Source organism: Comamonas sp. DB36 (assembly GCF_057914905.1).
Window position 1 is genome coordinate 3,603,962 of record NZ_CP196631.1, and the last position, 110,610, is coordinate 3,714,571.

At 64.8% G+C, this 110,610-nt stretch carries 109 protein-coding genes, 4 tRNA genes and 2 pseudogenes (2 of these 115 only partly in view); 61 read left to right on the plus strand and 54 right to left on the minus strand.

The window, feature by feature from the left end:
* Positions 1–7: the 3' end of a chemotaxis protein CheW gene (locus tag ACSVDO_RS16850; protein ID WP_332547750.1), read on the plus strand. It extends 500 nt beyond the left edge of the window; the window shows 7 of its 507 coding nt (coding positions 501–507); its start codon lies beyond the left edge, outside the window; the stop codon is at positions 5–7.
* Positions 8–26: 19 nt separating this feature from the next.
* Positions 27–1,787: pseudogene (locus tag ACSVDO_RS16855) on the plus strand (methyl-accepting chemotaxis protein).
* 133 nt (positions 1,788–1,920) lie between these two features.
* Here ACSVDO_RS16855 and hemW read toward each other — a convergent pair.
* From hemW to ACSVDO_RS16875, 4 genes are read right to left on the minus strand one after another with little or no spacing between them, the layout of a single operon-like run.
* Positions 1,921–3,165, minus strand: coding sequence for a radical SAM family heme chaperone HemW (gene hemW / locus ACSVDO_RS16860; protein ID WP_332681223.1), 1,245 nt, complete (start codon positions 3,163–3,165; stop codon positions 1,921–1,923).
* A 2-nt stretch (positions 3,166–3,167) separates the two neighbouring features.
* Complete coding sequence (locus tag ACSVDO_RS16865) at positions 3,168–3,767, minus strand: non-canonical purine NTP pyrophosphatase (RefSeq protein ID WP_332547747.1); 600 nt, start codon at positions 3,765–3,767, stop codon at positions 3,168–3,170.
* Positions 3,768–3,818: 51 nt separating this feature from the next.
* Positions 3,819–4,724: a PP2C family protein-serine/threonine phosphatase gene (locus tag ACSVDO_RS16870; protein WP_332537595.1), complete on the minus strand. Its 906-nt coding sequence runs from the start codon at positions 4,722–4,724 to the stop codon at positions 3,819–3,821.
* Entirely contained in the window at positions 4,721–5,737 is a 1,017-nt protein-coding gene (locus ACSVDO_RS16875) for a serine/threonine protein kinase (protein WP_332537596.1), read from the minus strand. Before ACSVDO_RS16875 ends, ACSVDO_RS16870 begins: the two co-directional genes overlap by 4 nt.
* A gap of 89 nt (positions 5,738–5,826) precedes the next feature.
* On the opposite strand from ACSVDO_RS16875, the gene ACSVDO_RS16880 reads away from it, so the two are divergent.
* The 4 genes from ACSVDO_RS16880 (at position 5,827) to ACSVDO_RS16895 (ending at position 10,075) form a co-directional block, all read left to right on the plus strand.
* On the plus strand, positions 5,827–6,723 hold the full coding sequence (locus tag ACSVDO_RS16880) for a YicC/YloC family endoribonuclease (RefSeq protein ID WP_332537597.1): 897 nt from the start codon (positions 5,827–5,829) through the stop codon (positions 6,721–6,723).
* Between the two features lie 70 nt (positions 6,724–6,793).
* On the plus strand, positions 6,794–7,414 hold the full coding sequence (gmk, locus tag ACSVDO_RS16885; protein WP_332537598.1) for a guanylate kinase: 621 nt from the start codon (positions 6,794–6,796) through the stop codon (positions 7,412–7,414).
* A 20-nt stretch (positions 7,415–7,434) separates the two neighbouring features.
* Positions 7,435–7,638 carry a DNA-directed RNA polymerase subunit omega gene (gene rpoZ, locus ACSVDO_RS16890; RefSeq protein WP_489593552.1) on the plus strand — a complete coding sequence of 68 codons (204 nt, stop codon included), beginning with the start codon at positions 7,435–7,437 and terminating at the stop codon, positions 7,636–7,638.
* 193 nt (positions 7,639–7,831) lie between these two features.
* Positions 7,832–10,075, plus strand: a complete 2,244-nt coding sequence (locus ACSVDO_RS16895) for a RelA/SpoT family protein (RefSeq protein ID WP_489593553.1) — start codon at positions 7,832–7,834, stop codon at positions 10,073–10,075.
* A 147-nt stretch (positions 10,076–10,222) separates the two neighbouring features.
* Here the strand turns inward: ACSVDO_RS16895 and greB are convergent, their stop codons facing one another.
* The gene (gene greB / locus ACSVDO_RS16900) at positions 10,223–10,786 is read right to left on the minus strand and encodes a transcription elongation factor GreB (protein WP_489593554.1); all 564 of its coding nucleotides are present in this window, start codon (positions 10,784–10,786) and stop codon (positions 10,223–10,225) included.
* A 154-nt stretch (positions 10,787–10,940) separates the two neighbouring features.
* On the opposite strand from greB, the gene ACSVDO_RS16905 reads away from it, so the two are divergent.
* Complete coding sequence (locus ACSVDO_RS16905) at positions 10,941–11,585, plus strand: tetratricopeptide repeat protein (RefSeq protein WP_489593556.1); 645 nt, start codon at positions 10,941–10,943, stop codon at positions 11,583–11,585.
* A 114-nt stretch (positions 11,586–11,699) separates the two neighbouring features.
* On the opposite strand, the gene ACSVDO_RS16910 is transcribed toward ACSVDO_RS16905, so the two are convergent.
* Positions 11,700–11,776: transfer RNA gene (locus tag ACSVDO_RS16910), tRNA-Arg, on the minus strand.
* A 189-nt stretch (positions 11,777–11,965) separates the two neighbouring features.
* Here ACSVDO_RS16910 and ACSVDO_RS16915 point away from each other — a divergent pair.
* Positions 11,966–12,160, plus strand: a complete 195-nt coding sequence (locus ACSVDO_RS16915) for a hypothetical protein (protein WP_332547744.1) — start codon at positions 11,966–11,968, stop codon at positions 12,158–12,160.
* Between the two features lie 73 nt (positions 12,161–12,233).
* Here the strand turns inward: ACSVDO_RS16915 and ACSVDO_RS16920 are convergent.
* Positions 12,234–12,310, minus strand: a tRNA-Arg gene (locus tag ACSVDO_RS16920).
* Between the two features lie 236 nt (positions 12,311–12,546).
* Positions 12,547–12,664 (minus strand): annotated as a pseudogene (locus ACSVDO_RS16925) (YkvA family protein); the annotation flags it as partial.
* A 166-nt stretch (positions 12,665–12,830) separates the two neighbouring features.
* Between ACSVDO_RS16925 and ACSVDO_RS16930 the strand changes: the two are divergent.
* Positions 12,831–14,996, plus strand: coding sequence for an autotransporter-associated beta strand repeat-containing protein (locus ACSVDO_RS16930; RefSeq protein ID WP_489593558.1), 2,166 nt, complete (start codon positions 12,831–12,833; stop codon positions 14,994–14,996).
* A gap of 111 nt (positions 14,997–15,107) precedes the next feature.
* Here the strand turns inward: ACSVDO_RS16930 and ACSVDO_RS16935 are convergent.
* Together ACSVDO_RS16935 and serS are read right to left on the minus strand one after the other, a co-directional pair.
* Positions 15,108–15,195, minus strand: a tRNA-Ser gene (locus tag ACSVDO_RS16935).
* Positions 15,196–15,228: 33 nt separating this feature from the next.
* A complete protein-coding gene (gene serS / locus ACSVDO_RS16940; RefSeq protein ID WP_332547742.1) occupies positions 15,229–16,545 on the minus strand; it encodes a serine--tRNA ligase in 1,317 nt (438 codons plus the stop codon).
* Positions 16,546–16,682: 137 nt separating this feature from the next.
* Between serS and ACSVDO_RS16945 the strand changes: the two genes are divergently transcribed.
* Positions 16,683–17,351, plus strand: coding sequence for a CBS domain-containing protein (locus ACSVDO_RS16945; protein WP_332536270.1), 669 nt, complete (start codon positions 16,683–16,685; stop codon positions 17,349–17,351).
* A gap of 28 nt (positions 17,352–17,379) precedes the next feature.
* On the opposite strand, the gene ispH is transcribed toward ACSVDO_RS16945, so the two are convergent.
* On the minus strand, positions 17,380–18,375 hold the full coding sequence (ispH, locus tag ACSVDO_RS16950) for a 4-hydroxy-3-methylbut-2-enyl diphosphate reductase (RefSeq protein WP_332536269.1): 996 nt from the start codon (positions 18,373–18,375) through the stop codon (positions 17,380–17,382).
* A gap of 3 nt (positions 18,376–18,378) precedes the next feature.
* Entirely contained in the window at positions 18,379–18,864 is a 486-nt protein-coding gene (locus tag ACSVDO_RS16955; protein WP_332536267.1) for an FKBP-type peptidyl-prolyl cis-trans isomerase, read from the minus strand.
* A gap of 125 nt (positions 18,865–18,989) precedes the next feature.
* On the opposite strand from ACSVDO_RS16955, the gene radC reads away from it, so the two are divergent.
* Both radC and ACSVDO_RS16965 read left to right on the plus strand, forming a co-directional pair.
* Positions 18,990–19,703 carry a RadC family protein gene (radC, locus tag ACSVDO_RS16960; RefSeq protein WP_489593562.1) on the plus strand — a complete coding sequence of 238 codons (714 nt, stop codon included), beginning with the start codon at positions 18,990–18,992 and terminating at the stop codon, positions 19,701–19,703.
* Between the two features lie 85 nt (positions 19,704–19,788).
* Positions 19,789–20,448, plus strand: a complete 660-nt coding sequence (locus ACSVDO_RS16965; protein ID WP_332536263.1) for a Smr/MutS family protein — start codon at positions 19,789–19,791, stop codon at positions 20,446–20,448.
* A gap of 9 nt (positions 20,449–20,457) precedes the next feature.
* Here ACSVDO_RS16965 and ACSVDO_RS16970 read toward each other — a convergent pair whose 3' ends face one another.
* The 3 genes from ACSVDO_RS16970 to ACSVDO_RS16980 form a co-directional block, all read right to left on the minus strand.
* Positions 20,458–21,456, minus strand: coding sequence for a M48 family metalloprotease (locus ACSVDO_RS16970; protein WP_489593564.1), 999 nt, complete (start codon positions 21,454–21,456; stop codon positions 20,458–20,460).
* Positions 21,457–21,477: 21 nt separating this feature from the next.
* Complete coding sequence (locus ACSVDO_RS16975) at positions 21,478–22,071, minus strand: LemA family protein (protein ID WP_332536261.1); 594 nt, start codon at positions 22,069–22,071, stop codon at positions 21,478–21,480.
* A gap of 86 nt (positions 22,072–22,157) precedes the next feature.
* A complete protein-coding gene (locus ACSVDO_RS16980; RefSeq protein WP_489593566.1) occupies positions 22,158–22,562 on the minus strand; it encodes a group II truncated hemoglobin in 405 nt (134 codons plus the stop codon).
* Between the two features lie 246 nt (positions 22,563–22,808).
* Between ACSVDO_RS16980 and ACSVDO_RS16985 the strand changes: the two genes are divergently transcribed.
* Positions 22,809–24,920 carry an alpha/beta hydrolase domain-containing protein gene (locus ACSVDO_RS16985; protein WP_489593568.1) on the plus strand — a complete coding sequence of 704 codons (2,112 nt, stop codon included), beginning with the start codon at positions 22,809–22,811 and terminating at the stop codon, positions 24,918–24,920.
* 28 nt (positions 24,921–24,948) lie between these two features.
* Here the strand turns inward: ACSVDO_RS16985 and ACSVDO_RS16990 are convergent, their stop codons facing one another.
* Positions 24,949–27,471: an ABC transporter permease gene (locus tag ACSVDO_RS16990; RefSeq protein WP_332536258.1), complete on the minus strand. Its 2,523-nt coding sequence runs from the start codon at positions 27,469–27,471 to the stop codon at positions 24,949–24,951.
* Positions 27,472–27,716: 245 nt separating this feature from the next.
* Positions 27,717–28,808, minus strand: a complete 1,092-nt coding sequence (apbC, locus tag ACSVDO_RS16995; RefSeq protein WP_332536256.1) for an iron-sulfur cluster carrier protein ApbC — start codon at positions 28,806–28,808, stop codon at positions 27,717–27,719.
* A gap of 128 nt (positions 28,809–28,936) precedes the next feature.
* Between apbC and ACSVDO_RS17000 the strand changes: the two genes are divergently transcribed.
* The 4 genes from ACSVDO_RS17000 (at position 28,937) to ACSVDO_RS17015 (ending at position 33,301) form a co-directional block, all read left to right on the plus strand.
* Positions 28,937–29,500, plus strand: a complete 564-nt coding sequence (locus ACSVDO_RS17000) for a restriction endonuclease (protein ID WP_332536254.1) — start codon at positions 28,937–28,939, stop codon at positions 29,498–29,500.
* A 78-nt stretch (positions 29,501–29,578) separates the two neighbouring features.
* Positions 29,579–30,865, plus strand: a complete 1,287-nt coding sequence (locus tag ACSVDO_RS17005; protein ID WP_489593570.1) for a patatin-like phospholipase family protein — start codon at positions 29,579–29,581, stop codon at positions 30,863–30,865.
* 76 nt (positions 30,866–30,941) lie between these two features.
* Positions 30,942–33,011 (plus strand): methionine--tRNA ligase, encoded by a 2,070-nt coding sequence (gene metG, locus ACSVDO_RS17010; RefSeq protein WP_489593572.1) that lies wholly within the window; start codon positions 30,942–30,944, stop codon positions 33,009–33,011.
* 11 nt (positions 33,012–33,022) lie between these two features.
* Positions 33,023–33,301 carry a hypothetical protein gene (locus ACSVDO_RS17015; protein ID WP_489593574.1) on the plus strand — a complete coding sequence of 93 codons (279 nt, stop codon included), beginning with the start codon at positions 33,023–33,025 and terminating at the stop codon, positions 33,299–33,301.
* A gap of 155 nt (positions 33,302–33,456) precedes the next feature.
* On the opposite strand, the gene ACSVDO_RS17020 is transcribed toward ACSVDO_RS17015, so the two are convergent.
* Positions 33,457–33,954, minus strand: a complete 498-nt coding sequence (locus ACSVDO_RS17020) for an outer membrane protein assembly factor BamE (RefSeq protein WP_489593575.1) — start codon at positions 33,952–33,954, stop codon at positions 33,457–33,459.
* A 47-nt stretch (positions 33,955–34,001) separates the two neighbouring features.
* Here ACSVDO_RS17020 and ACSVDO_RS17025 point away from each other — a divergent pair, with 47 nt between their 5' ends.
* From ACSVDO_RS17025 to ACSVDO_RS17055, 7 genes are all read left to right on the plus strand, one after another.
* The gene (locus tag ACSVDO_RS17025) at positions 34,002–34,205 is read left to right on the plus strand and encodes a DUF3460 family protein (protein ID WP_332536245.1); all 204 of its coding nucleotides are present in this window, start codon (positions 34,002–34,004) and stop codon (positions 34,203–34,205) included.
* Positions 34,206–34,239: 34 nt separating this feature from the next.
* Entirely contained in the window at positions 34,240–35,115 is an 876-nt protein-coding gene (locus tag ACSVDO_RS17030; protein ID WP_332536243.1) for a segregation and condensation protein A, read from the plus strand.
* Positions 35,116–35,162: 47 nt separating this feature from the next.
* Positions 35,163–36,755 (plus strand): L-aspartate oxidase, encoded by a 1,593-nt coding sequence (nadB, locus tag ACSVDO_RS17035; RefSeq protein WP_332681211.1) that lies wholly within the window; start codon positions 35,163–35,165, stop codon positions 36,753–36,755.
* Positions 36,756–36,788: 33 nt separating this feature from the next.
* Positions 36,789–37,148 (plus strand): 5-carboxymethyl-2-hydroxymuconate Delta-isomerase, encoded by a 360-nt coding sequence (locus ACSVDO_RS17040; RefSeq protein WP_489593578.1) that lies wholly within the window; start codon positions 36,789–36,791, stop codon positions 37,146–37,148.
* 89 nt (positions 37,149–37,237) lie between these two features.
* On the plus strand, positions 37,238–39,328 hold the full coding sequence (locus ACSVDO_RS17045) for a catalase (protein ID WP_489593579.1): 2,091 nt from the start codon (positions 37,238–37,240) through the stop codon (positions 39,326–39,328).
* Between the two features lie 106 nt (positions 39,329–39,434).
* Positions 39,435–40,634, plus strand: a complete 1,200-nt coding sequence (locus tag ACSVDO_RS17050) for a CynX/NimT family MFS transporter (RefSeq protein WP_489593581.1) — start codon at positions 39,435–39,437, stop codon at positions 40,632–40,634.
* Positions 40,631–41,275 carry a tRNA-uridine aminocarboxypropyltransferase gene (locus ACSVDO_RS17055; protein ID WP_489593583.1) on the plus strand — a complete coding sequence of 215 codons (645 nt, stop codon included), beginning with the start codon at positions 40,631–40,633 and terminating at the stop codon, positions 41,273–41,275. Before ACSVDO_RS17050 ends, ACSVDO_RS17055 begins: the two co-directional genes overlap by 4 nt.
* Here ACSVDO_RS17055 and pabB read toward each other — a convergent pair.
* The 4 genes from pabB to ACSVDO_RS17075 form a co-directional block, all read right to left on the minus strand.
* A complete protein-coding gene (gene pabB, locus ACSVDO_RS17060) occupies positions 41,266–43,050 on the minus strand; it encodes an aminodeoxychorismate synthase component I (RefSeq protein ID WP_489593585.1) in 1,785 nt (594 codons plus the stop codon). The genes ACSVDO_RS17055 and pabB overlap by 10 nt on opposite strands.
* Positions 43,051–43,121: 71 nt before the next feature.
* The gene (gene nadA, locus ACSVDO_RS17065) at positions 43,122–44,246 is read right to left on the minus strand and encodes a quinolinate synthase NadA (RefSeq protein ID WP_489593586.1); all 1,125 of its coding nucleotides are present in this window, start codon (positions 44,244–44,246) and stop codon (positions 43,122–43,124) included.
* Positions 44,243–45,100 (minus strand): carboxylating nicotinate-nucleotide diphosphorylase, encoded by an 858-nt coding sequence (nadC, locus tag ACSVDO_RS17070; RefSeq protein ID WP_489593589.1) that lies wholly within the window; start codon positions 45,098–45,100, stop codon positions 44,243–44,245. Before nadC ends, nadA begins: the two co-directional genes overlap by 4 nt.
* 90 nt (positions 45,101–45,190) lie before the next feature.
* Entirely contained in the window at positions 45,191–46,111 is a 921-nt protein-coding gene (locus ACSVDO_RS17075) for a LysR family transcriptional regulator (protein ID WP_489593591.1), read from the minus strand.
* 138 nt (positions 46,112–46,249) lie between these two features.
* Between ACSVDO_RS17075 and lysA the strand changes: the two genes are divergently transcribed.
* On the plus strand, positions 46,250–47,494 hold the full coding sequence (lysA, locus tag ACSVDO_RS17080) for a diaminopimelate decarboxylase (RefSeq protein WP_489593592.1): 1,245 nt from the start codon (positions 46,250–46,252) through the stop codon (positions 47,492–47,494).
* An 88-nt stretch (positions 47,495–47,582) separates the two neighbouring features.
* On the opposite strand, the gene ACSVDO_RS17085 is transcribed toward lysA, so the two are convergent.
* From ACSVDO_RS17085 to ACSVDO_RS17100, 4 genes are all read right to left on the minus strand, one after another.
* Positions 47,583–48,584: an NAD(P)H-dependent glycerol-3-phosphate dehydrogenase gene (locus ACSVDO_RS17085; protein WP_332536224.1), complete on the minus strand. Its 1,002-nt coding sequence runs from the start codon at positions 48,582–48,584 to the stop codon at positions 47,583–47,585.
* Positions 48,585–48,648: 64 nt separating this feature from the next.
* A complete protein-coding gene (gene secB / locus ACSVDO_RS17090; protein ID WP_332536223.1) occupies positions 48,649–49,113 on the minus strand; it encodes a protein-export chaperone SecB in 465 nt (154 codons plus the stop codon).
* A 130-nt stretch (positions 49,114–49,243) separates the two neighbouring features.
* A complete protein-coding gene (grxC, locus tag ACSVDO_RS17095) occupies positions 49,244–49,501 on the minus strand; it encodes a glutaredoxin 3 (protein WP_332536222.1) in 258 nt (85 codons plus the stop codon).
* A gap of 47 nt (positions 49,502–49,548) precedes the next feature.
* The gene (locus tag ACSVDO_RS17100; RefSeq protein WP_332536220.1) at positions 49,549–49,956 is read right to left on the minus strand and encodes a rhodanese-like domain-containing protein; all 408 of its coding nucleotides are present in this window, start codon (positions 49,954–49,956) and stop codon (positions 49,549–49,551) included.
* 89 nt (positions 49,957–50,045) lie between these two features.
* Here ACSVDO_RS17100 and gpmA point away from each other — a divergent pair, with 89 nt between their 5' ends.
* The 4 genes from gpmA to ACSVDO_RS17120 all read left to right on the plus strand — a co-directional run bounded on the left by gpmA (position 50,046) and on the right by ACSVDO_RS17120 (position 53,745).
* Positions 50,046–50,789, plus strand: coding sequence for a 2,3-diphosphoglycerate-dependent phosphoglycerate mutase (gene gpmA, locus ACSVDO_RS17105; RefSeq protein WP_332536218.1), 744 nt, complete (start codon positions 50,046–50,048; stop codon positions 50,787–50,789).
* 136 nt (positions 50,790–50,925) lie between these two features.
* The gene (locus tag ACSVDO_RS17110; RefSeq protein ID WP_332536216.1) at positions 50,926–52,365 is read left to right on the plus strand and encodes a S41 family peptidase; all 1,440 of its coding nucleotides are present in this window, start codon (positions 50,926–50,928) and stop codon (positions 52,363–52,365) included.
* An 86-nt stretch (positions 52,366–52,451) separates the two neighbouring features.
* Complete coding sequence (locus tag ACSVDO_RS17115; protein ID WP_332536214.1) at positions 52,452–53,204, plus strand: HesA/MoeB/ThiF family protein; 753 nt, start codon at positions 52,452–52,454, stop codon at positions 53,202–53,204.
* A 130-nt stretch (positions 53,205–53,334) separates the two neighbouring features.
* Positions 53,335–53,745: a response regulator gene (locus ACSVDO_RS17120; protein WP_332536274.1), complete on the plus strand. Its 411-nt coding sequence runs from the start codon at positions 53,335–53,337 to the stop codon at positions 53,743–53,745.
* On the opposite strand, the gene ACSVDO_RS17125 is transcribed toward ACSVDO_RS17120, so the two are convergent.
* Positions 53,723–54,355, minus strand: a complete 633-nt coding sequence (locus ACSVDO_RS17125) for a response regulator (protein ID WP_175502977.1) — start codon at positions 54,353–54,355, stop codon at positions 53,723–53,725. The genes ACSVDO_RS17120 and ACSVDO_RS17125 overlap by 23 nt on opposite strands.
* 147 nt (positions 54,356–54,502) lie before the next feature.
* On the opposite strand from ACSVDO_RS17125, the gene ACSVDO_RS17130 reads away from it, so the two are divergent.
* The 5 genes from ACSVDO_RS17130 to ACSVDO_RS17150 all read left to right on the plus strand — a co-directional run bounded on the left by ACSVDO_RS17130 (position 54,503) and on the right by ACSVDO_RS17150 (position 58,257).
* On the plus strand, positions 54,503–55,861 hold the full coding sequence (locus ACSVDO_RS17130) for a sensor histidine kinase (protein ID WP_332536212.1): 1,359 nt from the start codon (positions 54,503–54,505) through the stop codon (positions 55,859–55,861).
* Between the two features lie 203 nt (positions 55,862–56,064).
* Positions 56,065–56,229, plus strand: a complete 165-nt coding sequence (locus ACSVDO_RS17135) for a DUF1328 domain-containing protein (RefSeq protein ID WP_213300659.1) — start codon at positions 56,065–56,067, stop codon at positions 56,227–56,229.
* A gap of 45 nt (positions 56,230–56,274) precedes the next feature.
* Positions 56,275–56,670 (plus strand): hypothetical protein, encoded by a 396-nt coding sequence (locus ACSVDO_RS17140; RefSeq protein WP_489593597.1) that lies wholly within the window; start codon positions 56,275–56,277, stop codon positions 56,668–56,670.
* An 85-nt stretch (positions 56,671–56,755) separates the two neighbouring features.
* The gene (locus tag ACSVDO_RS17145) at positions 56,756–57,073 is read left to right on the plus strand and encodes a BON domain-containing protein (RefSeq protein WP_332536209.1); all 318 of its coding nucleotides are present in this window, start codon (positions 56,756–56,758) and stop codon (positions 57,071–57,073) included.
* Positions 57,074–57,159: 86 nt separating this feature from the next.
* Positions 57,160–58,257 (plus strand): zinc-binding metallopeptidase family protein, encoded by a 1,098-nt coding sequence (locus ACSVDO_RS17150; RefSeq protein WP_489593599.1) that lies wholly within the window; start codon positions 57,160–57,162, stop codon positions 58,255–58,257.
* Positions 58,258–58,264: 7 nt separating this feature from the next.
* On the opposite strand, the gene coaD is transcribed toward ACSVDO_RS17150, so the two are convergent.
* The 4 genes from coaD to ACSVDO_RS17170 form a co-directional block, all read right to left on the minus strand.
* Positions 58,265–58,765: a pantetheine-phosphate adenylyltransferase gene (gene coaD / locus ACSVDO_RS17155; RefSeq protein WP_332536206.1), complete on the minus strand. Its 501-nt coding sequence runs from the start codon at positions 58,763–58,765 to the stop codon at positions 58,265–58,267.
* 98 nt (positions 58,766–58,863) lie between these two features.
* Positions 58,864–59,658: a 16S rRNA (guanine(966)-N(2))-methyltransferase RsmD gene (rsmD, locus tag ACSVDO_RS17160; RefSeq protein WP_489593602.1), complete on the minus strand. Its 795-nt coding sequence runs from the start codon at positions 59,656–59,658 to the stop codon at positions 58,864–58,866.
* Positions 59,655–61,025 (minus strand): M16 family metallopeptidase, encoded by a 1,371-nt coding sequence (locus ACSVDO_RS17165; RefSeq protein WP_489593604.1) that lies wholly within the window; start codon positions 61,023–61,025, stop codon positions 59,655–59,657. Before ACSVDO_RS17165 ends, rsmD begins: the two co-directional genes overlap by 4 nt.
* Positions 61,026–61,045: 20 nt before the next feature.
* Entirely contained in the window at positions 61,046–62,485 is a 1,440-nt protein-coding gene (locus ACSVDO_RS17170) for a M16 family metallopeptidase (RefSeq protein ID WP_489593606.1), read from the minus strand.
* A 28-nt stretch (positions 62,486–62,513) separates the two neighbouring features.
* Here ACSVDO_RS17170 and ftsY point away from each other — a divergent pair, with 28 nt between their 5' ends.
* From ftsY to ACSVDO_RS17215, 9 genes are all read left to right on the plus strand, one after another.
* Positions 62,514–63,770: a signal recognition particle-docking protein FtsY gene (ftsY, locus tag ACSVDO_RS17175; RefSeq protein ID WP_489593608.1), complete on the plus strand. Its 1,257-nt coding sequence runs from the start codon at positions 62,514–62,516 to the stop codon at positions 63,768–63,770.
* A 186-nt stretch (positions 63,771–63,956) separates the two neighbouring features.
* Positions 63,957–64,607: a type IV pilus modification protein PilV gene (gene pilV / locus ACSVDO_RS17180; protein ID WP_332536197.1), complete on the plus strand. Its 651-nt coding sequence runs from the start codon at positions 63,957–63,959 to the stop codon at positions 64,605–64,607.
* A 34-nt stretch (positions 64,608–64,641) separates the two neighbouring features.
* A complete protein-coding gene (locus tag ACSVDO_RS17185) occupies positions 64,642–65,592 on the plus strand; it encodes a PilW family protein (protein ID WP_489593610.1) in 951 nt (316 codons plus the stop codon).
* A complete protein-coding gene (locus tag ACSVDO_RS17190) occupies positions 65,592–66,215 on the plus strand; it encodes a pilus assembly PilX family protein (protein ID WP_332681186.1) in 624 nt (207 codons plus the stop codon). Before ACSVDO_RS17185 ends, ACSVDO_RS17190 begins: the two co-directional genes overlap by 1 nt.
* 13 nt (positions 66,216–66,228) lie before the next feature.
* Positions 66,229–70,557: a pilus assembly protein gene (locus tag ACSVDO_RS17195; RefSeq protein ID WP_489593613.1), complete on the plus strand. Its 4,329-nt coding sequence runs from the start codon at positions 66,229–66,231 to the stop codon at positions 70,555–70,557.
* A 2-nt stretch (positions 70,558–70,559) separates the two neighbouring features.
* Complete coding sequence (locus ACSVDO_RS17200; protein ID WP_489593615.1) at positions 70,560–71,000, plus strand: type IV pilin protein; 441 nt, start codon at positions 70,560–70,562, stop codon at positions 70,998–71,000.
* A complete protein-coding gene (locus ACSVDO_RS17205) occupies positions 70,997–71,593 on the plus strand; it encodes a GspH/FimT family pseudopilin (RefSeq protein WP_489593617.1) in 597 nt (198 codons plus the stop codon). The genes ACSVDO_RS17200 and ACSVDO_RS17205 overlap by 4 nt, the downstream gene beginning before the upstream one ends.
* A gap of 200 nt (positions 71,594–71,793) precedes the next feature.
* Complete coding sequence (gene rpoH / locus ACSVDO_RS17210) at positions 71,794–72,738, plus strand: RNA polymerase sigma factor RpoH (protein WP_159911244.1); 945 nt, start codon at positions 71,794–71,796, stop codon at positions 72,736–72,738.
* A 109-nt stretch (positions 72,739–72,847) separates the two neighbouring features.
* Positions 72,848–73,837, plus strand: coding sequence for a Bug family tripartite tricarboxylate transporter substrate binding protein (locus tag ACSVDO_RS17215; protein ID WP_489593619.1), 990 nt, complete (start codon positions 72,848–72,850; stop codon positions 73,835–73,837).
* 5 nt (positions 73,838–73,842) lie between these two features.
* On the opposite strand, the gene ACSVDO_RS17220 is transcribed toward ACSVDO_RS17215, so the two are convergent.
* Genes ACSVDO_RS17220 through ACSVDO_RS17235 form a run of 4 tightly spaced genes read right to left on the minus strand, consistent with a single transcriptional unit; the run spans position 73,843 to position 76,831 of the window.
* Entirely contained in the window at positions 73,843–74,457 is a 615-nt protein-coding gene (locus ACSVDO_RS17220) for an SCO family protein (RefSeq protein WP_489593621.1), read from the minus strand.
* A 6-nt stretch (positions 74,458–74,463) separates the two neighbouring features.
* Positions 74,464–75,360, minus strand: a complete 897-nt coding sequence (gene cyoE / locus ACSVDO_RS17225; protein WP_489593623.1) for a heme o synthase — start codon at positions 75,358–75,360, stop codon at positions 74,464–74,466.
* A gap of 30 nt (positions 75,361–75,390) precedes the next feature.
* Entirely contained in the window at positions 75,391–76,143 is a 753-nt protein-coding gene (locus ACSVDO_RS17230; RefSeq protein WP_489593624.1) for a hypothetical protein, read from the minus strand.
* The gene (locus ACSVDO_RS17235) at positions 76,085–76,831 is read right to left on the minus strand and encodes an SURF1 family protein (protein ID WP_489593625.1); all 747 of its coding nucleotides are present in this window, start codon (positions 76,829–76,831) and stop codon (positions 76,085–76,087) included. Before ACSVDO_RS17235 ends, ACSVDO_RS17230 begins: the two co-directional genes overlap by 59 nt.
* A gap of 54 nt (positions 76,832–76,885) precedes the next feature.
* Here ACSVDO_RS17235 and ACSVDO_RS17240 point away from each other — a divergent pair, with 54 nt between their 5' ends.
* Positions 76,886–77,119 carry a twin transmembrane helix small protein gene (locus tag ACSVDO_RS17240; RefSeq protein ID WP_332540134.1) on the plus strand — a complete coding sequence of 78 codons (234 nt, stop codon included), beginning with the start codon at positions 76,886–76,888 and terminating at the stop codon, positions 77,117–77,119.
* 63 nt (positions 77,120–77,182) lie between these two features.
* Here ACSVDO_RS17240 and ACSVDO_RS17245 read toward each other — a convergent pair whose 3' ends face one another.
* From ACSVDO_RS17245 to ACSVDO_RS17280, 8 genes are all read right to left on the minus strand, one after another.
* Entirely contained in the window at positions 77,183–78,064 is an 882-nt protein-coding gene (locus tag ACSVDO_RS17245; protein WP_332540132.1) for a cytochrome c oxidase subunit 3, read from the minus strand.
* A 49-nt stretch (positions 78,065–78,113) separates the two neighbouring features.
* Positions 78,114–78,311 (minus strand): DUF2970 domain-containing protein, encoded by a 198-nt coding sequence (locus tag ACSVDO_RS17250; RefSeq protein ID WP_332540130.1) that lies wholly within the window; start codon positions 78,309–78,311, stop codon positions 78,114–78,116.
* On the minus strand, positions 78,308–78,934 hold the full coding sequence (locus tag ACSVDO_RS17255; protein ID WP_332540128.1) for a cytochrome c oxidase assembly protein: 627 nt from the start codon (positions 78,932–78,934) through the stop codon (positions 78,308–78,310). The genes ACSVDO_RS17250 and ACSVDO_RS17255 overlap by 4 nt, the downstream gene beginning before the upstream one ends.
* Before the next feature lie 10 nt (positions 78,935–78,944).
* On the minus strand, positions 78,945–79,058 hold the full coding sequence (locus ACSVDO_RS17260) for a cytochrome oxidase small assembly protein (protein ID WP_332681178.1): 114 nt from the start codon (positions 79,056–79,058) through the stop codon (positions 78,945–78,947).
* A 171-nt stretch (positions 79,059–79,229) separates the two neighbouring features.
* Entirely contained in the window at positions 79,230–80,873 is a 1,644-nt protein-coding gene (gene ctaD, locus ACSVDO_RS17265; protein ID WP_489593628.1) for a cytochrome c oxidase subunit I, read from the minus strand.
* Positions 80,874–80,902: 29 nt separating this feature from the next.
* On the minus strand, positions 80,903–82,072 hold the full coding sequence (gene coxB, locus ACSVDO_RS17270; RefSeq protein ID WP_332683310.1) for a cytochrome c oxidase subunit II: 1,170 nt from the start codon (positions 82,070–82,072) through the stop codon (positions 80,903–80,905).
* A 141-nt stretch (positions 82,073–82,213) separates the two neighbouring features.
* Positions 82,214–82,471, minus strand: a complete 258-nt coding sequence (locus tag ACSVDO_RS17275) for a hypothetical protein (protein WP_489593630.1) — start codon at positions 82,469–82,471, stop codon at positions 82,214–82,216.
* 79 nt (positions 82,472–82,550) lie between these two features.
* A complete protein-coding gene (locus ACSVDO_RS17280) occupies positions 82,551–83,462 on the minus strand; it encodes a class I SAM-dependent methyltransferase (RefSeq protein ID WP_332539403.1) in 912 nt (303 codons plus the stop codon).
* 123 nt (positions 83,463–83,585) lie between these two features.
* Here ACSVDO_RS17280 and ACSVDO_RS17285 point away from each other — a divergent pair, with 123 nt between their 5' ends.
* Positions 83,586–84,326: a phosphoribosyltransferase family protein gene (locus tag ACSVDO_RS17285; RefSeq protein WP_489593633.1), complete on the plus strand. Its 741-nt coding sequence runs from the start codon at positions 83,586–83,588 to the stop codon at positions 84,324–84,326.
* A 4-nt stretch (positions 84,327–84,330) separates the two neighbouring features.
* Positions 84,331–84,807, plus strand: a complete 477-nt coding sequence (locus tag ACSVDO_RS17290) for a tRNA (cytidine(34)-2'-O)-methyltransferase (protein ID WP_332539407.1) — start codon at positions 84,331–84,333, stop codon at positions 84,805–84,807.
* Positions 84,808–84,817: 10 nt separating this feature from the next.
* Here the strand turns inward: ACSVDO_RS17290 and ACSVDO_RS17295 are convergent, their stop codons facing one another.
* Both ACSVDO_RS17295 and ACSVDO_RS17300 read right to left on the minus strand, forming a co-directional pair.
* Positions 84,818–85,282, minus strand: coding sequence for a MaoC family dehydratase (locus ACSVDO_RS17295; protein ID WP_332539408.1), 465 nt, complete (start codon positions 85,280–85,282; stop codon positions 84,818–84,820).
* 58 nt (positions 85,283–85,340) lie between these two features.
* On the minus strand, positions 85,341–85,982 hold the full coding sequence (locus tag ACSVDO_RS17300; RefSeq protein ID WP_332539409.1) for a LysE family transporter: 642 nt from the start codon (positions 85,980–85,982) through the stop codon (positions 85,341–85,343).
* A 98-nt stretch (positions 85,983–86,080) separates the two neighbouring features.
* Here ACSVDO_RS17300 and ACSVDO_RS17305 point away from each other — a divergent pair, with 98 nt between their 5' ends.
* The gene (locus tag ACSVDO_RS17305) at positions 86,081–86,515 is read left to right on the plus strand and encodes a DUF1841 family protein (RefSeq protein WP_332549422.1); all 435 of its coding nucleotides are present in this window, start codon (positions 86,081–86,083) and stop codon (positions 86,513–86,515) included.
* A 77-nt stretch (positions 86,516–86,592) separates the two neighbouring features.
* On the opposite strand, the gene ACSVDO_RS17310 is transcribed toward ACSVDO_RS17305, so the two are convergent.
* Positions 86,593–87,246, minus strand: a complete 654-nt coding sequence (locus tag ACSVDO_RS17310; protein ID WP_489593635.1) for a c-type cytochrome — start codon at positions 87,244–87,246, stop codon at positions 86,593–86,595.
* Between the two features lie 106 nt (positions 87,247–87,352).
* Here ACSVDO_RS17310 and ACSVDO_RS17315 point away from each other — a divergent pair, with 106 nt between their 5' ends.
* The 6 genes from ACSVDO_RS17315 to ACSVDO_RS17340 are packed head-to-tail and all read left to right on the plus strand — an operon-like array spanning position 87,353 to position 96,214.
* Positions 87,353–88,195, plus strand: a complete 843-nt coding sequence (locus ACSVDO_RS17315) for an AAA family ATPase (protein WP_489593637.1) — start codon at positions 87,353–87,355, stop codon at positions 88,193–88,195.
* A 12-nt stretch (positions 88,196–88,207) separates the two neighbouring features.
* Complete coding sequence (locus ACSVDO_RS17320) at positions 88,208–88,438, plus strand: hypothetical protein (RefSeq protein WP_332539416.1); 231 nt, start codon at positions 88,208–88,210, stop codon at positions 88,436–88,438.
* Entirely contained in the window at positions 88,435–89,049 is a 615-nt protein-coding gene (locus ACSVDO_RS17325; protein ID WP_489593639.1) for a GNAT family N-acetyltransferase, read from the plus strand. Before ACSVDO_RS17320 ends, ACSVDO_RS17325 begins: the two co-directional genes overlap by 4 nt.
* A 3-nt stretch (positions 89,050–89,052) precedes the next feature.
* The gene (locus ACSVDO_RS17330; protein WP_332539418.1) at positions 89,053–90,240 is read left to right on the plus strand and encodes a vWA domain-containing protein; all 1,188 of its coding nucleotides are present in this window, start codon (positions 89,053–89,055) and stop codon (positions 90,238–90,240) included.
* A gap of 4 nt (positions 90,241–90,244) precedes the next feature.
* On the plus strand, positions 90,245–92,122 hold the full coding sequence (locus ACSVDO_RS17335; RefSeq protein WP_489593641.1) for an autotransporter assembly complex protein TamA: 1,878 nt from the start codon (positions 90,245–90,247) through the stop codon (positions 92,120–92,122).
* 3 nt (positions 92,123–92,125) lie between these two features.
* Complete coding sequence (locus ACSVDO_RS17340) at positions 92,126–96,214, plus strand: translocation/assembly module TamB domain-containing protein (protein ID WP_489593643.1); 4,089 nt, start codon at positions 92,126–92,128, stop codon at positions 96,212–96,214.
* Positions 96,215–96,512: 298 nt separating this feature from the next.
* On the opposite strand, the gene ACSVDO_RS17345 is transcribed toward ACSVDO_RS17340, so the two are convergent.
* Positions 96,513–96,587, minus strand: a tRNA-Arg gene (locus tag ACSVDO_RS17345).
* Positions 96,588–96,647: 60 nt separating this feature from the next.
* Between ACSVDO_RS17345 and ACSVDO_RS17350 the strand changes: the two genes are divergently transcribed.
* The gene (locus tag ACSVDO_RS17350; protein WP_489593645.1) at positions 96,648–97,109 is read left to right on the plus strand and encodes a hypothetical protein; all 462 of its coding nucleotides are present in this window, start codon (positions 96,648–96,650) and stop codon (positions 97,107–97,109) included.
* An 85-nt stretch (positions 97,110–97,194) separates the two neighbouring features.
* Positions 97,195–97,971 (plus strand): TdeIII family type II restriction endonuclease, encoded by a 777-nt coding sequence (locus tag ACSVDO_RS17355; protein ID WP_489593647.1) that lies wholly within the window; start codon positions 97,195–97,197, stop codon positions 97,969–97,971.
* A 29-nt stretch (positions 97,972–98,000) separates the two neighbouring features.
* On the opposite strand, the gene ACSVDO_RS17360 is transcribed toward ACSVDO_RS17355, so the two are convergent.
* Positions 98,001–99,452: a DNA cytosine methyltransferase gene (locus ACSVDO_RS17360; RefSeq protein ID WP_489593649.1), complete on the minus strand. Its 1,452-nt coding sequence runs from the start codon at positions 99,450–99,452 to the stop codon at positions 98,001–98,003.
* Positions 99,453–100,227: 775 nt separating this feature from the next.
* On the opposite strand from ACSVDO_RS17360, the gene ACSVDO_RS17365 reads away from it, so the two are divergent.
* Both ACSVDO_RS17365 and ACSVDO_RS17370 read left to right on the plus strand, forming a co-directional pair.
* Positions 100,228–101,315 (plus strand): IS3 family transposase gene (locus ACSVDO_RS17365; protein WP_489593651.1). Its coding sequence is split into 2 segments (ribosomal slippage): positions 100,228–100,480 and positions 100,480–101,315, totalling 1,089 coding nucleotides; the frame shifts between segments, so codons are not numbered across the junction.
* A 297-nt stretch (positions 101,316–101,612) separates the two neighbouring features.
* Positions 101,613–101,936 (plus strand): DUF805 domain-containing protein, encoded by a 324-nt coding sequence (locus tag ACSVDO_RS17370; RefSeq protein ID WP_489593653.1) that lies wholly within the window; start codon positions 101,613–101,615, stop codon positions 101,934–101,936.
* An 11-nt stretch (positions 101,937–101,947) separates the two neighbouring features.
* Here the strand turns inward: ACSVDO_RS17370 and ACSVDO_RS17375 are convergent, their stop codons facing one another.
* Positions 101,948–103,504 carry an EAL domain-containing protein gene (locus ACSVDO_RS17375; protein WP_489593655.1) on the minus strand — a complete coding sequence of 519 codons (1,557 nt, stop codon included), beginning with the start codon at positions 103,502–103,504 and terminating at the stop codon, positions 101,948–101,950.
* A gap of 239 nt (positions 103,505–103,743) precedes the next feature.
* On the opposite strand from ACSVDO_RS17375, the gene ACSVDO_RS17380 reads away from it, so the two are divergent.
* Positions 103,744–104,490, plus strand: coding sequence for a helix-turn-helix domain-containing protein (locus ACSVDO_RS17380; RefSeq protein WP_489593657.1), 747 nt, complete (start codon positions 103,744–103,746; stop codon positions 104,488–104,490).
* A 53-nt stretch (positions 104,491–104,543) separates the two neighbouring features.
* Positions 104,544–105,512, plus strand: a complete 969-nt coding sequence (locus tag ACSVDO_RS17385; RefSeq protein ID WP_489593658.1) for a DMT family transporter — start codon at positions 104,544–104,546, stop codon at positions 105,510–105,512.
* Between the two features lie 3 nt (positions 105,513–105,515).
* On the opposite strand, the gene ACSVDO_RS17390 is transcribed toward ACSVDO_RS17385, so the two are convergent.
* From ACSVDO_RS17390 to ACSVDO_RS17405, 4 genes are read right to left on the minus strand one after another with little or no spacing between them, the layout of a single operon-like run.
* Positions 105,516–105,869: a DUF1304 domain-containing protein gene (locus ACSVDO_RS17390; protein WP_489593660.1), complete on the minus strand. Its 354-nt coding sequence runs from the start codon at positions 105,867–105,869 to the stop codon at positions 105,516–105,518.
* Positions 105,870–105,922: 53 nt separating this feature from the next.
* Positions 105,923–106,900, minus strand: a complete 978-nt coding sequence (locus tag ACSVDO_RS17395) for a zinc-binding dehydrogenase (protein ID WP_489593662.1) — start codon at positions 106,898–106,900, stop codon at positions 105,923–105,925.
* Positions 106,901–106,931: 31 nt separating this feature from the next.
* Positions 106,932–107,609, minus strand: coding sequence for a type 1 glutamine amidotransferase domain-containing protein (locus tag ACSVDO_RS17400; RefSeq protein ID WP_489593664.1), 678 nt, complete (start codon positions 107,607–107,609; stop codon positions 106,932–106,934).
* Positions 107,606–108,247 carry a TetR/AcrR family transcriptional regulator gene (locus tag ACSVDO_RS17405; RefSeq protein WP_332534830.1) on the minus strand — a complete coding sequence of 214 codons (642 nt, stop codon included), beginning with the start codon at positions 108,245–108,247 and terminating at the stop codon, positions 107,606–107,608. Before ACSVDO_RS17405 ends, ACSVDO_RS17400 begins: the two co-directional genes overlap by 4 nt.
* Positions 108,248–108,400: 153 nt before the next feature.
* Between ACSVDO_RS17405 and ACSVDO_RS17410 the strand changes: the two genes are divergently transcribed.
* Positions 108,401–108,646, plus strand: coding sequence for a hypothetical protein (locus tag ACSVDO_RS17410; protein WP_332534831.1), 246 nt, complete (start codon positions 108,401–108,403; stop codon positions 108,644–108,646).
* Positions 108,647–108,648: 2 nt separating this feature from the next.
* Here ACSVDO_RS17410 and ACSVDO_RS17415 read toward each other — a convergent pair whose 3' ends face one another.
* The gene (locus ACSVDO_RS17415) at positions 108,649–109,533 is read right to left on the minus strand and encodes a DMT family transporter (protein ID WP_489593667.1); all 885 of its coding nucleotides are present in this window, start codon (positions 109,531–109,533) and stop codon (positions 108,649–108,651) included.
* A gap of 89 nt (positions 109,534–109,622) precedes the next feature.
* Between ACSVDO_RS17415 and ACSVDO_RS17420 the strand changes: the two genes are divergently transcribed.
* On the plus strand, positions 109,623–110,610 hold the 5' portion of the coding sequence (locus ACSVDO_RS17420; RefSeq protein ID WP_489593669.1) for an aminotransferase-like domain-containing protein. Its footprint extends 350 nt past the window's final position; only the first 988 of its 1,338 coding nucleotides appear in the window; it begins with the start codon at positions 109,623–109,625; the stop codon falls past the right edge of the window.

The window sequence follows — 110,610 nt, forward strand, 5'->3', positions numbered from 1 at the left end:
TCCTTAAACGATCGAAGGAAAGCGCCATGAAAGCCAAGACCATGTCCGTCCGGGCCCAACTGATCTGCGCCTTTGGTGCGCTTTCGCTGCTGCTGCTGCTCGTGGCAGGCCTTGCCCTCAAATTCATCAGCGATGCGAACCAGAATTTCGTCAATTACGTTCAGGGCGTCAATGCCCGCGCCACCGTGGCGGACGCGGTACGAACAGCCGTCGATCGCCGTGCCATCGCAGCGCGCAATCTGGTCTTGGTGAGCAAACAGGCAGACCAGGACGTTGAAAAGGCAGAGGTCCTGCAGGCGCACCGTGACGTCACCGAGCGCATGGCCAAGCTGCAGCAAATGGGCACTGCTGATGGCCTGCCGCAGAAGGCGCGCGACTTGATTGCCGACATGGCGCGCATAGAGCAACAATATGCTCCGGTCGCACTGCGCATTGTCGATCTGGCGCTCAAGAAGCAATACGAGCAGGCCACTCTCCAGATGAATGAAGAGTGCCGACCGCTGCTCGCGGCGCTCACCCAGGCTGCAACCACCTATTCCACCTACACCTAGCAACACGCTGCGCAAATGATTCAGGAGACGGCTGCGCAATTTGTGCTGGAGCGAAACTATCTGCTTCTGGTCTGCGCACTCGGATTCATTGCATCTGCAGGCGCAGGTGTCTTTATCATCCGGCGTCTCATGCGCGCTCTTGGCGCAGAGCCTGCCGACCTCAGCGTCGCTGCGCAAAAAGTGGCCGATGGCAATCTGAGTTCGGTCTCAGGCTCGGACCGGGCGCATGCAGGCAGCGTGCTGGCTTCGCTTGGCGCCATGCAATCGAGCCTGGCCGCGATTGTGACCCAGGTGCGGGAAGTCTCCGACTCCATCGCCACGGGCTCTGCCGAAATTGCCACCGGCAATGCCGATCTCAGCCAGCGCACCGAAGAACAAGCCAGCGCGCTGCAACAGACTGCGGCCACGATGGATGAGCTTGGCACCACGGTACGCAACAATGCGAACAACGCCCAGCAGGCCAACGAATTGGCCATGAGCGCGTCCGGGGTGGCAACCAAGGGTGGTGACGTGGTCAATGAAGTCGTCAGCACCATGAAGGGCATCAATGACAGCTCCAAGAAGATCTCGGACATCATCGGCGTCATTGACGGCATCGCATTTCAGACCAATATCTTGGCTCTGAACGCTGCCGTCGAAGCGGCTCGCGCTGGAGAACAAGGACGCGGCTTTGCCGTGGTCGCTGGCGAAGTTCGCAATCTGGCGCAGCGCAGCGCACAAGCCGCCAAGGCGATCAAGACACTTATCTCGAACAGCGTTGGTCAGGTGGAACAAGGCACGGCCTTGGTGGACCGCGCCGGACAGACCATGGAAGAAGTCGTCAATGCCATCCAGCAGGTCAGCGTCATCGTCGGAGAAATCAGTTCGGCAAGCAAGGAACAAAGTGCCGGGGTTGACCAGGTCGGCATGGCTGTCGCGCAGATGGACCAAGTGACGCAACAGAATGCCGCCTTGGTGGAGGAAAGCGCCGCCGCCGCTCAAAGTCTGCGCGTACAGGCGGGACAACTGGTTCAAGCCGTGGCCGTGTTTTCATTGGATGAAAGCGCGCGTTCTGTCGACATCGCCAGCGCTGCATCGAGCCAGCAACAGGAAAGACGCCTTGGCCCTCAGCGTGCAGCCAACATTGTTCGCCCCGCATTTGGCCAGAGGCTGCAAGTGGCAACCAGCGCCGCCCGCAAGCCACAGGCTACGAGCTCCGGCGGCAAGACCGGCACCGATGACTGGAGCAGCTTCTGAAGGGGGCAGGCCGGCAAACGTTCGCCAAGGTCGAAAAACCGCGGCCTTGGCGACCGTGCATGGGGTCACAGACCGAAAACTGACCGCCTGAGTTCGGGCCGCTCAAAGGATTGAAGGGGCGGCACCTGCCCTTTCAATCCGCCAGAAACAGCTCCTGCAGATCGCTGAGGAAATCAAACCCCAGCTCCGTGGGCGTGACGCGGCCGTCGGCCCGCGTGATCAGGCCCTTGCGCTCGGCGGTCTCCAGCCCCTTGGCGATGGAGCTCAGCGGCAGGCCCGTGCGCTCCATGTAGTGCTGCAGCGTGAAGCCTTCGCGCAGGCGCAGCGCGTTGAGCATGTATTCGAACGGCAGCTCCGCGCGCTTGACCTCATTGTCCTGGGCCAGCGCATGGCCGGCCAGCGCCTGGTCCATGTAGCGCGCGGGGTCGCGAAAGCGCACCTGGCGCACCACGCGGTGGGCGAAGCTCAGCTTGCTGTGCGCGCCCGCGCCTATGCCCAGGTAGTCGCCGAACTGCCAGTAGTTGGTGTTGTGGAAGCACGCATGGCCGGGCTGCGCATAGGCCGAAATCTCGTAGCGCTGCATTCCCGTGCGCGCCGTAGTCTCGCTGATGCGGTCGAGCATCGCATAGGCCGTGTCGTCCTCGGGAATCGCGGGCGGGAACTTGGCGAAATAGGTGTTGGGCTCGATGGTCAGGTGGTAGATCGAGATGTGCGGCGGCTTGAACGACAGCGCCGTCTGCAGATCGCGATCGAGGTCGTCGAGCGTCTGGCCGGGCAAGGCATACATGATGTCGAGATTGAAGGTCTCGAAGGCTTCGGCGGCCTCGGCCACGGCGGCGCGCGCCTGCTCGCCGTCGTGCACGCGGCCCAGCGCGCGCAGGAAACGGTCGTCGAAGCTCTGCACGCCTATCGACAGCCGCGTCACGCCGGCCGCGCGGTAGGCGCGAAAACGGTCCTTCTCGAACGTGCCGGGGTTGGCCTCGAGCGTGATCTCGCAGTCGGGCTCCATGCGCACGCGCGCGCGCACCGCCGCAATCAGCCGGTCTATGGCCGCGGGCGAGAACAGGCTGGGCGTGCCCCCGCCCATGAAGATGCTGTGCACCGTGCGCCCCCAGATCAGCGGCAGCGCGGCCTCGAGATCGGCAATCAGCGCGTCGATATAGCGCGTTTCGGGCAGCCCGGTCTGCGCGTCGCCATTGCGCCACTCATGCGAGTTGAAATCGCAGTACGGGCACTTCTTGAGACACCAGGGCAGATGGATGTACAGCGACAGCGGCGGCAGGCTGCCCAGCTGCAGCGTGCCCGGGCGCATGTAGTGCTGGATGTCGCGCTGCACGGCGGGCCCGCTGTCCGCGCCCACGGATTCGATCGGAATCATGGTCACATCCAGCGTTCGCGCACCAGCGCCAGCATCTGCTTTGTGGCCAGGCCGCGGTGGCTGTGCGCATGCTTGAGCGCCGGGTCCATCTCGGCAAACGTCAGGCCCAGTTCGGGCAGGAACAGCACCGGATCGAAGCCGAAGCCGTTGGCGCCGCGCGGCTCGGGCGCGATCAGCGCCTGCACGCGGCCCACGGCGATCAGCGGCTCGGGATCGCGCGCGCCGCGCACCCCGACCAGCGTGCTGACCATGGCCGCGCGGCGATTCTCCACGCCCTGCAACTGCTCGAGCAGCGCGCGCACGTTGTTGGCGTCGCTCTTCTCGTAGCCGAACTGGGTGCAGTAGTAGGCGGTATCGACACCCGGCAAACCGCCGAAATGATCGACGCACATGCCGGCGTCGTCGGCGATCGCGGGCAGGCCCGTGCGCTCTGCCGCGAAACGCGCCTTGCTCAGCGCATTCTCGACAAAGGTGCAATGCGGCTCGGGCGCCTCGCCTTCGAACAGGTCACCCTGGCAGACGAGTTCCACGCCCAGCGGGGCGAACATGGCTTGCAGCTCGGCGAGCTTGCCGCGGTTGTTGGAGGCTAGGACAATTTTCATGAAGCAAATGGCAGGGCCGCGCCGGGCGCGCCTGCGATGACAAAAAGGTTTTCAGCGCCGCGGCCCACCGGGGCGGCGGATCGCGGCATTGATTTCGGCGATCGAGCGTTCGATGGCAGCGTCGCTGAGTTCGTCTTCCAGCGCTTCGAGCACTTCGGGCTGAAGCGTCGACTGGAACATTTCGTCGTCCAGCGTTTCGGTGGAAATGCCGTCCAGCGGACTTTGCGGTCCGGGCATTTCCCATTCCAGCGCGATCGCGGTGACATTGTCGCTGTTGCTGCCCGCGCGCTGCAGCGCCGCCTCCACCAGCCGTGGCACGCACAGGGATACTGGATCGCGCGCCAGACCCGCGAGCAGCTCCGCCTCGCTGATCGGGTCCCACAGGCCGTCGGAGCACAGCAGCAGGCGGTCGCCGCGCGCCAGCCGGCTCGGCCCGGCGCGGTCATAGATGGGCAGCGACGGCGACCCCAGGCAGGTGAACAGCAGGTTGCGGTTGACGCTGCCGGCCTGCGCCGGCCCGGAGCGTTCGGCGACCTCGCGATAGGAGTGGTCGCGCGTGCGCGCCAGCAGCGCGCCGCCATGCGTCAGGTAGAGCCGCGAATCGCCGCAGTGGATCCAGTGCACCTGTCCCTGCTGCAGCAGCGCCGCGACCAGCGTGGTGCGCGGCGCGTCGGCCATGCCGCGCTCGTGCGCATAACGCAGGATCTGCTGATGCGCCTGCAGCAGCGCATCGGCCAGAAATGCCGGCACATCGGCGATCTGCGGTGTGGCGCGCGCCTCGAACAGCGCAAAGAACTGCTGCAGCGCGAGCTGCGCCGCCACATCGCCTTCGGCATGGCCACCCATGCCGTCGGCCAGCACGAGCAGGCAGGCGTCACGGGTATAGCAATAGCCCATGCGGTCTTCGTTCCTCTCACGACCGCCGCGGCGGCTGAGTTGAAAGACCGAGAACTTCATGGCGCGGGCGGCGTGCCGCGCGCGCCGCTGATTTTCTGCACGCTCTTGCGCGTATCGCTGACCAGCGCGCCGATCTGCAGGCGCATCTTGTCGGCCATGCTCAGGCGCGTATGGCGGCGCTCGCCCTCACGGTTGAGTTCCTTTTGCAGCGCGAACACCGACTGCGGCCGCGACAGCGGATCGGTCGCCATGCACCACTCGACCACCTCGATCAGCTTGTCGGAGTAGATTCCGCGCAGCTTGGACAAGGCCTGGCCCAGCCGGTCCTTCTCCTGGCGCTGGGGCGCGGCAGGAGGCGGCATGCCCTGCATGCAGGCATACATGCAGGCGCCGATCGCATAGATATCGGTCCACGGCCCCATGGCCTCGCCGCGGCGGTACATCTCGGGCGCGGCAAAGCCCGGCGTATACATGGGCCGGATGAAGCTGCCTTCCTTGGACAGCACTTCGCGCGCCGCGCCGAAATCGATCAGCACGGCGCGGTCGTCGTCGGTGATGAAGATGTTGGCCGGCTTGATGTCGAGGTGCAGCATCTTGTGCTGGTGCACGATGCGCAGCCCGCGCAGCACTTCGTCGAACAGCGAACGTATCGAGGATTCGCGCAGCACCTTGTCGGTCTTGACGCTGCGCGCCGTGAGAATGAAATCCTGCAGGTTCGCACCTTCGAGATAATTCATGACCATGTAGACGGTCTCGTTCTCGCGGAAGAAATTGAGCACGCTGACCACCGACGGGTGCGACAGCTGGGCCAGCGACCGCCCTTCCTCGAAAAAGCTCTTGAGACCCAGCCGATAGAGCGACAGCTTCTCGGGCACGACACGCGGCAGGCGCTCGCCCGGATCGCGCAAGGCCAGCGACGCAGGCAGATACTCCTTGATCGCCACCTGCTGGCCGGTGGCGTCCATTGCCAGGTAGACCACGCCAAATCCCCCGGCAGCCAGGCGCCGCAGAATGCGGTATCCCCCTATCACGCTATCGGACGCAAGGGGGGCAGGCTTGTTCTTGGAAGACATTTTTTACGGGTAAACCTCGTGAATGGGGCGGAACCCGGATAATCAACGGATTGCAAGCAACCATCAAAAGTCCAATGTCAGTTTACAGCATGACCGGATACGCCAGCGCCCAGCACGGCGCGTCTGCCGAGGGTGCTGAGGCGCCTACGGGCAACCGGCGACTCGGTCTCGAGATCCGTTCGGTCAACAGCCGCTTCCTCGACCTGTCGTTCCGTCTGCCCGACGAGTTGCGCATGCACGAGCCCGCGCTGCGCACCTTGCTCACCGCGCGCCTCAAGCGCGGCAAGGTCGAAGTGCGCGCCGCGATCGAAGCCGAAGACAGCGGCGCTGTCCCCCAGCCGTCACCCCATCTTCTGCAGCGCCTGTTGTCGGCGCAGGACACCATCCAGGCCTGGCTGCCCAACGCGCGGCCGCTGAGCGTGTCCGATGCGCTGCGCCTGTGCGGCGCCAATGACGGCGACCGCGGCCAGGATTGGAGCAGCGTGCTGCCCGCGCTGGCCGCCGAAGCGCTCGAAGCGCTGGTGCAGGCGCGGGCGCGCGAAGGCAAGCGCCTGGCCGACATGCTGCACGACCGGCTGCAGCAGCTGCGCGCGCTCGCCCGCACCGCCACGCCCCTGATCCCGCAGCTCGTCGAGCAGCAGCGCACGCGTTTTGTCGAGCGCTGGAAAGAAGCCATGGCGCTGGCCGAAGGTTCGGTCGCGCCCGAGGCCGCGCAGGACCGCGCGCTGACCGAAGCCACGGCGTTTGCGATCCGCATCGACGTCGCCGAGGAAGTCACGCGCATGGACTCGCACCTCGATGAAATCGAGCGCCTGCTCAAGAAGGGCGGCGAAATCGGCAAGCGCCTGGATTTCCTGATCCAGGAGCTGCACCGCGAAGCCAACACGCTGGGCTCGAAGTCCGCCGCGCTCGAGCTCACACGCATCAGTGTCGACATGAAGGTCCTGATCGAGCAGATGCGCGAGCAGGTGCAAAACATCGAATAAACCTCCATTCCACAGGGCGCGCAAGCGCCCTTTTTGCAAGACGCCGCCCACCCGGCGCACCGATTCGCATATGCAACATACCGGAAATCTCTTCGTCGTCGCCGCCCCCAGTGGGGCCGGCAAGTCCAGCCTGGTCAAGGCCTTGCGCGAGCTCGACGCCCATGTCTCGCCGTCGGTCTCGCACACCACGCGCGCGCCGCGCGGCCAGGAAAAGCACGGCCGCGAATACTTCTTCGCGTCCGAGCAGGAATTCGACGCCATGGTCGCCAACCAGGCCTTCCTCGAATGGGCCAATGTCCACGGCAAGCGCTATGGCACGTCCAAGCGCGCGCTTGCCGACCGCCTGGCCGGCGGCGCCGACGTGCTGCTCGAGATCGACTACCAGGGCGCGCTCCAGGTCAAGAAGGCCTTTCCCGAAGCGGTGCTGATCTTCATCCTGCCGCCGAGCTGGGAAGAGCTGCGCGCACGCCTGGAAAACCGCGGCGAGGACAGCCCTGAAGTCATCGAATTGCGCCTCAAGAACGCTTCCGAGGAAATGGCCCAGGTGCAAAAGTTCGACTTCGTTATAATCAACGAGTTGTTCGAGACTGCGCTTTTTGATCTGAAAGCGATCATTCACGCCCAGCGACTCAAGTATGCGGCCCAGCGAAGTGCGCGTGCCGATACCTTCGAGTCGCTCAATATCACCTGAATTTCCCCTGGAGTATCCTGATGGCACGCATCACCGTTGAAGACTGCCTGGAGCAAATCCCCAACCGCTTCCAACTCGTTCTGGCCGCAACCTACCGCGCCCGCATGCTGAGTCAAGGCCACACGGCCAAGATCGAAAGCAAGAACAAACCGGCGGTCACCGCCCTGCGCGAAATCGCCGCCGGCAAGATCGGCCTGGAGATGCTCAAGAAGGTTCCGGGCTGACCGGACGCTGCCGCAGGCAAGCTGTCATGGCAAGCCTAAATGGCAACAGAGGCACCGCTTTGCGGTGCTTTTTTTTGTGCAATGAGAAACGCATCAGAGAGCGCGCTACATTAAAGGTATGAAAGCGGTCCAGCCCCAGTCTCCTGTCCACGACGCCAACCTCCCTGAGAATGCCCCGGCACCAGAGAGTCAGATGAGTGCGACCGCCGTTTCCACAGACCCTCCGTCCACGGCTGCGGCCTCGGCCACGGCCGTTTCGCGCGCCGCGTTTGCCGCGTTGCTCGACAATCTGGGCTATCTGGACGCCACAAGCATCGAGCAGGTGCGCCAGGCCTATCTGTTTGCCGACCAGGCCCATACCGACCAGTGGCGCAGCAGCGGCGACCCGTACATCACCCATCCTATCGCCGTGACCGCGCTGTGTGCGTCCTGGAAGCTCGATGCGCCCGCACTGATGGCGGCGCTAATGCACGACGCGATGGAAGACTGCGGCGTGACCAAGGGCGACCTGGCCATGCGTTTCGGCACGCCCGTCGCCGAGCTGGTCGACGGCCTGACCAAGCTCGACAAGCTGCAGTTCAATACCCGCGAAGAGAATCAGGCCGAGTCGTTTCGCAAGATGCTGCTGGCCATGGCGCGCGACGTGCGCGTCATCCTCATCAAGCTCGCCGACCGCACGCACAACATGCGCACGCTGTCCGACATGCCGCGCAGCAAATGGGGCCGGATCGCCTCCGAGACGCTGGAAATCTACGCGCCCATCGCCCACCGCCTGGGCCTGAACCAGACCTACCGCGAACTGCAGGACCTGTCGTTCCGCCATCTGCACCCCTGGCGCTATTCGACGCTGTCCAAGGCGATTGCCAAATCGCGCACGCGCCGTCGCGACCTGGTGCAGCGCGTGCAGACCGAAGTCGACGCGAAGTTCGCCCAGCATGGCCTGCATGCGCGGCTCGCGGGCCGCGAAAGCACGCTGTACTCGCTGTATCTGCGCATGGAGCGCAACAATCAGAGCTTTGCCAAGGTCACCGACATCTACGGCTTTCGCGTGATCGTGCCTTCGGTCACCGAATGCTATACAGCGCTGGGCGTGCTGCACCAGATGTACAAGCCCGTGCCCGGCAAGTTCAAGGACCACATCGCCATTCCGAAGAACAACGGCTACCAGTCGCTGCACACCACGCTGGTCGGCCCTTCGGGCGTGAGCATAGAGTTCCAGATGCGCACCGAGGAAATGCACATCGTCGCCGAAGCCGGCGTCGCCGCGCATTGGCTCTACCAGGCGCAGCAGCGCCCCGGCGACACCGAGCAGATGAGCACCCAGTGGCTGCAGTCGCTGCTCGACATCCAGAACGAGACGCGCGATGCGACCGAGTTCTGGGACCATGTCAAGGTCGACCTGTTCCCCGACGCGGTCTATGTTTTCACGCCCAAGAGCGAAATCATGGCCATGCCGCGCGGCGCGACCGTGGTCGACTTCGCCTACGCGATCCACAGCAAGATCGGCAACCACGCGACGGCCGCGCGCATCAACAACGAAGACGTGCCGCTGCGCACCGAGCTCAAGAGCGGCGACGTGATCGAGATCATCACCGCCGAGAACGCCCGCCCCAACCCGGCCTGGCTGGGATTTGTCAAGACCGCGCGCGCGCGCTCCAAGATCCGCCACCACCTCAAGACTTCGGCCCAGAGCGAGTCCGCGAGCCTGGGCGAGAAACTGCTGTCGCAGGCGCTGCGTGCCGAGGGCATAGAGCATCTGCCGCCCCAGGACGACGCCAATCAGGCGCTCTGGGACCGGCTGCTGCAGGACACCGGCAACCGCAGCCGCAGCGAGCTCATGACCGACATCGGCATGGGCCGGCGCATAGCGAGCCTGGTCGCGGCGCGCATCATGGTGCTGCTGGGCGACCATGGCCAGCGCCCCAACGCCGTGCTGCTGAGCCAGGAACGCTACAGCGCCAAGGACAAGATTTCCCAGGGCACGGTGACGCTGGACGGCAGCACCAATGCCTCTATCCGTTTCGCACATTGCTGCCGTCCCGTGCCCGGAGATCCGGTGCTCGGCTATCTGGGCCGCGGCGAAGGCCTGATGGTGCACCACGCGCACTGCGCCATCGTCAAGCGTCTGTATGAGAAGGACCCGGACCGTTTCATCTCGGTCGAGTGGGCCGAAGGTCTGACCCACATGTTCGAAAGCGGCATCCTGGTCACGGTGCGCAACGGCAAGGGCGTGCTGGCGCGCGTGGCCTCCGAGCTGACCGACGCCGAAGTCGACATCCAGCACCTGGAGATGGTCGACGAAGCGCCCATGGGCACGACCGATCTGCGTTTCGTGGTCTCGGTCAAGAACCAGCAGCAGGTCGAAGCCGCGCTGCGCAATCTGCGCCGCGCCCCGGTCGTCATCAAGGCGACGCGCATCATGCCGTCAGTGGATTAACACCCCCTGAGGCGCTTCGCGCCCGCCCCCTCTCTCACTGCGCGGGAGCGGGACTGCCCTTGCTCGCTGCCCCCTTGCTGGACCGCGCCAGTTGCGAGGGCTGCAGCCCATTCCGGCGCTTGGAATGGCCCGTGACTTCGTTGCTGACTAAGATTTTGCTTCGGGATAGCTCACGTCAAGCACCTCGAGCAGGCGCACGCCGCCCGGCGTCTGCAGCGCGACTTCGTCGCCCACGCGCGCCTTGAGCAGCGCGCGCGCCACGGGTGAAATCCAGCTGACCTCGCCCTGCGCGCTGTTGGCTTCGTCTATGCCCATGATGGTCACGCTGCGCTCCATGCCGTCATCCTCGACATAGGTCACGGTCGCGCCAAAGAACACCTGCTCGCTGCCCGCGTGCACGGCCGGGTCCACGACTTCGGCGATTTCCAGGCGCTTGGTCAGGAAACGTATGCGCCGGTCGATCTCGCGCAGGCGCTTCTTGCCGTAGAGGTAGTCGCCGTTTTCCGAACGGTCGCCATTGCTCGCCGCCCAGTGAACGATCTCGACGATCTGCGGGCGCTCGGTGTCGATCAGCGCGAACAGCTCGTCGCGCAACCGCTGGTAGCCCCGGGGCGTGATGTAGTTCTTGCTGCCCGCGGGAATGGGCGGCAATGCACCGAGTTCGTCATCGTCGTCCCCGGCATCTGATTCTTTGGTGAAGGCTTTGCTCATGCGCTGATCTTTGCATCAAACGCGCTGCAGCAAAAGCCACGGGCCTTTCACCAGCACGGGCACGACACCGTGCGATCTGGACAGCGGCGGAAAAAAGAATTATAGTTAAAACCTATTGTTAAATTATCTGCTTAAGAAAATGACTATTTTTCATGTGAAAACATTGGCTCAGGGCGTCGCATTGGCGGGTCTGCTGCTCACTGCAGGCCTGGTTTTCGGCCAACACGCCGATCTGCTGGAGCAAGCCCAGCGCGGCGATGCCAAGGCGCAGCTTAGCCTGGGCGCGATGTACGAAAACGGCGACGGAGTCGCGCAAAGCGACCGCCAGGCCGCTCAGTGGTACCAACGCGCCGCCGAGCGCGGACTGCCAGCAGCCCAAGACGCATTGGCGTCGATGTACAACGCCGGACAAGGCGTCGAAGCCAGCGAGCAGCAGGCGCTCAAGTGGTACCGCCTTGCGGCCGACCAGGGCCATGCGCCCGCGCAATTCACCTTGGGCGCGAAGTTCGAACGCGGCATCGAGGTCGACCGGGACGACGCGCAAGCCGTCAAGTGGTTTCGGCTCGCGGCCGGCCAGGGCCATGCCAAGGCGCAGCTCCATCTGGGATTGATGTATGCCAGCGGCCGTGGCGTCGATCAGGACAGCGCTCAGGCCGCCATGTGGCTGCAGCGCGCCGCGGGCCAGGGCGATGCCGTGGCACGGGATGTGCTGCGCAGTGAAGATTTCGCGGCGCAAACGGTTTCGCCGACTGCGCAGCGCGCAGCCGGCAAGGGACAGGCCGAGACCAGCGGTGAGTGACCGCAGGGCGCGCGGCGCGCGCTGAACCCTGCCCTTTTCGCGCCCAGATCCCTGAGGGCAGGTTCGCGCAAAACGAAAAAGCCTCAGAGTGTTTCCACTCTGAGGCTTCACGTTTGGTGCGGCTGGCAGGAATCGAACCCACGACCCCTTGGTTCGTAGCCAAGTACTCTATCCAGCTGAGCTACAGCCGCTAAGCTATCGATTATAGCCCAAAAAATCGGAGTGAAAGCAAAACTTGAGAATTCTTTGTGTGTGCTGCGCTTTTCTGCCGCGCATGCACACAGGATTTTTTCCTACACCGATGCAATAGCCAAAACAATAACATCCGCTTTATTTAATAGCTAAACACTATGTCAAGACGTTTGTTCATTGATCTTCTTATGGTGACCCTGCTGATGGGCGCCGCATTGTGCGCTGCCAAGGGCGTTCTGGAATCGTCCATCGCGTCTTACTTCGGCGCCTGGGTGCTGGTGATCAGCGCTGCTCTGCTCTGGCTCGAATCGCGGCGTGCACGGCGCGATTCCACAATGGTCATCGACGACAGTGCCCGGCCGCGCACCGAACAGTTCAAATGAAGGATTCCTAGGGTCGATTTTTCGTGCACCAACGAAAAAGCCCCAGAACATTGCTGTTCTGGGGCTTGTCGTCTGGTGCGGCTGGCAGGAATCGAACCCACGACCCCTTGGTTCGTAGCCAAGTACTCTATCCAGCTGAGCTACAGCCGCGTCTGGCAGCGAAAGGTTTTCACCAATCCACTGCGCCAAGAACGAAAGTATAACCCAGTTTTTTGTCCCCACTGAAGAAAACAGTGTCCACCTCCAGGCATTTGCCTTGAAAACGCAATGCACACTCCGACCGAAGTGCCGATCCGGATGACCACCATAACCACTGCGCAGGCACCGCCGCGGAGTCTGGAATCCCTGACCGCAAGCCACTGATAGAACCGAGCGCGACAAGCGGCAAGCAGCAGCACATCATCCAGATAGCCCAGCAAGGCAATGAAACCGGCAATGAGATCGATGGGGCTGAGCGCATAGGCCACGACCAACAGCCTTGGCATGCCACGGCGTTTCCGGGTGCTTTGGCGCGAACCACAGGTTCAGGCCGTCCGGTGAAATGTCCACAGGCGTGCCTGCGGGGCCGTCAGCGAAACGAAAATCGCGCGCCACCGGTACGGTTTGTCATCACAGTTTCATGCCTTGCCTCAAATACTGCGGGCTTCCCCTTTTTGAGCCTTTCTTGCGCATGCAAACTTCCGTCCATTTTTCCGCTCCCAAGCAAACATTCGCCCTGCGCGCCATCGCCCTGGCCACGTTGTTGACCGTGGCCGCCTGCGGTGGCAGCGACGACGAGACAGCCGCATACGTGATTCCCGCAGCGCCGGCGGGCCTGGGCACCGAAACGGTCAACGTTGCGCCGCCGGCGGCAACGAGCATGCCTGCATCGCGCACCGATGTGCCCAAGTACCGCGAAGATGCCACCGTCTACAACTCGGGCAGGCATGACGCGACGGCCAATGGCAACAACGCCTGCTATGCCGACCACACAACGAACAGCACCCTGCGCATCCTGTCGGGCTTTCTCGATATTTTCGAGCCTTCCGAACGGAAAATGAACGGCTTCAAGGCCGCGGACTACGCCGGTATCTTCGCCGACGGTGCAACCACGCCGAACACCAGCACGGCCGGCGTACCGGGCTGCGACCTGTTTGGCCTGACCACCTGGAACGGTGTATGGCATGTGCTCACCACGGACAACACCAGCGGCGCGCCCGGCCAGGCGCCTGCCGCGGGCACCACGGGAACCATCAAGAACAAGGAACTGTTCCTGCAGAACATGGAGTACTCCTCCAAGCTGACGACGAAAACCGAGTACACCAGCGCAGAGCGCGAGTCCATCGCGCTGGACGACACCGGCAACAAGGTGACGCGCACGGTCAAGGGCGGTGCGCTGGGACCACTGGGCCAGGCCTGGGACGATCTGGCGAAGAATCCGAGCTCGGGATGGGGCGACACAAATCCCCTGACCAACCCCGAGTTCGGCGCCGTGCTGCAGTTCGTCGACAACGCCACCGTAGGCAACATCGCCTCGGACAATGGCCCCAAGGGCTTCTACAAGTTTGCCCGCCCCTATCGCTGGTCAGCAGCCGACAGCAGCCTGCCCACGGTCAAGGTCCTGCCCGAACTGCTGGCGCGCCGCGCCGCGGGCGACAACGCGGCAGCGGCACAGACCCGCGCGCAGCAGGACTCCGACTTCCCCAGCGGCCACACCGCCGAGTTCGTGCGCTACTCGATGGCCATTGCCTATATGACTCCACAGCGCTTCCAGGAAGCCGTGGCGCGCGGCCTGGAAGCAGGTGAGAACCGCATCCGCGCCGGAATGCACTCGGCGCTGGGCGTCATGGGTGGCCGCATGCTGGGCTCGTCGGTCTGGATGCCCCTGATGAAGGGCGCAGGCGATCGCGGCCTGGCCTACACCGAAGCCCAGCGTCTGGCGGTATTCCAGCAGGCACAGGCGCAATTGCGCGCAAAAGTAGGCGTGAACAGCGGCACGGAACTGTGGAATGCAGCCCACTCGGCCAACGCCAGCGAAGACCGTTTTGCGGATTTCGCGACATCCAGGGCCGAGTACCTGCGCCGCCTGACTTTCGGCTTCGCCAAGGACAGCACCAAGGCCGGCAAGCCGGCCGTGGTGCCCAAGGGAATGGAAACGCTGCTGGAAACCCGCTTCCCGTATCTGAGCGCAGACCAGCGACGCGCCGTGCTCAAGACCACGGCCATCGATTCGGGCTATCCCGTGCTGGACGACGAGGAAGGCTTCGGCCGCCTGAACCTTTTCGACGCGGCCAGCGGCTACGGCAAGTTCGAGGCCGACGTTGCCGTCACCATGAATCAGAGCACAGAAGGTTTCTGCGTCTCTGGCTTCTGCTCCTTCGACCGCTGGCGCAATGACATCGGCGGCGCCGGCAAGCTGACCAAGCGCGGCACCGGAACGCTGGCCCTGACGGGCGCCAACACCTACAGCGGCGGTACCATTGTTTCCGGCGGCACTTTGCGCGCGGATTCGGCGACGGCGATGGGCGCTGGCGCGGTATACGTCGATGGCGGCACGCTGGCCACCCACGGCATCCAGGTGCGTGTGGCCGGCAGCTACACGCAAAAGTCCGGCGCGCTGAACCTGGCACTGTCCAGCAGCACCGCCGGCACACTGGTGGTCGCCGACCATGCAGCGCTGGCAGGCGCACTCAACGTGACTTTCGCCAACGGCTATGCGCCCAAGGCGGGCGACCAGATCGTGGTGCTGACCGCCAAGGGCGTGCACAACAAGTTCTCATCGGTGGCCGTGAGCGGTTTTGCCAAGTCCACCGTGACCTATAGCGGCAACAGCGTGACGATTACGCTGGCCGGCTGATCCAACGCCAAAATCAAAGGCCTGCGCGGAAACTCCGTGCAGGCCTTTTTTACAGAAAATGAAGCGCAAAGAAAAAAGCCCAAGTGACTTGTCACTTGGGCTTTTTCATTTTGGCGGAGAGGGTGGGATTCGAACCCACGGTACCTTGCGGTACGCCTGATTTCGAGTCAGGTACATTCGACCACTCTGCCACCTCTCCTGTGTGTCGAAGCATCTATTGTAGCACTGTTTTTCAGGGCTGAATCAAAGTTTTTCCGCCCATGTATGGCTGCAGCACTTCGGGCACGCTTACCGAGCCGTCGGCGTTCTGGTAGTTTTCCAGAACCGCCACCAGGCAGCGGCCCACGGCCAGGCCCGAACCGTTCAAGGTGTGCAGCAGTTCGTTCTTGCCCTGGGCGTTCTTGAAACGCGCCTGCAGGCGGCGCGACTGGAAGGCTTCGCAGTTCGAGATCGAGCTGATTTCGCGGAAGTTGTCCTGGCCGGGCAGCCAGACTTCGAGGTCATAGGTCTTGGCCGCGCCAAAGCCCATGTCGCCCGTGCACAGGCTCATCACGCGGTACGGCAGGCCCAGCTTCTGCAGCACGGCTTCGGCATGGCCCGTCATTTCCTCGAGCGCCTCGTAGCTCTTGTCGGGATGCACGATCTGCACCATCTCGACCTTGTCGAACTGGTGCTGGCGGATCATGCCGCGCGTGTCGCGGCCGTAGCTGCCGGCTTCCGAGCGAAAGCACGGGCTGTGGGCCGTGAGCTTGATCGGCAGATCGGCTTCGGCCACGACCTGGTCGCGCACGAAGTTGGTCAGCGGCACTTCGGCCGTGGGAATCAGGTACAGCGCCGCATGGTCGGGAACGGGCTCGCCGTCCTGGCCGCCCTTCTTGGCCGCAAACAGATCGCCTTCGAACTTGGGCAGCTGGCCCGTGCCCTTGAGCGAGTCGGCGTTGACGGCGTAAGGCACATAGCATTCGGTGTAGCCATGCTCTTCGGTCTGCAGGTCGATCATGAACTGCGCCAGCGCGCGGTGCAGGCGCGCGATCGGGCCCTTCATCACGGTGAAGCGCGAACCCGAGAGCTTGACGCCCATGTCGAAGTCCAGGCCCAGCGGCGTGCCGACGTCGACATGGTCCTTGGCTGCGAATTCGAAGGCCTTGGGCGTGCCCCAGCGGCGCACTTCGACATTGCCCGACTCGTCGCTGCCCACGGGCACGCTTTCGTGCGGCATGTTGGGCACGGCCAGCAGCATGGTCTGCAGCTCGCCCTGGATCTGCTCCAGGCGCGTGGACGAGGTTTCAAATTCGGTCTTGATGGCCGCGACCTGGGCCTTGGCGGCTTCGGCGCCTTCCTTGTCGCCCTTGCCCATCAGCATGCCGACCTGCTTGGACAGCTGGTTGCGCTGGGCTTGCAGTTCCTCGGTGCGCGTCTGCAGGCGCTTGCGCTCGGACTCGAGAGACTGGAACGCCTCCACGTTCAGGAAAGCCTGGGGCTTTTTACGGGTTTCCAGCCGCGCGATGGCGGTGTCGAGGTCTTTGCGAAGGAGGAGGATGTCTAGCATAGACGGCAATTCTAGTGGCCCGCGCACAAGACCACAGAATTGGCGGCAGAGACTGATGCGCGCCAGGTGTCTACCAGCGCCAGGCCATGTCAAGATCGCAACCGCCCGCCTTCCACTCAACCACGGCATATCCCACCATGTTTTATGTTCTAGGCCCCGACGGGCCGATCTACCGCGGCGGCCCCGACCAGTTGGCCCAGGTCGCTCCCGTACGCCGCGTGCAGCGCCCGCAGGCGCTGCGCACGCGCAGCGCCGATGTCGAGTTTTCCGCCGATGCGGCAGTCGAGCCCGAGACCACGCCCGCGCTGCCGCGCGCGGCGCAGGAAGCCGTCGATGCCTATGCGGCGACGGAAAAAGGCCCGCAAGTCGAGCGCCAGCCGCTGGAATGCGTGCGCGATGTGATGACCCGGGGGGCGCTCACCGTGGCCGCCGACATGCGCGTCAACGATGCCTGGCAGATCCTGGCCGAACACCGCGTCGCGCAGGCGCCCGTGCTCAATGCCCAGGGCCGCGTCGTGGGTCTGCTGCTGCGCGCCGACATGGCGCCGCTGGACCTGCTGCCCACGCCCGGATCGGTGCAGGAAGCGATCGACCTGGCCAAGCGCCCGGTGCATGCGGTGATGATCAGCCCCGTGCCCGCGGTCGCGGCCGACACCGCGCTGCGCCGGCTCGCCAGCGTGCTGCTCGACACCGGACTGCCGGGCCTGCCGGTGACCGACGAGCTCGGCCATCTGGCGGGCTTTGTCTCGCGCACCGACATCCTGCGCGCGGTCGCGGCCGATCCGCCGCTCGATCTGTGGAGCTGAAGCCGGGCGCAAGCGCCCGGACGCGGCTTCAGTGGCCGGGGCCCAGTTCGGGCGCCTTGCGCACTTCGATCTCCAGGCCCGTGGCCGCGTCGATCTTGAGGCCCTTGGGCAGCGGGAACTTCACGGTTTCCTCTATGCCGTTCATGCTGCGCACCGAGGTCGCGCCCAGTGCCTTGATGCGGTCTATGACTTCGCGCACCAGCACTTCGGGCGCCGACGCGCCGGCCGTGAGGCCTACGCGCGCCACGCCATGGAACCAGGCCGGCTGCAGCTCCTGGGCGTTGTCGACCATGTAGGCACGCGTGCCCAGGCGCGCCGCGAGTTCGCGCAGCCGGTTGCTGTTGGAGCTCGTGGGGCTGCCGACGACGATCACCACGTCGACCTGCGGGCTCAGCACCTTGACCGCGTCCTGGCGGTTCTGCGTGGCGTAGCAGATGTCCTGCTGCTTGGGAACGCGCACCTGCGGAAAGCGCTCGCGCACCGCGGCCATGATGGCCGCGGCGTCGTCGACGCTGAGCGTGGTCTGCGTGACCACGGCCAGCAGTTCGGTCTGCGCGGGCTGGACCTTGGCGACGTCCTCGACCTCCTCGACCAGGTGGATGCCGTGGTCGAGCTGGCCCATCGTGCCTTCGACTTCGGGATGGCCCTTGTGGCCGATCATGATGAACTCGTAGCCTTCCTTGGCGAGCTTGGCGACTTCGACATGCACCTTGCTGACCAGCGGGCAGGTCGCATCGAAAATCTGGAAGCCCCGGCGTTTTGCTTCCTGCTGCACCGCCTGGCTCACGCCATGCGCGGAAAACACCAGCGTCGCGCCCGGCGGCACATCGTCAAGCTCCTCGATGAAGATCGCGCCGCGGGTCTTGAGGTCGTTGACCACGAACGTGTTGTGCACGATTTCATGGCGCACGTAGATGGGCGCGCCGAACTTGGCGATGGCCCGCTCGACGATCTCGATCGCCCGGTCGACGCCGGCACAGAAGCCGCGCGGCTCGGCAAGAACGATTTCCTGGGGCTTGTCCATGGCTCAGAGCACCCCGATGATCTGCACCTCGAAGGTGACGGGCTGGCCGGCCAGGGGATGGTTGAAGTCGAACAGCACCGCGCCGTCCTCGCGCACGCGCACCACGGCGCCGGCATAGCTGCCCAGGCCGTCGGGCGTGGGGAACTGCACCACGTCGCCCGCGGTGTACTTCTCATAGGGGTCGCCGAGCTCGTTCATGAGCTTGCGCGCCACCCACTGCTGCATGTCTGCGTTGCGCTCGCCAAAGGCTTCGCCCGCGGGCAGCTCGAACGTCGTGCGCTGGCCCTCTTCGAGGCCGATCAGGCGCTGCTCGACCGCAGGCGACAGCTCGCCCGCGCCCAGCGACAGCGTCGCGGGCTTTTCGCCGAAAGTGTTGATCACATCGCCTGCCGGGCCGGCCAGGCGGTAGTGCAGGGTCAGAAACGATCCGGCCTGCACCGTGGGTACGGCAGTCTGCGAAGCCAAAGTGGGTTGTGCGCTAGATGTCATGAGAGTCCCGATAAACTGGGGTCTATTGTAGAAACCCGGCCATGCCCCCACGCAGCGGCTTGCAGATGCCCCTTGGCAGCGCTGCCGCCCTCCTCCCGGCGACATGGCCAGGCAGGAGTTGCGCCATGCCCCTCAAAGACCTGCCGCGCGCTGCCCGGCCGCGCGAAAAGCTGCTGGCCCGCGGCCCCGGTGCGCTGGCCGACGCCGAGCTGCTGGCCATCGTGCTGCGCACCGGAATCAAAGGCAAAGGCGTGCTGCAGCTGGCGCAGGAACTGCTGGAGGCGCCGGACACCGACCCCGCGACCGGCAAGGCACGCGGCGGCTTCGGCGGCATTGCCGGCCTGCTGCAGGCGCCGCCCCAGGATCTGGCGCGCGTCAAGGGCCTGGGCCCGGCCAAGCGCGCCCAGCTGCTGGCCGTGCTCGAGCTGGCGCGGCGCGCGCTGGCCCAGCGCCTGCGCGCGCGCACGGTGTTCGACAGCCCGCAGGCCGTGACCCAATACCTGCAGCTGCACCTCGCGCCCAAGCCGCATGAGGTCTTTGCCGTACTGTTCCTGGACCAGCAGCACCGGCTGATCGCAATGGAGGAAATGTTCCGCGGCACGCTGGCGCAAAACAGCGTCTATCCCCGGGAAGTCGTGCTGCACGCGCTGCAGCACCAGGCCGCGGCCGTGGTGCTGGCGCACAACCACCCCAGCGGCGGCGTACAGGCCAGTCCCGCCGATGTCGCGCTCACCGAGATACTGCGTGGCGCGCTGGCACTGATTGACGTGCGCGTGCTGGACCACATCATCGTCGCGCCCGGTGCGGGCATGTCGATGGCGCAGCAGGGCTTGCTGTGACGGCTTGAGGACAAAAACAGCGTGGTTTCCAGGGTATGCGCGGGACCTGGGCCGGAGCTTGGCCATATTCGGATAAAAACGCCCCATGCGCGTGAAATCCCTCCAAGACCTGAAACCGGTCCGCAAAGCCCTGGCGGCCGCGGCGCGGCAGGCCGCGCTCATTGCCGAGGAGCAGCGGCGCATCGCGCTGCGCCCGGCCACCGACCGCGCGCTGTTCCTGCAGGCGATAGGCGGCGTGCGGCCGCTGCGCCACACGGGCAACCGGCTGCCGCCTCTGCCCGGCAACGTGCTGCCCGTGCCTCAGCAGCGGCTGCTCGACGAGCAGGCCGTGCTGCGCGAAGCCATCAGCGACGAGTTCGATGTCAGCACGCTGCTGCTGACCGACGACCAGCTGAGCTATCTGCGCCCCGGCATGGGCCACGATGTCGCGCACCGGTTGCGCGCGGGCCACTGGAGCGTCCAGCGCCAGCTCGACCTGCACGGCCTGCGCACCGACGAGGCGCGCGAAGCCCTGGGCGAATTCATACGCCATGCCCAGCGCGACGGCGCGCGCTGCGTGCGCGTGGTGCATGGCAAGGGGCTGGGATCACCGGGGCGCATGCCCGTGCTCAAGGGCCGGGTGCACAGCTGGCTGGTGCAAAAGCAGGAGGTGCTGGCGTTCGTGCAGGCGCGGCCCAATGACGGCGGCGCGGGCGCGTTGATCGTGCTGCTGCAGCCCCACATTCCGCGCCACGGCGGCAGGTAGGGCAAGGCTTCAGCGCGTCACGCGCTGCAGCGGCATGGGCGACATGGTGCGCCCATAGATGCGGCGCACCCGGTCGGCGAGCGCGGGATGGGTCGCGAGGCGCTCGGCCCAGCGGCTGCTGTTTTCCACATCGACCAGCAGCATGTGCTGCACCGCGTGGTGGTCGAGCGCATACTGGCCGCGGCGCGCATCGTAGCTGCCGTCCTGGCGCTGGCCCATGACCTTGCGCAGCACGCCGCCCAGGCCGTCCTTGCTGCGCGTCCACTGCACGGCGCGCGCATCGGCGAGGTACTCACGCTGGCGCGAGACCGCGGCCTTGAGCCAGCGTCCCGCGAGCCAGCCCGCGAAGCCCACGCCCTTGATCACCGAGCCGAACCACCACATCGCACCGCCGCGCTCGCACATGCTTTCGCCCAGCTGGTAGACCAGCTCCAGGCCGTAGACCATGCCGGCGAGCTGCATCTTGAGCCGCGTATCGCCTTCATGCAGATGGCTCAGTTCATGCGCGACCATGCCCTGCAGTTCCTCGCGGCTCAGATGGTCCAGCGCGCCCTGGGTCACGGCGATGATCGCGTCCTCCTCGTCCCAGCCGGCGGCAAACGCATTGATTGCATCGGTGCGCGCCAGCACCATGGCCTGGGGAGGTGTCATGTGCGCGGCAATGCACAGCTCCTGCACCACGTTGGCGAAGGTCTGCTCCGCGAGGCTGCGGTCGGGCCGCACTTCACGCGCACCAATGCGTTCGGCCAGGCGCAGCCCGCCGGCGCGCAACTGGTCGGTTTCCACCCACCAGCCGCCCAGCACGAACAGCAGCGTCATGCCGATGTTGACGGCCGCGAAGCCCGCAGGGAAAGGCAGGTTGCCGCCCAGCATCCAGGACAGCGCGAGCCAGGCGAGCACCAGTCCGCTGTGCACTGCGGCCACCAGCAGCGCCACGGCCAGCGCAAAGGCCAGCAGCAGGCGTGCGGTGGCGCTGCGCGCCTGCTCCTGATGGCGCCAGAATTTCATGCCAGCTCCAAGGTGCGCAGATCAGAACCGCAGTTGGGGCACGGCGCGCTCGGCGTCGCTGGTGGTCGACTCCAGCATCGCGGCCGCGCCAAAGCCCAGCGCGCGCGCCAGCAGCACGTCGGGAAACTGGCTCGCATGGTTGTTGAATTCCAGCACCTGGTCGTTGTAGGCCTGGCGCGCAAAGCCGATGCGGTTCTCGGTGCTGGTGATTTCCTCGCTCAGGCGCAGCATGTGGGCGTCGGCCTTGAGTTCGGGATAGGCTTCACTGAGCATCATCAGCCGGCCCAGTTGCGCGCCCAGCGCCGATTCGGCCTGCGACAGCAGGCCTATGGCCGCCGCGTCCGCGGGCCGGGCGCGCGCCTGGTCGGCGGCGCTGCTGGCCGCGCCACGCGCGCGGATCACGGCTTCGAGCGTGCTGGCCTCATGCGCCATGTAGCCGCGCGCCACTTCGACCAGATTGGGCACCAGATCGTGGCGGCGCTTGAGCTGCACATCGATCTGCCCGAACGCATTGGCAATGCGGTTGCGCGCCACCACCAGGCGGTTGTAAGCCATGACGGCCCAGGCCGCCACGGCCAGAACCACCACCAGAAATATCCAGCCGATCACGCCCATAAATGCTCCTGCACGGTTTGTATCCAACGGTTAGTGACCCCGATGGTAGCGGCTGCGCGCCAGCAAGCAAGCGCGACGGGAGCGGCTCAACCGCCCTGATTTCTCATCCAGTCGGCCGTGCCCATGAAACTCTGGGCCAGGCGCTGGCGCAGCGTCTCGGGAACGCCGGTCTCCAGCATGGCCTGGTCCATGCACGCCACCCACTGGTCGCGCTCGCGCACGCCGATCTTGAACGGCATGTGGCGCATCTTCAGGCGCGGATGGCCGAAGCGGCTCTGGTAATGGTCGGGGCCGCCCATCCAGCCGCAGAGAAACCAGAACAGCTTCTGGCGCGCGCCATCGAGCTGCGAGCCATGGGCTGCGCGCAGCTCGGTGTAGGCCGGTTCGAGATCCATGAGGTCATAGAAGCGGTCGACCATGCGCTGGATGGCGGGCTCGCCGCCAATCCATTCGAAGGGCGTGTCAAAAGGCGGTTTTTCTTCAATCTGCATGGGGTTCAAGCGCTGGCAGGCAGCGCGCCGGAAACATGAAACATGCGCCATTGTCCCGCAGCTTGACATGGCCCTGCGCGCGCGCGCCCAGCCTGGCAACAGCGCATGGCAAGCGCCACCACCCATCTGCAATTTGAATCAATCGATTCGAACAATCGATTTCACAGATCAAACCCAGATTTCTATATTGACTGCGAGGGTGCGCCCTCGGCACAGCCACTACATCAACAAAGCAAGGAGACAAGCGTGCGTATATTCCAGATTTCCAGCGTGGCGCTGGGCATTGCGGCCCTCGCGGGCTGCGGCGGGTCGTCGAATGATGAAGGCAACTCCGCAGCTCCCAAGCTCACCATGCAGGTGACATCGACCCAGGACTTCCCGGGCAGCTACGGCGACGTGGGCGCCTATGAAAAAGTCAGCGGCACGCTGTCCGGCGAACTCGATCCGCGCAATCCGAAGAATGCGGCCATCCAGGATCTGTCGCTGGCGCCCGTCAACAGCCGCGGAATGGTCGAGTACGCGACCGACTTCGTGCTGCTCAAGCCCAAGAACATGGCCAAGGCCAGCGGCATACTGCGCTACGACGCGCCCAACCGCGGCAACATCCTCACCATGCCCAACCCGAGCGCAGCGCCCGGCGACGCGGTCTATCTGGAGCGCGGCTATGTGATGCTCTACGCGGCATGGCAGGGCGATGTGCCCAAGACAACGCCTGAACGCCTCACGGCGCAGGTGCCGGTCGCGAGAAACCCCGACGGCAGCAGCATCACGGGGGCCTACCGCACCGAGCTGGTCCCGTCGGCTGCGACCTCGACCATGGCCCTGCCCGGCGGCGTGTTCAACGGCTCGATGATTCCCTACGCACCGGCCAGCCTGGACAACAGCCGGCCCGGCTATTCGCTCACGCGGCGCATCAACGAAACCGATGCGCGCCTGCCCATCGCCGCGGCTGACTGGAAATTCGCCAGCTGCAGCGATGCCACGCCATTTCCCGGAACGCCCGACGCGACCAAGGTCTGCCTCAAGCAGGGCTTCGATCCTCTGTATCTCTATGAACTGGTCTACGAGGCCAAGGACCCCAAGGTCATGGGCGTGGGCCTGGCGGCGCTGCGCGACGCGGTGGGCTTCTTCCGCAAGGCCGAGAAAGATTCGGCCGGCAACGCCAATCCGCTGGCCGGGCGCATCGCCCACACGATTGGCCAGGGAACGTCCCAGTCGGGCAATGCGATGAAGACCTTCCTGCACCTGGGCTTCAACCAGGCGCTCGACGGCTCGCGCGTGTTTGACGGCATGTTCGCCCATGTCGCCGCGCGCCAGACCAATGTCAACACGCGTTTCGCCGTTCCCGGCGGCGGCGGCGGACTGCGCACCGACCACACGGCCTTCGGCCAGACCGCGCCGCGCGGGCTCGACAGGAATTACGCGGACGGCATCAGCGGGCGCGACGGCGGCGTGATGCGCCGCTGCAGCGCGAGCGACACCTGCCCCAAGTTCTTCCTGGGACTCTCAGGCACGGAATTCTGGCAGCTGCAGGGCTCGCCCGCGCTGACCAACACCCAGGGCACGCAGGATCTGGTGCAGCCCGAGAATGCGCGCATCTACTACTACGCCAGCACCCAGCATGGCGGCGCGGGCGGCGAAGCCAGCATCAGCTACGCGCCCGGCCGCAGCGTCTACCCTTCGGGCACGGTGGTGCATTTCAACGACACCTTCCGCGCGCTGTTCATCGCGCTTGAAGACTGGGTGACCACGGGCAGGCAGCCGCCCGCGAGCCAGGTGCCCAAGGTGGCCGACGGCAGCCTGGTGCGGCCCGAGCAGTTGAAATTTCCGGTGATGCAAGGCCTGCAATGGAAGGTCGGCAGCCAATTGACCGATATTCCGGCGTTCAACTATCTGGCGCGCTACAACGACTTCGAACTGCTGGACTTCGGCCCGCAGTTCCGCCCCGAGGATGAGGCCGGCATCGCCAGCATCTTCCCGCCGCGCCAGACCGGCAAGCACTATCCGATCATGGTGCCCCAGGTCGATGCGGGCACGGGCCTGACGCAGGCCGGCATACGCTCGGTCGAAGCCCAGGCGCCGCTGGGAACCAGCATAGAGTTCAACTACGTGGCCAGCGACAAGGTGGTCGACCTGGCGAATCTCGCGGGCAGCTACATTCCGTTCCACAAGACCCAGGCCGCACGCCTGGCCGCGGGCGACACGCGGCCCTCGCTGCAGGAGCTCTACGGTTCGCAGCAAGGCTATGTGCAGGCGGTGCAGGCGGCCGCCGACCGTCTGGTGGCGCAGCGCCTGCTGCTGGCGCGCGACGCGCAAGCCATTGTGCAAAAGGCCCAAACCAGCGCGATCTTCGACTGAGGCGCCGGCGCCAGGCGCGGGCCTGCAGCTACTCCGCGGCCTGGCGCAGCGTGGTCATCACCGGGCGGCGCAGCACTTCGCGCAGCCCCCACCAGCCGGCCAGCCAGGCGAGCACGGCGCCGGCCAGCGCTCCGCCCAGCGGCACCCAGGGCGAGGCGCGCCAGGCGAAGTCAAACACATAGCGCGCCAGCGCCCAGCCCACGGCCATGGCGACGCAGCTGGCGAGAAAGCCCGCGAGCAGGCCCACGCCGGCCAGCTCGGCGCGCTGCACCTGGCGCAGCAGGCTGGCGCGCGCGCCGACGGCGCGCATGATCGCGTACTCGCGTGCCCGCTCCTCGCGCGTTGCCGTGACGGCCGCGAACAGCACCACCAGGCCCGCGGCCAGCGTGAAGATGAACAGGAACTCGACCGCGCGAATCACCTGGTCCAGCACCTGCTGCACCTGGGCCAGCGTGCTCGCCATGTCGACGTTGGTGATGTTGGGAAACTGGCGCACCAGCGCGTTGTCGAAGCCCGGCGTCTGCGGCGCGCGGTAGGCGGCAAGATAGGTCACGGCAACGTCGGGCAACTGCTCGACCGGATACATGGCAAAGAAGTTGGCGCGCATCGAGCCCCAGTCGACCTTGCGCAGGCTGGTGATGCGGGCCTCGTTCTGCACGCCGCCGATATCGAAGGTCAGCCGGTCGCCGAGCTTGAGGCCCAGCGTCTCGGCCAGGCCTTCTTCCAGGCTGATCGCGCCTTTCTCCTCCGGCGTCCAGCGGCCCGCGACCACGGGGTTGTGCTCGGGCGCCTGCGCGGCCGTCGAGAGATTGAACTCGCGGTCCACGAGGCGCTTGGCGCGGTCCTCGGTGTAGTCGTCGGGGTGGACCTCGCGGCCGTTGACCTGCACCAGCCGGCCGCGGATCATCGGATACCAGTCATAGCGCGCCACGCCCTGGTCCTTGAGCACTTTCTGGAAGTCCCGGGCCTGGTCCGGCATGATGTTGATGACGAAGCGGTTGGGGGCGTCGGGCGGCGAGGCCGCGCGCCAGCTGCCTATCAGGTCGGTGCGCAGCAGCACCAGCAGCACCAGCGCCAGCAGCCCCACGGCCAGGCTGCTGACCTGCAGCACGGCGTAGACCGGACGCGCCGATATCTGCCGCGTCGCCAGCACCAGCCAGCGCGGCGCGGTCGATTCGTTGACCAGGCGCCGCAGCATCTTCACGGCCAGCCAGGCCAGGCCGGCAAACAGCAGCACCGCGCCGCCGAAGCCGCCGACCGCGATCAGCCCCAGCTTCACATCGCGGCTCACGGCCAGCAGCAGCGCCGCGAAGCCGGTCACGCCCAGGCCCAGCACCAGCCACGAGGCCGGCTTGATCGCGCCCAGATCGCGGCGCATGACGCGCAGCGGCGGCACCTGGGCCAGCTGCAGCACGGGCGGCAGGCCGAAGGTGAACAGCAGCGTCATGCCCATTCCCAGGCCGAACACCACGGGCCACAGGCTGGGCGCGGGCAGCGCGGCGTCGACCAGGCCCGCCAGCAGCTGCACGAACACATGGTGCACGCCGTAGCCTATGGCCACGCCCAGCGCGCTGGAGAACAGGCCCACGAGCGCGAACTCAAAGGTGTAGGCGCCCGCGATGCGGCGCTGGCTCTGGCCCAGAACGCGCAGCATGGCCGAGGCATCGAGGTGGTCGTTGGCAAAGCCGCGCGCGGCCAGCGCCACGGCCACGGCCGACAGCAGCGCGGCCAGCAACGCCACGAGGCTGAGGAATTTCTCGGCGCGCGCCAGCGTCTGGCGCATTTCGGGGCGGCCGCTGTCGAGTGACTCGACACGCATGCCATGCGCTTCGCGCGCCACCACGGCCGCGTCGGCCCAGGTCTGGAATTGCCGCACCGCGGCGGCGTCGCCGGCCACGGCCAGGCGGTACGTCAATCGGCTTGCCGGCTGCACCAGGCCCGTGGCGACCAGATCGGCCGCATTGAGCATCACGCGCGGCGCAAAGCTCATGAAGCCCGAGCCGCGGTCGGGTTCGAGCACCACGATGCGCGCGATGCGCAGCGAGGCATCGCCCAGCAGCAGCGCGTCGCCCATGCGCAGATTCAATGATTCGAGCAGCGGCGCATCGACCCAGACTTCGCCGGGCGCGGGAATATCGCGCGTGGTCTGGCCCGCCTCGCCGGGAGCGTTGGCGATGCGCAGCGATCCGCGCAGCGGATAGCCCGCGGGAACGCTCTTGAGCGCCACCAGGCGGCTGGCGCCGCCCTGGGCATCGGACGCGCGGCCCATGGTCGGAAAGCTGGCCGTGACCAGGCTCTGCAGGCCCAGCTGCTGCGCGCGTTCGGCAAACTGCGCCGGCGGCGGGTTGTCGCTGACCACCACCACATCGCCGCCCAGCAGCTGGCGCGCATCGCGCTCCAGCCCGCCCTGCAGCCGGTCGGCAAAGAAGCCCACGGCGGTCAGCGCCGCCACGGCCAGCGTCACGGCGACGATCAGCAGGCGCAGCTCGCCCGCGCGCACATCGCGCCACAACGTGCGCCACCCCAAAGCCCAAGCAGAAGATCCGTTCATGGACGCAACAATAGCGGATTGCGGCGCGCGGCAATAGGTGAAAGACCGCATGGGATTGCGCGGCTGCCTGGCCATGGGCGTCCAGGTGTGTTTGCGGGCGCCCTCTGCGTGCGCCGAAGCAGCATCGCGCAGGAACCCAGGCCCTGCGTTCATGGTTCGACAAGCTCACCACGAACGGGCAAACCGCGGGCCCTGGGCCTGTCTCGCCGGCCGCGTCAAGGCATGAGCGGCCGGTAGGTGGAAAATCAGGTGTTCTTGCTGACCGTGATGGTCGGGAACTTGGAGCTGAAATCCTTGGCCTTGAGCGCGATCTTCACCGCCATGTCGCGCGCCACGCGCTTGTAGATCTGCGCGGCCTCGCTGTCGGGCTCGGCGACCACGGTCGGCTTGCCGCTGTCGGCCTGCTCGCGGATCTGCAGCGACAGCGGCAGCGCCCCCAGGTAGTCCATGCCGTAGTCGGCGGCCATCTTCTTGCCGCCGTCGGCGCCGAAGATATGCTCCACATGACCGCAGTTGGTGCAGACATGGGCCGCCATGTTCTCGACGATGCCCAGGATGGGAACGCCCACCTTCTCGAACATCTTGATGCCCTTCTTGGCGTCGATCAGCGCGATGTCCTGGGGCGTGGTGACCACGATGGCGCCCGTCATGGGCACGCGCTGGGCCAGCGTCAGCTGGATGTCGCCCGTTCCCGGCGGCATGTCGACCAGCAGGTAGTCGAGGTCCTTCCAGTTGGTCTGGCGCAGCATCTGCTCGAGCGCCTGCGTGGCCATGGGGCCGCGCCAGATCATGGCTTCGTCCTGGTTCACGAGGAAACCGATGGACATGACCTGCACGCCGTAGTTCTCCAGCGGCTCCATGGTCTTGCCGTCCACGCTCTCGGGCTTGCCCGTGAGGCCCATCATCATCGGCTGGCTGGGGCCGTAGATGTCGGCATCCAGCAGACCCACGCGCGCGCCTTCGGCGGCCAGCGCCAGCGCCAGGTTGGCGGCGGTGGTGCTCTTGCCCACTCCACCCTTGCCCGACGAAATGGCGATGATGTTCTTCACCTGGGGCAGCAGCTCGACGCCGCGCTGCACGGAGTGCGCCACGACCTTGCTGGTGATGCCCACCGAGACGTTCTCGACGCCGGCCACGGTCTTGGCGGCGTTGACGAACTGGCGGCGCAGTTCAGGCACCAGGCTTTTGGCGGGGTAACCGATCTCCACGTCGAATGCCACGTCGCCGGCACTGATCTGCAGATTGCGCAGCGCGCGCGTGCTGACGAAATCCTTGCCGGTATGCGGGTCCTGCACGCTGCTGAGTGCGGCCAAAAGCTCTTGTTCTGTGACTGCCATTCTCGATTCACTCCTTTGGGGAAAGCCAAGTCTATCGAAGGCCCGCTGCCCGCGCGAGAAGCAGGACAATGCAGGCTTGGCATTTTTCCCACGCACCGTACCGACCCGAGGATCCCGTGAAATTCAAGATGGCCCCCAATTCCCTGTTTGCGATCCTGCTGCGTTCGCGCTGGTGGCTCAGCTTTGCGCTGGCCGCGGGCGTGACGCTGATCTGCATGCTGGCCCTGCCCGCGAACATCGCGCCGTTCGGCGCGCTCGCGGCGACGCCGCTGTGGGTCGTGGGCGTCATCGCCGCCTGGCGCCAGCTGCGCGCTCCCAGCCCGGCCCAGGTCGACCGGCTGCTGACCGACGCCGCGAACCAGCCCTGGCGCGGTTTTGCCCAGCAGCTTGAGAGCGCCTGGCGCAGCGAAGGCTATGAAGTGCAGGCGCTCAACCAGGGCGTGATCGATTTCCGTCTCGAGCGCGCGGGCCAGACCACGCTGGTCAGCGCCAGGCGCTGGAAAGCCGGCCACCACGGCGTAGAGCCGCTGCGCGAGCTCGAGACCGCGCGCAACCGCGCGGCCGCGGCCAAGGCCGTCTATGTCGCGCTGCAGCCGCTGGGCGAGAACGCCGCCATCTACGCCCGCGACCAGCAACTGGTGGTGCTGGGCGGCGCCGACCTCGCGGCGCTGCTGTCCAAGGCGCGCGCCTGAAGTCGCGCCCGGCGACGCAAAAATCTAGGGTTTGACCCAAATACAGCCCAATGGCCGCGGAGCACACTGAGGACGCCTATGATCCAGACCTCCTTGCCTGACAGCAGCGCACGGATTGCTGTGCCTTCGTCCTCCCCTACCACGGGCCTGCTGCTCACGGGCGGCGGAGCACGCGCGGCCTATCAGGTCGGCGTGCTCGAAGCCATTGCGCATATCCGGCGCGGCTGCGGTCATGGCCATGGGCCCAATCCCTTTCCCATCATCACCGGCACATCGGCCGGGGCGATCAACGCCGCGGCCCTGGCCTGCGGCGCCGACCATTTCGACCTGACCGTGCGGCAGATGGCGCAGATCTGGAGCCATCTGCACACCGAACATGTCTATCGCGCCGATGCGCTGAGCATGCTGCGCAGCGGCGCGCGCTGGCTGAGCCTGCTGTCGCTGGGCTGGGCGCTCACGCGCTGGCGCACCATGCGCCCGCGCTCGCTGCTGGACAACACGCCGCTGGGCGAGCTGCTGCAGACCGACCTCGTTCCGCTCGCACGCCTGCCCGGGCTGATTGCCCAGGGCCATCTGCGCGCGCTGTCCGTGACGGCCTCGAGCTATACCTCGGGCGAGCATGTGAGCTTCTACGAGACCAATGCCGCGCTGCAACCCTGGGTGCGCTCGCAGCGGCGCGCGATAGGCGGCCATATCAGCCACGCCCATCTGCTGGCGTCTTCGGCGATTCCTTTCATCTTCCCCGCGACCGCGCTCGACATAGGCACGCATGTCGAGTACTTCGGCGACGGCTCGATGCGCCAGACCGCGCCGCTCGCGCCGGCCATCCACCTGGGCTCTGACCGGGTGCTGGTGATTGGCGCAGGCCGCATGCAGGGCGCGCGCGAAAGCGCGCCCACGGGCGTGGTGGCAAGCTATCCGACGATTGCGCAGATTGCGGGTCATACGCTGTCGAACATCTTTCTCGATGCGCTGGCGCTCGACGTGGAGCGCGCCCAGCGCATCAATGCGACGCTGGCGCTGATCCCGCCCGAAGCGCGCGTCAACAGCGGCCTGCGCCCCATCGATCTGCTGGTGATCGCGCCGTCCCAGCGGCTGGACGCGATTGCCGCGCGCCATGTCGCCGGCCTGCCGCGCAGCATGCGCGCGTTGCTGGGCGCCCTGGGCGTGACCACCGATGCCAACGACGCGCGCGGCGCGGGCCTGGCCAGCTATCTGCTGTTCGAGCCCGGCTACATCCGCGCGCTGATGGCGCTGGGGCGCAAGGACACGTTCGCCCAGCGCGCGGAAGTCGTGCGCTTCTTCCAATGGGACAAGGCCGCCGCGGCGCCTGCGGCCAGCGCGTGCGAAGCGGCCTGCGCATAGGCCGCGCAACCCCACTTCAGCCACAGGCCGCGCAAGCCTCTAAAATCACGGGTTCCCCTAGAGAAAGCGCTTTCCGATGTCTGCACGCAAGATCTTCGCTACCACAGCCCTGCCCTACGCCAACGGCAACTTCCATATCGGCCACATCATGGAGTACATCCAGGCCGACATCTGGGTGCGCTTCCAGCGAATGCAGGGCAACGACGTGAATTTCGTCGGTGCCGACGACGCCCATGGCGCGCCCATCATGATCGCCGCCGAGAAGGCCGGCATCACGCCCCAGCAGTTCGTCGCCAACATCGCGGCCGGGCGCAAGCAGTACCTCGACGGCTTTCACATCCAGTTCGACAACTGGCACAACACCGACGGCGAGGAGAACCATGTCCTCGCCAAGGAGATCTACCTGGACCTGAAGAAGGCCGGGTTCATCGACACCAAGGTCATCGAGCAGTTCTTCGATCCCGAGAAGAACATGTTCCTGCCCGACCGCTTCATCAAGGGCGAATGCCCCAAGTGCCACGCCAAGGACCAGTACGGCGACAACTGCGAAGTCTGCAGCGCCGTGTACGCGCCCACCGACCTGATCAAGCCCTACTCGGCGCTCAGCGGTGCCCAGCCCGTGCTCAAGAGTTCGGAGCATTTCTTCTTCCGCCTGTCGGACCCGCGCTGCGTGGAGTTCCTGCAGGAATGGACGCAGAACGGCAAGCATGTGCAGCCCGAGGTGGCCAACAAGGTCAAGGAATGGTTCAGCGTGCGCACCAATCCCGACGGCACGACCAGCGAAGGCCTGGGCGACTGGGACATCTCGCGCGACGCGCCCTATTTCGGCATCGAGATTCCCGACGCCCCGGGCAAGTACTTCTACGTCTGGCTCGACGCTCCCGTGGGCTACCTGGCCTCGCTGAAGAACCTGCTCGACCGCCGCGGTGAAGACTACGCGGCCTACATGGCCGATGAAAAGCTCGAGCAGTACCACTTCATCGGCAAGGACATCGTCACCTTCCACACGCTGTTCTGGCCCGCGATGCTCAAGTTCAGCGGCCGCAAGACGCCCAGCCAGATCTTCGTGCACGGCTTCCTCACCGTGAACAACGGCGAGAAGATGAGCAAGAGCCGCGGCACGGGCCTGGACCCGCTCAAGTACCTGAGCCTGGCGATGAATCCCGAATGGCTGCGCTACTACCTCGCCGCCAAGCTCAACGGCCGCAATGAAGACATAGACTTCAACCCCGAAGACTTCATGGCGCGCGTCAACAGCGACCTGATAGGCAAGTTCGTCAACATCGCCTCGCGCGCCGCCGGCTTCCTGTCCAAGCGCTTTGAAGGCCAGCTCGCGGCCCTGGGCGCCGAAGGCCAGGCCCTGCTCGAGCAGCTGCGCGCCCAGGCGCCGGCCATTGCCGAAGCCTTCGAAAAGCGCGACACCGCGCGCGCCGTGCGTGAAACCATGCAGCTGTGCGACCGCGTCAACGCCTACGTCGATGCCAACAAGCCCTGGGAGCTTGCCAAACAGGAAGGCATGGACGCGCGCCTGCAGGAAGTCTGCACCACCTGCATCGAAGCCTTCCGCCTGCTGGCCGTCTACCTCAAGCCCGTGCTGCCATCGGTCGTGCAGCAGGTCGAAGCCTTCCTCAACGTCGCGCCGCTGACCTTTGCCGATGCCCAGCAGCTGCTGGGTGCAGGCCACAAGATCGGCAGGTACGAGCACCTGCTGCAGCGCGTCGATGTCAAGCAGCTGGACGCGCTGTTCGAGGCGCCGCCCGCTCCCGTGGTTGAAAAAGTGCTGCCCGGTGGCGAGGAGATTGCCGAGACGATTGGCATTGACGACTTCGCCAAGGTCGACCTGCGCATCGCCAAGATCGTCCACTGCGAAGCCGTCGAAGGCTCGACCAAGCTGCTGCGCCTGACGCTGGACGCCGGCGAAGGCCGCACGCGCAATGTGTTCAGCGGCATCGCCAGCCACTACCAGCCTGCTGACCTGATTGGCAAGCTGACGGTGCTGGTCGCCAACCTGGCGCCACGCAAGATGAAGTTCGGCATTTCCGAAGGCATGGTGCTGGCCGCCAGCCACGCCGACGAAAAGTCCCAGCCCGGCATCTATGTGCTGGAGCCGGTCGCCGGTGCCACGCCCGGCATGCGCATCCACTGAGATTGCCGCGCATGGCTTTGTCGCCACCATGGCGCTGGCTGCTGGCAGCCGGCGCAATAAGCCTGCTCGGCGGCTGCGCCGTCGTTGCCGTGACTTCGGCGGCCGTGAGCGTCACGGCCGGCGTGGTCGGCCTGGCGGCCGATGCCGCCATAGGCACGGCCCGCATCGCGGGCAAGGGAATCGGCAAGGCGGCCGACGCGATGATGGGCGACGACGCCCCGGCGCCTCCGGACAACAGCGGTGTGAACGTCAAGTACAACATTGCGCCGGCGCCAGCACCTGCGCCTTGATGGCGCATGAACTCCACCCTCCCGTTCGTCCTGAGCGAGGTAAGCGAGGCTAAGCCGCGCAAGGCGTTGAAAAGAAACAGCGGGCGCCCACCGTTCGTACTGAGCCTGCCTCGCCGGCCGCGTCGAAGGATGAACGGCCTGCCCTATAAATTCATTCACGGCCCATCGCGCTGCACCATGCTGCGCCCGGTGCGCAGCACCCGGCCATCGGGCCCGAACGTCACGGTGAACAGCATTTCCGTGGTCGGCGGATCGACATAGCGCCAGTCCCAGTCGGTTTCCTGCTTGCGCTCATATTGCGTGCGCTTGGCCGGCTTGCCCAGCATGCGGCGCACCTCCTGCTCGCTCATTCCCGCGCGCACCTGGTCGAACATGTGCGGCGCCACCACCTGGCGCAGCGCCGTCATCTTGCCGTTGGGGCCTATGGTGATCATGTAGTTCTGGTGGCCCGCGGGCTGGCGGTTGTACTCGAAGGTGCGCGAACCGTCGGCTTCCTGCCAGACGTTCTCGGGCTCGCCAAAGCGGTCGCGCACGTCGACTTCGGTGGACACATCCTCCTCGAGTTCGGCAATGCGCTGCGGGTCGCAAGCCGTCAGTGCCAGCAGCCCGAAAGCCGCGCCCAGACTCCATATCCAGCGATAGATTGGTCGCATAGCGCCATGTCCCGTAAAATCATGTATTCCTACGAGGTTAACAGTCCATGTCTTTTTTCGCCCGCCCTGATTACAAATCCGACACCACCCAGTTCATCGAGCAGTTGCGCGCGCAAAAGCCCGATCTCGAAGCACGCCAGCTGGCCGGCCGCGCCCTGCTGTGGGACAAGGACGTCGACAGCGAAATCTGGCAGGAATACCGTGCCGGCCGCGTGGAACAAAAGCCCTACGTCTACCAGACCAAGGCCTGAGCCTGACGACGGCCAGGCAGCTGCCTGCTGAGACATGAGCGGCCCGACCGACGGCGCAGCCGTGATCGCCCTGCCGGGCGAGGCAGCTGCGGCGGCGCTCGCCCCCGACGGCCTGGTGGACATCGTCGACCGGGTGGCTTTGGCGCGCCTGTATGGCGAGCCGCTGTTTGCCCTGCCCAACGACCTGTACATTCCGCCCGACGCGCTCGAAGTCTTTCTCGAAGCGTTTGAAGGCCCGCTCGACTTGCTGCTCTATCTGATCCGCAAGCAGAACTTCAACATTCTCGACATCCCGATGCTGAGCGTCACGCGCCAGTATCTGCGCTATGTCGAAGAGATCCGCAGCCGCAACCTCGAGCTGGCCGCAGAGTACCTGCTGATGGCCGCGATGCTGATCGAGATCAAGTCGCGCATGCTGCTGCCGCCCAAGAAGTCGGCCGACGCGCTCGAAGCCGAGGATCCGCGCGCCGAGCTGGTGCGCCGGCTGCTCGAATACGAGCAGATCAAGCTGTCGGCCGCCCGGCTGGGCCAGTTGCCCCAGCATGGCCGCGACTTCCTCAAGGCCCAGGTGCATATCGAGCAAAGCCTGCAGCCGCGCTTTCCCGACCTCATGCCGGGCGAGCTGCAGCAGGCCTGGCAGGACATCCTCAAGCGCGCCACGCTGATCCAGCACCATCGCATCACGCGCGAGGAACTCAGCGTGCGCGAGTACATGAGCCAGATCCTCAAGTCGCTGCAGGGCAAGCGTTTTGTGCCGTTCGAAGACCTGTTCCAGCCCGCGCGCGGCTCGACGGTGCTGGTCGTGACCTTCATTGCCCTACTCGAGCTGGCCAAGGAAACGCTGATCGAGATCACCCAGGCCGAAGCCTTCGCACCGATCTATGTGCGGCTGGCCTACACACCGCTCTAGGCCGTGCGGCCTGAGCTGACCCGTCATCCTTCCCCGGACGTTTCACCATGGCATTGCACGATTTCGACGTACTCATTGTGGGCAGCGGCCTGGCCGGCCTCACCGCCGCGCTGGAGCTCGCGCCCACGCACCGCGTCGCGGTGCTGACCAAACGCAGCCTTGACGACGGCGCCAGCAACCAGGCCCAGGGCGGCATTGCCGCGGTGCTGGCCGAAGACGACAGCTTCGACGCCCACATCAACGACACGCTGATCGCGGGCGCTGGCCTGAGCGACCTGCCCGCGACACGCCAGGTGGTCGAGAACGCGCCCGCGGCCATTGCCTGGCTGCAGTCGCTGGGCGTGCCGTTCTCCGAGGAAAACGGCGAGTTGCACCTCACGCGCGAAGGCGGGCACAGCGCGCGGCGCATCGTGCACGCCACCGATGCCACCGGCGCGGCCGTGCAGCGCCAGCTGATAGAAACCGTGCGGCGCACGCCGGGCATCACCGTGCTCGAGGACCACACGCTGGTCGACGTGATCACCTCCAAGCGCCTGGGCCTGGACGGCGCGCCGCGCTGCCTGGGCCTGTACGCGCTCAACGGCAAGACCGACGAAGTCGACACCTTCCGCGCGCCGCACACCATCCTGGCGACGGGCGGCGCGGGCAAGGTCTACCTCTACACGACCAACCCCGACACCGCGACCGGCGACGGCATTGCGGCCGCCTGGCGCGCGGGCTGCCGCGTCGCCAATCTGGAATTCATACAGTTCCACCCCACCTGCCTCTACCACCCGCATGCCAAGTCGTTCCTGATCAGCGAAGCCGTGCGCGGCGAAGGCGGACAGTTGAAATTGCCGGCGGCGCTGGGCGGCCAGCGCTTCATGGATGCGCACGACGAGCGCGCCGAACTCGCGCCGCGCGACATCGTTGCGCGCGCCATCGACTTCGAGATGAAGAAGCACGGTCTGGACTGCGTCTACCTCGACATCTCGCACCAGAGCCCCGAATTCCTGCAGGCCCACTTCCCCAACATCCTGGCCAAATGCCTGGAGCTGGGCATAGACATCACGCGCGAGCCGATTCCCGTCGTGCCCGCGGCGCACTACACCTGCGGCGGCGTGCTCACCGACCTTGCCGGGCGCACCGATGTCGCCGGCCTGATGGCGATAGGCGAAGCCGCCTGCACGGGCCTGCACGGCGCCAACCGGCTGGCCAGCAACTCGCTGCTCGAATGCATGGTGTTCGCGCGCAGCGCCGCCGACGCGATCCGCGCCGCCGCGCCCGCCCAGGCCTGCGCCCTGCCCGGCTGGGACGACAGCCAGGTCACCGACGCCGACGAAGCCGTGGTGATCGCCCACAACTGGGACGAGCTGCGCCGCTTCATGTGGAACTATGTGGGCATAGTGCGCAGCAACAAGCGCCTGGAGCGCGCGGCGCGGCGCATTGCCTTGCTGAGCGCCGAAATCGACGAGTTCTACGCGCGCTTTCATGTCTCGCGCGACCTGCTCGAGCTGCGCAACCTGGTGCAGGTGGCCGAACTCATCGTGCGCTCGGCGCAGATGCGCCACGAAAGCCGCGGCCTGCATTACAGCCGCGACTACCCCGCGCTGGCCGCGCCCAGCGCCCCGACCATCCTGGTGCCGCCGGCCACCCGCTGAGCGCGCCGCCCGTTTTTTACCGAGGAGACTTCCATGCCCCATCTTTACGTCGAATACAGCGCCAACCTGGCCGGCCTGCCCGAAAAGCAGCTGCTCACCGAACTCGTGACCACCGTCTGCGACCACCCGACCATCAACGACGAGTTCGACGTCAAGGGCCGGATCGCCAAGACCCAGGACTACGTGATAGGCACCGTTGCCGGCTCGCGCGGCTTCATCCATGCCGAACTGCGTCTCATGGCGGGGCGCACGCCCGAAGTCAAGAAGGAGCTGTCGGACCGCATCGCCGAAGTGCTGCGCCGCCTCACGCCCCATCCCGAAGGCATGTTGGTGCAGGTCAGCGTGGAGATCGGCGACATGGACCGCGGCAGCTACCACAAGAGCAAGCTGTAAGCGCAGGACAAGCAGGCAGGGCCGAGGACTACAACGCCCGGCCCATCCACGGCACATAGTGTGAGGCTACCCCCCATAAGGAGCCCACGATGCCACGACAGCCTGCCAAGCCCACGCCCGCCAAAACCAGCGACACGGCCCCTCGCGGCCAGGGGGATGAACTCCAGCAGCAGGCCGGGGGCAGCCATCCCGTGCTGACCACCCAGCAGGGCATTGCCGTCCCCGACAACCAGAACTCGCTGCGCAGCACGCCGCGCGGGCCCACGCTGCTCGAAGACTTCATCCTGCGCGAGAAGATCACCCATTTCGACCATGAGCGCATTCCCGAGCGCGTGGTGCACGCGCGCGGCAGCGGCGCGCATGGCGTTTTCGAGCTCACGCATTCGCTTGCCGAGCACACCACCGCCAAGGTGCTGTCCGAGAAGGGCTTGCGCGTTCCGGTGTTCTGTCGCTTCTCCACCGTGGCCGGCGGCGCGGGCTCGGTCGACACGCCGCGCGACGTGCGCGGCTTTGCGGTCAAGTTCTATACGCCCGAAGGCAACTGGGACCTGGTGGGCAACAACATTCCGGTGTTCTTCATCCAAGACGCGATGAAGTTCCCCGACCTGGTCCATGCCGTCAAGATGGAGCCCGACCGCGCGTTCCCACAGGCCGCGAGCGCGCACGACACGTTCTGGGACTTCATCTCGCTGATGCCCGAATCCATGCACATGGTGATGTGGATCATGAGCGACCGCACCATTCCGCGCAGCCTGCGCATGATCGAAGGCTTTGGCGTGCACAGCTTCCGCCTGGTCAACGCCCAAGGCAAGAGCACCTTCGTCAAGTTCCACTGGCGCCCCGTGCTGGGACTGCAGTCGACCGTCTGGGACGAGGCCGTCAAGCTGCAGGCCGCCGACAACGACTTCCACCGCCGCGACCTGTTCGAATCGATCACCGCGGGCAATTTCCCGGCCTGGGACCTGGCCGTGCAGCTGTTCAGCGAGGAAGAGGCCGATGCCTTCGACTTCGACCATCTCGATGCCACCAAGCTGGTGCCCGAGGAACTGGTGCCGCTGCAGGTCATAGGCCGCATGACGCTGGACCGCTGGCCCGACAACTTCTTTGCCGAGACCGAGCAGGTGGCTTTCTGCCCGGCCAATGTGCCGCCGGGCATCGATTTCTCCAACGACCCGTTGCTGCAGGGCCGGCTGTTCTCCTATCTCGACACCCAGCTCACACGCCTGGGCAGCCCGAACTTCACGCAGATTCCCATCAACGCGCCGCAGTGCCCGTTTGCCCACAACCAGCGCGACGGCCACATGCAGATGCAGCGCCCCAAGGGCCGCGTGGCCTACGAGCCGTCGAGCCTGCAGGCCGACAGCCCGCGCGCCAGCGCCGCCACCGGCATGCGCCACTTCGCCGAAGCGCCCGATGACGGCGTCAAGGGCCGGGTGCGCGCCGAGAGCTTTGCCGACCATTTCAGCCAGGCGCGCATGTTCTTCCAGAGCCAGAGCGCCATAGAGCAGGCGCACATGGCGTCGGCGCTGGTGTTCGAGCTGTCCAAGGTCGAGACGCCCTCAGTGCGCGAGGCCGTGGTCGGCCAGTTGCAGCACATCGACAAGGGTCTGGCCGAGCGCGTGGCCAAGGGGCTGGGCATGGCCAAGCTGCCCGCGCCGCCGCCCGCGGCCCAGCCCGCCAAGGATGTGCCGGTCTCGCCAGCGCTGCGGCTGATCGACCGCATGAAGCCGACCCTGGTCGGCCGCTGCATAGGCTTGCTGGTGGCCGACGGCTCAGATGCGGAATCGATAGCCAAGATACGCAAGGCCGTGGAAAAGGCCGGAGCCACGCTCAAGCTGGTCGCGCCCAAGGTCCAGATCCAGCTCAGCGACGGCAGCACGCTGGCTGCCGACGGCCAGCTCGCGGGCACGCCTTCCGTGTTGTTCGATGCCGTGGCCTCGGTGATTCCGCTGGAACAGGGCTCGCTGCTGTCGCACGAGGCCGCGGCCGTCGACTGGTTCCGCGACGCCTTCGGCCACCTCAAGGCGATTGCCGCATGCAAGGGCACGCGCCACATTCTTGCGGCCGGCGGCGTCGAACCCGACGCTGGCGTGTTCACTCCCGAGCAGATCGCGGAGTTCCTCGAGGCCGCGCAGACCCGCCAGTGGGCACGCGAACCCAAGCTGCGCACGCTGGCCTGAGCGACCTGCCCCAGGCTGCAGCGGCCCTACCGCGCGGGCCGCTGCACCGGCCGCGGATTGAAGTTACAGTCTGCGGCCTATGTCGACTCCCGATTCCCTCTCCTCCGTGTCGACCGCTGCCAGCGATCGCCAGCGCAAAATCCTGCTGGCGCTGAGCCTGCTGCTGATCGCCTGCAATCTGCGCCCAGTGTTCGGCAGCCTCTCGGTCGTTCTGCCCGAAATCATGCGCGACACCGGCCTGAGCGCCGCCGGTGCAAGCCTGCTGACCACGCTGCCGATTCTCTGCCTGGGCCTGTTTTCCGCGCCCACGCCCTGGCTGTCGCGGCGTTTCGGCGCCGAACGCGTGCTGCTGCTGGCGCTGCTGCTGATCGGCAGCGGCACCCTGCTGCGCGCTGCGGGCAGCCTGCCATTTCTCTTTGCCTCGTCCGTGCTGGCCGGCGCGGGCATCGCCATGGGCAATGTGCTGCTGCCCAGCCTGGTCAAGCGCCACTTCGCGCGGCATGCGGCGCTGATGACCGGCATGTACATCCTGGCAATCTGCATAGGCGCGACGATCGCCACCGCAGCGACCGTGCCGCTGGCCACCAATATGTTTGCCGGCGCCTGGCCCTATGCGCTCGCGGTCTGGGCCCTGCCCGCGCTGCTGGTGCTGGCGCTGTGGCTGCCGCAGGCGCTGCGCATGCACACCGAGCCCACCGATCCCGCGGCGCGCAGCGGCAGCCTGGGGCGCGACGCGCTGGCCTGGCAGGTCACGGCTTTCATGGGGCTGCAGTCGTCGCTGGCCTACATCGTCATCGGCTGGCTCGCTCCCATCCTGCGCGAGCGCGGCCTGGAAAGCGATCTCGCCGGCTATGTGGTGGCCATCTCCACGCTGTCGCAGCTTGTGACTTCACTGGTCGTGCCCTCGATCGCCGCGCGTTGCCGCGACCAGCGCGCGCTGGCCGTGGGGCTCACGGCGCTGTCGTTCGCGGCGCTGATGGGCCTGATCCTCGCGCCGCTGGCCACGGTCTGGCTCTGGGCGCTGCTGCTGGGCTGCGGCCAGGGCGGCTTGTTTGCGCTGGCGCTGAGCCTGATCGTGATGCGCAGCGGCAATGCCCAGGTCACGGCCCAGCTGTCGGCCATGGCCCAGGGCTGGGGCTACATGCTCGCGGCCTGCGGGCCGCTGCTCACGGGGCTGCTGCACCAATGGACCGGCAGCTTCGCTTCGAGCATCTGGTTGATCGCGCTGCTTTCGGCCGCCATGGCCTGGAGCGGCTGGGGCGCGGGCCGCAATCTGCTGGTCCGGCCCGCGGCCGGCGCGCGATGAGCTCCGGCTCCGGGCGGGCGCTGTGCACGCGCTGCGCGCGCCCGCAGCGCAACTGCATCTGCGCGCTGGCCCAGCGCGTGAACTGCGCAGCCGAAGTGCTGATACTGCAGCATCCGCTGGAAGTGCATGAAGCCAAGGGCACGGCGCGGCTGCTGCACCTGAGCCTGGCGCGCAGCCGGCTGGAAATCGGCGAACAGTTCGACGCGCAGCAGCTGCAAGACTGGCTGCAGCAGGACTGGCAGGGCGACGCCGGCGCGCCCGCGCCGCGCAGCGTTCTGCTCTACCCCGAGTCCGCGCCCGACCCTGCCCTGCCGCTGGCGCCCGCGCCGGCGCTGCCCGCCGAGTGGCTGCAGGCGCCCGCGCGACTGCGTCTGGTGGTGATTGACGGCACCTGGCGCAAGAGCCGCAAGATGCTTTACCGCAATCCGTTGCTGCAGCAGCTGCCGCGCCTGGCGCTGCACGAGCTGCCCGCATCGCGCTATGCGATACGCCGCGCGCACCGGCCCGGCCAGCTGTCGACGCTGGAAGCCACGGCCTGCGCGCTGGCCCAGCTCGAACCGCACAACCAGGAGCCAGGCCGGCTGCTGCAGGCCATGGACGCGCTGGTGCAGCGCGAGCAGCAGTGGCGGCCTCAGGGCTGAGGCGCCGACTCCAGTTCGGCCGCGAGCCAGCCACGCAGGCTGTTGAGAAAGGCCCAGGCCTCGACGCGCGGCACATCGTCCAGATGCAGCACGGCTTCGCGCACGCGCCCGGCGCGCAAGGCCACGGCGCGGCCCACGCCGGGCAGCAGGCCGCAGGCCAGTGGCGGAGTGATCCAGCGGCCATCGATCAGCGCCGCGATATTGCCGCGCGTGCATTCGGTGATTTCGCGCTGCTCGTTGAACAGCAGCGTGTCGAAGACCAGCGGATCGGACGGCGTGAACGCCTCGTAATGCGCACGCCGCGTGGTCTTGTAGCGCACGAACTGGCCATGGGCCCAGCGGTCTTGCAGCGGCGCCGCGGCCAGCTGCAGGCGCACCGGCGCAGGTGTGGGCGCGCAGGCAAAGGCCTCGGCCACGGCCTCGCCCTGCGCATCGAGCTGCAGCCGCACGCGCCATAGCCCGCTCGGATGCGCGGCGGCAACAGCCGCGAGGCTTTGCGCCACACGTCCGGACCAGGGATAGGCGAAATGCGCGGCCGCATCCTGCAGGCGCTGCAGGTGCTCGGGCAGATGGCGCCACACGCCGTCTTCCAGCGCCAGCGTCTCGAGCAGCGCGAACGGCGCGCTCGCGCGCTCGACGAAGGCGCTCTTGTGCAGCCATTCGCGCCACTCGCCGTCGGCCTGCGCGCCCGATGTGATGCCGCTGCCTATGCCGCAGACCGCTTCGCTGCCGCGCAGCACCACCGTGCGGATAGGCACATTGAACGTGGCATGCATGCGGCCCGCGCCCGTGGGCCGCAGCACGCCCAGCGCGCCGCAGTAGACGCCGCGTGCATGGGGTTCGAGCGCATGGATCATCTGCATCGCCGCAACCTTGGGCGCGCCCGTGATCGAGCCGCAGGGAAACAGCGCGGAGAACACATCGGCCAGCCGCGTGCCGGAACGCGTCACGGCCTGCACGTCCGAGGTCATCTGCCAGACGCTGGGCAGGGCCTGGGTATGGAACAGCCGCGGCACCTTGACGCTGAACGGCTGGGCAATGCGCGACAGGTCATTGCGCAGCAGGTCGACCACCATCACGTTCTCGGCGCGCTCCTTGGGCGCGCTGCGCAAGGCTTGGGCCAGCGCCGCATCCTGTTCGGGCGTATCGCCGCGCGGCGCCGTGCCTTTCATGGGCCGCGCGAGAATGCGCTCGCCGTCCCAGTCGAAGAACAGCTCGGGCGATACCGACAGCACCTGCTCCTCGCCGGTGTCCAGACAGGCCGCGTAGCCGCCGGGCTGGGCGCGCAGCAGCGCGTCGAACAAGGCCTGGGGCCTGCCCTGCAACAGCTCGCCGCGCAGCGGCGCCGTGTAGTTGACCTGATAGAAAGCGCCGCCCGCTATGGCCTCGTGGATCTGCGCCATCGCCACGTCGAAATCCGCGCGCGTGAGCGTACTGTGCCATTCCACGCGCGCCGCGTCGCTGGCTTGCGGCAGCGCCGCATCGCCATCGTCCCAGGGCATGGCCTCGGAATAGGCCGCGAACCAGGCCAGCGGGCCGTCGGCCGCATGGGTGACCAGCGCCGGATCGAAAGCCGCAGCGGCTTCGTAGCGCACAAAGCCCAGGCACCAGGCGCCGGCGCGCGCCGCGGTCTCGGCCGCGTCGAGCACGGCGCGCACCTCGCCCGGCGCGCGCGCGATCCAGACGCTGTGCGGCGTGCCGAAACGCATGCGCAGGCGCGCTTCAGCGGCGCCGGCCGCGCCCTGCGGCAAGGTGAAATCAATCCGAGTGTCCATGGTCCAAAGCGCTTTCCACGCCCGCAAAGCCGGCGCGGGCCGCCATCAAACCGGCATTATCCCGCCAGGACTCAGGCGGCGCCGAGATGCGGCACCAAGCCCGCAATGGGCGCACCGCTCCTGAGCGCCGCGGTGAATGCCAGCATGCGGTCTATGGGCTGGCGCGCGCGCGGAATCAACGCCGGATCGACATGGATCGCGTTGCGGCCGGTCTCGAGCACATCGGCAACCCCGGCCAGGCCGTTCATTGCCATCCACGGGCAGTGGGCGCAGCTCTTGCAGGTGGCGCTGTTGCCGGCCGTCGGCGCCTCGATGAAGCGCTTGTGCGGAAACAGCGTGCGCAGCTTGTGCAGCATGCCGTTATCGGTGGCAACGATGAACTCGCTGGCGTCCATGTCGCGCGCGGCGTTCAGGATGCCCGAAGTCGAGCCCACGGCATCGGCCAGCGCCACCACATCGGCCGGGCTTTCGGGATGCACCAGCACCTTGGCGCCCGGGTGCTCGCGCTTGAGCGCTTCGAGCTCGAAGGCCTTGAATTCGTCATGCACGATGCAGGCGCCGTTCCACATCACCATGTCGGCGCCGGTCTCGCGCTGGATATAGCCACCCAGATGGCGGTCGGGCGCCCAGAGGATCTTCTGGCCGTCGGCCTGGAGCGCGCGCACGATATCGAGCGCGCAGCTCGAGGTCACGACCCAGTCGGCGCGCGCCTTCACGGCGGCGCTGGTGTTCGCATAGACCACGACCGTGCGGTCGGGATGCTGGTCGCAGAATGCGCTGAAATCGTCGACGGGGCAGCCCAGGTCCAGCGAGCAGGTGGCATCGAGGTCGGGCATCAGCACGGTCTTGTGCGGCGACAGGATCTTGGACGTTTCGCCCATGAACTTCACGCCCGACACCACCAGCGTCTGCGCCGCATGGTCGCGGCCGAAGCGCGCCATTTCCAGCGAGTCGCTGACCAGGCCGCCGGTTTCCTCGGCCAGATCCTGCAGATCGGGGTGCACGTAGAAATGCGACACCATGACCGCGTTCTTCTCCTTGAGCAGCGCACGGATGCGGTCCTTGAGCGCCGCGCGCTCGGCAGGCGCAGGCTCTGCCGGCACGCGCGCCCAGGCATGGCGCGTGGCGCAGACGCCCGCGTCGCTCAGCGGCTGCTCGTACTCCACGTCCATGCGTGCATCGGCGATGGCAATCATATTTCCTCCATGCGCATAGAGAAGTCGGTGGCGCGCACATCCTTGGTCAGGCCGCCGATAGAAATGCGGTCTACGCCGGTCTCGGCCAGCGTGCGCAGGCCTTCAAGCGTCACCCCGCCCGAGATCTCCAGCACCGCGCGCCCGGCGTTGATTTCCACGGCCGTGCGCAGCATGTCGAGCGGCATATTGTCGAGCAGCACCATCTTCGCACCCGCATCGAGCGCCTCGTGCAGCTCGTCGAGGTTCTCCACCTCGATCTCGATGAATGCGGCCGTGCTGGCCACGGCCTGGGCCGCGCCCAGCACGGCGGCGATGCCGCCGGCGGCCGCAATGTGATTTTCCTTGATCAGCACCGCGTCATGCAGGCCTATGCGGTGGTTGCTGCCGCCGCCGCTGTGCACCGCGTACTTCTGCGCCAGGCGCAGGCCAGGCAGCGTCTTGCGCGTGTCGACAATCTTCGCGCGCGTGCCGTCCACTGCGGCCACATACTCGGCGGTCTTGGTCGCCACGCCCGACAGCAGCTGCAGGAAGTTCAGCGCCGTGCGCTCGGCCGACAGCAGCGCGCGCGCCTGGCCTTGGGCTTCGAACACCAGCGCGTTGGCCGCCAGACGCTGGCCTTCCTGCGCATGCCAGGTGATCATCACACCCGGATCGAGCGCACGCAGCGCTTCCTCGACCCAGGGTCCGCCGCACAGAACGGCGCTTTCACGCACGATCACGCGCGCCCGCGCGCGGCGTGCCGGATCTATCAGTGCAGCCGTCAGGTCGCCTGCGCCCACATCTTCTTGCAGCGCCAGCGCCACATCGTGGCGGGCCAGTGCGCGGATGGCCTCTTTGTCGGTCCAGTCATTCATGGGCCCGAAGTCTAGACGCATAGCGTGCGCCGCGAACAGGAATTTGTGACCAATTCCAAGCCCGTGGGCAGGCCGCAACGTTGCCCGCCGTCAACCGGTGGCTGAAAGCCGCCGCGCCAGCGCCGCCGCCTCGTCCTGCAAGGCCTGCAGCAGCGGCTGCACTTCGGGCAGCGCGGGCCGGTGCAGCGGCAGCAATGCCTGCACGCGAAACGGAATCGAGAACGCCAGCGGCCGCCACAGCAGCCGCTCGCTGGCGCAGGCCAGGGCCGTGAGCGGATTGACGATGGCCAGGCCCAGCCCCTGCTCGACCATGGCGCAGACCGCCACCGCATTGTGCGTCTGCACGCGCAGATCGCGCGCCACCCCCGCCTGCGCGAACACCGCGTCGATCTGGCGCCGGTAGGGATCGTCGGCCGAGAGGCTCACGAATGGCTGGCCGGCGAAATCCTGGGCGTGCAGCACGGCGCGCGCCGCCAGCGCATGGCCCGCAGGCAGCACGCAGACTTCGTCGAGCGCCAGCAGCGGCAAGGCCTGGGTGCCAGCGGGCGCGGTTTCATGCTCGCTCAGGCCCAGGTCGAAGCGCTGCGCCGCCATCCATTCCTCGAGCAACGGCGACTCCTGCGGCGTGACCGCGAGCCTGGCCTGCGGATAGTGCGCCAGCAGCCGGGCAGCGGCGCCGGGCAGCAGCGCATGGCTCAGCGCCGGCAAGCACAGCACGCTGATCTGCGCGTCCTCGGCCCGGCCCAGCGCCAGCGCCTTGTCGACCACGCGTTCCAGCCCCTGCCACGAGCGCTGGACTTCGTCCCACAACGCCAGCGCGCGCGCGTTGGGCCGCAGCCGCCCCTGGCTGCGCGCGAACAGCGCATAGCCCAGCAACTGCTCCAGGCGCGCGAGCTCGCGGCTCACCGTGGGCTGGGAACTCGCGAGCAACGCGGCCGCGCCCGTGGCGCTGCCCGTGGTCATGACGGCGCGAAAGACTTCGATATGGCGGTGGGTGATGCGGGAAGTCATCGCCAAAGCATATCGAAAATGAATGACATGGGAAAAACAAAGCATTGGACGGCATGCACAGACGCGCGCATGATGGCGGCCATTTCGCGGGCAAGCTGCCCTGCGCCCCTCCCTCTTTTTGCCTCTGGCCGCACTGCAATGACCTGCCCTTTCACTTCCGCCCAACTGTGGTCGCTGGCCGACCAATTCGGCACGCCGCTGTGGGTCTATGACGCCGCGACCATACGCGCGCGCATTGCCGAGCTGTCGCGCTTCGACACCATCCGCTTCGCGCAGAAGGCCTGCTCCAACATCCACATCCTCAAGCTGATGCGCGAACAGGGCGTGAAGGTCGACGCGGTCTCGCGCGGCGAGATCGAGCGCGCGCTGGCCGCGGGCTTCCAGCCCGGCGGCGCCCACGCCGAAATCGTCTTCACGGCCGACGTGATGGACGAAGCCACGCTGGCCACCGTGGTCGCGCACCAGGTGCCCGTGAACGCCGGCTCTATCGACATGCTGCACCAGCTGGCCGCGGCCTCGCCCGGCCATGCGGTCTGGCTGCGCATCAACCCCGGTTTCGGCCACGGCCACAGCAACAAGACCAATACCGGCGGCGAGCACAGCAAGCACGGCATCTGGCACACCGACCTGCTCGAAGCGCTGGCCGCGATCCGCAGCGGCGGCCTGCACCTGGCCGGGCTGCACATGCACATCGGCTCGGGCGTGGACTACGGCCATCTGTCGGAAGTCTGCGGCGCCATGGTCCAGCTGGTGCAGACCACCAAGGACGCGGGCCATGACCTCGAAGCGATCTCGGCCGGCGGCGGCCTGTCGATTCCCTACCGCGCAGGCGAGCCGGTGATAGACACCGCCCACTACCACGGCCTCTGGGACGCGGCGCGCAAGCAGGCCGAAGCCATCGTGGGCCATGCGCTGGGCCTGGAAATCGAGCCCGGCCGCTTCCTCGTCGCCGAATCGGGCGTGCTGCTGGGCACGGTGCGCGCCACCAAGAACGCGGGCAACAACCACTTCGTGCTGGTCGACACGGGTTTCAACGAACTGATGCGCCCGTCGATGTACGGCAGCTTCCATGCCATGCACATCGAGCGCCGCGACGGCGTGAGCCTGCCGGCGCGCGACAGCGTGGTGGCGGGCCCGCTGTGCGAGTCGGGCGACGTGTTCACCCAGGGCGACGGCGGCGTGGTGCTGCCGCGTTCGCTTGCCGGCGCGACCGTGGGTGACCTGCTGGTGATCCACGACACCGGCGCCTATGGCGCGTCGATGTCAAGCAACTACAACACGCGTCCCCTGGCCGCCGAAGTGCTGGTCGACGGCGAACGCGTGCAGCTCATTCGCCGCCGGCAGACGGTGGAGCAATTGCTGGCGCTGGAATTGGGGCTTTGAGCGGCACGCGCTGAAACGCCCTTAGACCGGCTCAGGGGGACCGGCATGGAGAGGTTCGATGCGGCCTGCTCTCGAGCAGGCCCTCAGGCTACTCTTCCCTGGGATCCCTGGCCATCAATGACTTGACGGCTTCGCTCACATGCAGCCGGCCGTCGAGCAAGGCCACCACGGTTTCCGTGATCGGCATGTCTACGCCCACGAGCTGCGCGCGCTGCAGCACGGTGCGCGCGCTGTACACGCCTTCGGCCACATGGCCCAGCGATTGCACGGCCTCGTCCAGCGTCTTGCCTTCGGCCAGCAGCAGGCCGACCTTGCGGTTGCGCGACAGGTCGCCGGTGGCCGTGAGCACCAGGTCGCCCAGGCCCGACAGGCCCATGAAGGTCTTTTCGGTCGCGCCCAGCGCCAGCCCCAATCGTGTCATTTCCGCCAGGCCGCGCGTGATGAGGGCCGCGCGCGCGTTGAGGCCCAGCTGCAGGCCGTCGCACAGGCCGGTGGCGATGGCCAGCACGTTCTTCACCGCGCCGCCGACTTCGACACCGACGATGTCGGTGCTGGCATAGACGCGCACATGGCTGCTGTGGAAAGCCGCGACCAGCGCTTCGCTGACCTGCGCATGGCTGCTGGCCGCGACCAGCGCCGTGGGCTGCTGGCGCGCGACTTCGAGCGCAAAGCTCGGACCGCTGAAAACGCCGGCGCGCAGTTGGGGAGCGACGGCCGCGCAGACTTCGTGCGCCATCAGGCCGGCGGCGCCGGATTGGGACGCGGCCTCGAAGCCCTTGCTGAGCCAGGCGACGGGCGCGCGGCTTTGCGCCAGGCGCTGCAGCCATTCGCGCAGCGCCGCCATCGGCGTGGCGACAATGATCAATTCGGCCTGGGCTGCGGCGGCCGTGATGTCGCCATCGATGACCGTGAGACCGGGGGGGAAGGCGATGCCCGCGAGATAGCGCGTGTTTTCGCGCGCCGCGCGCATCGCCTGGGCCTGGGCCGCGTCGCGTGCCCAGAGCCGGACCGCATGGCCCGCGGGATGCGCGGCCGCGCTCATGGCCAGCGCCGTGCCCCAGGCTCCGGCACCGATGACGAGAATATTCATGGCTTGAATCCGCATGGACCGGCGCGAGGGCGGCGCGGCGCGGCCGCGCGCCCTCGGTGGCGACTTATTGCAGTGCGGGGTTGGCGTCAGCGCCCTGGGCAGCGGCCTGGGCCTGCTGCTGCTCGTACATCGCCTGGAAGTTGATTTCGGCGAGGTGCACGGGCGGGAAACCGGCGCGCGTCACGACGTCGGCGACGTTGCCGCGCAGGTAGGGATAGATGATCTGCGGGCAGGCGATGCCGATCACGGCGCCCATCTGGTCTTCGGGAATGTTGCGGATCTCGAAGATGCCGGCTTGCTTGGCTTCGACCAGGAACACGGTCTTGTCCTGGATCTTGGTCTGCACGGTCGCGGTTACGGCGACTTCATACACGCCTTCGGCCACGGGGGTGGCTTCGACACCCAGCTGGATGTCGACGCTGGGCTGCTCTTGTTCCAGCAGGATTGCGGGCGAGTTGGGCTGCTCAAGCGACAAATCCTTGAGGTAAACGCGCTGAATCTGGAATACGGGATTTTCTTGGTCGGCCATGGCGTCGGTCTTTCTCACTTAAACGAACCGGAATCAAAACAAAGCCCGCCCGGGAGACGCTCCCGCAGCAGGCACTTGGGAAAAGCATTATGCAGCCGCGGACAGTGCCGCGGCCAATCTGCGCCGGCGATCAGGCCGCGAGCAGGGGCTGCAGGCCTCCCTGCGCGTCGAGCGCGATCAGGTCGTCGCAGCCACCCACATGGGTCTCGCCGATGAAGATCTGCGGCACCGTGCGCCGGCCCGTGGTCTTCATCATGACGTCACGCGCGGCCGGATCCATGTCGATGCGGATCTCGTCGATCTGCTCCACGCCCTTGGACTTCAGAATCTGCTTTGCACGAATGCAGTAAGGGCAGACAGCGGTGGTGTACATCTTCACAGCTTGCATCGGAGTTCTTTCTTCTAAGGGGGACAAGACCCACAGATGGGGTCGGTTCAGCCTTTTTCAATCGGCAGGTTGGCTTCGCGCCAGGATTTCATGCCGCCGGCCAGCGCCTGGGCGCGGGGATAGCCGAGCTTGCGGGCAATGCCTTCGGCGCGCTGGGCGCGCGGTCCCTTGGCGCAGACCAGGATCACCGGCAAGGCCTTGTTCTTCACGATGCTGGGCAGGCGCTCCTGCAGCTCGCCCAGGGGCACGTTGCGCGAACCGTTGACATGGCCTGCGGCATATTCCTCGGGCTCGCAGACATCGATCACCACAGCCTTCTCGCGGTTGATCAGTTGCACTGCATTCGCGGCCGAAAGCGTTCCGCCCGTACCGCCCTTGAGCATGGGAGCGAGCAGCATGGCGCCGGAAACCAGCGCCAGCAAAATTAAATACCAGTTATCGATGATGAAATTCACGTCATTCCTTGGGTTGGCAAACCGGTCAATTTTAGAATGGCAGTCTTTGACCTCCGGTCATCTCCTGCTTTGTCGTCTTAAGGGACCCCATGTTCAAGCTCGTTCTGATACGCCACGGTGAATCCACCTGGAACCTCGAAAACCGCTTCACCGGCTGGACCGATGTGGATTTGACCCCCACCGGCGTGGAACAGGCGAAGAACGCCGGCCGTCTGCTCAAGGCCGAAGGCTATGACTTCGACGTGGCCTATACCAGCGTGCTCAAGCGCGCCACGCGCACTCTCTGGCACACGCTGGATGAAATGGACCGCACCTGGCTGCCCGTGGTCCACAGCTGGCGCCTCAACGAACGCCATTATGGCGGCCTGCAAGGCCTCAACAAGGCCGACATGGCCAAGCAATACGGCGACGCGCAGGTGCTGCAATGGCGCCGCAGCTACGACATTCCGCCGCCGGCGCTCGAGCCCACGGACGAACGCAGCGAGCGCGGCGATGTGCGCTACGCCAAGCTGCAGCCCGAGCAGATTCCGCTGACCGAATGCCTCAAGGACACCGTGGCCCGCGTCATTCCATTCTGGAACGAAGCGATGGCGCCCGCCATCCTGGCCGGCAAGCGCGTCGTGGTCGCCGCACATGGCAACTCGATCCGCGCCCTGATCAAATATCTGGACAACATCTCCGACGACGAAATCGTCGGCGTGAACGTGCCCAACGGCATTCCGCTGGTGTACGAGCTCGACGACAACCTCAAGCCGCTGCGCAAATACTATCTGGGCGACGCCGAAGCCGCTGCCAAGGCGGCTGCGGCCGTGGCGGCGCAAGGAAAAGCCTGAGCTTAGCCGGCACGGCCTTCCACAAGACGGCACAATAGAGCACCGGTGCGTCGCGCGCCGGTGTCTCAAGGCTGCCCCGGTCAACCGCGTGGGGCAGACACCTGTCAGGTGTATATTGAAGCGGTAAAGGTGTTTTATGGGCCAAAAACTCAAAATTGCTGGATGGGTCTCCGCGGGCGTTCTTGCCGGTGCATTGACCACGGTGTCCCTGCAGACCATGGCCCGTGGCGCCATGTCTCCCCTGCCACTGGAAGAAATCCAGCAGTTGTCGGCGGTGTTCGGTCTGATCAAGACCGACTACGTCGAGCCTGTGGATGACAAGAAGCTGATCACCGATGCCATCTCCGGCATGGTGGCCAGCCTTGATCCGCACTCCCAGTATTTCGACAAGAAATCCTTCAAGGAATTCAAGGAAGGCACTTCCGGGCGTTTCGTCGGCGTTGGCATAGAGATCACGCAGGAAGACGGCCTGATCAAGGTGGTTTCACCCATCGAAGGCTCGCCCGCATTCCGCGCCGGCCTCAAGACCAACGACTTGATCACCAAGATCGACGACACCGCCGTCAAGGGCCTGTCGCTCAACGACGCGGTCAAGCGCATGCGCGGCGAACCCAATACCAAGGTGCTGCTGACCATCCTGCGCAAGGACGAAAGCCGCAGCTTCCCGGTCACGATCACGCGCGAGGAAATCAAGACCCAGTCCGTCAAGGGCAAGGTCATCGAGCCAGGCTACGCCTGGATTCGCCTGAGCCAGTTCCAGGAACGCACCGTCGACGACTTCGTGCGCAAGGTCGAGGAAATCTACGCCAAGGACCCCGGACTCAAGGGCCTGGTGCTCGACCTGCGCAATGATCCGGGCGGCTTGCTCGATGCCGCCGTCGCCATCTCGGCGGCTTTCCTGCCCGACGGCGCGACCGTGGTCTCGACCAACGGCCAGCTCGAGGAAAGCAAGGCGATCTACAAGGCCGCGCCCGAGTTCTACCTGCGTCGCGGCCAGGGTGATCCGCTGCAACGCCTGCCCGCCGCGCTCAAGAAAGTGCCCGTGGTGGTGCTGGTCAACGAAGGCTCGGCTTCCGCCAGCGAAATCGTTGCCGGCGCGCTGCAGGACCACAAGCGCGCCACCGTGCTCGGCAGTCAGACCTTCGGCAAGGGCTCGGTGCAGACCGTGCGTCCCCTGGGTCCGGACACCGGCATCAAGCTGACCACGGCGCGCTACTACACGCCCAGCGGCAAATCGATACAGGCCAAGGGCATCGTGCCCGATGTGATGGTCGACGAAACCGCCGAAGGCGACATGTTTGCCGCCTTGCGCATGCGCGAAGCCGACCTCGACAAGCATCTGGGCAGCGGCCAGGGCGACGAAAAAGCCGCCGAAGCCGCGCGCGAAAAGGCGCGCGAGGAAGCCCGCAAGCGCCTTGAAGCCGAAACCAAGAAGCCCGCGGCCGACCGCAAGCTGCCCGAATACGGCACGGCCGATGACTTCCGCCTGCAGCAGGCCTTGCGCCAGCTCAAGGGCCAGACCGTGGTTGTCAGCAAGACGCTGACCGAGCGCGAAATCGAAAAGAAAGAAGAGTAAGCCGCCCGCTGTCCCCCGGGCAGACTGAGCGCAACGGCCGGGCCCACAGCCCGGCCTTTTTCATGGACTATCCACATTCCATCGCCATGACTGATGACCAGCTGCTGCGCTATTCGCGGCACATCCTGCTTGACGAGATCGGCATCGAAGGCCAGGAGCGCATTCTTGCGGCCCATGCCGTGATCATTGGCGCCGGCGGCCTGGGCTCGCCCGCGGCCCTGTTCCTCGGCGCCGCGGGCGTGGGCCGGATCACCGTGATCGACGACGACACCGTGGATCTGACCAACCTGCAGCGCCAGATTGCGCACACTACCGAGCGCGTGGGCAGCCCCAAGGTCGAGTCGATACGCGCTGCGGTGCACGCCATCAACCCCGAAGTGCGCATCACGGCGCTGCAGCAGCGCGCGGATGCCGAGCTGCTCGACCGCCTGCTGCCGACCGCGACCGTGGTGCTCGACTGCTGTGACAACTACCGCACGCGCCATCTCGTCAATGCCGCCTGCGTGCGCCACCGCATTCCTCTGGTGGCCGCGGCGGCGCTGCGCTTCGATGCGCAGCTGATGGTCGTGGACCCGCGCGACGAGCAGGCGCCCTGCTACGCCTGCGTGTTCCCACCCGAAGCCCATTTCGAGGAAGAGCAGTGTTCGACCATGGGCGTGTTCGCGCCGCTGGTCGGCACCATGGGCAGCCTGCAGGCCGCGCAGGCGCTGCAGCTGATCGCAGGCTGCGGCCAGCCGGCCACGGGCCGGTTGATCATGTTCGACATCCGGCGCATGGATTGGTCGAGCATGCATGTCACCAAGATGACCCATTGCCCGGTTTGTGGTAACCATTCGTAGGAATCGGCCTACTTTTGCAGCACGCAGTCGCTGGCAAAATGTCCCGATGGACGTCCAAGCGAAACGTGGGCTGCCACGCCTGTCGCAGAGTCCCGAAGCTGCGGCAGCCGCCTATTACCTGGACACCACCGTGAAATTGCGTACGTATATTGTTGAAGACAATGCCACCATCAGAGAGAATCTGATTGCCACGCTCGAAGAGCTGGCCGAGATCGAGTCCGTAGGCATCGCCGAAACAGAATTCGAAGGCACTGACTGGCTTACGCGCCACACCGGGCAGTGGGATGTGGCGATTCTTGACCTGTTCCTGCGCCAAGGAAGCGGTCTGGGCGTGCTGGCCGCCTGCAGCAAACGCCTTGCGCACCAGAAGATCGTGGTGCTCAGCAACTACGCGACGCCCGACGTGCGCACGCGCTGTGCACAACTGGGCGTCGACGCAGTGTTCGACAAATCCAACGAGATCGACGCGCTGGTCGACTATTGTGTCGAGCTCAGCGCCCAACACAAAGCCAACAAACTCAATCAATCAGCCGGTTCTTGAGCGCGTAGTAGGTCAGATCGCTGTTCGACGACAGCGCCATCTTCTCCATCAGCCGCGTGCGGTAGGTGCTCACGGTCTTGACGCTCAGCGACAGCGACTTGGCGATGTCGCCTGCGGTCTCGCCGCGTGCCAGCTTCAGAAACACCTGGAACTCGCGCTCCGACAGTTGCTCGTGCGCAGGCGCATCGTCCTTGCGGTTGAGCTGCTGGGCCAGCAGATCGGCCACGGCCGGCGTCAGATAACGCCGCCCCAGAGCGATCGTGCGAATCGCTTCGGCAATCTCCTGCGGATCACATTCCTTGTTGAGATAGCCGCTCGCACCCTGACGAATCAGGTTGATCGCGTAATGCTCTTCGGGATAGCCGCTGAGAATCAGGATCCCCATTTCAGGCGCCTTGGCGCGCAGCATGGCCAGTGCATCCAGCCCGCTTTGGCCGGGCATGGAGAGGTCCATGAGCAACACATCAATTTCCTGCTCGCGCACCAGATCGATGGCTTCGCGGCCGTTGGCGGCCTCGCCCACCACCCGTAAATCTACATGTTCCGACAAAAATTGGCGCAGGCCGGAACGAACGATAGCGTGGTCATCCACAATGCCTATCTTGATCATTGAAGTCTTTCTCCCTAAGACGGGCGACTGCCCTTCAGTTACCACAAGTGAACACTTAGTTACGACACACCTGTTGAAAATCCGGTGTGTCGACGTGTCTTGATTATGCAGAATATCTCGCTGAAACTCCTCAGCAGGAGGAACAACATGCGTTGGTCACAATTACGCAGGCTCGCAATCAGCTTGCCGCTCGCCATTTTGGCGGCAGTTTTGCTCGTCGGAATCAATGAGGCAGGATACAAGCGCTCACGCGACGCGCTGGACAACCTGTCACACATTCACAACGCTCGCACATCGCTGAGCATGTTGCTGCAGAACATGCTCGATGCCGAGACCGGCATGCGCGGCTACCTGCTCACCAACGACGAGCGCTACCTCGAACCCTACGAAAAAGCCGTGGCGTCGGTGAACGGCAACCTCGACAACCTGCGCAACATCTTCATGACGTCGCGCCCCGACCTCGACTCCTTCGCGCCGCTGTCGCGCCAGGTCGCACGCAAGCTGTCGGAAATGGAGCTGAGCCTGCGCCTGTACCGTCAGGGCAACGAGGAGGCCTGGCGCTTCGTGCTGTTCACCGACCTGGGCAAGGAGAACATGGATGCCATCCGCGCCTACAGCCGGACCTTGATGGAAAGCACCACCGAGCGCAGTCGCATCAGCCAGGCGGACATCGAACAATCGCTGCTGCTGTCGCGCATAGGCATTGCCACCGTGACCGTCATCGGGCTGCTGGCGTTCTACATGTACCTGCGCCAGGCCCACAGCCTGCAGGCATCGAACGAACGCGAGCAGGCGCTGCAGCATGACGAACGCCTGCGCCTCGAGGAGCTGGTGCGCGAACGCACGTCCACGCTGACCGAGCTCGCCAACCACCTGCAACAGGTGCGCGAAGACGAGCGCGGCCATCTGGCGCGCGAACTCCACGACGAGCTGGGCGCGTTGCTGACCGCGGCCAAGCTCGATGTCGCGCGCCTGAAGTCGCGCATAGACATGAGTTCGCCGGAAATTTCCGAGCGCGTCCAGCATCTGATCGAAGCCCTCAACAGCGGCATTGCGCTCAAGCGCCGCATCATCGAAGACCTGCGCCCTTCATCGCTTGCCAACCTGGGGCTGATCACCTCGCTGGAAATCCTCACGCGTGAATTCGCCAACCGCAGCAACATCGAAGTCGAGGCCAACCTCGAACCGGTGGTGCTGTCGGAAACCACCCAGCTCACGGTCTACCGCATCGTTCAGGAATCGCTGACCAACATCGGCAAGTACGCCAAGGCCAGCCATGCGGTGGTCACGGTGCACAACTACCCCACCTACGTCGCGGTGCAGATCCAGGACGACGGCGAAGGCTTCGACACCGCCACGGTGCGCCTCAACTCGCACGGTCTGGCCGGCATGCGCCACCGGGTCGAAGCCGCTGGCGGGCGGCTGACCGTGTCCTCCGAGGTGGGCAAGGGCACGACCATTTCAGCGGTGATCCCGCTCACTTCGGCGACACCCGGCATCGCCTGAACTCCTGCGCCAGGCTGGGGCCTGGCAGCGCGGCGCGGCGCTGTAGGAGCAGGACCACTCAGGCAACCACCATAAGCCTGACGAGGTCGCCCGTTGGACACTGGCAGCGCGGCACCGGTCCGACTCCTACAGTAGTTGTTACAGCAACGCCTGCAGCAAGCAATCTTTCAAGCTTGCCGGTGCGGGCTTCTAAGGAGAATTGCATGTTGCATTACGCCGTCGTTTTTCTGGTCATCGCCCTGATTGCAGCCATCTTCGGCTTTGGCGGTATCGCCGCAGGCGCAGTGGGCATTGCCAAGATCCTGTTCTACATCTTCGTGATCATGGCCGTCGTCACGTTTGTGCTGAGCCTGTTGAAAAAACGCTGAGCCTGCCCCCACGCCGCCGCGACCGAAATTTATTAGGAGGAATCCATGAGCTCGAATACCCCTGCAGACAACACCCAAAAAGCCGCTGATGCCACCAAGGATCTGGTGAACCACGCCGCCGAAGCCGCCAAGGAAGGCGTCAACGCCACGCGCAAGGTCGCCTCCGAAGCCGTCGACAAGGCCCAGGAAGGCCTTGAAGCCGCTCAAAAGCAAATCAATCCGGTGATCGACGACCTCGCGGCACGTGCCCAGGACCTCGCCAACCGCAGCATCCATTTCTGTGCCGACAGCTCCGAGCGTGCGCGCCGCCAGCTCCAGTGCGCAGCCGAAGCCACCAACCGTTATGTGGTCGATCAGCCCGCAAAATCGTTGATGCTCGCAGCTGCCGCCGGCGCCGCCGTCGCCACCGCCCTGCTGTGGGGCTCGCGTTCACGGCATTGAGCCGGCGCGACCTTCCTTTGTTCTCCAAGGCCATGACGCCTGTCCCATTCTAAAAACGTATTTATCCACCTCTAAGGAAGACACCATGAAATTCACCCGCGCCATTGCTTTCGCTGTCGTTACCGGTGCCACTCTTGTGGCCGCGACTGGCTGTTCCGTTTTCCGTGACCAGCAGTCCGTTGGCTCCTACGTGGATGACGCCGGCATCACCACCGCAGTCAAGGCCAAGATGGCCGAAGACAAGTCGGTGGCGGCCAGCTCGATCAGCGTTGAAACGCTCAACGGCACGGTGCAGCTGTCCGGCTTTGCCAAGTCGCAGACCGAAAAGAGCCGTGCGGAACAAATCGCACGCTCGACCAATCACGTGCGTGAAGTGCGCAACAGCATCGTGGTTCGCCCCTGAGCTGCGGGGCCTGGCAACAGGTCCCACATCGCCCTACAAAAAGGGCCGGAAGCAATTCCGGCCCTTTTTGTCGTTAGAGTAGGCCCATGCAGGTATTCAATTGCGACCAATGCGGTCATCTGGTTTTTTTCGACAGCGTTCAGTGCCTGCACTGCGGTGCGGCGCTCGCTTTCCTGCCGCAATCGCTTGAAATGGTGGCGATGAAGCCGCTGGACGGCGGCTGGTGGCAGCGCGCCTCGCCTGCAGGCAGCAAAGCCGAGATCTATCGCTTCTGCCGCAACCGCACGCTGTACGACAGCTGCAACTTTACGGTGTCCGGCGGCGATGCCCATGCGCAGTGCGTGTCGTGCCGCCAGACACGCTGGCTGCCCGATCTGTCGGACCCGTCCAACCTGCGGCGCTGGAAACAGATAGAAGCCGCCAAGCGCCATCTCTATTACTGTCTCGCGCGCCTGGGACTGCAGCCGGTGCGCGGCGAGCGTGCACCGCAATACGATCTGCTCGAGGAAGTTCCGGGCCAGCCGCCCGTGATGACCGGGCATGCGAGCGGCACCATCACGCTCAACGTCGCCGAGGCCGATGACGAGGAACGCGCGCGCCGGCGCCTGGCATTGAACGAACCCTATCGCACGCTGATCGGCCATCTGCGCCATGAGTGCGGGCATTTCTTCTGGGACCTGCTGGTACGCGACACCGAGCATCTGGAAGGCTTTCGCGCGCTGTTCGGCGATGAACGCGAGGACTACGACCAGGCCCTGCAGAACTATTACGCCAAGCAGGACAAGCTGATAGGCTGGCAGGAGAAGTTCATCAGCAGCTACGCCCAGTCCCACCCCTGGGAAGACTGGGCCGAGACCTGGGCGCACTATCTGCACATGGTCGACCTGCTGGAAACGGCTGCCGCCTACCAGACCCATGTGACCGTGCCCGACCCGGCCCAGCCCCATGACCAGCTGGTGCAGGACCCGTTTGGTCCGACCCAGCCCGACTTCAACGCCATGCTCAAGCAATGGGTGCCGCTGACCCTGCTGCTCAACAGCCTCAATCGCAGCCTGGGCCACCAGGACGCCTACCCGTTTGCGCTCTCCGCGGGCGCACGCCGCAAGTTGCTGTGGGTGCACGAACTGCTGCAGCAGCACCGGCTGCGGCGACAGCCGGCGGCGCCCTTGTCATCCGTTGAATGACGGCCGGTCAGCCGCCGGCGGGTCCGGCGACTTTCTGGCGCAGGCGCGCGTAGACATCGGCCGAGACAAATTTATCGACTTCACCGCCCAGCGTCGCGATTTCGCGCACGAAGGTGCTGCTGATGAACTGGAACTTGTCGCTGGGCGTGAGAAACACGGTTTCCACTTCAGGCATCAGCGTGCGGTTCATTCCCGCAAGCTGGAATTCGTAGTCGAAGTCGGTCACCGCGCGCAGCCCGCGCACCATGGCCTTGCCGCCGCGCTGCACGACGAAATCACGCAGCAGGCCGGAAAAACTCTCGACTTCAACCTGGGGATAGGGGCTGACTGCCTCGCGCACCATGGCGATGCGCTCCTCGAGGCTGAACATCGTTTTCTTGTGGTGACCTGCGGCCACGGCGACGATCACCCGGCCGAAAAGCTGGGTCGCGCGGCGCACCACATCCTCATGGCCCAGGGTGATCGGATCGAAAGTGCCGGGATAGACGGCAAGCACGTTTTCGGCCATGGTGTGGAAGTCTCCAAAGTAGCAAGAGGGCGGCGCTGCACCGTGAGGGTGCAGGCCTTGGCGCATTATGCCCAAGCGCCGGCGCGCTGCGCGGCAGCTCAGTCCGCGGCCGGTGGCGCCTCTTCGGCAGCGGCAACCGCTGCCACGATGGGCGCCTTGCGCAGCAGATGCGCATGCACCGCACCGGCCTTGAGGAAGCGCTGGCGCACCAGGCCCAGCGGCGCGAGCGCAGCGTCGTCCCACTCCGTGGGGCCTTCGAGATAGATCCAGCCGTCATCGCTGACCGCACTGCGCGCGGCGCGCAGCGCCGACGGAAACAGCGCGCTGTCGGTGAACGGCGGATCGATCAGCACCAGATCCAGGCTGTCCGCCGTGACCTGCTGCAAGATGCTCAGGCCGTCGCCGCGCTGCACCTTGACCGCCGTAGCCCCGAGGCGCTGCTGCAGGGACCGCAGCTGCGCGACCAGACCGGCATCGAGCTCGACCATGATCACGTCCTTGGCACCGCGCGATGCAGCCTCGAAACCGAGCACGCCCGTGCCCGCGAAGGCATCCATGCAGCGCCAGCCCGTGAGGTCCTGGCCCAGCCAGTTGAACAGCGTTTCGCGCACGCGGTCGGGCGTGGGCCGCAGGCCCGGGCGCTGGGCCACGGACAGCCGCGTGCGCCGCCACTGGCCGCCGATGATGCGGATCTCACCCGAGCCGCCGGTCGTGCCGGCCTTGGCCGCGGCCGCGGCCTTGGCGGCCTTCAAGGCCTTGCCCTTGAGCGGCGCGGGCGCCTCGACGACTTCGGGCAGATCGCGCGTGCGCACGCGCGTCTTGTGTTCGAGTGCCTTGATCGCATCGGCCACGGCCATGGATTGCACATCGATATGAATACGTGAACGGCTCATTGTTTGCTTCCTCCGACCACCACAGTCACCATGCGATCGGGCTGGAGCATGCGGGCCATCGCGGCACGCACCTCATCGGCGGTCAGAGCCTCGACGCGTTTTGTCCAATGCTCGAGATAGTCGAGCGGTAAATCGTTCCAGGCGATGTTCGCGACGTTCGACAGCAGCTTGCGGTTGCTGTCGATGCGCAGCGCGAAGCCGCCGACCAGGTTGTCCTTGGCTGCGCGCAGCTCGGCCGCTGTAGGGCCCTTGGCGACGAACTCAGCCAGCACCTGCTGCGAGACCTTGACGGCCTCGGGCGCCTGGTCGGCGCGGGTCTGCAGGCCGATCTGGAACGCGCCTGCATGCAGTCCGGGCGCGAAGCCGCTGTAGACGCTGTAGCTCAGGCCGCGCTTTTCACGCACCTGCTCCATCAGCCGCGAGGTGAAGCCACCGCCGCCCAGGATATGGTTGCCGACCATCACGGCCAGAAAATCGGGGTTGCGCCGCGTGATGCCGGGCTGGCCGATCAGCACATGGGCCTGGGCCGAGGCAAACGGAATATCGATGGTGCGTGCCGCGCTGAGCGCCGGCACATCGGGCAGCGCGGGCGGCTGCGGGCAGGCCGAACCAGGCCGGGCGGCGGCGTCATGGGCCTGCAGCGGCGCGAGCAACTGGGTGACCAGCGCATCGGCCTGGGCGCGATCGAGCGCGCCGACGATGCTCACGCGCGCGCCGCAGGCATTGATCAGCTTGCGGTGAAACGCCTGCATGGCGCTCACATCGATGCGCGCCAGCGTGGCTTCGGACGTCTGCTGGCCATAGGGGTGGCCGCCGTAAACGGCCGCGGAAAAGGCCTTGGCGGCGACGGTCGCGGGTCGGGTATCGGCTTCCTTGAGCGCGGCGCTCCAGCGCGCGCGGTCGCGCTGCCAGATGTCCTGCGGCCAGCTGGGCTCGGCGATCTGGCGCGCGGCCAGGCGCGTGGCCTTGGCCAGCAGATCGGGCTCGGTCAGCGAGCGCAGCACATAGCTGAAGCCGTCATCGTCGGCCGCGGCACCGAAGTTCGCGCCCAGGTCCGCCCAGGCTTCGCCCAGCGCGTTCTCGTCCTGGGCCGGTGCGTCGCCGCTGGCCAGAACGCCCTTGGAGGCCATCAACGCCACGGCCGAGGCCAGGCCGGCCTGATCGGCGGGGTCACGGCGGTTGCCGGCGTCGAATGCCACCTGCACGTCGACCATGGGAATGCCCGGGCTGTCGACCAGCCAGACCTTGGCACCGCTGGGCTGGGTCCAATGCTGGATAGGCAGCAGCGCCCAGGCCGGCTGGGCGGCGAACAGGCCGCCGGTGAGGGCCAGCAGCAGGCTGGCGGTGCGTGTGGGAAATGCTTTCATGCGTTCACTCCGAAGCTGGCTCAATGCAGGGGCTGCTCGGAGGCAGACTCGGGACGGCGGGGCTTGGCCGGATCAAGGGGCTGGGGGTCCAGCGTGGCAATGGTCAGCTGGTCGTCGCCGAAATAGCGCGCGGCGACATCCTGGACCTGGGCCGAAGTGATCTGTTTCAGCTGCTGCAGCAGGCGCTCCTCGGCATCGATCGGCATTCCCATGCTCCAGTAGCTGCCCAGCGTCTGCGCCTGGCTGAACACCGAATCGCGCTCGTAGACCGTGCCCGCAATCCACTGCGTCTTCACGCGTGCCAGCTCGGTGGCGTCCACGCCTTCGCGCGCCACGCGCTGCACTTCGGCGCGCAGCGCGGCCTCGACTTCGGCCACCGTCTTGCCCGCCGCGGGAATTCCCGTCAGCATGAACATGCTCGGGCCGCGGCCCAGCAACGACGCCGAACTGCCGGCCGAATCGGCAACCCGCTGCGGGCCCTGTTCCAGCGCGCGCTCCAGGCGCGCACCGCTGTAGCCGCTGAGCACTTCCGACAGCATCATCAGCGCCAGTGCATCCCTGTCCTGGGGACCGATGTTCTCGAGCCGCGAAATGCCAGGCACCTTGAAGCCCAGCGTGACGAAAGCCTGTTCAGCCGGCAGCTTGAGCGCCACGCGGCGCAGGCCCTTTTGCTCGGGCTCGACCTGGGGCTTGCGCGCCGGCGTGACCTTGGCGGGGATGCTGCCGTAGTACTTCTCGGCCAGGCGCCTGACCCTGGCGACATCGACGTCGCCGGCCACGACGACCACCGCGTTGGACGGCACATACCACTTGCGGAAGAATGCGCGCGCGTCGTCGGGCGTCATCGCTTCCAGGTCGCTCATCCAGCCGACCACGGGCCGGCGATAGGGCGAAGCCGTATAGGCCGTCGCATAGAGCTGCTCGAACAGCGCGGCGCGCGGCTGGTCGTCGGTGCGCATGCGGCGCTCTTCCTTGACCACTTCGAGTTCCTTGCGGAACTCCTCGTCGGGCCACTGGTTGTGCGCAAAACGGTCCGATTCGAGGCGCATCACATCTTCGAGGCGCTGCGACGGAATCTGCTGGTAATAGCCGGTGTAGTCGCGGCTGGTGAACGCGTTGTCGCGCCCGCCCAGCGCCGCGACGCGGCGCGAGAACTCGCCCGCGGCCAGGGCTTTGGAGCCCTTGAACATCATGTGCTCGAGCACGTGGGCCACGCCCGAAGTGCCGTCGACTTCGTCCATCGAGCCCACGCGCACCCAGACCATGTGCACTGCCGTGGGCGCGCGCCGATCGGGTTGAACAATCAGCTGCATGCCGTTGGCCAGCGTGAACTGCTGCGCCTTGGTGACGGCGGCCGCAGCGGCTTTTGCAGGGGGTTTTTGCGGGCTCGCAGGCGGCAAATTTTGCGCCCCGGCGCTCAGGCAGGCCACGAGGCCCAGGAGGGTAAGAGCACGTTTCATAGAATGCTCAGATTCTACGAACCCGCCAATGTTCAGTTTTTTCAAAAAAAAGCCCCTTCCTTCCGCCGTACCACCCGCCGATGAGCTGGTGAGTACGCCCGCGTCCGCGCCTATTGAGCACGAGCATGTTCCGGAAATTGTTCCGGACATTATCCCGGAGTCTGCCGCGAGCGCGCCGGATACGGGCGCCGTGCGAAGTCCGCAGGTGATTTCCACGCCACCGAGCGAGCCGGCGCCCGGAGCCATGGGCCGCCTGCGCCAGATGTTCGGCGCGGCCAAGCCCGTACCGGCCGAGGCGCCGGTCGCTGCTCCGCCCGTCGTTGTTGCCGCGCCACCGGTGGCGCCCACGGCGCAGGCGGCGACTGTTCCTGCCCTTGCTGCGGCGGAGCGCGCCAGCTGGCTGGGCCGGCTCAAGGCCGGACTGCGCAAGACCGGCAACAATATTTCAACGGTGTTCACGGGCACCAAGATCGACGAAGCGTTGTACGAAGAGCTCGAAGATGCGCTGCTGATGGCCGATACCGGCGTCAAGGCAACGCAGCATCTGCTCGCCGACCTCAAGCGCCGCGTCAAGGAAACCAAGGCCACCGAGCCCTCGGCCGTCAAGGAGCTGCTTGCGCAGTCGCTTGCCGACCTGCTGCAGCCGCTCGAGAAGCCCCTGGTCATAGGCCAGTTCACACCCACCGTGATCATGGTCGCGGGCGTCAACGGCGCGGGCAAGACCACGTCCATAGGCAAGCTCACCAAGCACCTGGCCGATGAAGGCGCAAGCGTGCTGCTGGCCGCGGCCGACACCTACCGCGCAGCCGCACGCGAGCAGCTGGGCGTCTGGGCCACGCGCAATACCGTTGAAATCGTGAGCCAGCAAGGCGGCGACCCCGCAGCCGTGAGCTTCGACGCCGTGACCGCGGGCAAGGCGCGCAAGAAGGATGTGGTGCTGGTCGATACCGCGGGCCGCCTGCCTACGCAGCTGCACCTGATGGAAGAACTCAAGAAGATTCGCCGCGTGGTCACTAAGGCCGACGCCACGGCGCCGCACGAAGTGCTGCTGGTGATCGATGGCAACACCGGCCAGAACGCGCTCGCCCAGGTGCGCTCGTTTGACGACGCGCTGCAGCTGACCGGCCTGATCGTGACCAAGCTCGACGGCACGGCCAAGGGCGGCGTGCTCGCCGCGATTGCCCAGGAACGCCCCATTCCCGTGTATTTCATCGGCGTAGGCGAGAAGCTCGAGGATCTGGAAACGTTCAATGCCAAGGAATTCGCCCAGGCATTGCTGAGCTGAGCGCTTCGGTGGTCGCAATGCAGGTCGCGCCATCCTGATTGGTATTGCCTGTCCCCATGCCGGTCGGCAAGATCGACCGGCCTACGTACCATCCTGACAAACGGTAGCAATGGACGATTGAACGGCAACTGCCCTGGCTCGGATACATGTAGTATCAGACGTCACTATTTATTCCATTTAATCCCCGTGATCCCTCCCCGGAGCCAACAAGGTTTCTCGCTCGTCGAGATTCTCGTGTGCATTGCAGTTCTGTGCTTCGGCATGCTGGGTCTTGTGGGCCTGCAAGTCGCCGCCTTGCAGGCCAATCGCGAAGCACGCCTGCAGTCAGCCGCCGTGCGTCTGGCGGAGGAAATGGCAGAAATGATGCGCGGCAACAAGGCGCAGGCCATTGCCTTGACCAATAACCCGTATCTCGTCGATGTCAGCAGCACATCGACGCTGACCGCAACCAAGTGCGGCCTGCCCGGAGGAACCGGCACCTGCGACTCGATTGAGCTCGTCGCCAAGCGCGATGTCTATGAGTGGCTGACGCGCGCCGTGACGGGCGTCAAGGACTCCTCGGGCGCATTGCTGACGCCGCCCGAGCTTCCCGGCGCGAGAGTCGTCATCTGCCAGGACAATGCTCCCTACGATTCAGCCGGGCTGCCGCAGTGGAGCTGCAGCGGCACGGGGGGAACCTTGATGCTGAAAATTGGCTGGACTCGCAGCAACACGCTGCGCGGCGCGACCGGCACGGACGCCACCAATGTGACTGCCGCAAATACCGGTGCCTTCGACAAGGCTCTGCGCCCCGCAGTCACTTTCCCCATCACGCCAGGAAGTATCAATGAGCCCTGAAAACTCTTCGCGTCGCCGCGCGATGCAGCGCGGCATGACGCTGGTCGAGCTATTGGTCGCTCTACTGCTGGGCAGCCTGATCGTCCTGGCGGCGGTGGCTGCACTGACGGTGTCGCGGCAAGGCTTTCTCGCCGTCGATGCTTCCGCACAGCTGCGCGACAATGCCCGCTTCGCCACCAGCATCATTCGCCGCCTGGCGACGCAGGCTGCATATTTGGATTTCAAGCATGCAAGCACCACAGCCGGAGCGGCATTCAAGGTCGGGGAGTCAACGACGGCCGCGATCGAACCGAGCATCAAAGGATTCAACAACGCCGCCTACGATGTCCAGTTGATCAACGGCACGACCAACGCGGTCACGACGACCGGCCTCAACAACAGCGACATGCTGGTGGTGCGCTATCAGATGGGAACGGTCACCAAGACCGACGGCAGTGAAGGTCCGGACCAGACCATGATCGATTGCAGCGGCGCCACTTCCACGGCGACCGCGGCGACCATGTCCGAGCGCATGGTCAGCGTGTTCTACGTCGCGCAGGACCAGGGTGAACCCACACTGATGTGCGCCTGGCTCGACGGCAGCACCTGGAAGCAGCAGCCGCTGGTGCCCGGCGTGGAGAGCCTGCAGTTGCTTTACGGCGTTGACGGCGTCACCGCCGGGGCTGCGCCCAGCGCGGCCACCGACTCGATTCCCGAGCGCTACCTTCGCGCAGATCAACTGGTGACCAGCAGCTTGACCGACACCAATGCCAACTGGGATCGCGTTCGCTCCATACGCGTAGGCATGGTCATGCGTGGCCCGCCTGGTTCCTCGTCCAATGGAACGGTTGCCGCACAGTATCCACTGGGGCCGCAAGGCCTGATGAATTCCGCCGACGACCCGGGCAGCACATTTGCCGCAAAGACCGACGGCAGACTGCGCCAGACGGTCTCATTCACGATCCACCTGCGCAATGCAGCGATCACCCGCCAGGACGCCACCTGATGCGCGCCAAACGCTTTTCTTTTCTGCCTGCCACCGCCCCGCGGCCCGACCAGCGCGGCGTATCGCTGATCGTGGTCATGATGCTGCTGGCCATCATCGCCATTCTGGGCATGGGAGCCATACAGATTTCAATGATGAGCGAACGCGGCGCGCGCAACGAACGCGACGTGCAGATCGCATGGCAAGGCTCAGAGGCCGGCCTCATGGATGCCGAATACGACATTCGCGGCCCTGGGACCGCGACACGCAAGAACCTGTTCACGAAGAACGATTCTTCGGCATTTGCAATCGGCAGCTGCGGAACCACCGGAACCGGCAAGGGACTGTGCGATCCTGCAACGGTGACGGGCAAGCCCCTGTGGCTCAGTGTGGATCTGGCAGCCGACAGCCCTGCCGCAGCGGTCTATGGCGACTTCACAGGACGCGCGTTCAAGTCGGGCAGCAGCGGGCTGCAGCCGGTCAAAAAGCCGCGCTACATCATTGAAGTGCTGCCGGACAGGAATTCTTTCGGCGACGCCAGCGGGCGGGTGGACAAGAAATTCGTGTACCGCGTGACATCGATGGGTTTCGGGCCTCGGGAAGACATCCAGGTCGTGACGCAAATACTTTTCCGCAAAGAATGATCCCGGAGTGACCATGAAACTATTGCCTCGTGTGCGCCTGGCTCGATGGGCGCTTGCAATTGTCGCCCCCCTGTCAATAGGTTACGCGGTTCATTCACTGAGCCAAAGCAGTCCGCCGAACATCACTGCGATCGCGCTGAGCGCTGACCCGCTGTATGCGCAGGGTTCGGGCCAGAAGCCCACGCTGACGCTGGCCATATCGGTCGAGCATCCTACCGTGGGCGCAGCCTACCGCGGCACCTATGCTCCGGCCACCTCCTACCAGGGCTACTTCGATCCGTTGAGTTGCTACAGCTACGACAAAGCGTCCACGACCAAGCATTTCACGCGGTCCGCGGCCTCCGATGCCGCAACCCACAGCTGCAGCGGAGCAGGCTTCAGCGGCAACTTCCTCAACTGGGCTGCAGCCTCGTCCATCGACATCATGCGCCTGGGCCTGACGGGCGGCGACCGGATCGAGGATTCCGAGTCCTCGACCATCCTGCAGCGCGCAGTAATTCCCAGCAACTTCTACGACGATGGTTCCTACTTTCCGCGCAAGAATCTCTCCAACGCCGTCGCGCGGCAGGCGCTGCCTGCCGAGTTCTTCACGAGCGGCGATACGAATACCGTGCGGATCAGCAACTGCCTGAATCGAATTCACATCTTCAGCAACGGTACGGCAGCAACCAAAGCGGGAGCAGATGCCTGCAATGACTCCGCCGCCGTGATGGGTCCGATACTCCAGCGCGAGACCAACTCGAACATGCCGAACGGCTACACGCAATGCGCCGCGGAAAACGCCACCTGCACGTTCACAGGAACGGCGGAAGTCATCTACGGCAGCGGCAAGAAGTGGCATCGCCGCCTGGTCACCAACGGCATCGCATGCAACAACAGTCAGTGGGGCGAGGACCCGGCGTCAGGCGCGGGCAAAAGCTGCCACTACAAGGCTACAAACACGGCGCTGTCCACCCCCATGAAGACCATAGGGGGGGAAGAAGCGCTCTACGTTCGGGTGAAGGCCTGCAGTACATCGGGCGGCGCCCTGACCGACTCGCGCGCCTCCGTGTGCCAGCGCTACCCCAACGGCAACTACAAGCCCGTGGGCAACATGCAGAAGTACAGCGACCGCATCCGCCTCGCGGCTTTCGGCTACCTGATGGACAACGGCGACCAGCGCTACGGCGGAGTGCTGCGCGCGCCCATGACCTATGTCGGACCCAAGACCTACGACGCCAACGGTGACCCTTCGGTGGATCTGAACCCGAACCGCGAATGGAACCCTGACAATGGCGTTTTCATTGCCAATCCGCGGGATGCCACGGAGGGCATCAGCGGGGTGATGAATTACCTGAACACCTTTGGACGCACGGGCACGCCCGGTACCTACAAGGGCAACGATCCGGTGAGCGAGCTGTATTACGAAAGTCTGCGTTATCTGCAGGGCCTGGCGCCAACGCCGCAAGCGGTTTCCGGTCTCACGGCCAATGACGCCAGGCGTGCGGGATTTCCCGTGTACGCGAGCTGGACCGACCCGTTCGACGGTGGCTCCAGCGACAAGAACTACGCCTGCCTGCGCAACAGCGTCCTGCTGATCGGCGATGTGAACACCCACGCCGACCGCTCCATCCCCGGCAACTCGATCATCTCGAATTCCGACTTCGATCGAACCGCCGAAGTCAGCCTGGCGAACAACATTCCGAACTTCAAGGACTGGACTCGTGTCGTGGGCGGCTTCGAGGCGGACCAAGCGATCAGATACCTTGACGGCCGTGGCGACTCGCAGGTCACCAGCAACACCACAACGATCAAGAACACCGGCCTGGCCGACCTGGACAGCCTCAGCATAGGCTCTGGCGGCAAGTCGTCGTATTACATGGCCGGCATGGCCTACTGGGCGCATACGCATGACATCCGCGGCAGGGACTGGACGGAGACAGCCAAGCGCCGCCCCGGCATGCGAGTGACCACCTACGTGGTGGACGTGAACGAAAACAGCGCCAACAACGATGCCACGGCCCGCCGGCGGACCCACTTCTTCCTTGCGGCCAAGTACGGCGGCTTCAACGATGTGACCGGCACCGGCAACCCGTATGAGTCGTCGAACGACGCCCGCAACTGGGAGAAGGAAACCGATCCGGGCGAGGCCAAGACCTATTTCCTGGTCAGCGATGCAGACAAGTTCCTGCGCTCGCTGGACGACATCTTCTTCGCCGCGGCCAAGGCCAGCAATACGATTTCCTCGCCAGCAGCGTCCACCAACACCTTGTCCACCACGGACGGGTATTACTACACCGCCAGCTTCAATACGGAACGCTGGTCCGGGGACATCAAGCGCAACACCATCAAGGTCAGCGACAACGGCGATGTGAAGGTGGGCGACGCGGCATCGGCGGTCTCCGCCGCGGCGCGTCTCGACGCACTCACCGACACGCAAACCAGCGGACGCAAGATCGTTGTCGGGCTAGAAAGCGCGGCCAGCTCGGGCGGCTCGGCAGCCCTGTTCACCTGGAGCACGATAGGCGACACGCTCAAGGCCCACCTGAACAAGGCCTCGCCCACCGCCACGGCCGACAACGACGGGCAGAACCGCCTCAACTTCCTGCGCGGCTATCGCTCACAGGAAGCCGTCACCTTCCGCCAGCGCAATTCCCGCCTGGGCGACATCGTCAATTCGGCAGCGGCCTACTCCGCCGCGCCCACCACGCGCTACAACACGGCGGCCTATCGCACGTTCTACGATACCAACAAGAACCGCACAAAAGCCGTCTTTGTCGGCGCCAACGACGGCATGCTGCATGCATTCAACTCCACCACCATGGACGAGCTGTTCGCATATATCCCCAGCTGGATGGCTCCCAAGCTCTCGCAGCTGACCAACACCAATTACAACTCCTCCGGCCACACCAGCTACGTCGATGCGCCGCCCGCAGTGGCCGAAGCCCAAGTAGGCAGCGACTGGAAAACCGTGCTGGTGTCGGGCACTGGCGGCGGCGGGCAAGGCGTGTTCGCTTTGGACGTGACCAACCCGAGCGACTTTGCGGCCGACAAGGTCCTTTGGGAATTCACGGACCAGAACGATCCAGACATGGGCAACGTGGTGAGCCAACCACGCATCGTGAAGCTGCGCACCAGCGCTGCCGGCGCCGCCACGGCCACCTACAAATGGTTTGCAGCGGTAGCCAGCGGCGTCAACAATTACGTCAATGACGGCACTGGCCGCTACAGCACCACCGGCAAGCCTGCGCTCTTCCTGCTGGATCTGTCGAAGGCATCAGGCACCGACTGGTCGCTGGGCACCAACTACTTCAAGGTGAGCCTGCCCATCAGCAACGTGGAGGCAACCGGCACGCAGGAAGTAAATGCGTCCGGAACCGGCACCGGTGTCGGCAAGGCCACCGGTCTGGTGAACTTCGATTTCACCAACGACCAGGCGGATGCCGTCGAATTCTTCTACATGGGCGACCTCCACGGCCAGTTCTGGAAGCTCGACATGGCCAAGGCCAACTTCTCGAGCGCCACCGAAACCAACTGGAACCTGCTGAGACTGACGTCCTATAAGAACACCGACGGCACCATTCCGTTGCCCATGTACATCGCGAAAGACAGCAGCAACAAGGTCCAGCCCATCACCATGGTACCCACCATTGCGTTTGGGCCCTCCAACTCCTACATCCTGGCATTTGGCACCGGCAAATATCTCGAAGCCAAGGACAACATGGTCGGCTCCAATACCCAGGCACAATCTTTTTACGTACTGTATGACAGCGGCAACGCCGCATCGAAAGATGTTGAACCCGACACGGACGGCACAGCGCGCTTCAACGGCCGCGCGCGTCTGAAGGCCGGCTCGATCACGAACAGTGCAATCAGCGTGGAGTCGTTCTACTGGAATCGCCCGCGGGACAGCAACTCCACCGACAAGAAAGCAGGCTGGTATATCGACTATCCCAAGAGCGGCAGCCTGGGCGGTGAAAAACAGATCGGCGCCGCAGCGCTGTTTGGGCAGACCGTGCGCTTCACCAGCCTGCTGCCGCCAAGTGCGTCCACGGATGCCTGCGGAGGTGGATCGAGCTATTCATACGAAGCCAATCTGGCCAGCGGCCTGGGTACCGTCACGACCATGTCCAGTGGTGCGCAGGGCTCGCCGATGTTCTTCTATACGAACTCTTCGCTCTCGAACAGTGACTCCACCGGAGCGCGCGTCAAGACAGACAAAGGGGTGTTCGTGCATCCCGACGCCACCGCCACTTCAGGCGTGAGCGTCTCCGAGCCAAAGACCGCCACGTCGCAGGTCGGTCGCCTGAGCTGGCGCCAACTGAACAACTACCGCGAACTGAAAGACAAGACCTGGAATTGACCATGACCAAGCACAAACGGCACATTGAAGGCTTTACGCTCATCGAATTGATGATCACGGTTGCCATAGTCTCCATTCTGGCAACCATAGCCTACCCGTCCTACGCGGAGTACATGCGAAAGACACGCCGCGCCGAAGGCCGCACGGCAATGATGGAATTGCTGCAGCAGCAGGAGCGGTACATGACGCAGAACAATACTTACCTGGCCATCGCCACGGCAGGCGACAGCGCCGTAGCCTTCAAGACCTTCTCGGGGGACTCCCGCGGCAGTGCCGCGTACTGGCTTGGTGCGCGTGCCTGCCCCAGCCAGACCATCAACAATTGCGTTGAGGTGTTCGGCGTGCCCAAGTACTACACCGACCCGTCCATCACGGAACTCACCGTTACCAGCACGGGCGTGAAGAGCTGCACCGGCAACAACACGAGTGTCTGCTGGAAATGACGCCATTTGCCCCGCACGCCTCATCGACCACCAGCACAGGCGGACGGGGCTTCACGCTGATCGAGCTGCTGGTGACCATTTCGCTGCTGGTCATCATCATGGCCATTGCCGCACCCAGTTTCATGGGATATCTGCGCAATGCAGAACTGAGCGGCATCAGCAATAGCTTTCTGGCGGCCCTGAACGCGGCCCGCACCGAAGCAATGAAGCGCAACATGTTCGCTCTGGTGACGCCGAAGAACAACGACAATGACTGGGCGAAAGGCTGGGTGGTGTTTGTCGATACCGACAATGACATGGCCTTTGACAGCACCAAGGACATCCTGGTGATGCAACAGGAGGCGCCCCCGCCCTACATCACGCTTTCGGGCAACAACAGCACGGCGGCCAATCCGAGCTATGTGCGATATGACGGCTCGGGCTTTTCGCGTCCCGCAAGCGGCGACCTGCCCAACACCACGTTGACCATCGCGCGCAGCGATGCAAGCACCGACTACCGCCAGATCCGACGTATCAAGATCGCAGTCACCGGAAGGGCCAAGATCTGCACTCCCAAGGCGTCGGATGATGCCAATTGCCTTTCCACGGACTGAGGATATGGACAGGCCTTGCTCCCGTCGCACGCTCTGGTGCCGGAGCACCTAACACTTGCACGCCTGGACTGAGTACCGGTTCGACGCCCTGAGGGCATTGCCCCGCAGGGTTGGCACAAGTTGTCAATGGTTAAGGAACTTCTGCCTTAGCACTCTCTCCAATAGACTGCTAATATGAAGATATGGAAGAAAGGACTTCAATGACCTCCACATCCGCAAACATTGCGACGACCACTTTGGCGCCCACCAACCCTTGGGCACTGGTGCCTCCACTGGGCAACCTGGACGCCTATATCACGGCAGTCAATCGTCTTCCCATGCTCACGCTGGAAGAAGAGCAGGATTACGCGCGTCGCCTCAAGAATGACAGCGACCTGGACGCGGCCGGCCGACTGGTGATGTCGCACCTGCGCCTGGTGGTGGCCATTTCGCGCCAGTACCTGGGTTACGGCCTGCCGCATGGCGACCTGATCCAGGAAGGCAACGTGGGCCTGATGAAAGCCGTCAAGCGTTTCGACCCCGAACAGGGCGTGCGCCTGGTGAGCTATGCCATGCACTGGATCAAGGCCGAGATCCACGAATACATCCTGAAGAACTGGCGCATGGTCAAGCTGGCCACGACCAAGGCGCAGCGCAAGCTGTTCTTCAACCTGCGCTCGATGAAGCAAGGGCTCAAGGCCGACGCCGCCGCGCTCGACGAGAGCACGCACCGCGACACGCTGAGCCCGCACGAGATCGACACCGTCGCGCAAAAGCTCAACGTCAAGCGCGAAGAAGTCATCGAAATGGAGACCCGGATGTCGGGCGGCGACGTGCTGCTCGATCCCTCTCCTTCCGATGACGGCGAGAACGCCTTCGGCCCCATCGCCTACCTGGCCGATGGTTCGCATGAACCCACGGCGATGATCGAGTCGCGCCAGCGCGACGCACTGGCCACCGACGGCATCAGCCTGGCGCTGGGCGGCCTGGACGAGCGCAGCCGGCGCATCGTCGAGGAGCGCTGGCTCAAGGTCAACGATGACGGCTCGGGCGGCATGACGCTGCACGAACTCGCTGCGGTCTACGGCGTCAGCGCCGAGCGCATTCGCCAGATCGAATCGGCGGCGATGAAGAAAATGAAGAAGACGCTGGCCGAATACGCCTGAGTCTCCCGGCAGGGATAATCGGCGCACCGCCTTTGCAGGCGGTGCGCTTTTTTCATGGCGCGCCGATTGCCAAAGACACTCCATTCCAATAATGATCCGAGGAGCCCGCATGATTTCCAGATTGAACCGCCGCACGCTGCTGGCCTCGGCGGCCTGTGCCGCGGCTGCCGCCTGCACCCCTGCCCTGGCAGCCGATCCAGCCCAATGGCCCACGCGCCCGGTCAAACTGATCGTCGGCTTTCCGGGCGGCTCGTCGCCCGACCTGGTCGCGCGTACGCTGGCCGAGCCGCTGGCCAAGATGCTGGGCCAGCCGGTCGTGGTCGAGAACAAGGTGGGCGCGGGCGGCAACATCGGCGCCGACGCCGTCGCCCATGCCACCGACGACCATACGCTGGGGCTGATGATCAACGGCAACATGACCATCGCCAAGCTGATCAACCCCAAGGCGACCTATGACCCGCTCAAGGACCTGCAGCCCGTGAGCCTGATCGCCACCGCGCCGCTGGCGCTGGCCGCATCGGCCCAGGCACCGGGCAGCACGGCCGCCGAGTTCTTCGCCGCGGCGCGCGCCAGCGGCGACAAGTGGAGCTACGGCAGCCCGGGAATAGGCACGGTCGCGCATATCGGCATGGAGCTGCTCAAGGCGCGCGCCGGCATTGCGCCGGTGCATGTGCCCTACCCCGGCAACCCGCAGGTGATCAACGCCATCATCGGCGAACAGGTGCAGCTCGCGCTGCTGCCGCCCGCCATGGCCGCGGCCCAGGCGCGCGCGGGCAAGCTGCGCGTGATAGGCGTGACCTCGACCAGCCGCTCGTCGCTGGTGCCCGAGTACCCCAGCCTGTCGGAAGCCGGCATTGCCAACTATCAGATGGAAATCTGGAATGCAGTCGCCGCGCCACGCTCCATGCCCCGGCCCATCGTCGAGCGCCTGGGCACGCTGCTGAGCGAAATAGCACGCCACCCCGACATCCGCGCCAAGCTGTTCGCCCAGGGCTGGCAGGTTGCGGGAACCTCGTCAGAAGGCCTGGCCAACCGCATACGCACCGACGCCAAGGTCATGGGCGACATCATCCGCAGCCAGAAGATCACTGCGCAATGATCTGATCAGGCCTTCTCCGCCAGCAGCATGCGTACATCGGCTGCCAGGACCTGGGGGCCCACGCCGTAGCGCTCGTAGACGCGCAGGCGCCCCGCGGGGTCATAGACATAGCTGCCGGCCGAGTGGTCCAGCGTATAGCTTTCCGGCGTAGGGCCTTCGACCTTCTTGTAGAAGATCTTGAAATCCTTGGCAATTGCCGCGGTCTGCTCCGGCGTGCCGCGCAGCGCGACAAAGCTGGGATCGAAGCTCTCCATGTAGGCCTTGAGCATCTCGGGCTTGTCGCGCTCGGGGTCCAGCGTGACAAAGATGCCCTGCAGGCGCTCGCCATCGGCGCCCAGCAGCTTCTTGACTTCGGCCAGCTCCTGCAGCGAAGTCGGGCAGACATCGGGGCATTGGGTATAGCCGAAGAACACCACCACGGCCTTGCCCGCGAAGTCCTTGAGGCTGCGCTGCTGACCCGAAGCATCGGGCAGCGTGAAATCGCGCGCGTACTCCGCGCCCGTCACATCCACTCCCTGGAAACTGGCCTTGGGTTCGCGACCGCAGCCCGCGAGCAGGCCTGCGGCCCCCGTGCCCAGCGCCGAGGCCAGCAACAACTTCAATACACGTCGTTTATCCATAGTCGTTCAAAAAATATAGTGGTCCGCCAATAGTGCGGCGAACAGAAGACTCAGGTGTATCAGCGAAAACCGGAAGGTCTTGCGCGCCAGGGCGTCGGAGTAGCTGCGCCACAGCCGATAGGCATACGCACAGAACCCCAGGCCCAGCACCACGGCCACCGCCAGATAGAGCCAGGAACTCATGCCGAAGACGAACGGCAGGAGGCATCCGGCAAACAATACCAGCGTATAGAGAAACACCTGCAAACGGGTGAATTCATTGCCATGGGTCACGGGCAGCATAGGCAGGCCGGCCTGGCGATAGTCTTCCACGCGGTACAGCGCCAGCGCCCAGAAATGCGGTGGTGTCCAGAGAAAGATGATCAGGAACAGGATCAGCGACTCGGGCGTGACCTGGCCGGTCATCGCGGCCCAGCCCAGCACCGGAGGCATGGCGCCCGAGGCCCCGCCGATCACGATGTTCTGCGGCGTCAGCGGCTTGAGGATCAGCGTGTAGACCACGGCATAACCGACGAAGGTCGCAAGCGTGAGCCACATGGTCAGCGGGTTGACCCAGACATAGAGAACTGCCGAGCCGGCCGCGCACAGCAGCGTGGAAAACGCCAAGGCCTGGCCGTCCGACAACTGGCCCTTGGCCGTGGGCCGCCAGGCCGTGCGCTTCATCTTGGCGTCTATGCCTTTTTCGACCAGGCAGTTGAACGCCGCGGCCGCGCCCGCGACCAGCCAGATGCCCGCGCAGGCCACAGCCATCAGCACCAGTTGCTGCGCTGCCGGCCAGCCGGGAATGGCCAGCACCATGCCGATCAGCGCGCAGAAGACGATCAATTGCACCACGCGCGGCTTGGTCAGCGCGTAGAACTGCGCAAAGCGCGACGGGGCGGAAACGGTGGCGGCGAAGCTCATGCGGAAACTCGAGAAGAAAGGGACGGCATTTCAGCGGGCAGGGGCGACGGTATCGGGGCGCCCCGCCTTATCCCAGGAGGCGGCCGCGCGCATCAGCCGGTCGAGGTCGCGCTTGGCCTTCGCGGCGCTCGCTTTGTCGAGCGATGCCGGCATGCGCATCATCCAGTTGCCCATGGGATCGACCAGATACAGATGGTCTTCGATGCGCTGGCCCGGCGCCGGCTCCAGCCAGCCGGCAAGGGCCTGCGGATCGACGCGCAGCACCTGGCCCTGGGCCATCGCGGGCGCGAGCGCCGCGGGCGGCTGGACCGCATCGTTGATCAGCCAGACCCAGTCGAGCCTGTCCTTTTCGCGGCCCAGGCTCTCGCGCAACTGGCGCTGCAGGTAAAGGTGTTGCTCGCAGGCCGAATTGCACTGCCCGCCCGCGACATTGACCAGCAGCCACTGGCCCTTGAGCGAAGCCAGCGGCACGGTGTCGCCGGTCAGCGTGCGCGCATTGATATCGGGCAGCGTGCGCTGCGGCTGTATCAATTCGCCGAAGTTGCGCCGGCCTTCGGGCCGAACCACGTAATAGGTGAAGTAGGAGGCGATGACCGGCGCCGCGCAGACCAGCAGCACGGCAATCATCTGCCAGCGCCCGGAACGCGTGCGCTGGGCCTGCATCGCCTCGCCCGCCGCAGGCAGGCCGTGCACGCTCAGGCCCAGCGGCTCGGCCGCGGCGCGCTCAGGCGCCGGGTTGCTGGCGTGGGCGAATGAAGCGTCGGAAGAGTTGAAACCAGACATAGAGAACCGCCATCAGGAGACTGATACCAAACCATTGAAATGCATAGCCGTAGTGCTTGTCCACCCCGGCATCGATGCGCGGCCAGTCGCGCTGCAGGCCTTCGCTGTCGGCCCCCGTCTGCACCACGCTCATGGCGAGCAAAGGCAGGCCGGTTTGCGCGCGAAACCGGGTCACATCAAGATTCTGTCGGATAGGCGACGTTTCGGAAACAGGGTCTGCACCGGGTGCCATTTCGTACAGCCGCGCGGGCGCCAGTGCAAGCCTGCCGGCGACTGCCACCGGGCCCGCGGGCGTATCGACAGGAGCGAGCGCCGTGCGGTCCTGGAAATTGCGCGCTATCCAGCCGCGCTGCACCAGCACCACCGCGGGCGTGGGCCCATCAAGGGCCAATGGCGTCAACACGAAAAAGCCCGGACGGCCATGCATCTGCCGGTTGTCGAGGTAGATCGTATGGGAGCCTAGCCAGCGGCCCTGCAGCGCCACGGGGCGGTGGACCAGGTCTGCGGCCGGCGTCTGTTGCAATGCCTGCTGCAGTGCCGCAGCGCCCAGCTGCGGCTGTTCGCCCCGTGCCTCGATGGCCGCGGCCAGCGCCTGCTTTTGCGCCGCGCGGTCCAGCTGCCAGCAGCCCAGCGCGGCCGTGGCGCCGATTCCCACCGCCGCTGCCAAGGTGATCACCCAGAAGCGCATGCCTGCTGGCGAACCCTCTGGCCTTGTGCTTTTACTCACCGGATAATGATCTCCATGAAAATCTTCATCGCCTTGGCCTTTCTGGGCATTCTCGCCAGCCTGGGCAGCGCCTTGTTCTTCATGATGCGCCGCCCGCCCGATGGCGTAGAGGATAACCGCAGGCGCAGCCAGCATATGGCGCGCGCGCTGGCGCTGCGCGTGGGCTTGTCGGTGCTGCTGTTCCTGTGCCTGCTGATCAGCTGGAAGCTGGGGTATATCCAGCCTACCGGGCTGCCGGTGGGACGCTGAAGCGGCGAAGCCGGCGCAAGGCCGGCTCTCGCAACGTGGTGGCCCAGGCCACCGCCTCACCGATTACATCCAGTAGACCAGCACGTACAAGCCCAGCCAGACCACGTCCACGAAGTGCCAGTACCAGGCTGCGCCTTCGAAGCCGAAATGCTTGTCGGCCGTGAAGTGGCCTTTTTGCAGCCGCAGCGTGATGAAGAACAGCATCAGCATGCCGACGAACACGTGGAAGCCGTGAAAGCCCGTGAGCATGTAGAAGGTCGAGCCGAAGATGCCCGACGACAGCTTGAGGTTCAGGTCGGTGTAAAGGTGGAAGTACTCATAGCCCTGCACGCACAGGAAGATGAAGCCCAGCACCACGGTGGCCCACATGAAGGCAATCGTGCGGCCGCGATGGTTCTCGCGCAGCGCGTGGTGGGCAATGGTCAGCGTCACGCCCGAAGTCAGCAGCAGCGCGGTGTTGATGGTCGGCAGCCAGAACGGACCCACGGTCTGGAACGGCTCCACCGTGCCCGCGGGCGAGGCCGTGGCACCGGCGGCCATGCTGGGCCAGATGGCCTTGAAGTCGGGCCACAGCAAGGCGTTCTCTATGCCGCCGAGCGCCGGCACCGAATGCGCGCGGCCCCACCACAGCGCGGTGAAGAATGCGCCAAACAGCATCACTTCGGAGAAGATGAACCAGCTCATGCTCCAGCGGAACGACAGATCGATCTTGCGCCCGTAGAGCCCGCTCTCGCTTTCATGGATGGCGTCACGGAACCACTGGTAGAGCACGACCAGCCACCAGGCCAGGCCGAAGAACAGGCTCCATTTGCCCCATTCGTGGCCGTTGATCCACTGCCCCGCGCCGAGGATCACGAAGAACAGGCCCGCGGCCGCCATGATCGGATGGCGCGATTCACCGGGCACGTAGTAGTAGGGCGTTGCGCCTTGGGTAGTTCCACTCATTTCCTGCTCCTGACTCTCTAGGTCCTTGCGTCCGTCTGTAGCTTGGCGCTCAGACGATCCAGTTCACAATCAAGATCAAGCCTGCGACCAATAGAAAAATGGCCACCAGCCCCCCCACCACCACCTGCAGCGGAGTGATGCTTTCAACGTCTTTCTGGTATTCGCTGCCCTTGCGCACGCCCAGCAATGCCCACAGCATGGTGCGTGCGGTGCGCAGCGGCGAGGCTTTTTTCTGCGGTTGGTTCATAGCACGGGCTCCTTGGCACCGGGCGCCGCGGCCTGCTGCTTGAGACCGCCTGCGGGCGCGGGCGGCGTCTTGCCGCCGACTTCGAAGAAGGTGTACGACAGCGTGATGGTCGTGACGTCCTTGGAAATCTTCGGGTCGATCACGAAGGCCACGGGCCATTCCTTTTTCTCGCCCGGCTCCAGCGTGTACTGGTTGAAGCAGAAGCACTCGAGCTTGATGAAATGCGCGGCCGCCTGGTGCGGCGCATAGCTGGGAATCGCCTGCGCGGCCATGCGGCGGTTCTGTACGTTCTGGAACTCGTACTCGACCACCGTGAGCTCGCCCGGATGCACCTGCACCGAACGCTGGCGCGGCTTGAAGTCCCAGGGGCCGCGCGCGTTGGCGTCGAACTCGACGGTGATCGTGCGGCTCATGTCGACCTGGGAGTTGGCCGGCAGCTTGGCATTCGGGCCGATCTGGCCGTTGCCCGGCACCTGGCGCTCGGAGATCGCCAGGATGTTGATTCCCAGCGCTTCGCAGACATGCTTGTAGATGGGAATCAGCGCATAGCCGAAGGCGAACATGCCGACGGCAATCACCGCCAGCTTGCCGACCATCTTCGTGTTTTCCTGGCGCATTCCCACGGCGTTCCTTTTACTGCGCACCCAGCCACAGCATCTTGGCCACGAAGCCCGCCAGGAAGACGGCGGCGATCGAGGCCAGGATCAGTGCGAGGCGCAGATTGCTTTTACGTTGATCAGGTGACATTACCAATTTCCCCATTTATCCATGATGCTCTTGTTCCGCTCGCAGACCCTTGAATCGGCAAGGCCCAGCTCAGGGGCACCGAGCAAGGGCCGCCCCGCAGCGAGGGTGCCGTCCCCCTCCACCGAAGGATGAGAGGGGGAAGCGGCGCAGCCGCTCAGGGGGTGCTTCATTTCATCCAATCACGCGGGTTGCGGTCGCATCCAGCTTGGGCGGGTTCTCGAAGGTGTGGAACGGTGCGGGCGAAGGCACTTCCCACTCCAGGCCTTCGGCGCCTTCCCAGGGCCGCTGCGGCGCTTTCTCGCCCTTGCCGCGCATTGCGGGCAGCACCACGAAGAAAAAGAAATACACCTGGATCAGACCGAAGCCGAACGCACCGATGGAGGCCAGCATGTTGAAGTCGGCGAACTGCATCGGGTAGTCGGCGTAGCGGCGCGGCATGCCCGCCAGGCCCAGGAAGTGCATGGGGAAGAAGGTGATGTTGAAGAACACCAGCGAGCCCCAGAAATGGATGCGGCCGCGGGTTTCGGAATACATCACGCCGGTCCACTTGGGTGCCCAGTAGTAGTAGGCGGCAAACATCGAGAACAGCGAGCCCGCGACCAGCACGTAGTGGAAGTGGGCGACGACGTAATAGGTGTCCTGCAGCTGGATGTCGATGGGGGCCATCGCCAGGATCAGGCCGGTGAAGCCGCCCATGGTGAACACGAAGATGAAGCCCACAGCGAACAGCATGGGCGTCTCGAAGGTCATCGAGCCGCGCCACATGGTCGCGATCCAGTTGAACACCTTCACGGCCGTGGGCACGGAGATCAGCATGGTCGCGTACATGAAGAACAGCTGACCCGTGACCGGCATGCCCGTGGTGAACATGTGGTGCGCCCAGACGATGAACGACAGGATGGCAATCGATGCCGTCGCGTAGACCATGGACGCATAGCCGAACAGCCGCTTGCGCGCGAACGCGGGCACGATCTGGCTCACGATGCCGAAGGCCGGCAGGATCATGATGTAGACCTCGGGGTGGCCGAAGAACCAGAAGATGTGCTGGTACATCACCGGGTCGCCGCCGCCCGCGGGATTGAAGAAGCTGGTGCCGAAGTGGCGGTCGGTCAGCGTCATGGTGATCGCGCCGGCCAGCACGGGCATCACGGCAATCAGCAGATAGGCGGTGATCAGCCAGGTCCAGGCGAACATCGGCATCTTCATCAGCGTCATGCCCGGAGCGCGCATGTTGAGGATGGTGACGATGATGTTGATCGAGCCCATGATGGACGAGGCGCCGAGAACGTGCATCGCGAAGATGCTGGTGTCCATGGACGGGCCCATCTGCAGCGTCAGCGGCGCATAGAGCGTCCAGCCGGCCGCGGGTGCGCCGCCGGGCATGAAGAACGAGCCGATCAGCATCGCGCCCGCGGGCACCATCAGCCAGAAGCTGAAGTTGTTCATGCGCGCAAACGCCATGTCGGAGGCGCCGATCTGCAGCGGAATCATCCAGTTCGCGAAGCCGACGAAGGCCGGCATGATCGCGCCGAACACCATGATCAGGCCGTGCATGGTGGTCAGCTGGTTGAACAGCTCGGGGTTCACGAGCTGCAGGCCGGGCTGGAACAGCTCGGCGCGTATCAGCAGCGCGAGCACGCCGCCCACCATCAGCATGGTGAAGGCAAACAGCAGGTACAGCGTGCCTATGTCCTTGTGGTTGGTCGCGTACATCCAGCGGCGCCAGCCGGTAGGCGGCGCGTGGTGGTGATCGTGGTGCTCGTCGTGGCCCGCGTGGCCTGCTGCCGGACCGTGGTTGTCAATTACTGCGCTCATCTTCGATTCCTCGGTACGTTAGTGCCCGCTTACTTGCTGCGCTCAGCGACGATTTCGGACGGCTGCACCAGCTGGCCGGTCTTGTTGGACCAGGCGTTCTTGGTGTAGCTCGCGACGGCGGCGAGGTCGGTATCGCTGAGCTGCTTCCACGACGGCATCGCACCGTTGGCAGCGCCCTGGAGCAGGATGCGGATCTGCTGCGCATGGTCGGTGTTGAGCACCACGGCCGAGCCGTCAAGCGGCTTGATCGGGCCCGCGCCCTTGCCGTTGGCCTGGTGGCAGGCAGCGCAGTTGGCCGCATAGACCTTCTCGCCGCGTGCCAGCAAGGGAGCGAGTTCCCAGACCCGCGTCGGGTCGTCGAGCTTGGCGGCCGCGAGCTTGCGCTGGCCTTCGACCCATTGCGTGTATTCCGCCGAATTGACCACCTTCACGTGGATGGGCATGTAGGCATGCTCCTTGCCACACAGCTCGGCGCACTGGCCGTAGTAGTCGCCGACCTTCTCGGCGCGGAACCAGGTGTCGCGCACGAAGCCCGGAATCGCGTCCTGCTTGATGCCGAAGGCCGGCACCATGAACGAGTGGATCACGTCGTTGGCGGTGGTGATCACGCGCACTTTCTTGCCGACGGGAACGACCATGGGGTTGTCGACCTTGAACAGATAGTCGACCGGCGCGTTGCGCACATCGCCGCTGTCGGACATGGCGCGGTGGCTGCTGTCGAGCGTGGACACGAAGCCCAGGCCCTCGCCTTCGCCGTTGATGTAGTCGTAGCCCCACTTCCACTGGTAGCCCGTGACCTTGATGGTCAGGTCGGCATTGGTCGTGTCCTTCTGCGCCACCAGCACCTTGGTGGCCGGCAGGGCGATCACGATCACGATGAGGAACGGCACGATGGTCCAGATGACTTCGACGGTCACCGACTCGTGGAAATTCGCGGCCTTGGCGCCGCGCGACTTGCGGTGCTTCCAGATCGAATAGAACATCACGCCGAACACGCCGACGAAGATCGCCGTGCATATGCCCAGCATCATCCAGTGCAGGTATTGCTGCTCCTGGGCGATGCGCGTCACCGCGGGGTGCAGGTTGAGCTGATTGACGGCCGGGCCGCCCGGCAGGTCCTGCACGGCGTGGGCCGCCGCTCCCATCCCTGTGCCTGCCATGGCGACGAATGCTTTCAGCTTGGAGGAAATGCTTTTCATGGTTCTCACTTGCTTCTAAGGCTCAAGTTATGCAGGGCACCGCGTGGTTCGGCCCCCTGGACCGCAGCGTGCGCTGGCACACGGCAACGGCTGCGCCGCGCCTGGAAGACGCCCGCTGGAAAAAAGGAAGTCTGGTGCGTGTCAGTGCGCACCGAGAATTGCAGGCAATGCAGCGGCCGCGTTGTCGATGCGACAACCGCGGTGCAGCGTTTCAAACGATCTCCATTCCATGCGCGAGCCAGTCGCCCGTCTACCCGCTGGCCCGACCCCGTGGCAAAGCGAAACACCAATTTTTTCTCCCATCGTGGCAGCAACGCCGAGGGTTCCTTCCCTGCCTTGAAGTGAGGTGCGCAGGGAAAGCTCTTTCACGTGGTCAACGCGGGCGATCTGCCCGTCCATGTGACCCGCTCTTATGTGTCATTGCAAAAATTGTATGTCGGGAAGCTGCCAAAGCAATGACCAGAAAGTGCCATTCGGACTAGCGCAAACCCGGGTTGCGCCCGCCACGCAACATGGAACGCATGTCCTCGAGAGACACGGCGCTGCTTTCGCTGACCTTGAGCCGGGGTGTGGGCTTGTAGGCATGACCGTAGACAATTTCAAAGGTCAGCGCCAGCTGACCATCGTGCGCGGGCGAGGCCAGCCGCTGCAGCAGCGCGGCTTCAAGCTCGCTGCGCCAGCGACGTCCGCGCAGGCCCGCAAAACGCGCCGGGTGCAGGTTGCAGCCGAGCTCGCGCAGCTCCTGCAGCAGGCGCTGCGGCGTGGCAAAGGTCAGCGTGATGTGCTCCATGTCCATCACTGGTTCGGCAAAGCCGGCCTGCACCAGCATGTCGCCCCAGTCGTGCATGTCGGTGAACGCATGGCCGGGCACGGGCCAGCCCAGGTCGGCATAGACCGCGTGCAGTTCACGCAGCGTGTCGGGCCCCAGACAAGAGAACATCACATAGCCGTCGACCGCGAGCGCCTGGTGCCACTGGGCAATCAGCCCCTGCGGGTCGGCCGCGGTATGCAGCGCCATGTTGGCCCACAGCATGTCGACACTGCCGGGCGCGGGCGGGCCGAACTGCACGGCGCCGCCGAGCCAGCGCGCGGGCTGCCACCAGCGCTTGCCCAGTTGCTCCCGGGCCTGGTCCATGCGCCGCGGCGCGCCCTCGTGCACCTGCACGCCGGCCTGCGGGTAGCGCGCGGCCAGCAGGCCATGCGCCTGCAGGCCGCCGCGCACCGGCTCCCAATGACACCAGTTCTTGGGCGCCTGGACTATCCATTCGAGCCGCTCGTCCATGCGCCGCGCGATCTCCTCGTGCAGCCAGGGGGACAAAGGCGGCGCGGCCTGATGCCAGCGCGCGGCGGCCACGGGATCGATGGTGGGAGGAAGCAGATCGGAGGACATACAGAAAAGGAGAGCAGGCGACAGGAAAGTTTTTCAGGCAGCGCGCGCGCATGCCCCTGCCGCCATTGGGCCACAGCCCGAAAAAACACATAGCACGCACGGCGGCGGCGTATAGTTTTTGCCATGTTTTCACGCCCCGGTGCATGGCTGCTTCAGGGCCTGGCGCAGCTGCAGCAGGCCCTGCCCAGCCAATGCGCGATCTGCGCGCGCTGGCCCGGCAAGCGCATCTGCGGCGACTGCGCCGCGCGCTGGGCAGGCGTGCAGCCGCGCTGTCGGCATTGCGCCCTGCCCCTGGCGGGCGGCGCGACCGAATGCGGTGCCTGCCTGCGCGCGCCGCCGGCGTTCGACGCCGCCTGGGCGGCCGTGGACTATGGCTACCCCTGGTCGTCGCTGCTTGCCCAACTCAAGTTCCAGCAGGACCCGGGCGCGGCCCATGCGCTCGCGCAGCTGCTGGCCCAGGTTCCCGGCGTGGCGGCCGCGCTGGCCGCGGCGCGCTGGATCGTTCCCGTGCCGCTGTCTGCCCAACGCCTGCGCGAACGCGGCTTCAACCAGTCCGCGCTGCTGGCCCGGGTGCTCGCGCGCCAACCCCGGGCCGGAGATTGCGCCAACCTGCTGGTGCGCACCCGCCACACGGCGGCGCAAAGCGGATTGCAGCGTGAGCCGAGGCTGCGCAATCTGCGTGGCGCATTCGAAGTGCCGGCGCGCTGCGCCGCGTTGCTTGCAGGTCAGCGCGTGGTGCTGGTCGACGACATCATGACCACGGGAGCAACGCTGGAAGCCGCCGCTCAGGCTCTGCGGCGCGCGGGCGCAATCCACATTTGTGCCATGGTTGTCGCGCGTACCCAGCACCTGCCACGACAATAGGGGCATGTTTCATATTGTTCTGGTCGAGCCCGAAATCCCCCCCAACACGGGCAATGTCATCCGGCTCGCGGCCAACACCGGCTGCACGCTGCACCTGATAGAGCCTCTGGGCTTTTCGATGGAGGATCGCCTCATGCGCCGCGCGGGACTTGACTACCACGAGTACACCCAGGTCAAGAGGCATGCGGGCTGGACCGTTTTTCTGCGCGACGAACTGCCCGACCCGGACCGCATGTTCGCCATGACATCGCACGGCAGCAGCCCGCTGCACAGCGCGCAGTTCGAAGCCGGCGACTGGCTGATCTTCGGCTCGGAAACGCGCGGCCTGCCCGTGGCCCTGCGCGAGAGCTTTCCGCCCGGCCAGCGCCTGCGCCTGCCCATGCTGCCGGGCCAGCGCAGCCTCAACCTGTCGAACGCCGTGGCCGTCAGCGTCTTTGAAGCCTGGCGCCAGCTCGATTTTCCCGGCGCAAAGCTCGACTAGACGCAAGGCGTCAGGCGGGCGCGCCGTAGCTCTGAATCAGTGATTCCGCGACGCAGACGGGGCGCTCGCCGCCTTCGCGCTCTATGGTCACCGCCCAGGTCATCTGCAGGCCGTCGGGCGCTATGCGCTCGGCCTGCTGCAGCGTCATGCGCGCGCGCAGCCGGCTGCCCACGGGCACGGGCGCGGGAAAGCGCACGCGGTTGAGGCCATAGTTCACGCCCATGCGTGCGCCGTCGAACGCAAACGCGCTTTCAAAGAAGCGCGGCAGCAGCGACAACGTCAGAAAGCCGTGCGCGATAGGCGCGCCGAACGGCCCGGCCGCCGCGCGCTCTGGATCGACATGTATCCATTGCTGGTCGCCCGTGGCGTCGGCAAACAGCTGGATCTGCTGCTGGGTGACCGTGATCCAGTCGGTCACGGCGACTTCCTGGCCAAGGCAGGACAGCACTTCGGAATAGGAGGTAAAGGTGCGCATGCGAGCCACTGTAGTGGGCGCGCGGCCCGGCCGTTGTCTGCCAGGCGACAAGCCCGGCTCAGCCCGCGGCCGGCACGCTGCGCTGGACGAAGAACAGCGCCATGCCCACGCCCATCAGCAGCCCGCCGAACACCCGGTTCTGGATGCGCAGCGCGCGCGGGCTGCGCATCAGCCGGCGCAAGGCGCTCGCTCCCGCCGCATAGCCGTGCATCACCGTCGCGTCGATCGCCAGCATGGTCACGGCCAGAATCAGCAGCTGCGACCACAGCGGCCGGCTGGGCGTCATGAACTGCGGCAGCACGGCGACCATGAAAATGATGCCCTTGGGGTTGGTGGCATTGGTCAGGAAGCCGGTCAGCAGACGGTTGCGCAGGCTCAGCGCGACCGCGGGCGCGCTGTCTTCGGTCAGCGGCCCGGTGCTCGAGCGCCACTGGGAAAAGCCGAGATAGATCAGGTAGAGCGCACCGACCACCTTGACGATGTTGAACGCCCAGGCCGAGGCCGCGAGCAGCGAGCCCACGCCCACTCCGGCAATCACCAGCACCAGCATCAGCCCCAGCTGAAGCCCCCAGATGGTGGCGCTGGCCTGGCGCAGGCCGTAGCGCAGGCCATGGCTCATGGACAGCACCGCGCCCGAGCCCGGAGACACCGCGATGATCCACGCGGCAAGGAAAAAGGCCAACCAGGTCTGCAGGTCCATGAATCGGGAGCTCGGTGCGAAAAACCGTCGATTCTAGGCCTGGGGCTCAAACCCGCGCCCGCAGGGGGCTAGCACCCCGTGATACGCTGCGCGCCATCATGTTCAACCCTTCCCAAGCCGATGTCCGGCGCTTTTTCTGCGGGGTGCGCGCCAAGATGCTTGCCGAGGCGCCGATGGAAGCCATCGAAACCCTCGCCAGCCTCTGGATTGCCGAGCACCCCGAGTATTTTGCCGACCTTGCCGACGCCGATGCAGCCGTGGCGCGCAACTACGAAGACCCGCCGGGCCAGACCAATCCCTTCCTGCACCTGTCCATGCATTTGTCGATCAGCGAGCAGTGCAGCATCGACCAGCCGCGCGGCATACGCCAGGCCGTCGAGCTGCTCACGCGCCGGCTCGATTCATTGCATGACGCGCATCACGCGGCGATGGAGTGTCTGGGCCAGATGCTCTGGGAAAGCCAGCGCGCCGGGCGCCCGCCGGACGGGGACGGGTATATCGCCTGCGTGCAGCGCAGGGCGACAAAGGACTGAAGTCGGAATTCGCAGGCAGGGGTTCGCCCTTGGGCTCAGGGCGAACGCGGCGCGCTCGCGACAAGCCCTGCAAGCCTTCAGCGGAACTTGGACTGCGGCACGGTCTTCAGGTCGCCGTCCAGGCCCCCGATATAGCCCGCGAGCTGCTTGAGCTCCTGGTTGGTGAACTGCTGGGCAATGCCGGCCATGACGCCGTTGGTGCGGCCGACCTGGGGGTTCTTGTCGATCTTGTACGACTTGAGCGCGACATACAGGTAGTCGGCATGCTGGCCGGCGATCTTGGGGTAGCTGGGATCGATGGGCTTGGCGAAGTTGTCGCCATGGCACGAGATGCAGGCGCCGCGCTTGAGCAGCTCGGCCACCTGCACGCTGGGTTCATGCACCGGCTTGGCCGCGCCCGCGGGAGCCTGCTTTTCGTAGAACGCCGAGACATCGGCGATGTCCTGGTCGGTCAGCGAATTGGCTATGCTGCGCATGGTCGGGTGCTTGCGCTCGCCCTTCTGGTAGGCGACCAGCGCGGCGGCAATATAGCCCGCGCCCTGGCCCGAGATCATGGGCACCTTGTGCACTTCGGGAAAGCTGGCCTGGTACCCTTGAATGCCGTGGCAGCCTATGCACATGGCCACCTTGGAAGCTCCGGCTTTGGCATCTCCCCGTACCTCCTGGGCCTGGGCCACGCCGGTCACGCAGGCGACAGTCAAGGCAAATATCGTGGTCAAAGTCTGATTCATTTTGCGAGCACAATCCTTTGGAAGTTCTGCTTTGCCTCGTGGAGCGAAATGATTATAGGCAGCAACCGTCAAACTACCCCATCAATACTTACGCTGATATACCGCCATGAAATTTCAAGGTTCACAAAATTACGTAGCGACACAGGATCTGATGCTGGCGGTGAACGCAGCCGCTACCTTGCAACGGCCGTTGCTGGTCAAGGGCGAGCCCGGCACGGGCAAGACCATGCTTGCCGAGGAAGTGGCGCAGGCGCTTGACCTGCCGCTGTTGCAGTGGCACATCAAGTCGACGACCAAGGCCCAGCAGGGCCTGTATGAATACGATGCCGTGAGCCGTCTGCGCGACAGCCAGCTGGGCGATGAACGCGTCAAGGACATTCACAACTACATCATTAAGGGCGTGCTGTGGCAGGCATTTACCGCCGATCGCCCCGTGGCATTACTGATTGACGAAATCGATAAAGCGGATATTGAATTTCCCAACGATTTGCTGCGCGAAATCGACCGCATGGAGTTCTACTGCTACGAGACCCGGGAAATGGTCCGCGCCAAGCACCGCCCGCTGGTTTTCATCACCTCGAACAACGAGAAGGAACTGCCCGACGCCTTCCTGCGCCGCTGCTTCTTCCACTACATCAAGTTCCCCGACGCCGACACCATGCGCCAGATCGTCGCCGTGCACTTCCCCAAGCTGCAGGCCGAGCTGCTGTCGGCCGCGATGAAGACCTTCTACGACGTGCGCAACCTGCCCGGCCTGAAGAAAAAGCCTTCGACCAGCGAGCTCATCGACTGGCTCAAGCTGCTGGTGGCCGAAGATATCCCCCTGGAGGCGTTGCAAAGCGCCGACAACAAGGTGAGCGTGCCGCCGCTGGTGGGCGCGCTGCTGAAGAACGAACAGGACGTGAGCCTGTTTGAAAAGCTGGTCGCGATGAACCAGCGCAACCGCTGAGGAAAGACCTGCATGACAAATGTTCGACAACTGCTGGTCGAGGGCCTGTCCGATGCGCTGGGCTTCGTGGTCGGCGCGCTGCTGGGCTACGGCCTGGGCCGGCTGCTGGGCCTGGACCTGTTTGCCTCCGGCTACGGCCCCTCGACGCTGGCTGCCATCGTGCTGATCGGCCTGTTCGGCGGCGGCGGCCTGCAGGCCGCGCGCATCTGGCGCACCGAACGCAACAAGCCTGAATCCAAATGAACCCGCCCTTCGCCTCCCCTGTCGTGCTGCAAGGCCATGGCCTGCGGCTGGAACCCCTGACCATGGAGCACGAGCCCGGCCTGCGGGCCGCCGCCGCGGACGGCGAACTGTGGAACCTGCGCGTGACCTCGGTGCCGCGGCCCGAAGACACAGCGGCCTACATCCAGCTGGCGCTCGACATGCAGACGCGCGGCGAGCGCCTGCCCTGGGCGGTGCTCGACGCCAACACCGGCCGGGTGCTTGGCTGCACCAGCTACCACGACCTGATTCCCGCCGTGCGCCGCGTCGAGATCGGCTGGACCTGGTATGCGCGCAGCGTGCAGCGCAGCCATGTGAACACCGCCGCCAAGCTGCTGCTGATGACCCATGCGTTCGAGACGCTGAATTGCACGGTGGTCGGCTGGCGCACCGACATCCTGAACCTCGCGAGCCAGCGCGCGATCGAGCGCCTGGGTGCGCGCAAGGACGGCGTGCTGCGCTCGCATGCGCTGCGCCGCGACGGCAGCATTCGCGACACCGTCATGTACAGCCTGCTGGCCAGCGAATGGCCCGAGGTGCGCGCCCGTCTGAGTGCGCGCCTGCAGGCGCCGCCCCTGCCTGCCGGAGACTGATCCATGCTGATTGACTTCTTCTACACGCTGCGCGCGGCCAAGCTGCCGGTCTCCGTCAAGGAATACCTGAGCCTGCTCGAAGCGCTCGAGGCCGGCGTGGTCGGCCCCAAGAGCGCCGACGGCTGGAGCCTGGACGACTTCTACCACCTGAGCCGCACGGTGCTGGTCAAGGACGAGAAGCACTACGACAAGTTCGACCGCGCGTTTGCCGCCTATTTCAAGGGCGTGGAAATGGTCGCCGACCTGACGCGCGAAGTCCCCCAGGAATGGCTGCGCAAGCTGCTCGAGCGCGAACTCAGTGCCGAGGACAGGGCCGCGATCGAAGCCATGGGCTGGGACGAGCTGATGGAGACGCTCAAAAAGCGCCTCGAAGAGCAAAAGGAACGCCACGAAGGCGGCAGCAAATGGATAGGCACGGGCGGCACCAGTCCGTTCGGCCATGGCGGCTACAACCCCGCAGGCGTGCGCATAGGCGGGCCGGGCCGAAACAAGAGCGCGGTCAAGGTCTGGGAGCAGCGCGCCTACCGCGACTACGACGACCAGCAGGAGCTGGGCACGCGCAACATCAAGGTCGCGCTGCGCCGGCTGCGCAAGTTCGCGCGCCAGGGCAATGAGCTCGAGCTCGACCTGCCCGACACCATACGCAGCACGGCAGCGAACGCGGGCTACCTCGACATCAAGATGGTTCCCGAGCGGCACAACAACGTCAAGGTGCTGCTGCTGATGGACGTGGGCGGCACCATGGACGAGCACATCAAGCGCGTCGAGGAGCTGTTCTCGGCGGTCAAGAGCGAGTTCAAGCACCTCGAGTTCTACTACTTCCACAACTGCGTCTACGACTACATGTGGAAGAACAACCGCCGCCGCTTCGCCGAGAAGTTCGACACCTGGGACATCATCCGCAAGTACAACAAGGACTACAAGCTGATCTTCGTCGGCGATGCGACCATGAGCCCGTACGAGATCCTGCAGCCCGGCGGCAGCGTCGAATACCAGAACGAGGAAGCCGGTGCCGAGTGGCTGCAGCGCCTCACGCATGCGTTTCCGCGCTTCGCCTGGATCAACCCCGAACCCCAGGGCGTGTGGCAATACCGCCAGAGCATCAGCATCATTCAGCAGCTCATGAGTGACCGGATGTACCCTTTGTCACTGAAAGGCCTGGAGGACACCATCCGCCTGCTGTCAAAATAGGCCCATGCCCCAGCCCCTCTTCACACGGACGCCGGCGATTCGCCCGGCGTTTTTTTTGACCACGGTGCTGCTGCTTTCCGGTTGCAGCCTGTTGCCGTCGAAGGAAAAATCGCACGATGCCCAGGCCGTCGCCAGCATCTCCGACAACCCGAGCTTCACGCTGAAAGTCGAGGCGCCCGATGAGGTGCGCACGCTGCTTGAAAAGCACATGGAGCTGCAGCGCTTTCGCCAGCAGCCCGACCTGCAGCGGCGCGAACTGTCGCGCCTGCTGGGCGCGGCTGACCGCAACATCCGCAATCTGATAGGCACGCTGGGCTACTTCAGTCCGACGATAGTGCTGGAGATCCAGGACGCACCCGAAGAAAGCGACGAGCGCTTCATCGTCATCGTGCGCGTGGACCCCGGACCGCCGGCGCACATTTCCGCGGCCCAGGTCGGCTTCACCGGCCCCACGGCCGAAGACCCCGCGGGCGCGGCACAGCGCGCGCGCATCCAGTCCACCTGGCCGCTCAAGCCCGGCCAGCGCTTCACCCAGTCGGCCTGGGGCAGCGCCAAGAGCCAGGGCCTGCGCAGCCTGCAGCAGCGCCGCTATCCCACGGCGGCCATCGCCAACAGCCAGGCGGTGATCGATGCCGACACCCAGGAAGCCCAGCTCGACGTGACCTATGCGCCCGGGCCGGCCTATACGTTCGGCGCCTTGCGCATCGACGGCGGCGAACGCTACAACACCGTGGGCACGAGCCGCATCGCGCGCCTGCCCGAAGGCCAGGAGTATTCGCAGCAGACGCTGCTCGATGCGCAGCAGCGGCTCGCGAGCAGCGGCTACTACGACTCGGTCTTTCTGACCCTGGACACCAGCGCTGCCCAGGCCGACAGCACCGAGGTCAACGCTCCCGTGATCGCCCAGGTGCGCGAAGCCAAGCTGCAGAAATGGGTGCTGGGCGTGGGCGTGAGCACCGACACCGGCCCGCGCCTGAGCGTGGACCATATCCACAACCGCCTGCCCGGCATAGGCTGGCGCGCGGTCACCAAGCTCAACATCAACAAGAAGAATCCGCTGCTGTCGTCCAACTGGACCGACCTGCCCGACGAGACCGGCTGGGCCTGGTTCGGCGGCGCCAAGGCCGAGCGCGAACAGTCTGGTGACTTCGACGCCACCAGCCTGCAGCTGCGTGCCGGGCGCAGCCGCAGCGAAGACCATATCGATCGCAACTATTACCTGCAGTACGACGCCGCGCGGCTGCAGGGCGGCGAAGACCTGCCGTCAAGCTCGTCGATCACCGCCAACTACGGCTGGACCGGCCGTTACTTCGACAACCCTACTTCGCCCACCTCGGGCTATGGCTTTGCCTGGGAAGTCGGCGCGGGCACCACATTAACTCCGGCGCGCGAGCCTTTCGGCCGGGTATCGGCGCGCTGGCTCACGCTGATAGAAATGGGCCAGCGCGACGACATCACGCGCCGGCGCAGCCGGCTGGCGCTGCGCGCCGCGGGCGGCGCGGTGATCGCTCGCGAAGACGTGAGCATTCCCGTGACGCAACTGTTCCTCACGGGCGGCGACACCACGGTGCGCGGCTACAGCTACCAGTCGATCGGTGCACGCACCGACAACGGACTGGTCACGGGCGGCCGCTACATGGCTTCGGGCAGCGTCGAATGGCAGCGCCCGATCACCGTGCGCGGCAACACCACCGACTGGGAAAACACGCTGTTTCTCGACGCCGGTACGGTCACCGACAACACCGAGGCGCTGACCGTGCGCGCCGGCGTGGGCACGGGCATACGCTGGCGCAGCCCCGTGGGTCCGGTCCAGGCCGATCTCGCCTATGGCATCCAATCCAAAAGTCTGAGGCTGCACCTGCGCCTGGGCTTCACTTTCTGACCCATGGCCGAGCCGACTGTCCCCCCTTCCCCTTCCCCCCAAACGACGCCGGCGGCGGCGGCACCTGCACGGCGCAGCCGCTGGCGGCGTGTCTGGCGCGCGCTGGCGGTGCTGTTCGTCTCGCTGCTGCTGGTGCTGATCGCGGCGCTGGGCAGCGCCTGGTGGTGGGCCGGCCAGGCCGATTCGCTGGCCTCGCTGATCACGCGCGTCGCGCGCTGGCTGCCTGAAGGCCAGTCGCTGGAGGCGCGCGACGTGTCGGGCACGCTGCGCCAGGGCGGGCACATCGGCTGGCTGCGCTGGCGCGGCCCGACGCTGAGCGTGGAAGTCGAGAAGACCGACATCGGCTGGGAACTGCAGCCGCTGCTGCAGCGCGAAGTCCAGGTGGGCAAGCTGCATGCGCAGCGGCTGGAAATCACCAGCACGCCGCCCGCCGAGGCCAGCCCGACCGAGCCGCTGCAGCAGCTGCGCCTGCCGGTGCGCATACGGCTGCCGTTCGAGATCGACCAGCTGATCTGGAACGGCCCGCCGCGTGCCGAGATCGCGCAGCTCAAGGGCAACTACCACTACGACGGCCAGCACCACCGGCTCGACGTGGCGCGCGTGGACTGGGCCGACGGCAGCTACCGCGCGCAAGTACAGCTGCAGGGCGACGCGCCCATGCAGCTGCAGGCCACGCTGTCGGGCCGGCTGCAAGCACCGCTGCCCGATCAGGAGCGCAGCCAGACCGTCGAAGCCGAAGTCAAGATCACCGGCACGCTGGCCACCGAAGCCGCAAGGCTGGAAATCACCGCCGACGCCAAGGCCCCCAGCGACAGCGCAGCGCTTGCGCCCAGCGCGCATGTGACGGCCGTCGTGCGCCCCTGGCTGGCCCAGCCGCTGGAACAGGCCCAGGCCACGTTCGAGCAGCTTGATGTGGCGAGCTTCTGGCCCGCGGGCCCGCGCACGCTGATCGCGGGCAGCCTGCAGGCCGGCCCCGAAGCCGACGGCAGCTGGGCGCTGCAGACCCAGCTGAACAATGCCAAGCCCGGCCCCTGGGACAAGCAGCAGCTGCCGCTGGACCGCCTCCAGGCTCAGGTGCGCTACGCCGAAGGCGTATGGGAAGTGCGCGAATCGCGCGCCGATATCGGCCAGGGCAACATTGCGCTGCAAGGCCGCTACACGGTGGCCAACAAGACGGTGGACGGCCGTGCGGACGTCACACGGCTCAATCCCGCCAACATCTACAGCACGCTGGAAGCCGCGCCGCTGCAAGGCAAGGTCGAAGCCACGACGCGTGAAGACCAGAGCGTGACCTTCACCGCCGCGCTGCAGGCCGAGGCCAGCCGCGCGCGCCGCGGCGCGGGCAAGCGCGCGCCGCTGGCGCTCGAAAGACTCGATGTCCAGGGAGAATGGCAGGCCCCGTGGCTGCGCCTGAGCGACTTGCGTGTCGATGCCCTGCAGGCGCGCGTGCGCAGCAGCCGCGTTGAAGTCGAGACCCGGACCATGCAGGTCACGGCCCGTGCCCAGGCCGAAGTGCCGGGCGGCAAGCTCGACATCGATGGCCAGCTGGGCCGCGAAGCCGGCAAGGGCCGGGCGGATCTGGCCATCGCGTCGGCGCCAGCGCTGCTGCAATGGGTGCGCGGCCTGCCCGGCGTGAGCGATCCCCTGGCCGGCGCCAACCTCGAAGGCCAGGGCCAGCTCGCGCTGCAATGGCAGGGCGGCTGGGGCAAACTGCTGCAGCGCCTGCAGGCACCCGCAGGCCAGTTGCCGACCACACCCACGGGCTTGCAATTGCAGGCCGATCTCGACGTTCCCAGCCTGCGCTATCTGGCGGCGGGCGCCGAGCCGCTGGCCGTGCAAGGACTCAAGCTCAGCCTCAAGGGCACGCCCGAGCAGGCGCAGCTCGACCTGCAGGGCAAGGCCCAGATGGGCGAACGCAAGCTGCAGCTGAACACCGCGCTCAGCGCCGGGCTGTCGAGCCTGCGCAGCGGCGCCGCCAGCGACTGGCAGGCGCGCATAGAGCGGCTGCAGGCCAGCGCCGAACTCGGCAAGGAGTTCCCCGGAACCTGGGCCGCGCAGCTGCAATCGCCGCTGACAGTGCGCCAGAGCAGCCCCGGACAGACCGTACGCGCCACCCAGTTCGACGCCAGCGCCAGCGCGCTGATCGTGACGCCACCGTCGCTGCTCGAAGGCCAGTCGCGCATCGAATGGCAGGACATCACCGCGCGCTCCCAACCCAAAGGCAGCTGGGCCATCAAGACCCAGGGCCGCTTGCTGAACCTCCCCATGGCCTGGATCGATGCGCTGGGCGTTCAAGGCAAGGAAGGCCCGCTCACGCGCGCCGGCATCAGCGGCGACCTGAAGCTCAATGGCGACTGGAACATAGACACCACGGGCCCGCAACTGCAGGCCAGCGCCACGCTCGAGCGCGCCGAAGGCGACATCCGCATTGCGGTCGATGAAGGCAATACCGCGACCATCGTGCGCAGCAGCGGGCCTTCGGCCAGCAGCAACAGCGGCGAGACCAAATCCACGGCACGCGCCGTGACCGTGCAGGGCGCGCGCATGCGCGCCCGCATCCAGCAGGCCAGGCTCAACGTCAAGGCGCAAGGCGATGACGTCGTCGCGCAGCTCGACTGGGCCAGCGAGCGTGCAGGCAACGTCAAGGCCCAGCTGGGCACGCGCCTGGCGCGCAGCGCCGACGGCTGGGCCTGGCCCGAAGACGCACCGCTCTCGGGCAAGGTCTCGGCGCAGCTGCCCGATGTCGGCATCTGGTCGCTGTTCGCGCCGCCGGGCTGGCGCGCCTCGGGCACCTTCAGCGCCGACGCCACGCTGTCGGGCAGCCGACTCGATCCGCGCTGGCAGGGCACGCTGCAGGCCAGCCGCCTGGGCATCGCTTCGCTGCTCGACGGCGTGGACCTGAAGAACGGCAGCCTCAAGGGCAGCTTTGCCGGCAACCAGCTCAACATCACCGAGCTGCGCTTCGAAGGCGGCCAAGGCAGCAGCGCGCGCATCCTGGGCTACAGCGGCAACCTCACGGCCGCTCCGGTCAGCGGCGGCGAGCTGGTCGGCCAGGGCAGCATTCGCTGGGACAAGCTAGGCGAAAGCGAAGGCTCGGGCCTGCGCATGCAGTTCAATGCCGAAGCACGCAAGCTGCAGGTGCTGGTGCGCGCCGACCGCCAGCTGAGCGTCTCGGGCAACCTCCAGGCCCAGCTCGACCAGGGCCTGTGGACGCTGCGCGGCAAGCTCACCGCCGACCGCGCGGCCATCCTGCTGCCCGAAGATTCGGCGCCTTCGCTCGACTCCGATGTGGTCGTGCGCTCCGCGGCTTCGCGCCAGGCGCAGCAGGAAGCCCAGGCGCGCCAGGCAAGCCAGACCAGCGCCAAGGCGCAGACCGCCAAGCCGCCCGATATCGCCGTGAGCCTGGACCTGGGCAATGACTTCGCGCTGCAGGGCTTCGGCATCACCACGCGCCTGGTCGGCCAACTCGAAGTGCTGGGCCCGGTGCAAGCCGGGGGGCCGCCGCGCATCACCGGCGAAGTGCGCACCGAGCAGGGCCGCTACCGCGCCTGGGGCCAGTCGCTGGATGTAGAAACCGGCATCGTGCGCTTCAACGGCAGCTACGACAACCCCTCGCTCGACATCCTGGCGATACGCCCGAACATCTCGGTGCGCGCCGGCGTGCAGGTCACGGGCTCGGCCAGCGATCCACGCGTGCGCCTTTACTCCGACCCGGAAATGCCCGATGCCGAAAAGCTCTCCTGGGTGGTGATGGGCCGCGACCCCTCCGAAGGCGGCGCCGAGGCCGCGCTGCTGCAGCAGGCCGCGCTGGCGCTGCTCAGCCGCGGCGGCACGGGCGAGAACTTCGCGGGCCGCGTGGGCCTGGACGAAATCGGCTTCAAGGGTCCGGGCAGCAGCGACTCGTCGGATGGCGCGGCGCTGACGCTGGGCAAGCGGCTGTCGAAGAACCTCTACATCACCTACGAGCAAAGCCTGTCGGGCGCGATGGGCACGCTCTACGTGTTCTACGACCTCTCGCGCCGCCTCACGCTGCGCGGCCAGACCGGAGAAAAAAGCGCGGTCGACCTGATCTACACGGTGCGCAAGGACTGAACCCTCGCCCCGATACCGGCCTGTCCGGTTTCGGGGCTTCGCACACGCTTACAATAACGCCGCGTCTCCTCATAGTTCAATGGATAGAACGAGTGCCTCCTAAGCGATTCCAGAGGGTGGCATATATATGCTAAGTTGTTGATTTTTATGAAGACTAGGGCCCTACTAATCCCTCGAAACCCACCTTGATCCAAAGCAGTCTTGGAACAAATTTGGCACTGGAACGAGGCAAAACAGTAGACCAGAAACGACAACAGGTAGCACATGGCTACCTGTTTTTGTATGTACAGTCAATCGGTGGTGTCCCCACCAGGAATCGAACCTGGATCTGATTCTTAGGAGGAACCTGTTCTATCCATTGAACTACAGGGACACACGATCAGCCTCACACTTTAACATGAGCGGATGACCTTAGACAAGAAGTGAGATAGAGATGGTAGATCAGCAACTTATTGATTATTTAAGGATAAAGACCAAAGGCAAGTTGTTGATGTCTCCTGAACAACTGTCTGAAGAGATTGGCATTCCGACCAAGCAGCAATCCAAGCTCAGGAAGGAAGGCAGGTTTCCGATCCTCTTCAAGAACATTGGACGGCTGGTCTACTACTCTGTCTATGACGTGGCTAACTTCCTCTTGAATGGTGAAACCTCACCTTCAAAAGAAGTGCCAGAAAAAGCACCAGCAGCAGCCACACCCCTACCCAAGAAGACGCCAGCCAAGACCACTGCACCAGTGCAGGACTTGTCTCATATCTTCATGCTCAGGGCCTTTGCCCAGTCTTTGGAAGAACGGGCTACAGCTATGCTCAACTTGGCAGAGAACTTGAAGGACTATGCCAACAAGAAAGAAATGATGGAGAGCTTTGCAGAGAATTTTCCACCAAAAGGACATTAAGCAGTTAAATTCATGTGGATTTTACTGATATAAGACGATAATCATCGCCTTTTTTACTGTACATTCTTGACACATCTTGGTACACTTGGGCCCCTTTGCACCAAAGGAAACCATGCGGAGAGATTGTGAAGAATTCATTGCTAACGAATTCCGTTCTTGTGTTCAAAACACAATTACACGATTAGCTGCGGAAGACACCTATCGCCCTTTTCATAGTGCCCTACTTTCAGAGCAAGCTTTGTTCTGGAGTAGATTTGAGCGATCTTTTAGCACTTCATTCGGGCAACGAGTTATTGAAAAAATTTCTCAAGCTGCCGCGATAGCTGGTGGAGCCGAAGAAGCTATAAATCAAAGGGCTACTATAGTCAGTCTTTCAGCTTCCCAACTAAATGCTATTGAAGACCATGTTTCTGGCTTGCGCACAGGAACAAGGCTAGCCAATTGGCATTCAGATATAGCAGGGCTTTCATCCGTCATTCCTCAAGTAGAACAATATCAAATCAGAGTTATATCTGACTTGTATTGGAGAAAGAACGGCATCAACAACTACATGAGCATCAAAACGGTCAAACCAAACATTGATCAAACAGCCGAAGCTAAACGTGACTTATTGAAGCTCAAGCTTGCTGACCCAACAGCCAATGTCTATTATGGGCTTTATTACAACCCGTATGGCGAGAGCAAGCTTGATTATGCATGGAGCCCACCAAAGAACATCTTCAATTTCAACACTGATCCATGCATCCTGATCGGCAGAGAATATTGGGATACTTTGGGTGGAGCCGGATTTTACGAAGAAGTTCTTGCAATAGCTGCCAGAGTTGGAGAAGACACAAGATTGTCTTTACAAAATTTGCGATAAAAAACGGCCCCATTGGGGCCGTTTTTTATTTATGCCACATCAAACAATTCCATATTATTAGACTTTTTAGTTTTTTGTTTTGATTCCTTTTCCGCGACATCAATCGCTGAATGTTTGGCAAGCCAAGTCTTGTGATCCGTTTCCTTATACCTTGAGTAAGAAAATCCCTCATAGACTTTAGTTTGCCTTCCATTCATATGATTAATAATCAATTTACCAATGGCTTCACCCAAACCAGCAGGAACGGCATTGCCGACCTGTTTATATTGATCAACCAAAGAACCACAAATAACCCAATCATCAGGAAATTGCTGAACCCTTTTGTATTCCTGAATGCTTAATGGACGGTTTTCTACTGGATGTGCCAAATCAGTTGCTGGCATTGCAGGGTGGGTGACTAGTGTTGGAGAGGGTTTATCCCAAGCCAGCCTTCTAAAGAAACCGGTCTTCCCGCCACCAGCATAGAAAGATTTCCCCAAGGCTTCTTTTTGAAGTTCAAGAGGAAGATGTTTCCAGTATTCACCAGATCCAAGCAATTTGTAATAACGAAGCCTACCTTCTGGAAAGGTCAAATGCTCGTGCTTGATGCTTTCAAGACCTTCAACCGCACTCCTAAAAGTGTTCCACTGTGGAAGATTGAATTCTGACTTATCGCTATGAGTTGGCTCCAAATAGGGAAGCTCTTCACCACCACGATGACAAATTAAAACCACTCGTTCCCTAACTTGTGGTGATCCATAGTTGGCAGAGTTGTAGAGATTGAAAGAGACACCATAGCCAGCTTTCTTCAATCGCTCAACAATCAGCAACAAGGCCCCGCCAGCCTGCTCTTCTTCATTTAATGGATTTTCCTCACCTCTTTCAGCATGAGGGCGATGGGACAATGGAGCAGACAGCAGTCCACGCACATTCTCAAGAACAGCATATTTTGGCTTGAGTTGTTCAATCAACTCAAGATAACGAATAAGAGCACCACCACGTTGATCACTGAAGCCACGGCGAGATCCAGCAGTGCTGAATGCTTGGCAAGGTGGGCCACCAACAATCAAATCAATGTCTTCATTGAGGGACAAGCCAGCCGACTCCCTAATTTGTTCGGCAGAATAATTCCAAACATCGCCAAGAAGGGCAATGTCAGGATTATTTGCAGCAATAGTTTTCCTGCAAGCTTTATCAAACTCACAAGCAAGCATTACTTCAATACCTGCTTTTCTAAGTCCCAAATCAAGACCCATCGCACCAGAAAAGAAGCTCAAAGCAACAATATCAGGCTTGTGCTCGGCAGTTCTTTTTTTATCCGGTGGATTTACATGATTCTGAGGAATGGCTAGGAATTTTTCCAAATTTTCACGATCAACAAGCCATTGCTTTCCAAGCTGCTGCCCAGCAATCTTGCCTTGCTTTAACAGTGTGCGCACTCGCTGCTCAGTCAGTTGCATCAGTTCAGCAGCTTCTTTGGTGGAGATGACGTCTGGAACCATGTTGTTTCGCTATCGAAAATTTTTATAGTCCAATTATAACACAAACAGCAGCACTAGCAATACCCAAAAAGAAAAAGCCAATCAGTGATTGATTGGCTTTTTCTTTTAACCAGACTATTGACAATAAAATATTATTCAATACATCATAATTAACATTTTCTCAGACTGTGCGATTTAATAATATGACTTTTTGACAGATTGTCAATACAAAATACAAAACAAATTGCTCAACAGAGAACTGTTGGGCATTTTTTATACCCAAGAAAGATAGATTGAATTATTATATGTCATTGGGCAGCTAGAGCAATCTTGCGATTTAAAAGACCCTTTACTCAGCATCGGTCAATCTATGAAGAAGACAGAATATTTAAAGTGCTTGTTCTTGGTTGTATAGCGACGAATGAAACAGCAAAACTTGAGTGATACAGGCATCATTAACAACCAGGAAGAATCCTGTGTTCCACACAACAAGCAATTTGAAAATTCTGGAAGTATTCAGTCAGTCATTTGTGTGACGAAAAGAGCATGGCTCATTAGAGATAGCAGTTTGGCAAAAATTACAGCGATACGGCATAGGATAAGCCCGAACGGCAGCAGGTGAGAAGCTACCAGCCCCGCCAAATGAACGAGCCCAATAACACAAAATGCCACTATGCAGCTAGTGGAGCTTCTTTCAAGCTACTGAAGGCAGGTTATTCATACCGATCTACCACGGTAATCCCCCCGCAAATCCAGTGCGCTGAGAAGTAGAGAGTCTCACAGAAGAATCTCTACCATGAAGAAATCGCGTTTCACCGACAGCCAGATCATCGACGTACTCAAGCGGGCAGAGGCCGGATTGACCGTCCCCGAGCTGTGCCGTGAACTGGGAATCAGTTCGGCGACTTTTTACAAGTGGCGAGCCGAGTTCGGTGGCATGGACGCCTCGCTCATGGCGCGCATGAAGGAGCTGGAGGAGGAGAACCGGCGATTGCGCAAGATGTATGTCGAGGAAAAGCTCAAGGCCGAGGTTGTCTCTGAGGCTCTCGCAAAAAAGTGGTGAAGCCATCTCGCCGATGCGAGATGGCTCAACATGCAGTGCAGCAACATGGACTATCGATCCGGGCTGCTTGCCAGGCGTTTCAGATCAGCCAGGCCTGCTACCGCTACGAGGCCCGGCGTGGCATCGAGGACGACGAGATCGCCCACTGGCTGCTGCGCCTGACCGACAACAACCGCAACTGGGGCTTCGGGCTGTGTTTACTGCATTTGCGCAATGTGCGCCGTTTCCCCTGGAACCACAAACGCGTGTACCGGATCAACCGGGAGTTGGAGCTGAACCTGCGCATCAAGCCGCGCAAGAGACTGGTGCGCGAGAAGCCAGAGCCGCTCACGGTGCCCGAGCACTGCAACGAGGTCTGGTCGATGGACTTCATGCATGACCAACTGGAAGACGGGCGCAGCATCCGGCTGCTCAACGTGATCGACGACTTCAACCGTGAGGCCCTGGGCATCGAGGTGGACTTCTCGCTGCCGTCGCATCGCGTGATCCGCACGCTGGCGCAGATCATGGCCTGGCGCGGCAAGCCGCGAGTGATCCGCTGCGACAACGGGCCCAAGTACATCAGCGCCACGCTGCTGAACTGGGCAAGCACGCGTGGCATCCACATTGAGCACATCCAGCCCGGCAAGCCCGAACAGAATGCCTACGTGGAGCGCTTCAACAGGACAGTCCGCTACGAGTGGCTGTCGCAGTACCATCGATCCGACCTTGACGAGGTCAGGGAGTTTGCCACGCAATGGATGTGGCGCTACAACCATGAACGCCCGAACATGGCCTTGGGCGGGATCACCCCGAAACAACGGCTGGCCATGGCCGCATAGTTCTACTTCTCGGAACGGTGGAATTCGGGGGGGGGGGGGGTGATTACCATGCTGATAAAGGGATTTTTAAACTTGTTGATGTCCCCTCCTAAGCGCTAGATGCAGGTTCGATTCCTGCTGAGGATCATATTCAAGGCTGCAATGTCATACCGACATGCGGCCTTTTTTCTTGGGTCCCTGCCCCATGGAACATGTGCTTGGTGGTTGCGAGACGACCGCCTAACTTCTTGACACAAAGTTACGTTACGATGATTTTCCAGACAGTCGCCTTTCGGCTGTCAACCATGGGAGGAAAACATGACGTTCCAGGAATCCATTCGGGTTTGCTTTTCCAAATATGCGGATTTCAGCGGGCGCGCGACCCGCTCCGAATACTGGTGGTTTGTTCTGTTCATCATCCTTGCCAGCCTGGGCATTTCGATGATCAGCGACGTTCTGGGCGGCATCTTTGGCCTGGCGACCCTGCTGCCGTCGATCGCTGCCGCGACGCGCAGATTGCATGACACCAACCGCAGCGGCTGGTGGCAGCTGATCTGCCTGGTGCCGCTCATCGGATGGATTGTGCTGATCGTGTTTCTCGCCCAGGACAGCACAAGCGAAAGCGCCTACGCCCAGGCCTGAGGGTCACCAGCTCAGACCATGGTCAAATCGGCCGCCGTTGCCGGCCGTCCATACAACCAGCCCTGACCTCTTGCCTGCGGGTGCAGCGTTTTCAGCAACTGCTCCTGCGCTTCGGTTTCTATGCCTTCGACGATCAGTTGCACCTTGAGTGCGCTGGCAATCGACATGATTCCCGGAATGACTTCGCTCGCCAGCGATTCCGTGCCAATCGCATTCGTGAAGGCGCGGTCCATCTTGATCGCGTCCAATGGCAGCGCGGCGAGATACGCGAAGTTCGAATAGCCCGTGCCGAAGTCGTCGATCATCACCATATGGCCGGCATCGCGCAGCGCCTGGAATGCATGGCCCAGGTCCACATAGTCCGCCGTGGAGCGCTCGGTGACTTCGAGCGCGACCCGGCTCGCGGGAATGCGGTGTTCACGGCACAGTTCTCCCAGATAGTCGCGGAAATGCCGATTGGTGATTTCCTCCGAAGCCACGTTCACGCTGACGTAGAAAGACTGCTCTGAACGCAGCCGGTCGCCGAGATCACGGAAGGTGCTTCTGAGCACCGAACGGGTCAGCGCATCGAGCCAGCCCATTTGTTCCGCCAACGCAATGAACTGGTCCGGCGGAATGTTCTTGCCGTCCGCATCCGACCAGCGTGCAAGCGCCTCGACGCCGACCAGGCGCCGGTCTTCGAGCATGCGTATGGGCTGGTACATCACGCGGATCGCTTCCCTGTCGATCGCTCTCTTGAACTGGACCGCCATGGCGCTGCGTTGCGCGAAATATCCGCTGACCGTGAGCCCAATGCCCGCTCCCGCGAAAATGCCCAGGGACCCCAGCGCCGCGAGCAATCCCCACGACTGCGCCCACAGCGGCGAGCGCGGGCTCGATTGCACCACGCAGATGGAGCGGCTCGCATGGCACAGCGCAATCGCGTATTTGTGCAGTGCGTCCAATGACTTCTCACGAAACGCCTTGAGCAGGCGCTCGCCGTCGCCGAAGCTGCGGAACACATAGGCGCCATCACGCGAAAGAACCAGCGTCTTGATCGCCGGATCGGCAAAACCCACGCCGTCGAACGCTCCGGGCGCGGTCACCACGGCCATTGCGCCATGGGCGGTCATGTCCGACTGCACCTCGCCTATCGGCGTGGAGATGATGTCGCGCCAGAAACGAAAAGGTGCAATCGCATGATGCGGTGCGGGCAGCGCAAACGGCGTGGACAGACTTCCCCATGCGGCACTGCACGCAATGGCACCTTTTTCCAGGCGGGCGACATCGCGCACGAAGCGCGAATGGAAGCTCAGCAGCCGCAGCTGATCGAGGTCCGCGGCGCTGCAGGGAACGGTATCGAGGCTGCGCGCTTTCTGCAGGATGAGATCGGTCTGGTCGGCAATGTCGACGGCGCGCACCAGGATGCGCGTCGCGTGTTCATGGAGCGTGGCGATGTTTGCGCGGTCTATGAGCTTTTGCGCGGCCACCAGCGTGGTGGCCAGCGTCACGGCCATGGAGGCGATGAGAATGACCTGGGTGTGGCGTCCCGAAGAACCGAGAACTTTTCCAAAAACGGATAGCGGCATGGGAAATTTCTGGACCGGCGCGATTTCTCCACTTGCGTCGTGGAACTGCTGAACTCGCCGGCAGCTGAAACAAAGTCGGCTCGAAAGAGCGCTGAGCGTACGCCACAGATGATCTCAGGCATTGCGGCCGGTGCCAAGCAGATGCCGCGGAGATTTCTACAGACATTCCCTGCGCGTGCCGGACCAGAGCCCGGCCCGCGCACCCTGATAAAGTGATAGGCCATTCCAAGCGCAACACCATGGCCTTGCCCCCGCCCCTCCAAGTCGATCTGCGCAGCTACGCGGCGCACAGTGACGAGCACAGCCACAGCTTTTCGCAGCTGGTGCTGCCGCTCGCCGGAACGCTGCAGATGCGCATAGGCGCGCATGACGGCTGCGTGCAGCAGGGCCGCGCGGCGTTCGTGCCCAGCGGCACGCTGCACTCCCAGGCCGGCCGCGGCGCAAACCGGTCACTGGTGCTGGACCTGGGCGATGCCGACGTCACGGGAGAGTTCGTCGAACACATGGCTGCGCGCCCGTTCGCCCCCGTGTCGCCGGCCGCATACCGCCTCATCAGCTACATGGGCCTGGCGCTGCAGCAAGGCAGCGCGCGGGGCGAGATCGTCGCACATTGGGTGCCGTTGATGCTGGACGCGCTGAGTGCCCGGACCGCGCGCCCCGTATCGCGGCTGAGCGCGCTGCTGGCCATGGTCGAGACCCGGCCGGGACAACCCTGGACGACCGAATCCATGGCGCGCGAGGCCTGCCTCAGCGTGAGCCGGCTGCATGCGCTGTTTCGCAGCGAACTCGACACGACGCCGGCCGCCTGGCTCACGCAGGTGCGACTGGAACGCGTGCAGGAATGGCTGGCGCAGACCAATCAACCGATTGCGCAGATCGCCCTTGCAGCAGGCTATTCGGACCAGAACGCGCTGACGCGGGCGATGCGCAAGGCCAGGGGCATCACGCCGGCCGCATGGCGCCGCCAGGCAAAAGCCCGGGCCTAGTTTTCAGGAGTCCGGGCCCAGACCCGGCGCGGCCAAACAGCGACAGTACAGGCATGTCCCTGCACACGCTTTCCGCCCCCCTCATCGACCGAAGAACCTTCACGGGCATTGCCTGCGCCATGGCCGCCGGCGCGCTCTGGGGCCTGGTGTTTCTTGCGCCCGAACTGGCAAACGAGTTCACACCGCTGCAACTCGCCGCGGGGCGCTTCCTGGCCTACGGCATGTTTGCCGCCGCCCTGCTCTGGCCCCGCTGGCCTGCGCTCAAAGCCAAGCTCGCCGCGCGCGACTGGTGGGTGCTGTGCGGCCTGAGCTTTCTGGGCAACGCGCTGTACTACGTGCTGCTGGCAAATGCGGTGCAGCGTGGCGGTATCGCGATGACGTCGCTGGTCATAGGCTTTCTCCCCGTGGCGGTCACGGTGATAGGCAGCCGGCAAAGCCAGGCCCTGCCGCTGCGCCGGCTCGCGCCGTCATTGCTGCTGGGGCTGGCCGGGGCGGCCTGCATAGGCTGGGAGTCGCTGGGCGGGCAGGCCGCGCGCGGCGGTCTCGCGGGCGTGCTGTGCGCGGTAGGCGCGCTGGTGTCGTGGACGCTTTATGCGGTCGGCAACAGCCGCCAGCTCGCGCGGCTGCCGCAGGTCTCCGCGCACGACTGGAATCTCGCCACCGGCGTGGTCACGGGCGCGCAGGCCGTGCTGCTGCTGATGCTGGCATGGGCGCTCGAGAGCAATGACCACACGTCGGCGCAATGGTGGCTGTTCATTGCCGTGGTGAGCGGCGTGGCGCTGGCTGCGTCCATAGGTGGCAACGCGCTGTGGAACCGTACCAGCCGCCTGCTGCCGCTCACGCTGGTCGGGCAGATGATTCTTTTCGAGACGCTGTTCGCGCTGCTGTACGGCTTCCTGTGGGAGCAGCGCCTGCCGACCTTCTGGGAAATGGCGGCGATGCTGCTGGTCGTTGCCAGCGTGCTGGCGTGCGTGCACGCGCACCGCCCCAGTCAGCGGACAGAGCACACCAACCTGCCCTAGCCTTCAGACGCCGGCCCACAGCGCCAGCAGCGCCAGCGCCGCCGGCAGCGCCTGGATCAGCAGGATCTTGCGGCTGGCCGTGAAGCCGCCATAGAGGCCGGCAAGCAGCACGCAGGCCAGAAAGAACAGCTGGAACTCCAGCCCCGCGCCGCCGCGCGCCAGGCCGTAGAACAGGCCCGCGGCAAGAAAGCCGTTGTACAGGCCCTGGTTCGCCGCCAGCGTGCGCGTCTGGGCCGCGAATTCCGGCGTCAGGCCGAAAGCGCGCCGGCCCGCGGGCTTCTCCCAGAGGAACATTTCAAGCACGACGATGTAGCAGTGGATGGCCACGACAAGGCCTATGAGAATGCTGGCGATCATGAAGCTGCTCCGGTATCAAACAGGAATCGGCGGCGCGGCGTGCGCGGAAGATCTCAAGGGCGCAACAGTACCTTGCCCTTGCGGCCCGGCTGCAGACTCGCGGCCGCGGCCCGGGACACATCGGCCAGATCGTAGACGGCTTCGACCGGGAGCTTGAGCGTGCCGCTCGCGGCCAGGCCCAGCAGCTCGCCTATCAGACGGCGCTTGTCGTCGACCGACAGCGCCGCGCTGACCTTGCTGCCCCAGAAGCCCTTGACAGTCGCCTGCTTGAAGATCAGGTCGCCCGAAGCAATCTGCATGGGCTCGCCGGCCATGGTGCCGAACGACACCAGCAGCCCGCCTTCGCCCAGCAGCGCCAGCAGTTCGCCGCTGGCCTTGCCGCCAATCGAATCGACCGCGGCGCGCAGCGGCGCGTCGCCGGCCAGCGCGCGCACTTTTTCCTTCCAGCCGGGCTGGGCGGTGGAGACCACGTTCGCAATGCCCAGCGCCGCGAGCTCGTCAACGCCCGCGTCGCGGCGCACCAGGTTGATGGTGTGCACGCCGCGCGCCGCCGCCAGCATGGCCAGGGTCTTGCCTACGGCACCGTTGGCGGTGTTCTGCACTATCCAGTCGCCGCTTTGCACTTCCAGGAATTCAAGCAGCATCAACGCGCTCAGCGGCATGGCAATCAGCTGGGCTGCCGCCTCGTCGGCGATCGCCGCGGGCAGCGGCACCAGCAGCGGCGCGGGCGCGATGAAATATTCGGCCCAGCTGCCGTGCACGCCGGCGACGGCAACGCGCTGGCCCGGCGCCACGCCCTGCACGCCTTCACCGAGCGCATCGACCGTGCCCACCGCTTCGCTGCCGCCTATCGCGGGCAGCGTGGGCTTGTAGCCGTACTGGCCGCGCACGGTCCACAGATCGTGGTTGTGTATGGGCGACAGCAGGGTCTTGATGCGGACTTCGCCCGGACCGGGCTGGGGCACGGGGCTTTCGCCCAGCGCGAGAACGTCGGCGGGTTCGCCGAAAGAGGTGTGGATGGCACTGCGCATGGAGGCTCCTGGTGGATTTTATTGGGATGGCTCAGGCCAGCTGCTGCAGCAGCGCCTGGGCGCAGGCGGCGGAACTGCCGGGGTTCTGGCCGGTGACCAGACGGCCGTCGGTGACCACAAACGATTGCCAGTCGGGGCCTTTTTCGTAATGGCCGCCCAGGCGCTGGAACTCGTCTTCGATCAGGAACGGCACCACCTTGGTCAGGCCCACGGCCTCTTCCTCGCTGTTGGAAAAGCCCGTGACGCGGCGACCGGCAATCCAGGGCTTGCCGTCGGCGCCGCGCACCTTGATCAACGCGCCGGGCGCGTGGCACACCAGCGCCGCGGGCTTGTCGGCGCGCGCAAACGTTTCGAGCAAGGCGATCGACGTGGCGTCATTGGCCAGATCCCACAGAGGACCGTGGCCGCCGGGATAGAACACCGCGTCGAAATCGGCCGCATTCACCTGGGCCAGGGGCAGCGTGTTGGCCAGCAGTTGCTGGGCTGCGGGGTCCTGGCGAAAGCGCTCGGTCTCGGCGGTCTGGGCGTCGGCTTCGTCGCTTTTCGGATCGAGCGGCGGCTGGCCGCCCTTGGGCGAGGCCAGCGTGATGTTCGCGCCCGCGTCCTTGAACACGTAATACGGCGCAGCGAATTCCTCGAGCCAGAAGCCGGTTTTCTTGCCGGTGTCACCGAGTTGATCGTGCGAAGTCAGTACCAGAAGAATGTTCATTTTGAAGTCCTTTCAGGGGAGGGAGACGCCACGGCGGGCGCCCGGTGATTGCAGGCCAGCAGATGTTCGGTAGCCGCCAGCGCCTGGTGCAGCGGCGTCCTGTCGCGCCCGAGCTTCGCCAGCAACGCCGCACCCAGCCACATCTGGTAGAGCACCTGGGCCAGGGCCTGGGCATCGGCGCCCGGCGGCAGCGAGCCGTCTTCGCGGCCTTCGCGCACGGCAGCGGCAATGCGCGCCACCAGCGCGGCCACGCCGTCGTTGAGGATGCGGCGCATGTCTTCGGACAGGTCGGCGACTTCGGCGGCCAGCTTCACGACCAGGCAGTCTTCGGCCCAGCCGCGGTGCTCGGCCGTGCCCAGCCAGGCCTGCCAGTACGCCATCACGCGATCACGGCCGCTGCTGTGCTCGGCCAGCAGGGCCTGCAGGCGCTGGCCATAGTCGGCGACATACTGCTCGAGCAAAGCGCAGCCAAAGGCTTCCTTGGAGGCGAAGTAGTGATAGAACGAGCCCTTGGGCACGTTGCAGGCCGTCAGCAGCTCCTGCAGCCCGACGCCGACAAAGCCCTTGCGCAACACCAGCGCATGGCCGGAGTCCAGCAGCTGCTGGCGCGTGGCTTCGGCTTTCTTGGTCAATTTCATGCCTGTATTTTATACAGAATAGACCAGTCGTCTAGTTTTTTGATGTCGCCTGGAAGACAGGACAGCTGCATCCGCCGCCATGACCCCAGCCTTGGCGCGAATGGCATGCTGCGGGCACAATCGCCCTCCCCTTCACTGTTTCATTGCCGCACCATGCCCGCCACCGAAATCACCGTCACCTCCGCTGGCAAAGTCGCGGGCCAGGAACTGCTGGTTCCCACGGGCCAGGAAGGCGCGCATTACGCGCATATCCAGGACTGGCTCACGGCCCAGCTCAAGGCCAAGAAATCGGTGCGCGACGTGAGCCAGAAAGTGCTGGTCAAGGGCATCAAGCAGTGGGCGGTCTATGAAGGCAAGTCGGGCGGCAAGCCCGTGCGCTGGGTGTTCAAGATCACCTGAAGTCAGCGCGCGGCCACGGGCATGGCGGGCGCGAAATGCCTGGCGCCGACAACGCACAGAATGACAGCCAGCGTCACGCCCACCATGCCCAGACTTACGGCTTCGTGCAGCAGACCCGCGGCCAGCGCCAGGCCGAAAAACGGCTGCAGCAGCTGCAGCTGGCCCACCGCGGCAATGCCGCCCTGGGCCAGGCCGCGGTACCAGAAGACAAAGCCTATCCACATGCTGAACACCGACACATAGGCCAGGCCCAGCCAGGCGGTGGCGCTCACCTGCGCCATGTCTGCGGGCCAGCGCAGCGCCGCCAGCAGCAGCATCGCGGGCAAGGCCAGCACCAGCGCCCAGGAAATCACCTGCCAGCCACCCAGATCGCGCGACAGCCGCCCGCCCTCCGCATAGCCCAGGCCGCAGATGGCGATTCCCAGCAGCATCATCAGGTCGCCGCGCCAGGACGCCGCCATGCCCTGCGAGGCGGCAAAGCCCATCACCAGCGCACTGCCCAGCAGCGAGAAAAACCAAAATGACGGCTGCGGGCGCTCGCCGCCGCGCAGCACGCCGAAGATCGCCGTCGACAGCGGCAGCAGGCCCATGAAGACGAGCGTATGCGCCGCGGTCACCTGCTGCAGCGCCAGCGCTGTGAGCAGCGGAAAGCCCAGCACCACGCCCAGCGAGACCAGCACCAGCGAGCGCCATTGGTCCGCGGTCGGGCGCCGCTGGCGAAACAGCGTCAGCGCGGCCAGGGCCAGCAGCCCCGCGATGGCCGCGCGGGCGCCGGTGAGGAACAGCGGGTCCAGCTCCATCACCGCAACGCGCGTGGCGGGAAGTGAGCCGCTGAAGATCAGCATGCCGATGAAGCCGCTGCTCCATCCGCTCGATGTTTTGCCCATGATGTGCTTTCTTGTGTGGCGATGTGAAAGCGTTGATGCTAGGCAGCACCATCAATACAATCAAATAATTGTCATGGATACACTGCGCTATGCCCCAAGCCCGCTACAAACCCCTGGTTGACCGACTGGCGAAAGACATTCGCTCGGGCCGGCTGCCGCCGGGCACGCGCCTGCCCACGCACCGCCAGCTCGCGGCGCGCGAAGGCTTGGCGCTGGTCACGGCAACGCGCGTCTATGCCGAACTCGAAGCCATGGGCCTGGTCAGCGGCGAGCAGGGCCGGGGCACGTTTGTCAAGGAGACCGCGCTGTACGCGGGCCAGAGCATAGACCTGCACAGCGCGGCCGCCGACATGGTCGATCTGAGCTTCAACTACCCGTCGCTGCCCGGACAGGCCGAGCTGCTGCGCGTCGCGCTGCGCCAGCTTGCGGGCTCGGGCGACCTCGAAGCGCTGCTGCGCTACCAGCCGCATGCGGGCCGGCTGCACGACCGCGCCATGGTTGCGCGCCACCTGCTGCGCCGCGGCCTGAGCGTGCCGGCCGAGCAGGTGCTGCTGGTCGATGGCGCCCAGCACGGCATCGCGATCACGCTGATGGCGCTGCTGCTGCCCGGCGATGTGGTGGCCGTCGATGCGCTGACCTATCCGGGCTTCCGCCTGATCGCACAGACCCAGCATCTGGAACTCGCGCCGATTGCGGCCGCCGGCGCCGGCCCCGATCTCGAGGCGCTGGAAAAGCTCTGCCGCCAGCGCAGCGTGCGCGCGATCTACACCATGCCGACGATGAACAACCCGCTGGGCTGGGTGATGGATCTGCCGCGCCGCCAGGCGCTGGTGGCCATCGCGCGCAAGTACGGCGTGATCCTCATCGAGGACGGCGCCTACGCGTTTCTGGCCGAGGACCCGCCGCCGCCGCTGGCCACGCTGGCGCCCGAATGCACGGTCTACATCTCAGGCTTCTCGAAGAACATCGCCGCCGGCCTGCGCGTGGGCTTTGTCGCCGCGCCCCTGCCCTGGGTCAGCAAGATGGAGCGCGTGATACGCGCCACCATCTGGAACACGCCCGGGGTGATGACCGCGC

What these genes read in the sequence shown, in the direction of transcription:
- hemW (WP_332681223.1), bottom strand. Translation starts at nt 3,165, where the DNA reads ATGATTCCGATCGAATCCGTGGGCGCGGACAGCGGGCCCGCCGTGCAG.
- ACSVDO_RS16865 (WP_332547747.1), bottom strand. Translation starts at nt 3,767, where the DNA reads ATGAAAATTGTCCTAGCCTCCAACAACCGCGGCAAGCTCGCCGAGCTG.
- ACSVDO_RS16870 (WP_332537595.1), bottom strand. Translation starts at nt 4,724, where the DNA reads ATGAAGTTCTCGGTCTTTCAACTCAGCCGCCGCGGCGGTCGTGAGAGG.
- ACSVDO_RS16875 (WP_332537596.1), bottom strand. Translation starts at nt 5,737, where the DNA reads ATGTCTTCCAAGAACAAGCCTGCCCCCCTTGCGTCCGATAGCGTGATA.
- ACSVDO_RS16880 (WP_332537597.1), top strand. Translation starts at nt 5,827, where the DNA reads ATGACCGGATACGCCAGCGCCCAGCACGGCGCGTCTGCCGAGGGTGCT.
- gmk (WP_332537598.1), top strand. Translation starts at nt 6,794, where the DNA reads ATGCAACATACCGGAAATCTCTTCGTCGTCGCCGCCCCCAGTGGGGCC.
- rpoZ (WP_489593552.1), top strand. Translation starts at nt 7,435, where the DNA reads ATGGCACGCATCACCGTTGAAGACTGCCTGGAGCAAATCCCCAACCGC.
- ACSVDO_RS16895 (WP_489593553.1), top strand. Translation starts at nt 7,832, where the DNA reads ATGAGTGCGACCGCCGTTTCCACAGACCCTCCGTCCACGGCTGCGGCC.
- greB (WP_489593554.1), bottom strand. Translation starts at nt 10,786, where the DNA reads ATGAGCAAAGCCTTCACCAAAGAATCAGATGCCGGGGACGACGATGAC.
- ACSVDO_RS16915 (WP_332547744.1), top strand. Translation starts at nt 11,966, where the DNA reads ATGGTGACCCTGCTGATGGGCGCCGCATTGTGCGCTGCCAAGGGCGTT.
- ACSVDO_RS16930 (WP_489593558.1), top strand. Translation starts at nt 12,831, where the DNA reads ATGCAAACTTCCGTCCATTTTTCCGCTCCCAAGCAAACATTCGCCCTG.
- serS (WP_332547742.1), bottom strand. Translation starts at nt 16,545, where the DNA reads ATGCTAGACATCCTCCTCCTTCGCAAAGACCTCGACACCGCCATCGCG.
- ACSVDO_RS16945 (WP_332536270.1), top strand. Translation starts at nt 16,683, where the DNA reads ATGTTTTATGTTCTAGGCCCCGACGGGCCGATCTACCGCGGCGGCCCC.
- ispH (WP_332536269.1), bottom strand. Translation starts at nt 18,375, where the DNA reads ATGGACAAGCCCCAGGAAATCGTTCTTGCCGAGCCGCGCGGCTTCTGT.
- ACSVDO_RS16955 (WP_332536267.1), bottom strand. Translation starts at nt 18,864, where the DNA reads ATGACATCTAGCGCACAACCCACTTTGGCTTCGCAGACTGCCGTACCC.
- radC (WP_489593562.1), top strand. Translation starts at nt 18,990, where the DNA reads ATGCCCCTCAAAGACCTGCCGCGCGCTGCCCGGCCGCGCGAAAAGCTG.
- ACSVDO_RS16965 (WP_332536263.1), top strand. Translation starts at nt 19,789, where the DNA reads ATGCGCGTGAAATCCCTCCAAGACCTGAAACCGGTCCGCAAAGCCCTG.
- ACSVDO_RS16970 (WP_489593564.1), bottom strand. Translation starts at nt 21,456, where the DNA reads ATGAAATTCTGGCGCCATCAGGAGCAGGCGCGCAGCGCCACCGCACGC.
- ACSVDO_RS16975 (WP_332536261.1), bottom strand. Translation starts at nt 22,071, where the DNA reads ATGGGCGTGATCGGCTGGATATTTCTGGTGGTGGTTCTGGCCGTGGCG.
- ACSVDO_RS16980 (WP_489593566.1), bottom strand. Translation starts at nt 22,562, where the DNA reads ATGCAGATTGAAGAAAAACCGCCTTTTGACACGCCCTTCGAATGGATT.
- ACSVDO_RS16990 (WP_332536258.1), bottom strand. Translation starts at nt 27,471, where the DNA reads ATGAACGGATCTTCTGCTTGGGCTTTGGGGTGGCGCACGTTGTGGCGC.
- apbC (WP_332536256.1), bottom strand. Translation starts at nt 28,808, where the DNA reads ATGGCAGTCACAGAACAAGAGCTTTTGGCCGCACTCAGCAGCGTGCAG.
- ACSVDO_RS17000 (WP_332536254.1), top strand. Translation starts at nt 28,937, where the DNA reads ATGGCCCCCAATTCCCTGTTTGCGATCCTGCTGCGTTCGCGCTGGTGG.
- ACSVDO_RS17005 (WP_489593570.1), top strand. Translation starts at nt 29,579, where the DNA reads ATGATCCAGACCTCCTTGCCTGACAGCAGCGCACGGATTGCTGTGCCT.
- metG (WP_489593572.1), top strand. Translation starts at nt 30,942, where the DNA reads ATGTCTGCACGCAAGATCTTCGCTACCACAGCCCTGCCCTACGCCAAC.
- ACSVDO_RS17015 (WP_489593574.1), top strand. Translation starts at nt 33,023, where the DNA reads ATGGCTTTGTCGCCACCATGGCGCTGGCTGCTGGCAGCCGGCGCAATA.
- ACSVDO_RS17020 (WP_489593575.1), bottom strand. Translation starts at nt 33,954, where the DNA reads ATGCGACCAATCTATCGCTGGATATGGAGTCTGGGCGCGGCTTTCGGG.
- ACSVDO_RS17025 (WP_332536245.1), top strand. Translation starts at nt 34,002, where the DNA reads ATGTCTTTTTTCGCCCGCCCTGATTACAAATCCGACACCACCCAGTTC.
- ACSVDO_RS17030 (WP_332536243.1), top strand. Translation starts at nt 34,240, where the DNA reads ATGAGCGGCCCGACCGACGGCGCAGCCGTGATCGCCCTGCCGGGCGAG.
- nadB (WP_332681211.1), top strand. Translation starts at nt 35,163, where the DNA reads ATGGCATTGCACGATTTCGACGTACTCATTGTGGGCAGCGGCCTGGCC.
- ACSVDO_RS17040 (WP_489593578.1), top strand. Translation starts at nt 36,789, where the DNA reads ATGCCCCATCTTTACGTCGAATACAGCGCCAACCTGGCCGGCCTGCCC.
- ACSVDO_RS17045 (WP_489593579.1), top strand. Translation starts at nt 37,238, where the DNA reads ATGCCACGACAGCCTGCCAAGCCCACGCCCGCCAAAACCAGCGACACG.
- ACSVDO_RS17055 (WP_489593583.1), top strand. Translation starts at nt 40,631, where the DNA reads ATGAGCTCCGGCTCCGGGCGGGCGCTGTGCACGCGCTGCGCGCGCCCG.
- pabB (WP_489593585.1), bottom strand. Translation starts at nt 43,050, where the DNA reads ATGGACACTCGGATTGATTTCACCTTGCCGCAGGGCGCGGCCGGCGCC.
- nadA (WP_489593586.1), bottom strand. Translation starts at nt 44,246, where the DNA reads ATGATTGCCATCGCCGATGCACGCATGGACGTGGAGTACGAGCAGCCG.
- nadC (WP_489593589.1), bottom strand. Translation starts at nt 45,100, where the DNA reads ATGAATGACTGGACCGACAAAGAGGCCATCCGCGCACTGGCCCGCCAC.
- ACSVDO_RS17075 (WP_489593591.1), bottom strand. Translation starts at nt 46,111, where the DNA reads ATGACTTCCCGCATCACCCACCGCCATATCGAAGTCTTTCGCGCCGTC.
- lysA (WP_489593592.1), top strand. Translation starts at nt 46,250, where the DNA reads ATGACCTGCCCTTTCACTTCCGCCCAACTGTGGTCGCTGGCCGACCAA.
- ACSVDO_RS17085 (WP_332536224.1), bottom strand. Translation starts at nt 48,584, where the DNA reads ATGAATATTCTCGTCATCGGTGCCGGAGCCTGGGGCACGGCGCTGGCC.
- secB (WP_332536223.1), bottom strand. Translation starts at nt 49,113, where the DNA reads ATGGCCGACCAAGAAAATCCCGTATTCCAGATTCAGCGCGTTTACCTC.
- grxC (WP_332536222.1), bottom strand. Translation starts at nt 49,501, where the DNA reads ATGCAAGCTGTGAAGATGTACACCACCGCTGTCTGCCCTTACTGCATT.
- gpmA (WP_332536218.1), top strand. Translation starts at nt 50,046, where the DNA reads ATGTTCAAGCTCGTTCTGATACGCCACGGTGAATCCACCTGGAACCTC.
- ACSVDO_RS17110 (WP_332536216.1), top strand. Translation starts at nt 50,926, where the DNA reads ATGGGCCAAAAACTCAAAATTGCTGGATGGGTCTCCGCGGGCGTTCTT.
- ACSVDO_RS17115 (WP_332536214.1), top strand. Translation starts at nt 52,452, where the DNA reads ATGACTGATGACCAGCTGCTGCGCTATTCGCGGCACATCCTGCTTGAC.
- ACSVDO_RS17125 (WP_175502977.1), bottom strand. Translation starts at nt 54,355, where the DNA reads ATGATCAAGATAGGCATTGTGGATGACCACGCTATCGTTCGTTCCGGC.
- ACSVDO_RS17130 (WP_332536212.1), top strand. Translation starts at nt 54,503, where the DNA reads ATGCGTTGGTCACAATTACGCAGGCTCGCAATCAGCTTGCCGCTCGCC.
- ACSVDO_RS17135 (WP_213300659.1), top strand. Translation starts at nt 56,065, where the DNA reads ATGTTGCATTACGCCGTCGTTTTTCTGGTCATCGCCCTGATTGCAGCC.
- ACSVDO_RS17140 (WP_489593597.1), top strand. Translation starts at nt 56,275, where the DNA reads ATGAGCTCGAATACCCCTGCAGACAACACCCAAAAAGCCGCTGATGCC.
- ACSVDO_RS17145 (WP_332536209.1), top strand. Translation starts at nt 56,756, where the DNA reads ATGAAATTCACCCGCGCCATTGCTTTCGCTGTCGTTACCGGTGCCACT.
- ACSVDO_RS17150 (WP_489593599.1), top strand. Translation starts at nt 57,160, where the DNA reads ATGCAGGTATTCAATTGCGACCAATGCGGTCATCTGGTTTTTTTCGAC.
- coaD (WP_332536206.1), bottom strand. Translation starts at nt 58,765, where the DNA reads ATGGCCGAAAACGTGCTTGCCGTCTATCCCGGCACTTTCGATCCGATC.
- rsmD (WP_489593602.1), bottom strand. Translation starts at nt 59,658, where the DNA reads ATGAGCCGTTCACGTATTCATATCGATGTGCAATCCATGGCCGTGGCC.
- ACSVDO_RS17165 (WP_489593604.1), bottom strand. Translation starts at nt 61,025, where the DNA reads ATGAAAGCATTTCCCACACGCACCGCCAGCCTGCTGCTGGCCCTCACC.
- ACSVDO_RS17170 (WP_489593606.1), bottom strand. Translation starts at nt 62,485, where the DNA reads ATGAAACGTGCTCTTACCCTCCTGGGCCTCGTGGCCTGCCTGAGCGCC.
- ftsY (WP_489593608.1), top strand. Translation starts at nt 62,514, where the DNA reads ATGTTCAGTTTTTTCAAAAAAAAGCCCCTTCCTTCCGCCGTACCACCC.
- ACSVDO_RS17185 (WP_489593610.1), top strand. Translation starts at nt 64,642, where the DNA reads ATGACGCTGGTCGAGCTATTGGTCGCTCTACTGCTGGGCAGCCTGATC.
- ACSVDO_RS17190 (WP_332681186.1), top strand. Translation starts at nt 65,592, where the DNA reads ATGCGCGCCAAACGCTTTTCTTTTCTGCCTGCCACCGCCCCGCGGCCC.
- ACSVDO_RS17195 (WP_489593613.1), top strand. Translation starts at nt 66,229, where the DNA reads ATGAAACTATTGCCTCGTGTGCGCCTGGCTCGATGGGCGCTTGCAATT.
- ACSVDO_RS17200 (WP_489593615.1), top strand. Translation starts at nt 70,560, where the DNA reads ATGACCAAGCACAAACGGCACATTGAAGGCTTTACGCTCATCGAATTG.
- ACSVDO_RS17205 (WP_489593617.1), top strand. Translation starts at nt 70,997, where the DNA reads ATGACGCCATTTGCCCCGCACGCCTCATCGACCACCAGCACAGGCGGA.
- rpoH (WP_159911244.1), top strand. Translation starts at nt 71,794, where the DNA reads ATGACCTCCACATCCGCAAACATTGCGACGACCACTTTGGCGCCCACC.
- ACSVDO_RS17215 (WP_489593619.1), top strand. Translation starts at nt 72,848, where the DNA reads ATGATTTCCAGATTGAACCGCCGCACGCTGCTGGCCTCGGCGGCCTGT.
- ACSVDO_RS17220 (WP_489593621.1), bottom strand. Translation starts at nt 74,457, where the DNA reads ATGGATAAACGACGTGTATTGAAGTTGTTGCTGGCCTCGGCGCTGGGC.
- cyoE (WP_489593623.1), bottom strand. Translation starts at nt 75,360, where the DNA reads ATGAGCTTCGCCGCCACCGTTTCCGCCCCGTCGCGCTTTGCGCAGTTC.
- ACSVDO_RS17230 (WP_489593624.1), bottom strand. Translation starts at nt 76,143, where the DNA reads ATGTCTGGTTTCAACTCTTCCGACGCTTCATTCGCCCACGCCAGCAAC.
- ACSVDO_RS17235 (WP_489593625.1), bottom strand. Translation starts at nt 76,831, where the DNA reads ATGCGCTTCTGGGTGATCACCTTGGCAGCGGCGGTGGGAATCGGCGCC.
- ACSVDO_RS17240 (WP_332540134.1), top strand. Translation starts at nt 76,886, where the DNA reads ATGAAAATCTTCATCGCCTTGGCCTTTCTGGGCATTCTCGCCAGCCTG.
- ACSVDO_RS17245 (WP_332540132.1), bottom strand. Translation starts at nt 78,064, where the DNA reads ATGAGTGGAACTACCCAAGGCGCAACGCCCTACTACTACGTGCCCGGT.
- ACSVDO_RS17250 (WP_332540130.1), bottom strand. Translation starts at nt 78,311, where the DNA reads ATGAACCAACCGCAGAAAAAAGCCTCGCCGCTGCGCACCGCACGCACC.
- ACSVDO_RS17260 (WP_332681178.1), bottom strand. Translation starts at nt 79,058, where the DNA reads ATGTCACCTGATCAACGTAAAAGCAATCTGCGCCTCGCACTGATCCTG.
- ctaD (WP_489593628.1), bottom strand. Translation starts at nt 80,873, where the DNA reads ATGAGCGCAGTAATTGACAACCACGGTCCGGCAGCAGGCCACGCGGGC.
- coxB (WP_332683310.1), bottom strand. Translation starts at nt 82,072, where the DNA reads ATGAAAAGCATTTCCTCCAAGCTGAAAGCATTCGTCGCCATGGCAGGC.
- ACSVDO_RS17275 (WP_489593630.1), bottom strand. Translation starts at nt 82,471, where the DNA reads ATGGACGGGCAGATCGCCCGCGTTGACCACGTGAAAGAGCTTTCCCTG.
- ACSVDO_RS17280 (WP_332539403.1), bottom strand. Translation starts at nt 83,462, where the DNA reads ATGTCCTCCGATCTGCTTCCTCCCACCATCGATCCCGTGGCCGCCGCG.
- ACSVDO_RS17285 (WP_489593633.1), top strand. Translation starts at nt 83,586, where the DNA reads ATGTTTTCACGCCCCGGTGCATGGCTGCTTCAGGGCCTGGCGCAGCTG.
- ACSVDO_RS17290 (WP_332539407.1), top strand. Translation starts at nt 84,331, where the DNA reads ATGTTTCATATTGTTCTGGTCGAGCCCGAAATCCCCCCCAACACGGGC.
- ACSVDO_RS17295 (WP_332539408.1), bottom strand. Translation starts at nt 85,282, where the DNA reads ATGCGCACCTTTACCTCCTATTCCGAAGTGCTGTCCTGCCTTGGCCAG.
- ACSVDO_RS17300 (WP_332539409.1), bottom strand. Translation starts at nt 85,982, where the DNA reads ATGGACCTGCAGACCTGGTTGGCCTTTTTCCTTGCCGCGTGGATCATC.
- ACSVDO_RS17305 (WP_332549422.1), top strand. Translation starts at nt 86,081, where the DNA reads ATGTTCAACCCTTCCCAAGCCGATGTCCGGCGCTTTTTCTGCGGGGTG.
- ACSVDO_RS17310 (WP_489593635.1), bottom strand. Translation starts at nt 87,246, where the DNA reads ATGAATCAGACTTTGACCACGATATTTGCCTTGACTGTCGCCTGCGTG.
- ACSVDO_RS17315 (WP_489593637.1), top strand. Translation starts at nt 87,353, where the DNA reads ATGAAATTTCAAGGTTCACAAAATTACGTAGCGACACAGGATCTGATG.
- ACSVDO_RS17320 (WP_332539416.1), top strand. Translation starts at nt 88,208, where the DNA reads ATGACAAATGTTCGACAACTGCTGGTCGAGGGCCTGTCCGATGCGCTG.
- ACSVDO_RS17325 (WP_489593639.1), top strand. Translation starts at nt 88,435, where the DNA reads ATGAACCCGCCCTTCGCCTCCCCTGTCGTGCTGCAAGGCCATGGCCTG.
- ACSVDO_RS17330 (WP_332539418.1), top strand. Translation starts at nt 89,053, where the DNA reads ATGCTGATTGACTTCTTCTACACGCTGCGCGCGGCCAAGCTGCCGGTC.
- ACSVDO_RS17335 (WP_489593641.1), top strand. Translation starts at nt 90,245, where the DNA reads ATGCCCCAGCCCCTCTTCACACGGACGCCGGCGATTCGCCCGGCGTTT.
- ACSVDO_RS17340 (WP_489593643.1), top strand. Translation starts at nt 92,126, where the DNA reads ATGGCCGAGCCGACTGTCCCCCCTTCCCCTTCCCCCCAAACGACGCCG.
- ACSVDO_RS17350 (WP_489593645.1), top strand. Translation starts at nt 96,648, where the DNA reads ATGGTAGATCAGCAACTTATTGATTATTTAAGGATAAAGACCAAAGGC.
- ACSVDO_RS17360 (WP_489593649.1), bottom strand. Translation starts at nt 99,452, where the DNA reads ATGGTTCCAGACGTCATCTCCACCAAAGAAGCTGCTGAACTGATGCAA.
- ACSVDO_RS17370 (WP_489593653.1), top strand. Translation starts at nt 101,613, where the DNA reads ATGACGTTCCAGGAATCCATTCGGGTTTGCTTTTCCAAATATGCGGAT.
- ACSVDO_RS17375 (WP_489593655.1), bottom strand. Translation starts at nt 103,504, where the DNA reads ATGCCGCTATCCGTTTTTGGAAAAGTTCTCGGTTCTTCGGGACGCCAC.
- ACSVDO_RS17380 (WP_489593657.1), top strand. Translation starts at nt 103,744, where the DNA reads ATGGCCTTGCCCCCGCCCCTCCAAGTCGATCTGCGCAGCTACGCGGCG.
- ACSVDO_RS17385 (WP_489593658.1), top strand. Translation starts at nt 104,544, where the DNA reads ATGTCCCTGCACACGCTTTCCGCCCCCCTCATCGACCGAAGAACCTTC.
- ACSVDO_RS17390 (WP_489593660.1), bottom strand. Translation starts at nt 105,869, where the DNA reads ATGATCGCCAGCATTCTCATAGGCCTTGTCGTGGCCATCCACTGCTAC.
- ACSVDO_RS17395 (WP_489593662.1), bottom strand. Translation starts at nt 106,900, where the DNA reads ATGCGCAGTGCCATCCACACCTCTTTCGGCGAACCCGCCGACGTTCTC.
- ACSVDO_RS17400 (WP_489593664.1), bottom strand. Translation starts at nt 107,609, where the DNA reads ATGAACATTCTTCTGGTACTGACTTCGCACGATCAACTCGGTGACACC.
- ACSVDO_RS17405 (WP_332534830.1), bottom strand. Translation starts at nt 108,247, where the DNA reads ATGAAATTGACCAAGAAAGCCGAAGCCACGCGCCAGCAGCTGCTGGAC.
- ACSVDO_RS17410 (WP_332534831.1), top strand. Translation starts at nt 108,401, where the DNA reads ATGCCCGCCACCGAAATCACCGTCACCTCCGCTGGCAAAGTCGCGGGC.
- ACSVDO_RS17415 (WP_489593667.1), bottom strand. Translation starts at nt 109,533, where the DNA reads ATGGGCAAAACATCGAGCGGATGGAGCAGCGGCTTCATCGGCATGCTG.